We start from the raw sequence: 114,386 nt of genomic DNA on the forward strand, positions 1-114,386 counted from the left end.
TTGCGGAAGACCGTGAGCAGAATGATGCGTCTTCCTGGCGCGATCCAGTAGGTGATGCGGACCGCGTCTCGGGAGAGGTGGAATCGCAGTTCCCGAAGCTTGCCGCATAGCTGCCGGGTGTACGGCTCGTCGAGAAGCACGCCGCGCTCGGCCAGCAGATCGACATAGAAGACGGCAGTCTCCTGGTCGTCCTGGCTGAGCGAGTCGAACCACTCGTCGACCTCAGGTTCCAACTCCACCTTCCCCCAACTCATAACACGGACGTTATAGCCGAGGCAAGTGTCGTGTCTCCCGGATCGTGAATCGATTCCTGGGTGATCGGGACGACGACAACGGACATCGCGCTCACTGGGGCGTCGGGCGGTGCGGCGGATGAGGCGGACGAGGTCTCGGCTCTGCCTGAGAGCGATCAGGGCGTTCTGCGAATATTGTGACTCTGGTCCTGAAGGTCTACCGCGGAGTCACCCCCTATGAGCGAGGTAAGCGAGCCGGCAGCCGGACAGCCCGAGCGGAGCGACCCGGCGGCGCTGCGGCAGGCGCTGGCGGAGGCGGTGGAGCGGGCCTCCGGCGCGGCGGAGCTCGCCCGGCTGATCAGCGACTACCAGCGGCGGCTGGAGGAGGTGGCGCGCTCGGAGGCCGAGGCCCTGACCAGGATGCGTGAGGCCGAGGCGCGACTGAAGACGGTCGAGCGGCAGAACGCGCAGCTCGCCAAGCAACTCGCCGAGCAGAAGTACCAGACCGAGGTGGCCAACTGGAAGCTCGCCTCGCTCCAGGAGAGCCGGTGGAGCAAGCTCGGCGACGCGATCCACAGCAAGAATCCCGGCACGGTGGCCAGGACGCTCAAGGCGCCGGTCAAGAGGCGCCCCGCGCCCAAGCGCTCGGACTTCAAGCCCGAGATCCCCGCCGTCCCCGAGGTGAAGGCGGCCCCCGCCGCGCCCGAGCCCAAGGCCCCGCAGGTCTCCGCGCCGCTCGCCGAGTCGTTCGTGGTGCCCAAGGGCCCGACGGCCCGGCCGTACATGACGGTCGCCGCGATCGTGGACCGGCAGACCGAGGCGCTGCTGCGGTACGAGTGGCGGCTGGTGACCAACTTCGGCCCCGACAACTGGGAGGCCATGCTCGACCAGCAGCGGCCGCACGTGCTGTTCGTCGAGTCCGTTCGGCCCGGCCCCCGGCAGGGCAACGGCGGGCGGTGGCTGGAGGCGCTGGCCGGGGAGACGCGCGCGTTGCGCGACCTGGTCGCGGCCTGCCACAAGCGGGGGGTCAAGACGGTCTTCTGGCACTCCGGCGGCGCGGTGTCGCGGGCGGTGCCGGCGGCCGAGCACTTCGAGTACGTGCTGGCCACCACCGAGGCCCGGGCCCGCGAGTGGCGCGCGGCGCTGCGGCACGACCGGGTCGGCGTGCTCCCGCACGCGATCCAGCCCCGCGTGCACAACCCCATCCCCGCCGAGGGCGGCAGGACCGGGGAGATCGTCACCCTCGGCACGGTCACCCCTCCGGCCGGCGCTGAGGCCTGGCAGTCGCTGGCCGGGCAGGGCGACGACCCCACGGCGTACGACGACGTGCTGACGGCCTACCGGCAGCCGGCCCTGGTGATCGCGGGCGCCGACGCCGAGCCGAGGGTGATAGGGGAGGTCGCGGCCTGCGGCACCCCGGTGCTCCAGGTGCGGGCCGGGGCCAAGGGCGAGGAGATCCTCGCGGCGGCCGAGATCCTCATGGCCGACGCCGGACGGCTGGACAGGGAGGCCCACCTCGCCTGGCGGGCCCGCGCGAGCGTCACCCCGCTGCTCGACCCGATCCTCGACACCCTCGGCGTGCCGAGCGTGCGGGGCAGCGGTGTGATCACGGCGATCACCGCCGTCTCCGGCCCGGCGGAGCTCGACCGTCTGCTCGCCCAGGTCACCCGGCAGATCGAGCGGCCCGGCCAGATCGTGATCGTGGCGGACGGCCTGGACGCGGGAGTGGTGGACAAGACGGTCCGCCAGGCGTGCCCGGACCTCGACGTCGTGGTCCGCGCCACCGAGGAGCCGGTCACCCGGGGCGCGGCCCTCGACCGCGCGATCAGGCTCGCCGACGGCGACTACGTGGCCGTGCTCGACGCCAGGGACCTGTACGGCGAGCACTACCTGGCCGACCTCGTCCGGCACTTCGCCTCCACGGACGCGGAGGTGCTGGGAAAGGCGTCGTTCTACGCCCACCTGCCGGGGACCGGCGCGACGCTGCTGCGCCAGCCGGGGGCCGAGCACCGGTTCCTGCCCGAGGTGGCCGGCGGCACCGTCCTGGCCCGCCGCCAGACCCTCACCGCGCTCGGCTTCGCCGACGTCTCCGAGGAGTGGGGCGAGGTCCTGATGCGGCAGTGCCGTACGGACGGGGTGCGGGTCTACTCGGCCGACCGGTACTCCTACGTCTGCGTCCGCGACTCGGCGGAGGGCTCGCTGCTCGGCTCCGCCCGCATGGAGGGGTACGTCCCGGCCGAACCCCTCGCCCTGCTCTGATCCGTCCGCACGTCAGCCGAGGTCGAGCCCGGCCTCGCCGCGAAGGCGGCCCACTTCGGCATGCCACTCGGGGCATAGGCCCTCGAGAGGCATCGCCTGCCGGGCTAGACTCGCCGCGATGACCACGACAGCCGTACCGGTCGGACACGGACCTGGAGCTGCTCACCGAGTGGGGTTCGAGGCCGTGACCCTCAAGATGCTCGTGGGGGCCTGGCACGGCGCTCTGGAGTCCTGGACGTCGATGCCGGGCGAGCCCACGTCCGCGGATCCGGCCGCGTGCCTGCGTGAGGCGTTCGCCGCGATCCCCGGGTGTCTCACGCTGACCGCCGCGCCCAAGGACGGCCCGGCAGCGCCATGATCATGGAGGCGCTGCGCGACGTCCTCGGCGCGCCGCCCGTGCCGCAGGGGTCGTGGGAGCGGGAGGCGCGGTTCGTCTCCACCGCGGCGCTGCGGGGGACCGCGGAGACCGCGGCCGAGGCGGCCGAGCGGCTGGCCGTACGGCTGCGCGCGGTGCCCGGGGTGCGGCACGTCGACGTCCGGCCGAACGGTTTCCTCGTCATCGGCGTCGCCGCGCCGGGCGAGATCGTCCACGACATCCTGGCCGCCCCGCTCGCCGAGCCTCCGCCGGAAACGGGTGCTGTGGCGCCGTGGCCGGACTTTCCCCGCACATGGGACAACCCCGGTTTCGCCGTGCGGTACGCGTACGTGCGGGCGGGAGCCGTACGGCGCTGGGCGCGCGACCTCGGCGTGCCGGGCGGCGCGGCGGCGCGGCCCGAGCTCCTCGACGGCCCCCTCGACCGGGCCGTGCTGCGGGTCCTGGCCGAACTGCCGAGCAGGAGGGAGAGCCGCGATCCGGGATGGGCGGCGTACCTCGAACGGCTGGCCGAGGTCTACCACACGGCGGTGGAGCGCGCGTCCCCGATCCCCAGGGGCGACGAGGCGCCGTCGGACGTCCACGCCGCGCGGGTGCGGATGGGGGAGGCGGTGCGCCGGGTGCTCGGCGAGGGGATGGCGGAGCTCGGCGTCGCCCCACCCGGCAAAATCTGAACAAAACCAGCGGTTGGCTGAAAGTGCTGTCGCCGATGACCTGCGGATCTGAATATCTTCCGTTCGGGCCGTCTCGCAGGGTGAGCAGCGGGCGCGAGTGAATCGCAGGGTCGGCTAGCCTCGTTCGGGTGAGTCGATTCGCCCACCCCGCCGGCGACCTGCACGCCGCCTCAACGATCGTCGCCGTCACCGCCGGACACCCCGAGGAGCGTCCGCCGTACGTGCCCGCCGACCTCAACGCGCTCGAACCGGCCATCTGGCCGCGAACGTCGGGCCGGGCCGACGGTGCCGTCACGATCGGTGGGATCGACGTGCGCGACCTGGCGAAGGAGTTCGGCACACCTCTGTACGTCATCGACGAGGAGGACTTCCGCTCACGCTGCCGCGAGTACCGGTCCGCCTTCCACGACGGCGAGGTCCACTACGCCGCCAAGGCGTTCCTGTGCCGCGAGGTCGCCCGCTGGATCGACCAGGAGGGCCTCGGCCTCGACGTGTGCAGCGCCGGCGAGCTCGCCGTGGCGCTCAGCGTGGGCTTCCCGGCCGAGCGGATCACGATGCACGGCAACAACAAGTCGCTCGCCGAGCTGGAGAAGGCGGTCCAGGTCGGCGTGGGCCACATCGTGGTCGACTCGTTCGAGGAGATCGCTCGACTCGGCTTCCTGGCCGAGGAGCACGGCGTGCGGCCGAAGGTGATGATCCGGGTGACCGTGGGCGTCGAGGCGCACACCCACGAGTTCATCGCGACCGCCCACGACGACCAGAAGTTCGGCCTGTCGCTGAGCAGCGGCGCCGCCGCCGAGGCGGTGCGGCGCATCCTCGCGCTGCCGCAGCTCGAACTGGTCGGCCTGCACTCCCACATCGGGTCGCAGATCACCGACACCGGCGGTTTCGAGGTCGCGGCCCGCCGCCTGGCCCGGCTGCTGGTCGAGATCAAGGAGGAGCACGACGTGGTGCTCCCCGAGCTGGACCTCGGCGGCGGATACGGCATCCCGTACGTCGTGGGGGACGAGTCCCTGGACGTCAAGGTCATCGCGGACGGCCTGCGGGAGATCGTCACGAAGGTGTGCGAGTCGGCCGGACTGCCGGTGCCGCGCCTCACGGTCGAGCCGGGCCGTTCGATCGCCGGAGTGTCCGGCGTGACCCTGTACGAGGCCGGTACGGTCAAGGACGTGGAGGGCCTGCGCACCTACGTGAGCGTCGACGGCGGCATGAGCGACAACATCCGCACCGCCCTGTACGGCGCCGAGTACACGGCCGTGCTCGCCTCCCGCGTGAGCCAGGCGGCGCCGATGCTGTCGCGCCTGGTCGGCAAGCACTGCGAGAGCGGTGACATGGTCGTGCGCGACCTGTACCTGCCGGGCGACCTGGCCCCCGGCGACCTGATCGCCGTCGCCGGCACCGGCGCCTACTGCCGGTCGCTGGCCAACAACTACAACTATCTGCCCAAGCCCGCCGTCGTCGCGGTGTCCAACGGCCAGGCGCGGGTCATCATCCGCAGAGAGACCGAGGACGACCTGCTCAGGGGGCAGCTGTGAGCGGCCGTCCCGGACAGTCCGGCGGCGAAGCGAGGAGGGGTCGTGAGTAAAGCCAAACCGGCGCTCAGGGTCGCGCTGCTGGGCTGCGGCGTCGTCGGGTCGCAGGTCGTGCGTCTGCTCCGCGAACAGGCCGACGACCTGGCCGCCCGCGTCGGCGCGCCGCTCGAGCTGGCCGGCGTCGCCGTGCGCAGGCTGGGGCGCAAGCGGGACGCCGACGTGGATCCCGCCCTGCTCACGACCGACGCGGAGGCCCTGGTCACCCGCGACGACGTGGACATCGTCGTCGAGGTGATCGGCGGGATCGAGCCCGCCAGGTCGCTGATCCTCGCCGCCATGGCGCACGGCAAGTCCGTGGTGAGCGCCAACAAGGCGCTGCTGGCCGAGGACGGCGCGACGATCCACCGGGCCGCCCGCGAGAACGGCGCCGACCTGTACTTCGAGGCGAGCGTCGCCGGCGCGATCCCGCTGCTGCGCCCGTTGCGCGAGTCGCTGGCCGGCGACCGGGTGCGCCGCGTGCTGGGCATCGTCAACGGCACCACCAACTACATCCTCGACAAGATGGACTCCACCGGCGCCTCGTTCAACGACGCCCTGGAGGAGGCCCAGGCGCTCGGGTACGCCGAGGCCGACCCCACGGCCGACGTCGAGGGCTTCGACGCCGCCGCCAAGGCGGCGATCCTGGCCGGCATCGCCTTCCACAGCCGGGTGACGGCCGCCGACGTGCACCGCGAGGGCATCACCGAGATCACCGCGGCCGACGTGGCCTCGGCCAGGGGCATGGGGTACGTCATCAAGCTGCTGGCCATCTGCGCCCGCTCCGACGACGGCCGGTCGGTCGGCGTCCGAGTGCACCCCGCCATGATCCCGAGGTCGCACCCCCTGGCCGGCGTGCGCGAGGCGTACAACGCCGTCTTCGTGGAGGCCGAGTCGGCCGGGCGGCTGATGTTCTACGGCGCGGGCGCGGGCGGCGCGCCCACGGCCAGCGCGGTGCTGGGCGACATCGTCGCCGTGGCGCGCAACCGCCTCGCCGGCACCCGCGGGCCGGAGGAGTCGACGTACGCCGACCTCAAGGTCCACCCGATGGGCGACAGCGTCACCCGTTACCACGTGTCGCTGGACGTCGCGGACAAGCCCGGTGTGCTCGCCCGGGTGGCCGACATCTTCGCCAGGCACGACGTGTCGATCCAGACGGTGCGGCAGGAGGGACGCGGCGACGACGCCCAGCTCGTGCTGGTGACCCACCGGGCCAGCGACGCCGCCCTGTCGGGCACGATCAAGGACCTGCGCGACCTGAACATCGTCCGCGCGGTCGCGAGCGTCATGCGGGTCGAGGGCGACGACACTCCCTGACGCCCTTGGAGCCTCCCCGGCACTCCCTGACACCGCCCGGCACCCTGACACCCGCCTGAGGCCGCCGCCGGGAACGGCGGCGGCCCCGCGGAGGACCGGTTCAAGCGGTCAGAGCGTCACCATGTGGCCTTCCTCGTCGCCGTGCCGTCGTTTCGCCGCCGTGCGGCCGATCTCCCTCGTGAACGACGCACGGCAGGCTAGGGCACCGGGGCGGCCGCTTGCCGTCGCCACGCCGGGGCCAGCCGCAACCGTGGGCATCGGGCCGCGCGTCTCCGGCGGGCGTCATCTGATCACAAAAGGTCCCCAGACGCCGGCTCGAAGACCGCGACGTACGCCCGCGACCGGCCAGGATGTCACCGAGCGCGGCCCGGACGGGGCATCGCATCGACGGAGGAGATCGGCAGATGGGCAAGAGGGGTGCCGCCGCGCCGTCGGCCGGCGTCGGCTCGGGCGACAACTCCGCCACGTGGGATCCGACCATCGTGATCACCGTTCCCGCCCAGGCCGTGGCGGGCACCTACACCGGCACGGTGAACCACTCCGTTGCCTGACCGTTCGGCTCGGATCGTCGCCGCCGGCCTGCTCGCGATCGTGCTGCACGCGGCGGCCGTCGCGCCGGCGGCCGCCGGCGACGCGGACCGGCAACGCCCGGAGAGGTTCGGCATCCGGCTCCTGGAGATCCACGAGAACCGTCTGGACGACCCGCGCTCGCACGCCTTCATCGTCGACCACGTCAATCCCGGCACCACCTTCACCCGGCGTCTCGAGGTCTTCAGCACCTCGTCTCAGCGGCAGCGCGTGAGCCTGTATCCCGGCGCACCCGGCCCGGCGGGCAACATCGCGCTCGTCAACCGGGTGGGCGTCCGCACCTACCTTGACGTGGGCCCGGGCGGCGAACCGCCGACGAGCTTCCGGATCGGCGAGGTGACCGCCGGGCGGACCGACGCCGGGCAGCCGCGGCTGGTGGCCGAGGTCCGCAACACGGGGGAGCGCGCGGTCGACCTGGAGGGCGAGGTGCGGCTGTCGGAGGGGCCGAGCGAGCTGAGCGCCGGACCGTTCCGCGGCACCCGCGCCACCACCCTGCCTCCCGGCGGTCAGGGTCAGGTGACCGTGCTGCTGGGCCACGACCTGCCCGCGGGGCCCTGGAATTTCCGGCTCACCCTGCGCAGCGGCCGCGTCAGCCGTACGGCCACCGGGACGATCACCTTCCCCGAGGCCGGAGAGCGGGCGGCGGCGGACGACGACCCCTCCCCGCCGGTCCTCGCCGCCTGCGCCCTGGCGGCCGTCGCCGCCGCGGCCCTCCTGGTCGTGAACCTGCGCCGGTTCCGCCGCCGCCCCCTGGACGGCGAAGCCGCCTGACCGGCCCGGCCTCCCGGCGGCGCGGATGCCGTCGACACGGCGGGCGAGGTGCGGATCAGCGCTCGGCCAGCGCCCTGCGGACCGCGTCGAGGGCCTCCTCCTCGGAGGCCCCGAGGTGTCGCACGGCGCCGGCGAACTCCTCGGCGGCCTCGCGCAGGCGAAGGCGGCCGCCCTCGGCCGCGAGATCCGTGATCGTCGCCGTGCGGCCCCGGCGCAGCTCGACCAGGCCCTCGTCGCGCAGTTGCTGGTAGCCGCGCAGCACGGTGTGCAGGTTGATGCCGAGCGCGGCGGCGACGGCCCGGGCCGAGGGCAGCTTGTCGCCGGGGACCGCCGCGCCCCTGGCGACCGCCGCGCGCACCGAGGCCGCCACCTGGTCGGCCAGCGGCTGAGCCGAGGACGGATCGACGACGATCAGCACCCGGCGGCTCCCCTGGCCCGGGCGAGGGACGCGTTCACCAGCGCGGCGGCCGTCTCCGCGTCCCGGGTCGAGTAGAGGAACTCCCGGCCGTCGGTGAGCCGCAGCGCCAGCACAGGACCACGGCCGCTCACGTATCCCCACCCCTTACTGCCGCCGACCAGGCCGCCGGGACCGGTTCGGGACCCCCTCGGCCGCACCGAGGCGAACTGCACCGCATCGTACGGCAGGGCCCGCCGCAGGCCGCCGAGCCAGGGCAGGCTCACCTCGACGCCCCGGCCGTCGATGCGGAGCACGGTGCGGGCCTGGAGGACCAGGAAGACGCCCACCAGTCCGGCCATGGCGGTGCCCGGCCAGCTGCGGGAGAGGTTGAAGGCCGAGAACCAGGCGAGACCGAGGAAGGCCGCTCCCTGCAGCAACACGAGGCGCTGCCAGGTGGACGCGGTGTAGACGGCCCGCTGGCCGGGCGCGAGCGGCAGAACCGGGACACCCGGGGGTGGTGCACCGACCGCCGCGGGTGCGGGGGGCAGCGGACCGGCCAGCCGCCAGGCCCCGATCCCCGCGAGAAGGGCGATCGCGACCTCCGCCGGGCCGGCCCACGACGGCTGCGGCACCGGACCGTCGGAGTCGATCAGCGCCGCGACCGCGAACCCGCTCGTCGCCGCCATGGCGACGCTCATGCCGAAGGAGAACGCCGCGACCCACCGCTGCAACTCGGGCCAGCGCCGGTAGTGCATGAACATGGAGAAGTAGACCACCTCGAACAACCCCACGGGCCAGATGTGGGTGCTCAGCCACTGGCTCCAGCCGGATGCCTGATCCGGCGCCCAGTCAGGGACGTACGCCCGGTCGGGCAGCCGGTCCCGGAAGACGACGACGAGCAGCAGCGGGACGAGCGGGATCAGGAACGGGGGCGCCGCGGTCAGGATCAGCCGGCGGAGCCGGCCGGCGTCGTGCTGGGGCACGTCGTACACGAGCCACCTCCAAACTGTTTGCATGTCACTATAACAATCAAACAGTTCCGCGAGGAGTCCCCACTGAGATCTCGTACGGTGGAGCCCGGCATGTCCCGGACGGATGGCTTCACGAGGCCGGCGGCGCAACGACTCGATCGGATAACGGCCCGCCGATCCGCGCGTCCGTCCGTGTTCGATGTCCTTGGTTGGCCGAAATGATCAGTTCTGTAGGGGGAAGTGTGGTTACCGGCGAGGCGGTCCGGACGTCCGGCCAGAGGACGGGTGCGGGCGCGAGGGAATGGCCCCGCTGGACGCCGTTGCTCGCGGGCCTGCTGACCACCTGTGTCGCCGTCTCCGGCACCACGGCGTCGCTGTCGGCCGACGAGGTGGCGACCTACAGCGCCGCGGTGGCCCGGCCGCTGAGCGGGCTGTGGGGACTCGTCCAGCAGATCGACGGCCATTTCCTGCCCTACTACCTGCTCATCCATGTCTGGTCGTGGCTGGGGGAGGCCGAGTGGTGGCTGCGCCTGCCCTCGGCCCTCGCGGCCGGTGTGGCGGCGGGCTTCCTGGCCGACCTCGGCCGCCGGCTGGCCGGTCCCCGGGCGGGCGTGCTGGCCGCGGCGCTGTTCGCCGTATTGCCGTCGGTGTCCTACCACGGCGCGAACGCCCGGCCGTACGCGTTCGCGGCGGCGGCGGCCGTCGTCTCCGCCTGGGCGCTGCACCGGGTGGCCGAGGCGCCCACAGGCTCCAGAATCCGCTGGTACGCGGCGTCGGTGGCGCTGCTCGGCTGCACGCACCTGTTCTCGGTCCTGGTGCTCCCGGCCCAGTTCCTGGCCGCCCTGCTCGCCCTGCCCCGCCGTACGTTCCTGACCAGGATCGTCCCGGCGACGGCGGCGGGGTGCGTCCCTCTCGCGGTCCTCGCCCTGGTGGGCTGGGGCGAGCGCCACGCGATCAGCTGGATCCAGCCGCACGGGCCCGACGTGCTGCTGAAGTTCCCCAAGCACGCGGCGGGCTCCGACCTCGCCGGGCCGCCGCTGTTCGCCCTCGCCGTCGTGGGGGTGGTGATCCTGCTGCGCAGGTCGGTTCCCTGGGGGGTCCTCGCCGGCGGCTGGCTCGTCCTTCCGCCCGTGCTGCTGCTCGTGATCGACGCGTTGGTGACCCCGGCCTACGTGGACCGTTACGTGTTCGTCGCGGCGCCCGCCCTGGCCCTGGCGGGAGGCGTGGCCCTGGCCTCGGTCCGCCTGGCCCCCGTCCCCTTCGCGCTGGTCTGTACGCCCGTCGTCTTGGCCGTCGCGCTGCTGGGGTTGCCCGCGCAGGCCGACTATCGGCAGCGCAACGGCCACTACGACGACTTCCCCGGCGCGGTCGGCGTGATCCGGGCGGGGGAGCGCCCCGGCGACGCCATCGTGTACGGCCAGAGCCGGCTGCGCACCGGCTTCGTCTACTACGGCCGCGAGGGCCTCCCCGAGGACGTGCTCCTCAGGGGGCAGGGCCCGGCCTTCGAGTACGCGGAGCGTGACGACCTCGCCGAGGCCCTGGCCGGGCACCGCCGGGTCTGGGTGGTCTGGCGAGGGACGAAGCAAGCCGGGCTGACGGGCACGAAGATCCCCAAGGTGGCCGCCGTGCGCGCGGCCGGATACCGCCTCTCGACGGCCTGGCACTCCGCGGAGCTGCCGGGTCTGACCGTCGCACTGTTCGAACGAGGACGCGGCAAGGGCTGAAAGCGCCAGCTCTGGACCGTTTCATCACGGTTGGACATCACCCGGCAAAGAAATTGCCGATTGTGAGTAAAGTTTCTCTCCATGCGACTTACGGTGAAGAGACTCCTACCGGCCTGTCTCGTCGCCGCGGCGTCGATCGCGGGACTCCAGCACCCGGCCGGGGCGACGGCGGGCTCGGCCGTCCCCGCGCAGGCGGCCGTACCTGGTTCCGCACAGGCGGTCGTGAGCACTGCCGCGCGGGCGGCGGCCCCCGCGCACGTGGCCGAGCGCGGAGCGCGGGCGGCCCGGGTGCCGACCGTGGTACTCACCTTCGACGACGGCACGGCCGACCACCTCGCCGTCGCCGGGATGCTGAGCAGGCGCGGCCTGAAGGGCACCTTCTACGTCAGCAGCGCACGCCTCGGCAGACGCGGCTTCCTGAGCGTGGCCGGGCTGCGGGCCGTCGCGAAGGACGGCCATGAGATCGGCGGCCACACCCTTCACCATCCGCATCTGTCGGAGTTGTTCGACGCCGAGCAGCGGACGGAGATCTGCGACGACAGGCGGGCGCTGCTGAAGATGGGCTTCGCCGTGCGCTCGTTCGCCTATCCGTTCGGCGACTTCGACGAGACGAGCAAGCAGCTCGCGATGGGCTGCGGCTACACGACCGCGCGCGGCATCAACGGCCTGCACCGGCCCGACAGCTGCCGCTCCTGCCCGGTCACCGAGACGATTCCGCCCGCTGATCTCGCCGCCGTGCGCGCCACGAGCCAGACCGGCCTGCCGCGTACGGCCCGCACGCTGCGGGAGTTCGTCACCCGGGCCCAGCGGGAGGGCGGCCCCGGCCTGGTGATCTTCGTCTTCCACGAGATCAAGGACGACCCGCGGGACAGGTACGCGACCGCGCCCAAGGAGTTCGCCGCCTTCGTCGACTGGGTGGCCCGGCAGCGGAAGGCCAAGACGATCGACGTGAAGACGCTCGGCGACGTCGCCGGCGGGCGCGTGTGGCCCGTCCCCGACGACATGTGATTCCTGCCGTCCGCGCCCGGAGTCACAGCGAGTCGTCAGGTTGACCCCGGCGGTCACAGCAATTCACAAGGTTCGGCTGATAGAAGTTCACCATCCTGTAAGCGGACGCGCGGGAGGGACGCCGTGACGGTGACGACGGACACATGCTCGCCGTACGGCTTCACGCGCCGCCCCACCGAGGAGACCGCCACTGCGTCCTGGAGCGACGGCCGCTGGACGATCGGAGGCCGGCCGCTGGCCGTTCCCCCGCACGCCGCGGACGTCGCCCCCCTCAGGCCGCTGCGCGGGCTGCGACTGGAGTGGCCGGAGGAGCCCGCCGCCGAGGCGCTGGACCCGGTCGTCGGCCTGGCCGCCGCGGGGGTGCCGCTCGCCTGCGAAGACACGCCGCAGTGGGTGCGTGAGGCCGACCCCGTCCTCGCCGGCCTGGCCGCGGCCTGGACCCCAGAGGCCGACGACGGCACGCCCGAATCGGTCGCCGACCTGCGCAGGGAAGAGCACAGCGTGCGCCTGCGCAGGCACGCGCTGCGGGCCCTGGGCGTCGGCACCGGCCTCGCCCCGGTGACCGTCGTCATGGCCACGCGGCGGCCCCACTACGTCGGCGGCGCCCTGCGGCAGCTCGCCCGCCAGCGCGGCGTCGACTTCGAGGCGGTCGTCGCCCTGCACGGGTTCCCGGCCGCGCGGGTGCGCGAGGCGGTCGAGGAGTTTCCCCATCCGATAACCGTGATCGAGGCCGAGCCGGACGCGCCGCTCGGCACGGTGCTCAACACGGCGGCGGCACGGGCGTCCACCGGCATCGTCGCCAAATGGGACGACGACGACTGGTACGGCCCCGAGCACCTGGCCGACCTGCTGCTGGCCATGGCCTACTCCGGGGCGGAACTGGTCGGGACCGCGCCGGAGTTCTTCTACCTCCAGCCCCTCCACGCGACGATCCGCCGCGTCGACTACAGCAGCGAGGTGTGGGCCGACCACGTCGCGGGCGGCACCATCCTGCTCGGTCGCGAGCTCTTCGAGCAGGTCGGCGGCTTCGGGCCGCTGGACCGCGGGGAGGACGCGCACCTCCTGCGCGCGGTCGAGGCGGCGGGGGGCCGCGTCTACCGCACCCACGGCCTGGGCTACGTCCTGCGGCGATCCGTCGGCGCCGACCACACCTGGAACCTTCCTCTCGCCCACTTCCTGCGAGTAGCCGCGAACCAGTGGCGCGGCTTTCGCCCGAGTGTGATTTTGGAAGCACCATGACGCCACGCATCAGGGGAAACGACTACACCGTCCTCCGGCCGCCCGCCCTGGGGTCGTCGTGGACGCCCCGCCTGCGGGTCAGCGTGGTCATCCCCGCGTACGCCGACCAGGCCAAGCTCGACCTCACCCTCGCCGGGCTGGCCAGGCAGACGTACCCGGCCGACCTGCTCGAAGTGATCGTGGTCGACAACGGCAGCGAGCCGCCGCTGCGCCTCCCGGAGATCCGGCCCCGCGGCACGCGGCTGCTGGTCTGCGAGACGCCGGGCCGGGCCAGGGCGCGCAACACCGGGCTGGCCGCCGCGACGGGCGACGTCATCCACTGGATGGACTCCGACGTCGTCCCCGAGCCGGAGGAGGTGGAGGCGCACATGCGCTGGCACCACCTCGCGCCCTACCTGTCGGTCACCTCCTACCTGCGCTTCACCACCGTCCCGCTCCCCGGCCCCGCCGACGTGGCGGGCACCGACGACCTGGCGAAGCTCTTCGAGCCCGCGGAGCCGCACGCCTGGATCGAGAACCTGGTCGAGCGGTCGCAGGGGCTGACCCGCTCGCCGCGGCCGTTCAGCATCCACATCGGCGGCGCGTCGTCGGTCTCCGCCCGGCTGTTCGAGCGGGCCGGGCCGATGGACCCCGACATGATCCTCGGCCAGGACACCGAGATGGGCTACCGGCTCGCCCAGGCGGGGGCCGTCTTCATCCCCGACCCGCAGGCCAGGGCCTACCACCTCGGCCCGTCCATGCGCATGCGCGACAGCGCGCCGGTCAACCGGGTCAGCCACGCCCTGGTCACCGACCGTGTCCCCGGCTACCGCTGGCTGCGCACCCATCCCTCCCGGCAGTGGAAGGTCCCGCAGGTGGAGGTCCTCGTGGACGCCACCGCGGGATCGTACGACGACGTCAGGGCCACCGTGGACGGCGCGCTGGCCGGCACGGTGACCGACCTGGCCGTCGTGCTGACCGGCCCGTGGGACGAGCTCGCGCCCGAGCAGCGCGCGCCGCTCAAGGACCCGCGCCTCGATCTCGTGCTGCTGCGCGCCCACTACACCCACGAGGGCCGCGTGCGGCTCGCCACGGCGGCGTCCGACACCGACTCGCCGTACCGTCTGCGCATCCCGCCCGGCTGGGTGCCGGGGGAGGACAGCATCGGCGAGCTGGTCGCGATGGCGCGCGAGCGAGAGCTCGGGCTGGTGAGCGCGCTCCTCGCCGAGGACGCCGGAGGCGTCACCGCCGCCCGCCTGGAACGCACCGAGGCGTTCTCCCGCGCCGCCCTGGTCGCGGAGGAGGGCGAGGACCTCGACGACGCCGTGGACGAGATGTTCGGCACGTACTGGGTCGACGGCGAGACCTACGGCTTCCAGCCCGGCGCGCAGGCCCCGGCGTACATGAACCCCCGCACCGCCTACCGCCAGCGGGTGCAGGCGCAGGCCGAGGTCGAGCGGCTGACCAAGGAGGTGGAGCGGCTGCGCGGACAGGTGACCAGGTGGCGCGACGAGGCGGCGCGGTGGCGCAAGTCCGCCGTCGAGTTCCGCCGGGAGATCGGCACCCTGCGGCGACAGGTCTCGGGGCTGCGCGGGCAGGTCTCGGCGCTGCGCCGCGACCGGGGCCTGCGTGGCATCGCCCGGGGCCTCACCCGGCCCTTCACGTTCAAGAAGACCTGACCGCCCCGGCCCCGAGCCTGCGGGCATGATGGTTCTGCCCTGCCCGTCCACTCCCCGCACCTGTCAGGAGCGGCGGAACAGACCCCGGCGGCGCGGCGGCGCGGCCTCCGGCTGCGGGGCCTGGGCGGCGGCCGGCTTCGGGGTGGTCTGCGGGGCGGCGGGCGCGGCGGGTTTCGCCGGGGTCTTGGGGAGTTCCTCGAACTCGCTCGCCGCGGCGTGCCGCACGCCGTGGGTCTGGGCGATCACGTCCGCCGGTTTCTCACCGGGAGCGGCGAGCCGGCGGGCGCGCGCGACGGCCTCGGTCCGCTCCAAAGTGGCCGTGCCTCCGCCCGGCAGGTCCAGGACCAGCAGGCCGATCCGCTCCTCCAGCATCGCCTTGACCGCACGCTCCAGCAGCGCCGGAGCCGGCGGGGCGTCGACGGGCGCCGTGTAGCGGAAGGGGACGGGCGCGGCGGTCGGCGCCGCCCGTTCCGCGAACCGCACCCGCGCGTCGTGCCCGAACGCCGCCCTGACCAGGGCGAGGTCGAAGGCCCCGGTCCCCGGCGCCCACCTGCGGCCGCCTTCGAGCGGCGACCAGGGGCCGGCCAGCGTCACCACGACGTCGGCGAGCGTGCCGCGCAGCACCGCGTCGACCGCCGCGACGATGCGCCGCTCGTCCGCCCCCGTCACGTCGAAGACGACCTCGACGTACGGCACGAGCCAGCGACGGCCGGGCTCCTTGCGCAGGTCGCGGCGGAGCGGGACCCGGTGCGCCAGGTGGGCCTCGACGAGCCGGACGATCGACCTGCCGTGCTCACCCCGCTGGGCGGGCAGGCCGAGATGCACGGCGCGGGCCTCCATGTCGGGGACGAACACCGCCCCCGCCTGGGCGAGCCGGTAGGCGAACTCGGTGTCCTGGCCGCGCACCACCTCGGGATCGAAGCCCCCGACCTCGCCGAGCAGGGCCCGCCGCAGGGAGACCGTCGGACCGGTGCAGACCTGGTAGGGGTTCTTGCTGGCCCGCAGGCCGTCGAGACGGCGGATGGTCTCCTCGGTCGAGCTGGACACCAGCGCAGAGGGGTCGAACAGGTCCTCCGGCGCGCCGTGCCGTACGGCCTCGTGGACCTGCCCGGGCGTGAGGGCCGGCTCCTCGGCGAACTTCTTGCCGCCGATGGTGACGAGGTAGTCGGTGAGGTGATGCCAGCGGAACAGCGCCTCCAGGTGCTCGCGCGAGATCACCATGTCGGCGTCGAGGCGCTGCACGATCTCGCCCTCGGCCGCCGCGATGCCGGCGTTCATCGCGTGCCCGGCGCCCCAGCCGCCGGGCGGGACGACCACGACGCGGGTGTTCTCGGGCCGCAGATCGGGCAGGCGCAGCGGGGGATCGCTGCGGTCGTCCACCACGATCACCTCGGTGAGGCGCGCGGGATAGGTCTGCGCGGCCAGCGCGGCCAGCGTCAGGTCGAGGCGGTGCTGCCCGCCGTGCGCGGGGATGACGACACTCGCGCTGAGCGTGGGCGTCCAGCCGCCGATGGGCGGCGGCGTGAGCGGAGAGTAGTCGTTGTGGCGAATCCTCGGCCGGGGCTCCACGCCCGTCAGGTGGGCCAATCCTCGTCCTCTACAGCGATGGTCAAAGGGCGGCTCCACAGTAGCGAAACCCGCTGACAGTTCCCTAAGGTGGCGCCCAATATGTCCATTTGGTGGACAACGAAGTCCGCACGTCAAACGGTTGGCCGTAGACTCGGTGACCGATACCCCTGGTGACACGCGTGTGCGCGCGTGGGAGGAGCGACCAATGTTCAGGGCTTGGCGTGGCCTGATCGAGGAGTACCGCGACCGTCTGCCGGTCTCCACGACGACGCCCGTGGTGACCCTGCTCGAGGGCGGCACGCCGCTCGTCCCGGCCAGGCGGGTGTCCCAGATCACGGGCTGTGACGTCCATCTCAAGGTCGAGGGCCTCAACCCGACCGGCAGCTTCAAGGACCGCGGCATGACCGTCGCGATCAGCAAGGCGGTCGAGGAGGGCGCCCAGGCGGTCATCTGCGCGTCCACCGGCAACACCAGCGCCTCGGCCGCCGCCTACGCCGTACGGGCCGGGCTGACCTGCGCCGTCCTCGTGCCGCGTGGGAAGATCGCGATGGGCAAGCTCGCCCAGGCGCTGGTCCACGGCGCCAGGCTGCTCCAGGTCGAGGGCTCGTTCGACGACTGCCTGGAGATGACCAGGAAGCTCGCGGAGACGTACCCGATCGCGCTGGTCAACTCCGTCAACCCGCACCGCCTGCAGGGCCAGAAGACGGCGGCCTTCGAGGTCGTCGACGCGCTCGGCGACGCGCCCGACGTCCACTGCATCCCGGTCGGCAACGCCGGCAACATCTCGGCGTACTGGATGGGCTACAAGGAGTACGCAGACGACGGCGTGGCCACCAAGCGGCCGCGAATGCTGGGATTCCAGGCGAGCGGCGCGGCGCCGCTGGTCGGGGGCAGCCCCGTGACCCACCCGCAGACGATCGCCACGGCGATCAGGATCGGCAACCCCGCCTCCTGGCGGCTCGCCGAGGCCGCCCGCGACGAGTCCGGGGGCGACATCCAGGCCGTCACCGACCGCCAGATCGCCGCGGCGTACAAGCTGCTCGCGCAGGAGGAGGGCGTGTTCGTCGAGCTCGCCTCGGCCGCGAGCGTCGCCGGCCTGCTCCAGGCGCACGAGCAGGGCCTGCTCACGCCGGGACAGCGGGTCGTGTGCACCGTGACCGGCAACGGACTGAAGGACCCCGACTGGGCCATCTCCGGCGCCCCGGCGCCCGTGACGATCCCGATCGACGCCTACGCCGCCGCGGCCGCGCTCGGACTCGCCTGACCGGCCCTCTCATTTCGCCCATCAAAGGGTTCAGGTGACGAATTGACGGAAAGTCACGGCGTCGTCGTCCGCGTGCCGGCGACGAGCGCCAACCTCGGCCCCGGTTTCGACAGCCTCGGCCTCGCGCTCGACCTGTACGACGAGGTAGAGGCCGAGATCTCCGGCTCGCCCGGCGTGCGGATCGCCGTGGAGGGCCAGGGCGCCGGTGAGCTGGACGAGGGCGAGGGCCATCTCGTCGTCACAACCATGCGCGCGACGTTCGACCGCATGGGGTTCGCCCAGCCGGACGGCATCGCGCTGCGCTGCCGCAACCGGATTCCGCACGCCCGGGGGCTCGGCTCGTCGTCGGCGGCGATCTGCGCCGGCATCCTCGCGGCCCGCGCCCTCGTACGGGGGCGGGGCGCGGGGGATCTGCCGGACGCCGAGGTGTTCGCGCTGGCCACCGAGCTGGAGGGGCATCCCGACAACGTCGCGCCGTGCCTGGCGGGCGGTCTCACCATCGCGTGGACGGACCAGTCGGGAGCGGCGAGTATGGTGAAACTGAGTCCACACGAGGACGTCCGGCCGGTGGCGTTGATCCCGGACTTCCGGTTGTCCACGGAGGAGGCTCGGGGGCTGCTGCCGAAGGACGTACCGCATTCGGACGCGGCGGCCAACGCGGGGCGGGCGGCTCTGCTCGTCGCGGCGCTGACACAGAGACCGGAACCGGATCTCCTGCTCGCCGCCACCGAGGACCGCCTGCACCAGAGGTACCGCGCGCCCGCGATGCCCCGCACCGCCGAACTGGTGCGACGGCTCCGCGAGGCCGGGGTGCCCGCCGTCGTTTCGGGGGCAGGTCCGACTGTTCTCGCGTTGACGACACAGGACACCAAGGATTTGATCGCGCCAGAAGTGGGTAATGACTGGCACATCCAGCCAATGAACGTCGACCCGCTTGGTGCGTACGTTCGGTTTCCCGAGACACGCTGATGTTTCTTCGACCTTCAGGGAATAGCTGTGCGCGCTGGTGATGTTAGGCTGATAGCCGCACCAGGTGCCCCCGTGTTGGGTGCGTGCTTGTCATTCGCACATCGCTGCACTTCGCCTCGCGTCCTTCGACGCGGGCAGGGCGATTTCCCCGGAACCGTTTCCTCCAGTCGGCACACCTTCGGGTGGCATGGCCGGGGGCGGCGTTCTCGGAGACATGCGCGTTCGAACCACCAAGACATCTGGTCGGTGGCGGCAATCCGGGGGATCGCCCCCGGGCACCTACCGCTCGCGAATCCCGAGGGTCATCGACACATGAGATTCGCGAAGCCCGACCCGGTCTGTCCCGCCGGGTCGCATCACCGGGACGCCTGGACGCACGATTCTGGCGCCCGACCCCTGGGAAGGACCCTTAGTTGAGCGACACCACCGAACTCCTCTCCGACGGCCAGGCCGCCGGCGACACCCCCACTTCCGCCCCGGCCCGTCCGCGACGTCGCTCCGGCACCGGCCTGGCTGGCATGGTGCTCCCCGAGCTTCAGGCCCTGGCGACCAGCCTCGGCATCACGGGGACCGGACGGATGCGCAAGAGCCAGCTCATCGCGGCCATCCAGGAGAAGCAGGGCGGATCGGGAGAGGCCGCGGCCGAGCCGAAGGCCGCCGCCGAGGCGCCCGCGGTCGCCGAGCGCCCCGCCCGTGGGCGCCGGGAACGTTCCCGCGCCGCCGCGGCGCCCGCACCCGAGGCGCCCGCCGCCACGCCCGCTGCCGAGCCTGCCGTCGCGGCGCGTGAGGAGCGTCCCGTGGTCGAGGCCGCGCCGGCCGTGGTCTCCGACGCCGCGCAGAACGGCGTCGCCGCCGTCGCCGAGCCGCAGGCCGAGGCCGCCCAGTCCGAGACCCGCGCCGAGCGGCCCGAACGCGGCGAGCGCCGCGAGCGCCGCACGCGCGGTGAGCGGGGCGAGCGGAGCCGCGAGCGCGACGGCCGCGGCGACCAGCGCGGCGACCGCGCCGCCGACGCCGGGGACGGCGGCCAGGGCCGCCGCGACCAGCAGGGCCGCAGCGACAACCGCGGCGACAACCGCGGCGACAACCGCGGCGACAACCGCGGTGACAACCGCTCCGACGGCCGTGACGGCCGCTCCGACGGGCGCGGCGACAGCCGTACGGACAGCCGCGCGGACGGCAAGGGCGACCAGCAGGGCGAGGACGGCCGCGGGCGCCGTGGCCGCTTCCGCGAGCGCGGCCGCCGCGGGCGCGACCGCTTCGAGGGCAACGAGCCGGTCATCAGCGAGGACGACGTCCTGATCCCGATCGCCGGCATCCTGGACATTCTCGACAACTACGCCTTCGTGCGGACCAGCGGCTACCTGCCGGGTGCGAACGACGTCTACGTCTCTCTCGCCCAGATCCGCCGCAACGGCCTGCGCAAGGGCGACGTCATCACCGGCGCCGTCCGGCAGCCGAGGGACGGCGAGCGGCGTGAGAAGTTCAACGCCCTCGTCCGCCTCGACACCGTCAACGGCATGGACCCGGAGCAGGCCCGCCAGCGGCCCGACTTCAACAAGCTCACGCCGCTCTACCCGCAGGAGCGCCTGCGCCTGGAGACCGAGCCGAACGTCCTGACCACGCGGATCATCGACCTCGTCTCGCCGATCGGCAAGGGCCAGCGCGGCCTGATCGTGTCGCCGCCCAAGGCCGGCAAGACCATGGTGCTCCAGGCGATCGCCAACGCGATCACGCGCAACAACCCCGAGTGCCACCTGATGGTCGTCCTCGTGGACGAGCGTCCGGAAGAGGTCACCGACATGCAGCGGTCGGTCAAGGGCGAGGTCATCCACTCGACCTTCGACCGCCCGGCCGAGGACCACACCACGGTCGCCGAGCTCGCCATCGAGCGGGCCAAGCGTCTGGTGGAGCTGGGCCACGACGTCGTCGTCCTGCTCGACTCGATCACCCGTCTCGGTCGCGCGTACAACCTCGCGGCGCCCGCGAGCGGCCGCATCCTGTCCGGTGGTGTCGACTCGACAGCGCTCTACCCGCCGAAGCGGTTCTTCGGCGCCGCCCGCAACATCGAGAACGGCGGCTCGCTGACGATCCTCGCCACGGCTCTCGTCGAGACCGGCTCCAAGATGGACGAGGTCATCTTCGAGGAGTTCAAGGGCACCGGCAACATGGAGCTCAAGCTCAACCGGTCGCTGGCGGACAAGCGAATCTTCCCGGCGGTGGACGTGGACGCGTCCGGCACCCGCAAGGAGGAGATCCTGCTGGGCAAGGAGGAGCTGTCCATCGTCTGGAAGCTCCGCCGGGTCCTGCACGCCCTCGACATGCAGCAGGCGCTGGAGCTCCTTCTGGAGAAGATGAAGGAGACCAAGTCCAACGCCGAGTTCCTGCTCCAGGTGAAGACGACCACGGTCAGCAACGACCGCGACTGACGCCTTTTCGACCGACGCCCCGGACGGCCTCGCCGTCCGGGGCGTCGGCCTTTCCGGGCCCCGGCGAGCCCGCACAACGTGGGCGGATCGGCCGGCGGACGCCGCACCGTCGCCTGGGGAGTTCCCGCCCCCGGTCGCCACGACGACCCCGGTGCGGGTTGTCCCCCATGGGCCGGTGAGGGCTCGCCCCGTTCCCTCCGGACGTCCGGCTTGGCAGGCTTTGTGCGAGCGCGCACGCGCGGAGGCCATCGAGGCATCGCGGCGTGCGCCGTTCCACGGGGAAGGCGCGTGCCGTACGGGAGGGCGGGAGGCGACGATGAGCGCCGGGACGGCGGCCGGGGACAGCCGGTCATTACGGGAGCGGGTGCCGATCGGGCGTCCGGGGCCGCTGCGGGTCGCCCTCGATCCGATGACGTGGCGCGCCGCGCCGTATTTGCTGATCAGCGTGTTCTTCGGTGGGTTCTGGGTGGCTTTCATTGGAATCGCCCTCCCCGTGTCGGCCGTGTCCGTCCTCGTCTGGGTGGGGATTCCGCTGCTGGTGCTCACCGTGCTCACCTGGCGCGGGGCCGCGAAGCTGGAGCGCCGGCTGCTCCGGCTGGCGTTCGGCGTGCGGATCGCCGACCCCTACCGTCCCCGTCCGCGCGGCGCGGGAGTCATGCGCCAGGTGGACTGGCTGTTCGGCGATCCGGCCACCTGGAAGGACCTCGGCTACCTGCTCCTGCTGCTGCCGCTGGGCGCACTGGAGTGCTTCGTGTCGCTCACGCTGTGGGGGAGCGGGCTCACCCTGGCCACCGGGCCGTTCGCCGCGCTGCTGGGCCTGCAGACCAGGGCGGGGGAGCGCCTCCAGTACGGCCCGTGGCCCGGGTCGCTGCTGTGGACGCTGCTCGGCCTGGCGATCCTGGTCGTCGCCATGTACGCGGTGCGGGCGATGGCATGGCTGCACACGACGATCGCGACCGTCCTGCTCGGCGCCGACGACCCGTCCCGGCTCCGCGCCCAGGCGGAGCGGCTGCGTGCCAGCCGGGCCAGGGGAGTCCACACGGCCGAGGCCGAGCGGCGGCGCATCGAGCGCGACCTGCACGACGGCGCCCAGCAGCGGCTCCTGTCCGTCGCCCTCGACCTCGGGCGGGCGCTGGCCAAGTTCGACGAGGACCCGGCGGCGGCCCGCGAGCTCGTCGCCGGGGCCCACGCGGGGACGAAGGCCGCGATCGCGGAGCTACGCGACCTCGCCCGCGGGATCTACCCCGCCATCCTCACCGACCGCGGTCTCGACGCGGCCCTGTCCTCGCTCGCCGCACGCGCGACGGTGCCGGTGGACGTGCGGGTGGAGCTCGCGGACCGGCCGCCGCCCGCCGTCGAGACCATCGCGTACTTCGTCGTGGCCGAGACGCTCGCGAACATGGCCAAGCACTCCGGCGCCACGGGGGCGTCGGTCAGCGTGTGCCGTCGTGAGTCGAACGTGGTGGTCGAGGTCCGCGACGACGGTGCGGGCGGGGCGGTGGCCGTGCCGGGCGGCGGCCTGGCCGGTCTGGCCGACCGCGCCGCGACGATCGACGGTGTGCTGACCGTGCACAGCCCGGCGGGAGGGCCGACGGTCGTCCGTGCCGAACTGCCCTGCACCTGGTGATCGCCATGCATAGGGTGGGCCCATGCGTGTGGTGATCGCCGAGGATTCCGTGCTGCTGCGGGAGGGGATGGCGCGGCTCCTGGAGGACGCGGGGATCGAGACGGTCGCCGGGGTGGGCGACGGCGCCGGCCTCGTGGCGGCGGTGGCCGAGCATCGGCCGGACCTCGCGATCGCCGACGTGCGCATGCCGCCCACGCACACCGACGAGGGGCTGCGCGCGGCCATAGAGGTGCGTGGACGGCGGCCCGGCTTCCCCGTCCTGGTGCTCTCGCAGTACGTCGAGGAGCGGTACGCCACCGAGTTGATCGGCGCGGGCGCCACGGCCGTGGGTTACCTGCTCAAGGAGCGGGTCGCCGACGTCGCCGAGTTCGTCGAGGCGGTGCGGCGGGTCGCCGCGGGCGGCACCGTGATCGACCCGGAGGTGGTCGCCCAGCTGCTGAGCCGCCGCCGGGCCGGGCTCGACGCGCTCAGCGGCCGGGAGCGCCAGGTGCTGGGGCTCATGGCGGAGGGCAGGTCGAACACCGCCGTCGCGTCCCGGCTCGGCGTCAGCGAGGGCACCGTGGAAAAGCACATCTCGCAGATATTCCTCAAGCTCGGTCTCGACCCCGCGCCCGGCGACCACCGCCGCGTCCTCGCCGTGCTGGCGTACCTGAGGCGTACCTGACGCGGCCCGACCGGCGCCCGGTCCCGGGGAATAGCCTATGGCCTGGGATGGTTGGAGGATCTGGCACACTGGTAGCCGAACCGCAGCGGTACCGGTTCCCGCACCGCGCATCACAGGTGTGCCGATGCGCGCAGGCCGTGACAGACGGAGCGACCCGGCGACCGCGCCTAGCGTTAGGACTGAGACATGAAGCCCGACATCCACCCGGAGTACGTGGTCACCCAGGTGACCTGCACCTGCGGGAACACCTTCACCACGCGTAGCACCGCGGTGAACGGCGTGATCCACGCCGACGTCTGCTCCGCCTGCCACCCCTTCTACACGGGCAAGCAGAAGATCCTCGACACCGGTGGCCGGGTGGCGCGCTTCGAGGCGCGCTTCGGCAAGAAGGCCCAGGGCAAGTAGCTCCTCCAGGACGCCGGCTCGGGGGCGCCCCTCTCTTGGGGCGTCTCCGGGTCGGCGTTCTTGGTGATTACGGCCTTTACCGAGGAGCTTGAGCAAAGGAGCGTGCGGTGAACCTCGACGAGATCATGAGTGAGTACGCGGATCTGGAACTGCGACTCGCCGACCCCGCCGTACACGCCGACCAGGGCAAGGCGCGGACGTACGGCAAGCGTTACGCGGAGCTCACGCCGATCGTCGCGACGTACCGGGAGCTCGAAGGCGTGCGGCAGGACCTCGCGGCCGCGCGCGAGCTCGCGTCGGAGGACCCGGCGTTCGCGGAGGAGGCGGCCGAGCTGGAGGGCCGCATCCCGGTGCTGGAGGAGAAGCTCACCCGTCTCCTGGTCCCGCGCGACCCCAACGACGACAAGGACGTCATCATGGAGATCAAGGCGGGCGAGGGCGGCCAGGAGTCCGCCCTGTTCGCCGGAGACCTCCTGCGGATGTACCTCAGGTACGCCGAGCGGGTCGGTTACAAGACCGAGATCATCGACGCGCAGCATTCCGACCTCGGCGGCTACAAGGACGTCACCGTCGCCATCAAGGGCAGGGAGGGCGTCTGGTCGCGGCTCAAGTTCGAGGGCGGCGTGCACCGCGTCCAGCGGGTGCCGGTGACCGAGTCGCAGGGCCGCATCCACACCTCGGCCGCCGGAGTGCTCGTCTATCCCGAGGCCGAGGAGGTCGACGTCCAGATCGACCCCAACGACCTGCGCATCGACGTGTTCCGCTCCAGCGGCCCCGGCGGCCAGAGCGTCAACACGACCGACTCCGCCGTGCGGATCACCCACCTGCCCACCGGCGTCGTCGTCTCCTGCCAGAACGAGAAGAGCCAGCTCCAGAACAAGGAGTCGGCGCTGCGCATCCTGCGCGCCCGGCTGCTCGTGATGGCGCAGGAGGAGGCCGAGGCGGCCGCGATGGCCGAGCGCAAGTCGCAGGTGCGCACGGTCGACCGCTCCGAGCGGATCCGCACCTACAACTTCCCGGAAAACCGCATCTCGGATCACCGTGTGGGCTTCAAGGCCTACAACCTGGACCAAGTCCTGGACGGCGATCTCGACGCGGTGATACAGGCTTTGCTCGACGCCGAACTCGCGGAGAAGCTGGCCGCTCATTCATGAGCCGGCGGCGAGCCTGATGAGGGGACGATGGGAGAAGCGGTGATGGAGGTGGGTCCCCAGATGACCGTGGGCCGTTCCGGGGGCCCTTCTGCCCATGACCGGCGCTCCCCGGGCCACGCCGCGACGACCGTGCTGTAAGAGATCATGACCTTCCTGCTCGACGAAATCGCCCTCGCCACCGCCCGGCTCGCCGAGGCGGGAGTGCCGTCACCCCGAACGGACGCCGAGGAGATCGCGGCCTTCGTGCACGGCGTCCCGCGCGGCAAGCTGCACACGATCAAGGACGCCGACTTCGACGCGCGGTTCTGGGAGGGCGTCGCCCGGCGCGAGGCACGCGAGCCGCTGCAGCACATCACCGGCCGGGCCTACTTCCGCTACCTCTCCCTCGAGGTGGGCCCGGGCGTGTTCGTGCCCAGGCCGGAGACCGAGGTCGTGGCCGGCTGGGCGATCGACCGGTTGCGCGAGATGGACGTCGCCTCTCCCGTCGTGGTCGACCTCGGCACCGGTTCCGCGGCCATCGCGCTGTCGATCGCGCAGGAGGTCGCGCTGGCGCAGGTGCACGCCGTCGAGATCGACCCCGTGGCGTACGGCTGGGCCAAGCGCAACATCCTCGAACACGGCCAGGGCCGCACCACCCTGCATCCGGAGGATCTGGCCGACTGCCTGCCGGAACTGAACGGCCAGGTGGATCTGGTCATCTCCAATCCGCCGTACATTCCGCCTGGAGCGGTCCCGCGCGACCCCGAGGTGCGCGACTACGATCCCTCGCGGGCCCTGTACGGGTCGGGGGAGGACGGGCTGGACGAGGTGAGAGCCGTCGAGCGCACGGCGCGGCGGCTGCTGCGGCCGGGCGGGTTCGCCGTGGTCGAGCACGCCGACCAGCAGGGCAACGCCGTCTATTGGCTGTTCGCCGAGGAGAACGGCTGGCGCGACGTGCGGTTGCGCCAGGACCTGACCGGCCGGGACAGGTTCGTCACGGCCCGGCTGACCCAGGACTGACTCGAACGCGGCGGCGGAGCCGGGCGGGACACGTGGAAGGATGGCTTCGTGAGCCGACGGTATGACTGTGCTGACCAGACCGAGCGGACGGCCGGGCTGACCGACGCCGCCTCGGCCGTACGCCGGGGCGATCTCGTGGTGCTTCCCACCGACACCGTCTACGGGATCGGCGCCGACGCCTTCACCCCTTCCGCGGTCAACGCGCTGCTGGAGGCGAAGGGCCGGGGCAGGGAAACGCCCGTGCCCGTCCTCGTGGGCACCGTGCGGGCCGCCAACGCCCTCGTGGAGAGCCTCGGGACGTACGGGCAGGACCTGGTGGACGCCTTCTGGCCCGGGCCGCTCACACTCATCCTCAGGGCCAACCGGTCGCTGTCGTGGGACCTCGGCGACAGCAAGGGAACGGTCGCCGTCCGCATGCCGCTGCACCCGGTCGCGCTGGATCTCCTCAAGGAGACCGGCCCGATGGCGGTCTCCAGCGCCAACCGGTCCGGCAACCCGCCGGCCGTCACGGCGGACGAGGCCGAGGAGCAGCTCGGCGACTCGGTGGCCGTCTACCTCGACGGCGGCCCCTGCGACGACAACGTGCCGTCCACGATCCTCGACCTGACCACCGCCGTGCCCCGGGTGCTGCGCAAGGGCGCCATCCCCGTGGACAAGATCCGCAACCTCGTCGGGTACCTCGCGACCGAGGAGTGACCGCGCTCCGGAGGTGCGTCTCGTATCGTGAGACGCCGTTGGGGCTCTGATCAGGGCGATCGATGCCGTCTGGCTATCGGGCTTCTTTACTGATGCCACCCCGGCTACCGTGAAGTGCGCCGATATCTCTGTGGAGGCGCGCCCATGGCCAAGCTCGACGGGATGGATCCGAAGCTCGTCCGTGAGTTGCTGTCGCAGGTTCAGCACGCCGCGAGGCAGATGGACGGCATCGAGGCCCGGGTCACCCAGTTGACGCGTACGGCGGGCGTCTCCGTGCACGTGACCCACCGGCCGTCGCAGGTCGCCGACGCGTGCTCGACGATGGCCAAGGACGTCACCGACCGTGTGGTCCTGCTGGAGAAGAAGGAGAAACAGCAGAGCGCCGGCAAGGCCCCCACGGCCCACGGCGCCTCCTTCACGCAGGAGAGGGACACCACCGCGCCGGCCGACGATCCGGCGCCGAAGTCCGGCGCGCAGGGCGACAAGGGAGACGCCAAGCCCGATCACCCCGATCACAAGGCTGATGGCAAGGCCGAGCACAAGGCTGACGGCAAGGCCGAGCACAAGGCCGACGGCAAGCCGGACGCGAAGCCCGACGGCAAGGGCGAGGGCAAGGCCGACGGTAAGGCGGCCCACGACAAGCATGAAGGCTCCCGGTCGTCGTCCGCCCATGGTTCGGGCGATTCCGGCACTGCCGCGAAGGGTGAGACCTCCCACCGGGCGCACAGTGCCGCCGACGGCGCGACCCGCGCGAACGGCGACGGCGGGGGTGGCGGCGTGGCGGAAGGGAAGCTGGCGGACAAGCCCTCCTACGGCACCGTCGAGGGTTCCCTCGCCCAGATGCCCTCCTCGACGCACGGTCCGGCCCACCCCGCCGACGCCACCGGTACGACCACAGACGCCAGTACGGGCGCGGGTACGGGCACGCCTCCGGCCACAGGTCCGGGCGGCGGCACCGGCGCGGGGACCGGCTCCGGTGCGGCCCAGGCGGGAAGCGCCAACGGCGCGGTGGGCACCGGCGACGCGGGCGCGACCGGCGGCGGCTCCGGACAGGCTCACCAGTCCGCCGGTCCGGGTCAGCCGGTCGGTGGCGATCAGGTTGTGGGCCAGGACCAGGGCACGAGCCACGCCCAGCCCGTCGCCGACCGCCAGGGGGCGAGTCAGAGCCAGCCTGCCGGTCCGGGTCAGCCGGTCGGTGGCGATCAGGTTGTGGGCCAGGACCAGGGCACGAGCCACGCCCAGCCTGTCGCCGACCGCCAGGGGGCGAGTCAGAGCCAGCCCGACGGCAGGCAGCAGCCCGTCGCGACGGGGCAGGACCAGACCCCGGGGCAGGGGACGCCGGTCGATTCGAAAGCGGCGGGGGAGCGGCCCTCCACTGCCGGAAACGACTCGGCGATCTACGACACCCCCGGCAAGGATCATCCGGACGACATCGACCCCGCCGGCCGACAGGTGACCGTCGTCGACGGCGTCAAGGTCGTCAGCACGCCGATGAACCAGCCCGGCGACGTCCAGACGCCCGGCGGGAACGTGCAGGCGGCAAGCGGCACCGGCGCACACCCGGACGGGCCGCCCGGGTTGGTGCCGCCCGCCGAGCCCACCAACCCGGCCGCGAACCGGCCTCCTCAACCCGGCCTGGCGCCCGGCGATCCCATGGGCGCCTATGTCGGCACTCCCGCCGACAACCTCTCTGGTGATCCGCTGGCCGCGGGCAACTCGAACGCCGTGCAGGGGACCCCCGCCGGCCACGGCGCGGTGACGGCGAGCGCCGGCGGTCACGCGTACACGGGCGACACGGGCGACACGGGCGACACGGCCGCGAGCGGCACGGCGACCGGGGCCGCGCACCCGGCGGACGCCGCCGGTAACGGGCAGGCGGCAGCCACCGCTGGAACGGCCACCGGCACGGCGCAACCTGCCGGCACCGCCGCCACGGCGGCAGGGACAGTTCACCCGGCGGGCACGGCCGACGTGGCGCCCGCCGCACCTGCGGGGACGAACGCGGCGAACGGCACGGCTCACCCGGCTGGGACGGCCGGTGCCACGGGTACGGCCGATGCGGCGCCCGCGCCATCAGGCGCGACGGGCACGGTGACCGGCAGCTTGCAGGCGATGGATACTCCTGGCACCGGGCATGCGGCGGGTACGACCGGTACGGTCACCGGCAACCTGCATGCGGTGGGGACGACGGCGGCCGGAGAGGCCCACACGGTGGGGACGACGGGAGCCGGAGACACCCACACGGCCGGGGCGGCGGGGGCAGCGGGCGCGACGGGTGCCGGTGGCGATGGCGCGACGGGTCACGCCGGGGCGCCCGGTGTGAGCGACAGGGCCGACGGCACGGCGGGTACGAGCGGGCGGGCGTGTGACAACGATGCCGCTACTGGCGCGACCGGGCCGGCCAGGGACGGCACGGGGACGTACGGCCCGGCCACGCACGGCGTGGGAACGCATGGCCACGGCACGCACGGCGCGGGGACGTACGGCCACGGCACGCACGGCGCGGGGACGCACGGCCACGGCACGCACGGCGTGGGAACGCACGGTCAGGGCGCGGATGGCGTGGGCGCATACGGTGCGGAGACCGACGGCACGGCGGGGACGCGGGACACCGGCCAGGCTCCGGCTCCCGACCCCCGATCGCTCGCCGCCGGGCAGCCCGGAGACGCGCTCACCTACCCCGCCCGCCACTCGGACGACGAGGCCGTGCCGCGCATGCTGGTGGACCACCATCGGGACATCGAGCCCGTGGACATGCCGGATATCGGCGTCCCTGAAGGGGAGTGGGGCAAGGACGACTGGGTAGCCAGGAAGATCCAGCCCGACGGGCCCGCGGGCAGCGTCGAAGCCGTCGAAGTCATCATCCGGAATCCGGAGAAGTGACGCGTGCGAGCGACGTTCCCGCACGGACGGTATCGGTCCGGGACCGGCACCCGGCGGAATGCGATGACCAACGCCGGCATGCTGGCCGGCTCCCCACAGGAGGCGCGATCGTGAGTTTCGTGGACCCGCCGGCGCCGACTCCGCTGCAGCCGGGGGAGACCCCGCCGGCACCGTCGAGCACCGACCTGCTCTCGCCCGGCGGGCAGCCGACGGGATGGGTGTTCAACCCGGAATACCAGAAGCTCGTGGACCTGTGGCTGCAGGTGGTCCCGCTGATGGACCAGCTCACCAAGTCGCTGGACAAACCGTACGAGATGGCGCGGAGCAGGGACGTGTGGGACGCCCCGGTCGCCGAGCGCTATGTCAAGGATCTGGCCGAATGGCGCAACCGGCTCGGGATGTACCGCCAGGCGGTGCTGACGGCGATCAGCGACCAGGCGGCGGACACGCCGCGCTGGATTCCGGGCAAGGCCGGCGCGCCGCACGCCTTCACCTCCTGAGAAGGTCCTGAGAACGTGCTGAGGACATGCTGAGAACCTCCTGGCGATCTCCCGGCCGGCGGCGACGCCCGCGCCGCGGTCTCGGGGCGGTCTACTCTTGGAGCGAAGACCGCCACCGGATTGTGAGGCGGTTCCATGGACAGTTCGGAGCCGTTTTACGGGCCTGACTTCGCCCGGCTCGCCGCGCAGGACCCGGACGTCGCCCAGCTGCTGCTCGACGAGGTCGCCAGGCTGCGCGGGGGGCTCCAGCTCATCGCCAGCGAGAATCTCTCCTCGCCCGCCGTCCTCGCCGCGCTCGGCTCGGTGCTCAACGACAAGTACGCCGAGGGCTATCCGGGCCACAGGTACTACCGCGGTTGCGAGGTGGCGGACCGCGCCGAGCAGATCGCCGTAGAGCGGGCCAAGCGGTTGTTCGGGGCAGATCATGTCAACGTGCAGCCCTACAGCGGCACCACGGCCATCCTGGCCGCGTACGCGGCCCTCCTGCAGCCGGGGGACACCGTCCTGGCGCTCGCGCTGGAGCACGGCGGCCACATCACCCACGGATCCAAGGTCAACTTCTCCGGCAGGTGGTTCCACGTCGTCTCCTACGGAGTCCGGCGGGACACCGAGACGATCGACTACGACGAGGTGCGGGACCTGGCGCTGCGCCACCGGCCTCGGGTGATCGTCTGCGGGGCCACGGCATACCCCCGGCTGATCGACTTCGCCGCCTTCCGGGCCATCGCCGAGGAGGCCGGAGCCTGGCTGCTGGCGGACGTCGCCCACGAGATCGGCCTCATGGCCGGCCGGGCCATCCCGTCGGCCGTGCCGTACGCGGACGTCGTGACCTTCACGACCCACAAGTCGCTGCGCGGCCCGCGCGGGGGAGGCGTGCTGTGCACCGGCGAGTTGGCGTCGGGGATCGACCGGGCGGTGTTCCCCTTCAGCCAGGGCGGGCCGCTGATGCACGTCGTCGCGGCCAAGGCGGTGGCGTTCGGCGAGGCGCTGCGGCCAGAGTTCCGGGCGTACGCCGCGTCGGTGGTGGACAACGCCAGGGCCCTGGCGGAGGGACTGGTGGACGAGGGACTGCGCGCGGTGTCGGGCGGCACCGACACCCACCTCGCGCTGGTCGACCTGCGGGGAACCGGAGTGAGCGGGGCGGAGGCGGAGCGGCGGTGCGCCGAGGCCGGCATCCTGCTCAACCACAACGCGATCCCGTACGATCCGGCGCCCGCGACCGTGACCTCCGGGATCAGGGTCGGCACGCCCTGCGTGACCACCCAGGGCATGGGCGTGGCGGAAATGAGAGAGATCGCGTCTCTCGTCGTCCGGGCCATCCGGCAGCCGGGTGCGATAACGTCGGTCCTCGAACGGGTAAAGGGGCTGACCGCGACGCATCCGGCATATCCCCGTTAGGGATAGGGCGATCTATGTCTTTTGCCCGTCACAACCGATCCGCCTATCCAGGAAACTAGGTCCGTGCGCGAATATCTCCTCTTGGCGCTCGTGGCGGCTGCGGTGACGTACCTGCTGGTGCCGCCGGTCAGGGTGTTCGCGCTGCGCATCGGCGCGGCACCCGAGGTGCGGGAGCGGGACGTGCACACGGTGCCCACTCCACGGCTGGGCGGGCTCGCGATGTTCGGCGGCATGGCGGCGGCGCTGCTGGTGGCCAGCAACCTGCCGTACGTCGGCAGCGCGTTCGACAGCGGCCAGACGGGTCAGACGATCACCGCCCTCCTCGCGGCCGGCGGCCTGATCGTCGTCACCGGTTTCCTGGACGACTGGCTCGGCATGGACGCGCTGGTCAAGCTCGGCGGCCAGATCGCGGCGGGCGGGCTGCTCGTCTACTTCGGCATGTACCTGCAGTTCCTCCCGATGCCACAGTCGATGGGCGGCTCCCAGGCCCTCGACAGGACCCTGTACACGATCCTCACCATCATGATCGTGGTCGTCGTGATCAACGCGGTGAACTTCGTCGACGGGCTGGACGGCCTGGCCGCGGGGATCGTCGGGATCGCGGCGATGGCGACCTTCGCCTACTCGATCGTGTTGCAGCAGACCGCGAGCGGGTCGCGGATCAACGGGACGGCCGCCATCGCGGCGATCCTCATCGGGATGTGCGCGGGCTTCCTGCCGCACAACTTCAACCCCGCCAAGATCTTCATGGGCGACACCGGCGCCATGCTGCTCGGCCTGCTGCTCGCCGCCTCGCTGATCACGAGCCTGTCGTCCGTCGAGCCGGACGCGGTCGTCGGCAAGATCAACCGGTTCCCGGTGATCCTGCCGCTGGTGCTGCCGATCGCGGTCGTGGTGCTGCCGCTGGCCGACCTGATCATGGCGGTCGTCCGGCGGACGTCGGCCGGGATGTCCCCGTTTGCCCCCGACCGCGGCCACCTGCACCACCGGATGCTCGACATCGGCCACTCCCACCGGCGCAGCGTCCTGATCATGTACGCGTGGACGTTCCTGTTCGCCTTCGCGATCGTGGGCCTGTCGATCGGGCGCGTGCCGCTCATCGTGTTCCCCCTGACGATCGTGCTCGCGGTGGCGGTGCTTGTGATCATGGGTCTGCCGCGGTGGCGATCGCGGCGCACCGCCCCGCAGGACCACAAGGACGACCAGAAGATCGGAGCACGTCCGGCCGGGAGCCGCTCGTCCGGCCCCGGCCCCGCCAGGCGCGGGACGACGGAGCACGACACGCTCGTCTTCCCCGTCGTCCCCCCGCCCGCCCCTCCCGTCCCCCCCGGCCAGGCCGCTCCCGCCGCCCCCGGCCAGGCGGTCCCTGGCGGGCTCCCGGCGCAGGGCCGGCATCCCTACCCCGGTCAGGGCGCCCCGGGGGCCCCGGGCGTCCCCCCCTCCACTTCCCGGGCCGACACCGGGACCTTCCGCTGAGCCGTCCCCACAGGTCGACGACGACCCGAAACGCCAGGTAAAGGTGGCACTCCGGGGCTTGTGATAGCTTTCACTAGCAAGGGGCGAGACCAACGACGCCCCAGCAGGTAGCAATCGCTCGTTTGACAACCGATTCTGGAGTCCCATTGCAGGCCAACGACGTGCGCGTTCTCAAGGGCGCCGCCGTGCCGACCTTGATCGTCGGTCTCCTCGCCGCGCTCGTCGCGGTGTTCACGACCGGGGCCAAGGGTGCGTTGGGCGCCGGCATCGGTCTCGTCCTCGTCGCCGCCTTCTTCACCGTCGGCCTGGTCGTCGTCTCCTGGGCGGGCCGGGTCTCACCCATGGCGATGATGGCGGCCGCCGTGCTGGGTTACGTCGTCAAGATCCTCGCGATCATGGCGATGATGAACGCCTTCTCCGGCACCACCGCGTTCGACTCCCGGGTGTTCGCGCTCAGCGTCATCGCGTGCACGCTCACGTGGACCATCGGTGAGATGCGCGGATTCATGAAATTGAAGATGCTTTATGTGGAGCCTGAGGCGAAGGTTCCCGGGCAGGGCCGCGGATGACCGTGCGTACGGGGCAGCCCGATATGACTAGTCCGCATGGCTCCTGCTATCGTCGTGCCCGCGATGAGCGAACAGGAGCGCAGGCCCGAGACCGACGGCCGCGACTTCGCCGACGCCGCCTGGTCGGTCCCGAGCTATCTGCTGTCCGGGATCCTGGTATGGGGCGGCCTCGGCTGGTTGCTGAGCTGGTGGACCGGCGTGCACGCGTTCATCCCCATAGGCGTCATTCTCGGGGTCGGGCTGGCTGCCTACCTCGTCTATCTGAAGTACGGCCGCTGACAGCCGGCCCGCTTCCCACGCTCTTCTGTTGATCCAATCGTTGAAGGGAACGCCCGTGCGCGAGCGTAGCGAACGGACGAACAAGCACATGCTTCGGGCATTCGGCCCCGAGCAGGTAGGCGAGGTGGCCAAGTGACCCCCCTCATGCTCGTCGCCGAGGACAACTTCACGGCGCCGGGACCGTCCATCTTCGACTTCCCTCCGTTGTATGAGGGTGCCCCGTCCTGGCTGACCAAGCCGGTGCTCATGGCGATCTTCGGCGCCATCGTGGTGTCCGCCCTCGCGTGGAGCGCCTTCGCCAACCCGAAGCTCGTGCCCCGGGGCATGCAGAACATCGGCGAGATGGGCTACCAGTTCGTCCGTGACCAGGTCGCCCGGCCGTTCCTGGGCAAGGACGCCGAGCGGTGGATGCCGCTGCTGCTCAGCCTGTTCTTCCTGATCCTGCTGTGGAACCTTTTCGGTGTCGTCCCGCTGATCCAGATCCCGGTCGCGTCGCACATCGCGTTCCCCATCGTCTTCGCGGTCACCATCTACGTGATCAAGATCTATCTGGGCGTCAAGCACCAGGGCCTCGGCGGTTACTTCAAGAACATGATGTTCCCGCCCGGACTGCCCAAGGCGATCTACGTCCTGCTGGCGCCGATCGAGTTCCTGTCGAACCTGATCATCGCGCCCTTCACCCACGCCGTCCGACTCTTCGCGAACATGTTCGCCGGCCACCTGATCCTGGCCTTCTTCAGCATGGTCGGCTTCTGGTTCCTGTTCGAGAAGCTCACCCCTCTCGGCGCGGGCCTCGGTGTCGTGGGCGCGGTCATGACGATCGCGATGACCGGCTTCGAGATGTTCATCCAGTTCCTGCAGGCCTTCCTGTTCACCCTGCTGGCCGCCATGTACATCGGCGGCTCGCTGCACCCCGACCACTGACGGATCTCTGAGACCCGCCCCTGACGTAGACCAGACCGGTGAGTGAGGCACTCACCGGCCGACCAGTAAAGGAAGAACACCAATGAGCGTTCTCGCTGCGGCCACCGGCGTCATCGGCAACCTTGGTGCCATCGGCTATGGCCTCGCCGCCATCGGCCCCGGCATCGGCGTGGGCATCATCTTCGGCCAGGGCGTGCAGGCCATCGCCCGCCAGCCCGAGGCGTACGGCCTGATCCGGCAGAACATGCTGCTCGGCTTCGTCCTCACCGAGGCGCTGGCCCTCATCGGCCTCGTCGCCCCGTTCATCTACCCCACGAGCTGACGTACCCACTCTGACGGAAGGCTGCACCTATGACTCTGGCAGCTAACACCCTCGCGGCGGAGACGAACAACCCGCTCCTGCCGCACGTTTACGAGCTGGTCGTCGGCAGCTTCGCCTTCCTCGTCGTCTTCCTCGTCGTCGGAAAGATCCTCACCCCGCGTATCCAGAAGACGCTGGCCGAGCGGACCGAGGCTATCGAGGGCGGCATCAAGAAGGCCGAGGACGCCCAGGCCGAAGCCCAGCGCACTCTGGAGCAGTACCGGGCGCAGCTCGCGGAGGCCCGCCAGGAGGCGGCCCGCCTGCGCGAGGAGGCCCGCGAGCAGGGCGCCGCGATCAAGGCCGAGCTCCGCGAGGAGGCCCAGGCCGAGGCGCGGCGCATCGTCGAGGCGGCTCACGCCCAGATCGAGGCCGACCGCCAGCAGGCGCTCACCCAGCTGCGCGGTGAGATCGGGCGCCTGTCCACGGAGCTGGCGAGCCGCATCGTCGGCGAGTCGCTCGAGGACGAGGCCCGCCAGCGCCGCATCGTGGACCGGTTCCTCGAAGAGCTCGAGGGCCGGCCGGAGGCGGTCCGCTGATGCGCGGCCTCAGCAGGACCGCCCTCACGGAGGTCGAGGAGCGGTTCAACACCGCCGCCGCGGCCGCCGACCTCGGCGCCCTCGCCGAGGAGCTGTTCGCCGTCGCCGACCTTTTCGACCGTGAGCACGGGCTGCGCCGGGGTCTTTCCGACCCCTCGCGCCCGGCCGAGCAGAAGGAGAGCGTCCTGCGCTCCCTGCTGCAGGGCAAGGTCGGCGACGCCACGCTGGAGATCGCGGTCGCCGCCGTCAGGGCCAAGTGGTCCAAGGCCGGCGACCTGCCGGACGCCCTGGAGCGCGTCGGCGTGATGTCCGCGGCCGCCGAAGCCGAGTCGGAGCGCCGCCTCGACGACGTCGAGGACGAGCTGTTCCGCTTCGGCCGCATCCTCGCCGCCAACCCGGAGCTGCGCCGCGCGCTCAGCGACCCGGCGGTCCAGGCCGAGCACAAGCGCGACCTGCTCGCCACGCTGCTCAGCGGCAAGGCCGCATCCTCCACCGTACGGCTCGTCACGCAGGCTGTTGTGCACCCGCGGGGACGTAGCCTGGAGTCGGCACTGGAGGAGTTCGGCTGGATCGTCGCGCGGGCGCGCGAGCGACTGGTGGGCGTGGTCCGCAGCGCGGTGCCGCTCTCACAACAGCAGAAGCAGCGGCTCGCGGCCTGGCTGCGAGCCACCTACGGGCGAGACGTCCACCTGAACGTCGAGGTGGACCCGGAGGTGCTCGGTGGGTTCTCCGTGAGGGTCGGAGACGACTACATCGACACCACGATCGCCGGACGTATCGAAGAAGTCCGCCGCCGGTTGGCCGGCTGAGGCGAATAGGGAGACAAGAAAGAGATGGCGGAGCTTACGATCCGGCCGGACGAGATCCGGGACGCCCTTGAGCGCTTCGTCCAGGCGTACGAGCCGGAAGGTGCCGCGCGCGAGGAGATCGGGACCGTCGTCGACGCCGGGGACGGCATCGCCCATGTCTCCGGCCTTCCCTCGGCGATGGCGAACGAGCTGCTCGAGTTCGAGAACGGCACCCGCGGCCTGGCGCTGAACCTCGACGTCCGCGAGATCGGTGCGGTCGTCCTGGGTGACTTCAGCGGCATCGAGGAGGGCCAGCAGGTCCGCCGTACCGGCGAGGTCCTGTCGGTGCCGGTCGGCGACGACTTCCTCGGCCGCGTGGTCGACCCCCTGGGCAACCCGCTCGACGGCAAGGGCCCGATCGCCGCCGAGGGCCGCCGCGCCCTCGAGCTGCAGGCCCCCTCGGTGGTCCAGCGCCAGCCGGTGAAGGAGCCGCTGCAGACCGGCCTCAAGGCGATCGACGCCATGACGCCGATCGGCCGCGGCCAGCGTCAGCTGATCATCGGCGACCGCGGCACCGGCAAGACCGCGATCGCGGTCGACACCATCCTCAACCAGAAGGAGAACTGGCTCTCCGGCGACCCGAGCCGCCAGGTTCGCTGCATCTACGTCGCCGTCGGCCAGAAGGGCTCCACGATCGCCCAGGTGCGGGGCCGCCTCGAGGAGGCGGGCGCGCTGGAGTACACCACCATCGTCGCCGCTCCGGCCTCCGACCCCGCGGGCTACAAGTACATCGCCCCGTACACCGGTTCTGCCATCGGCCAGCACTGGATGTACCAGGGCAAGCACGTGCTGATCGTCTTCGACGACCTGACCAAGCAGGCCGACGCCTACCGCGCCGTGTCGCTGCTGCTGCGTCGTCCGCCGGGCCGTGAGGCCTTCCCCGGCGACGTCTTCTACCTCCACTCGCGTCTGCTGGAGCGCTGCGCCAAGCTCTCCAACGACATGGGCGGCGGCTCGATGACCGGTCTTCCGATCATCGAGACCAAGGGCAACGACGTGTCGGCCTTCATCCCGACCAACGTCATCTCCATCACCGACGGCCAGTGCTTCCTGGAGACCGACCTGTTCAACGCCGGCGTCCGCCCGGCGATCAACGTCGGTGTCTCGGTCTCCCGAGTCGGTGGTTCCGCCCAGGTCAAGGCCATGCGCAAGGTGGCCGGCACGCTCCGTCTGTCGCTGTCGCAGTACCGCGACCTGGAGGCCTTCGCGGCCTTCGCCTCCGACCTGGACGCGGCCTCCCGCGCCCAGCTGGAACGCGGCGCCCGCCTGGTCGAGCTGCTCAAGCAGCCGCAGTACAGCCCGTTCCCGGTCGAGAAGCAGGTCGTCTCGGTGTGGGCCGGCACCACCGGCGAGCTGGACGAGGTGCCGGTCGAGGACATCCGCCGCTTCGAGGCCGAGTTCCTCGACTACCTCGGCACCGCCCAGAAGGGTGTCTTCGACAGCATCCGCGAGACCAAGGAGCTGACGGACGACACGGTGACCACCCTCAAGGACGCCATCACGGAGTTCAAGAAGGGCTTCACCACCTCCAGCGGTGAGCTGCTCGTCAACGACGAGCCGGTGGAGGCGCTGGACGCCAGCGAGGTCGGCCAGGAGAAGGTCGTCAAGCACGTTCGCAAGGCCGAGGCGAAGTAACCCATGGGTGCCCAGCTTCGACAGCTGCGGCGGCGGATCAAGTCGGTCAAGTCCACCGCGAAGATCACCCGTGCGCAGGAGCTGATCGCCTCGTCGCGCATCGTCAAGGCGCAGCAGCGGATGCAGGCGGCCGTGCCGTACGAGCGGGAGATCACCCACGCGGTGTCGGCGGTCCTGTCGAACACGACCAACGTCGACCACCCGCTCACGGTGGCCAAGGAGCAGCCGGCCACGGCCGGCGTCCTGATCGTCACCAGCGACCGCGGCTTCGCCGGCGGCTACAACGCCAACATCCTCCGTGAGGCCGAGGCGCTGAAGGGCCACCTGACCGGGCGCGGCCTGACCGTGAAGCCGTACGTCGTGGGCCGCAAGGGCCTCACCTGGCACCGCTTCCGCAGCCGGGAGATGTTCGGCGAGTGGGACGGCTTCTCCGACAACCCGACGTACGCCAACGCCAAGGAGATCGGCGACGCGCTCATCACGGCGTTCAAGGCGGAGGACGGGATCGACGAGATCCACGTCGTCTACACCGGGTTCGTCTCGATGCTGACGCAGAACGTGATCGTCAAGCGGATCCTGCCGCTCGAGGTCGAGGAGACGGAGACGCCCCCGGAGGGCATCCCGCCCTACTACGAGTTCGAGCCGACGGCCGGTGACGTGCTCGACTCGCTGCTGCCGCGCTACATCGAGTCGCGCATCTACAACGCGCTGCTCCAGTCGGCCGCCTCCGAGCACGCCGCCCGGCGCCGCGCGATGAAGTCGGCCACCGACAACGCCAACGAGCTCATCCGCGTGTTCACGCAGCAGATGAACCAGGCGCGTCAGGCCGAGATCACCCAGGAAATCAGCGAGATCGTCGGTGGCGCGAACGCGCTGGCTGACGCCGCAGCGGGGAAAGAGTGAAATGACCGCACAGACTGTTGAGACCACCGTGGGCCGTGTCGCCCGCGTCACCGGTCCGGTCGTCGACGTGGAGTTCCCCGTCGAGGCCATGCCGGACATCTACAACGCGCTCACCGTCGACGTCACGCTCGGCGGCGAGACCAAGACCCTGACGCTGGAGGTCGCCCAGCACCTCGGCGACAACATCGTCCGGGCCATCTCGATGCAGCCCACCGACGGCCTGGTCCGCGGTGCGGCCGTGACCGACACCGGCGCGGCGATCTCGGTGCCGGTCGGCGACTCGGTCAAGGGCCACGTGTGGAACGCCCTGGGCGAGCCGCTCGACGCCGACAAGGCCTCCATCCAGGTCAGCGAGCGCTGGCCGATCCACCGTCCGGCTCCGGCGTTCGACCAGCTCGAGGCCCGTACGGAGATGCTGCCCACCGGCATCAAGGTCATCGACCTGCTCACGCCGTACGTGAAGGGTGGAAAGATCGGTCTGTTCGGCGGCGCGGGCGTCGGCAAGACCGTTCTGATCCAGGAGATGATCCGCCGCGTCGCGCTGAAGTTCTCGGGCACCTCGGTGTTCGCGGGCGTCGGCGAGCGCACCCGTGAGGGCAACGACCTGTGGCTGGAGATGGAGGAGGCGGACGTCCTCAAGGACACCGCGCTCGTCTTCGGCCAGATGGACGAGCCCCCGGGCACCCGTCTGCGGGTGGCGCTGTCCGCTCTGACCATGGCGGAGTACTTCCGCGACGTGCAGAAGCAGGACGTGCTGCTGTTCATCGACAACATCTTCCGCTTCACCCAGGCGGGTTCCGAGGTGTCCACGCTGCTCGGCCGCATGCCGTCCGCCGTGGGTTACCAGCCGACCCTCGCCGACGAGATGGGCGTGCTCCAGGAGCGCATCACCTCCACCCGCGGCCACTCGATCACCTCCATGCAGGCGATCTACGTGCCCGCGGACGACATCACCGACCCGGCGCCGCACAACGCGTTCGCGCACCTCGACGCGCAGACCGTTCTGTCCCGGCCGATCTCGGAGAAGGGCATCTACCCCGCGGTGGACCCGCTCGACTCCTCCTCGCGGATCCTCGACCCGCAGATCATCGGTGAGGAGCACTACGCGGTCGCCCAGGAGACCAAGCGGATCCTGCAGAAGTACAAGGAACTGCAGGACATCATCGCCATCCTGGGCATCGACGAGCTCTCCGAAGAGGACAAGGTCACCGTTCAGCGGGCGCGCCGCATCGAGCGGTTCCTGTCCCACCCGATGTACGCCGCCGAGGCGTTCACCGGCCAGCCCGGTGAGTTCGTGCCGCTGGACGAGACCATCGCCTCGTTCAAGGGCCTGTGCGCCGGCGAGTACGACCACCTGCCCGAGCAGGCCTTCTTCATGGTCGGCGGCATCGAGCAGGCCATCGCCAAGGCGAAGGAACTCGAGCGCTAGGACGCCTTCGACGCCTGTGCGGCACGGCTTCGGCCGGGCCGCACGGGCGTCCGTCGAAAGGGAGCTGAGAAGTGGCAAAGCTTCGCGTGGGCGTCGTGTCGCCGGAACGTGAGATCTGGACGGGCGAGGCCGACATGGTCATTGCCAAGACCGTGGACGGCGAGATCGGTATTATGCCGAACCACGCTCCCGTTCTCGGTGTCCTCGTCGAGGGCGGGGTGCTGCGCGTCAAGCGCGGCGACGAAGGCGACCTCGTGGCCGCGGTGCACGGCGGATTCATCTCCGTCGCCGACAACGACGTGTCGATCCTGGCGGAGGCGGCCGAGCTCGGCTCCGAGGTCGACGTCGCGCGGGCCAAGGACGCGCTGCAGCGTGCTCAGGCCTCGATCGAGGCCGACCAGGAGGACGTGGACGCACGGCTGCAGGCCAAGCGTGCGGCTGCCCGGCTGCGGGCGGCCGGCGAAGAGGTCTGACACGACAGGGGGAGGGCGGCAGTGGCGGCGCTTGGGATACTCGCGGGCGTCTTCGCCGTGGCCGCGCTCCTCTTCATCCGGGGCTTCGTGCTGGCACGGGCCCGGGGCACGATCGTCTGCCGGGTACGGGACGGCCAGGGAGGCTGGAAGAGCGGGGTCGCCCGCTACGTAGGGGGAGAGCTCCACTGGATTCCGTTCCTGGGACTCGGTTTGAGGCCGCGCCACGCACTCGCGAGGCGCGGCCTCACCGTTTCCAGCCGGAGGATGCTCGACACGGGTGAGGGGCCCGCCGGCTACTGGACCGTCGTCTGCTCGGCCGAGCGCGGCCCGCTGTCCCTGGCGATGAGCGAGGACGCTCTCACCGGCTTCCTCGCCTGGCTGGAGTCCGCCCCGCCCAGCGCCCATCTCGACGCTGCGTAGAATTGCCTCGCCTCTGGCGAGGCGGCTCGGGCGCCTTGAGGCCGTTGGCCGTGCCGGAGACGCGCCGTGAGCCCAGACCTCGTCGCGCTTGGTCGCTTCGCTCCCGCGCGCTCCTCAGTCCAGAGCACGGCCGCGCCCTCGCGTCCCTGTGGTGGGTCAGCGGGTGGCGCCGGGCTTCCAGAGGATCTCGTCGCCGGCGGAGGCCACGCGGCAGAGGATGAACATCAGGTCGGACAGGCGGTTCAGATACTTGGCCGTCAGGGGGTTCACGTCGTCGTGCGCCTCCAGCGCCGCCCAGGCCGACCGCTCGGCCCGCCGTACGATCGTGCGGGCGAGGTGGAGGAAGGCCGTGGCGGGTGCGCCGCCGGGCAGGATGAAGCTGCGCAGCGGCTTCAGCTCCGCGTTGAACCGGTCGCACTGCTCCTCCAGCCAGGCGACGTACGGCTCCTCGACGCGCAGCGGCGGGATGTACTCCCTCTGCGCGGCTCCGTCACGACCGGGGCTTCCGACGACAGGGGTGCACAGGTCGGCGCCGACGTCGAACAACTCGTTCTGCACCCGGCCCAGGACGGCCGTGACGTCCTCGGACAGGCCGCCGGTGGCGAGGGCGACCCCGATGGCGGCGTTGGCCTCCTCCACGTCCGCGTAGGCGGCCAGGCGGGGGTCGGTCTTGCGGGTGCGGCTCATGTCGCCCAGGGCGGTCGTGCCGTCGTCGCCCGTCTTCGTGTAGATCTTGGACAGGACGACCGGCTTGTCGTTGTCGGCTCGGGTCATGCCGTTCAGCGTAGTCGCCGTGCCCCAATTCACTGGGCGGGGGCCGTCAGGGGGCCGTCGGAGGCGAAGGTGCGGCGGAAGATGTACACGGCGGTCTCGATCAGTTGCTCCGCGGACGGGGACGGCTCGGTCATCACCCATTCGATGAGTAACTCGGTGATCGCGCCGATGAGCCCGAGCGCCAGCAGGTGGAGGTCGAGGGGAGGCGTACGGGCCGCGCCCCGCGCCGAGGACTCGATGACCTTGGTGAACGACGCCACCGCCTGCTGACGGGCGCCGCTGAGCACGTTGCCGGCCCGCCGTACCTCCAGGTGCATGAGGCGGGCGCGCCGCACGTCCTTGGTGACGAAGCGGATGTACTCGGCGATGCCGGCGACGATCCGGTCGTCGAGCCTGGGCGGGGCCTTGTCGATGGCCTCGGTGACCGACGACAGGGTCTCCTCGATGCACCGCTCGTAAACCGCGCGCATCAGGTCCTCACGGCTGGAGAAGCATTCGTAGAAGGCGCGATTGGAGATGCGCGCGGTCGCGCACAGCCTCTCGATGGTGGTGGCGTGGAAGCCGGGTTGGGCGAACAAGGTGTATGCGGCCGATATGAGCCTTTCCCTCCTGTCTGCAAGCCTTTCGGCAGCCGACATCCCCCGATAGTCCCGTCCCGCCACTTTTCACCTCACCCTGTCATGGTCCCCCCAGAACTCCCCATTATGAACCCAAGATCCTTTTTGCGGAAGTGCTGAGAAATAAGCACTTCCGGGCTATGCCAAAGACGGTCATTAGCTTGACAACGCGGTCAAGAGGTCAGCACGCTTACCAATTGAGATACACACACCGCGCTGCAATTGCATCGGCAATTACAGCAGCCCGCGCGCCAGGGCGGTCGTCACCGCGGCGGTGCGGTCGGAGACGCCGAGTTTCGTGAAGATCCGCAGCATATGCGTCTTCACTGTGGTCTCGCTGATGAACAACGCCCTGCCGATCTCGGCGTTGGTCAGTCCCCGCGCGACCAGGGCCAGCACCTCCGTCTCACGCCGGGACAGCGCGCTCGCGGCGGGGGCGCGCAGGCGGGTGACGAGCTTGGTCGCCACCGAGGGCGACAGCACGGTCTCCCCGCGCGTCGCGGCGGCGATCGCGGCGAGCAGGTCGGCCCGGGAGGTGTCCTTCAGCAGGTAGCCGGTGGCGCCGGCCTCGACGGCCCGGACGATGTCCTGGTCGGTCTCGTAGGTCGTGAGCACGATCACCCGGGTCTCGGGCCGGGCCGCGAGGATACGCGTCGTCGCGCTCACGCCGTCCCCGTCGGGCATCCGCAGGTCCATCAGGACGACGTCGGGCGCGAGCGCCGCGGCACGGGCCACGGCCTCCTCTCCGGATCCCGCCTCGCCTGCCACGGTGATCGCCGGATCGGACTCCAGCATCCCGCGCAGTCCCTCGCGTACGACGGGGTGGTCGTCGACGATCAGCACGCGGACCACCGGGCCGGTGGGCACGGACGAGATGGGCGTGGCGGGCGTGGCGGGCATGGGAGGCCTCCGTACGGCTCATGGGAGTGACGTGTCGGACTCGGCGGGATCACTTGGATCGTCGGCGGCGGAGAGGCCCAGGGCGGGGGCGGAGTGCACCTTGGGGGCGGAGTGAACGTCGGGGGCGGAATGGATGGCGGGAGGGGGGTGCGCAGCGGGGGCGGGGTGCGCAGCGGGGGCGGGGTGCGCCCCGGAGTGCATCGCGGGAGAGGGGTGCACGGCGGGGGTGGAGTGCAGGGTCACGGTGAGGGTGGTGCCCTGGCCGGGGAGGCTCCCGACCGCGAACGTGCCGCCCTCCTGCTCGACCCGCGACCGCATCGCCCGCAGACCGTATCCGTGCTCGGCGCCCGTGCGGAAGCCGGCGCCGTCGTCGCGAACCCGGAGCGTGACGTGGCAGGGGCCGTACTCCAGGGTCACCGTGACCGACGAGGCCGCAGCGTGCCTGCGCGCGTTCGCCAGGCCCTCCTGGGCGGCCCGCAGAAGCACCACCTCCGCGCCGGCCGGCAGCGGCCGGGAGTCGCCTTCCACCGTGAACACCGCGTCGATGCCCGCCTCCTCCCCGACCCTGCCGGTGACCCGCCGCAGCGCCTCCTCCAGCGTGGAGCCGTCGAGCGGCGTCGGCATGCGCGCCTCGATCAGGTCTCGGGCCTCGGCCAGGTTCTCCCGCGCGGTCCGCACGGCGAGGGCAAGGTGATGGGAGGGGTCGGGCTGGGCCTGGGCCGCCTGGACGAGCATGATGATGCTCGTCAGCCCCTGGGCCAGCGTGTCGTGGATCTCCCCGGCCAGCCGCTCCCGTTCGGCGAGCGCGCCCCGCTCCGCCGACAGGCGCGCGATCTCGGCCCGGCTCGACTCCAGCTCGGTGATGAGCTGGGCGCGCTCCCTGCTCTGCTCGATGATCCGCGTGATCCACGGCCCCAGGACCAGCATGGACGCCAGGATCAGCGTCGTCCAGACGGCGAACGTCACCACCTGACCCGGATCCCACTGGGCGTGGATCAGGAACCGGCAGGCCGGGGTGAGGTTGAGCACGAGCACGACGGCGACGGCGCGCCGCACCCGCAGCATCATGAACGCTTGGGGGCACAGGGCGAACAGCACGAGCGACACCGACGACACCAGGAGCGCCGACGGGACGAAGATCGCGATGACCAGGGCCCAGTAGAGCAGATCCCGGCGGTCCTCCCCGCCGTCCAGCAGGATCGACCGGCGCCCCACCAGCACGTACGCCACGGCGAGCGCCGCCAGCCCGCCGACGGCGGCCGCCCTGGCCGCCACCGGCGCGTCGGTCACGGCGACGAACCCGGCGGTGACGGCGAGGGTCAGGCCGAAGAGGATCTCCCACCCCGAGAAGGTCTGCCAGGCGTGCCCCTCCCCGGTGGTCCCGCCGGGCCTCGCGCGGGCGGGGCCGGGACTTCGGCCCCGGCTCCGGTATCGTCGGCCGAAGGACCGGCCGGCGCCGCGTTCCGCGATCGGGCTCATCCGTCGCGCCGCCCCTTCCAGCGGAACGTCGTCACGCACAGCACGAGACCGCCGACCAGCCAGGCCGCCAGGACGAGGGCGACCTTGCCCAGCTCGTACGACCCGGTCAGCTCCAGGGCGGCCCCCGCGTCGCCCAGGAAGACGGACCGGAACCCCTGGCACATCCACTTCAGCGGGAAGATGGAGGCGGCGTTGACCAGCCAGTCGGGCAGCTGCGTGATCGGGATGAAGACCCCGGAGACGAACTGCAGCACCACGAACGGGAGACTGATCACCGCGGTCGCGCTCTTGCCGGAGCGGGGCAGGCCGCTCACGGCGATGCCGAGCACGGACGCGGCCGACACGCCGAGCACGAACACCCAGGCGAACGTGGCCCAGGTCGACACCTCGGCAGGCAGCTCCAGACCGTAGAACAGCACGGCGATGGCGAGCAGGATGGCCACCTGGAGCACCGTCATGACCAGCACGCTGGCGATCTTGCCGATGAAGTACGCCGCACGCGGCATCGGCAGCCCGACGAGCCGCTTCAGGGTGCCGTCCTCCCGGTCGCCCGCGATGCCGATGCCGAGGTTCTGGAACCCCGTGCCCATCACGCCCGAGCCGATCAGGCCGGCGGTGTAGAGCTGGGCGACGGTCACGCCGGTCCCCTCGGCGCTGTCGGAGAAGATCGAGGCGAACAGCACCAGGAACACGATCGGCAGCGCGAAGGTGAAGACGACGGCGTCCCTCTCGCGGAACAGCACCTTCGTCTCGACGGCCGCGCGGGCCAGCGCGATCCTGAGCGGGGACGGCAGGGGCACGGCCGCACGCGGGACGGCGGCGGGGGTGGTGGTCATGACGCACTCTCCACGGGTACGGCGGCGGCGGTCACCGGGACGCCGCCGCTGAGCGGATCCCGGGCGTCGATGAGGCGGAGGTAGACGTCCTCCAGTGTGGGCCGCGTGACGGTGAGGCCGGGGATCTCCCCGTCGTACCTGCGCGACAGCTGCAGGACGGCCGCGGTGGGGTTGTCGGTCTCGACCTCGCCGTCCGACCAGGTCACCCTGGCCTTCGCGGTGGCCCGGCCGCCCAGCGTCGCGGGGTCGCCCTCGGCCACCACGCGTCCCCGCGCCACGACCGCCACCCGGTCGGCCAGGGTCTCGGCCTCCTCCAGGTAGTGGGTGGTGAGCACGATCGTCGTGCCGTCGTGCGCCAGGCCCTCGATGAGCTCCCAGAACCGCCGCCGCGCCTCGGGGTCGAAGCCCGTCGTCGGCTCGTCGAGGAACAGCAGCTCGGGGCGGCCGATGACGCCGAGGGCGACGTCCACCCGCCGCCGCTGGCCGCCGGAGAGCTGGCGGATGCGTTTGCCCGCACTGTCGGTGAGCCCGACCTGCTCCATGAGCTCGTCGGGATCGCGGGGGTTCGCGTAGTAGGTGGCGAAGTGCCGCAGGGTCTCCCGCACGGTCAGCTCCGCCCGGTCGTCGGCGGTCTGCAGCACGATGCCGATGCGGGATCGCCACTCGCGGGTCGGCCGGGCCGGGTCCCGGCCCAGCACGGTGACCTCTCCCGCGTCGCGTTGGCGGTAGCCCTCCAGGATCTCGACCGTGGTCGACTTGCCCGCGCCGTTCGGGCCGAGGACGGCGAACACCTCGCCCTCCTCGACGTCCAGGTCCAGGCCCCCGACGGCCTGGACCTCGCCGTATCGTTTCGTCAGTCCTCGTACGCGTATCGCGTGTCCCATGGCCCAAGAATCCACCAGGAGCGGATCATGGGACACCCTCGATCGGACGATGGTCCATGTCCTCCGTACGGTGGACACGGCGGGGGTCAGAAGAGCGTCGGGTTCTCCGGCTCGATGCCGCGCAGGGCGTCGTAGTCGAGCGTCACGCACTCGATGCCGCGGTCGGTGGCGAGCACGCGGGCCTGCGGCTTGATCTCCTGGGCCGCGAAGACGCCCTTGACCGGGGCCAGGCGCGGGTCGCGGTTGAGCAGTTCGAGGTAGCGGGTGAGCTGCTCCACGCCGTCGATGTCGCCGCGCCGCTTGATCTCCACGGCGACCGTGCCGCCGAGGTGGTCGCGGCACAGGATGTCCACGGGACCGATGGCGGTCATGTACTCCCTGCGCACCAAGGTCCAGCCGTCCCCGAGCGTGGTGATGTGCTCGGCGAGCAGTTCCTGCAGGTGCGCCTCGACGCCGTCCTTGCGCAGGCCCGGATCGACGCCCAGCTCGTGGCTGGAGTCGTGCAGGATCTCCTCGATCGTCAGCACGAGCTTCTCGCCGGTCTTTCCGTGCACGACCGACCAGGTGAGCACGCCGTCGATCGTCTCCTCGCGGACCTTGCAAGGAGGGTTCATCCAGTTCAGGGGTTTGTACGCCCGGTCGTCGGCGTGTATCGACACGCTGCCGTCCGCCTTAAAGATCACCAAACGGACGGCCGAGGGAAGGTGGGCCGTCAGACGGCCGATGTAGTCAACCACGCACCGGGCGATCACTAGACGCATGGAGCAAGGCTAGCCGCGATTGTCGAGCCAGGAGTCACGTCCCAGCAGGTAGGTGAAGGACTGGTCAGGGTTCTCGCCATCCGGCTGCACTATGAACCTCTTGGCCCACCGAAGGATCCGGTAGCCCAACCTGTGAGGCGGATGGGAACCCCCTCGGGCAGATTGCCCGTTTGCATAAGAGATCACCCCCCGAGCCCCAGGGGCACTACTATCTGCGAGTTGTGATGCCGCGACCAGGAACCCTGTCCTCTCGAACCGCTGAACGGCTCGAAGTGATCTTGTGGACCTCTCCAGGCGTCACTCTCCCGACGCCGACCATCAGCTCGGTTGTGGAGGGTTTGGCCGCAGTGCGTACATTCGTCAGCACCGTGTACGTGGCTAGGGTGTTTAACGGCTTGCTGCATGACTATCGGGGCAGCGAGGAGCCCACATTCGCCGAGGACTTGAGTGCGGTCGTGGGACCGCTGAGCACCACGGCCGAGCAGTCCGTGCGGGTCGAGCGCATCTCCATGAACTCTCCGCTTACGCTGGAGTTGCTTACAACTGGCGTAGGCGGAGCAGGCGCCGTCTCGGCCGTGGTGTACCTCTTTAAGAATCCCGACAAGATCGGCGAGTGGTTCCCCAAGCTGCAAACGTCCTGGTACAACGGCCGAGCCGAAGCAGAAAAGGCTCGGAAGGCGTACGAGAAGCTGCGTAAGGCCCGCACCGAGATGCGCGAGCTTCAGAGCTGAGCAGACACCTCCTAGCAGGAGGTTGCCCGGCACTCGTGGCAGGTGTTGCCCGCTTGCGCAGGAAACCTCCCCCCCCTGCCCATCGGGGGGCACTACGATCTGCGATTTGTGACGGAGTTAGCTCGGGGTGGGGGCACCCCACTCGACCGCAGGCATGGACCAGTCGATGAACAGCCCGATCTGGCTGCCTTGAAAGATGAGTTTGTTCGTAAGGCCGTGGACTTGCTGTGGACGGGGCTCTGGTACGGCGTCACACACCCCGAGGAGGTCGGCGCGTGGTTACAGAGGTTCCGCGCGGGCTACCACAGCACGCGGGCAGAGGCTGAGACGTCGGCGCTGAAGGCCGAGAAGCTACGCAAGGCTAGGAGCGAGCTGCGCGGGCCTCGGCCTTGATCAGGCACCTCCGAGCTGCCGGTACAGCTCCATGTCGGCCACGTTCTCAGGGAGCGAGTCGGGCCTGTCAGGGCCCTTTTTCTTGTCAGCCTTGTTCATGCGCAGGCGCATGCGGTCGGTGACCGTCGCGCCGCACTGGAATTCTCTGCTCGCGCCTCTCACGGAGGCGTGACTTTCGTCGTCCCGGGTCATGATGCACTGGCCGATCAGATGCTGGCCTAGCGGGCGACAGAACGAGCAATCATCAGACGGCTTCGCCTTCCTCAGTGTGACCCGAGCCGTCCGCCTTCATGAGAACGAGCCTGGGCGCCATGGGGAGATGGGCGGTGAGCCGTCCCACGTAATCCACGCTGCACCGCGCGATGACCAGCCGCATGTGCGCCAACCCTACCGGGCTCACGGAGGTCCGGAGGCGTTCTGGGACACTGTCCGCCATGGTGCGGACGTTCGGCCCGGCCGGCGTTCGGGGCATCCGCGCGTACGCCGGCTGAGCCGGTGCTGGAAGAATGGGCCGTCATCTCCCGTTCTGCCTGACGTGAACCCCCCGGAAGGATGCCCCCCGTGAGTCCCCGCCGTGCCCGCCGCCGCGGCCCGTTCGAACGCCAGGACGGCCGTGCCGTACGACCGGTGGGCCCTCAGGTGGCCGGAGTGGACCGCGTGGAGAGCGCGCACGACGGCGAATGGGTCGTCCGCAACGTCTCCGGCGCCGCCCAGGGGAAGGCGTACCGGTGCCCGGGGTGCGAGCAGGAGATCAGGCCCGGGCTGCCGCACGTGGTGAGTTGGCCGGCGTGGTCCGGGGGAGAGGACGAGCGGCGGCACTGGCACACCGCGTGCTGGCGCAACCGGGCCAACCGGGGCCCGGGCCGCAGCCGTTACTGACACGAGCTTTCGAGGTGGGAATGGACATCAGGGCGTCCACGGTGCTGCCTGCCCGGCGCGAGGACATCGAGTTGCAGACGGCCGACGGGCTGACCCTCGTCGGCGAGCTGGCGCTGCCGGAGAGCCGGCCGCCGGTGGCGACGCTGGTCTGCCTGCATCCTCTGCCCACCCACGGCGGGATGATGGACAGCCACGTGCTGCGCAAGGCGTCCTACCGGCTGCCCGCGCTCGCCGACCTCGCGGTGCTGCGCTTCAACACCCGGGGCACGACCTCCGACCGGGGCACCTCCCAGGGGTCCTTCGACGGCGGCGAGGGAGAGCGGTGGGACGTCGCCGCCGCCCTGGAGTACGCCGACTTCCACGACCTGCCGAACCCCTGGCTGGTCGGCTGGTCGTTCGGCACGGAACTCGCGTTGCGGTGGGGCCGCGACCCGATCGTGCGGGGCGCGATCCTGCTGTCGCCGCCGCTGAAGCGGGCCGGCGAGAAGGACCTCGTCGCCTGGGGCGAGTTCGGCCGCCCGCTCGTGGCCCTGGTGCCGGAGCACGACGACTACCTGCGGCCCGAGGAGGCCGCACGCCGGTTCGCGGCGGCGCCGCAGGCGGAGGTCGTCGGAGTGGAGGGGGCCAAGCACCTGTGGGTCGGCGAGCCGTACGTGCGGATCGTGCTCGACGAGATCGTCAAGCGCGTGAATCCGGCCGCCGCGCCGCTGCCGACCGCGGTCTGAGCGTGACGGGAGGGCCCGGCGGGGTCGCGAATCGGTGACGAACGGCGGCGACGGGCGCGCGGCGCGTTACCGTGACCTGATGCAGCTCTACTCGCGATCCGCCGGGAGCGGCCTGCCAGTCGTCCTGCTCCACGCGTTCCCCCTGTCCTCGGCGATGTGGCTCGCCCAGCGCGAGGGTCTCGCGCCCGTCTGCCGGGTGATCACCCCGGACCTGCGCGGCTTCGGAGGCACGGTGCTCGGTGACGACGAGCCCTCGATCGACCTCATGGCCGACGACGTGGCGCACCTGCTCGACCAGGAGGGCGTCGACCGCGCCGTGGTCGGTGGCCTGTCCATGGGCGGCTACGTGGCGATGGCGCTGTGCCGCCGCCACCCGGACCGCGTACGCGGCCTGATCCTCGCCGACACCAAGGCACAGGCCGATCCCGAGCCGGCCCGGGCGAACAGGGAGCGGATCGCCGCCGCGGTCCTGGAAGGCGGCACGGGCATCCTCGTGACCGAGTCGCTGCCCGCGATGGTCGGCGCGACCACCAGGGAGCGCAGAGGGATGGTCCTCGGGCGGGTCCGCGGGCTCGTCCAGGCGGCGCCGCCCGCGGCCGTCGCGTGGGCCCAGCGGGCGATGGCCGCGCGGCCCGACGCGTTCGGCACGCTGCGGTCCCTGACGGTGCCCGCGCTCGTCGTCGTGGGCGATGAGGACGAGCTGTCGCCGCTCCCGGACGCCGAGGCGATGGTGGAGGCCATCCCGCAGGCGCGGCTCGCCGTCATCGAGAAGGCGGGCCACCTGTCCGCCATCGAGCAGCCCGAGGAGTTCAACCGCGTCGTCGCGGAGTTCGTCAAGTCGCTCAGCTGAGTCCCCGGCCGATCGGACCGCCGGGGGTTCAGGTAGCTGACGGGAAGGCCTGGACGATACGTGCGGGAGTCGCGGGCCGCCCCGGCCGCCGCGAAGCCGGTCACCACGACGCCGGTCACCACGACGCCGGTCACCACGAAGCCGGGGCGGAGGAAGCGGGAGCACGGACACGAAGACGGGGCCGGCGCTGAGCGCCGGGCCCCGTTCGTTCAGCCGTCGCAGACTCCCCGAATGTGCCAGTGGCTACTCCTGCCACCACTCCGCGTCGTCGTCGCTCTTGGTGGAGCTGATCGGCTCGACGGCCGGCGTGGCGGGCACGGCCGGCTTCTCCACGACCGGCGGAGCCGACAGGGCCGGCTTCGCCGGGGCCGCGGTGACGGGCGCCGGCTCCGAGTCCATGCCCGGCAGCGGGGCGCCGCCGAGCAGCTGACGGAGCTGGGCGAGGTGGCTGGTGATGCTGTCGCGCTGGCGGGTGAGCTCGTCCACCTGGCGCTGCATCGCCGTACGGGTGCGCTCGGCCTCGTTCTTGGCCTCGGTCACGATCGTGTCGGCGCTGGCCTTGGCGTCGGACACCAGCTGGTCGGCGTTCTTGCGCGCGTTGGCCAGCAGCTGCTTGGCGTGGGTGTCGGCCTCGCGGCGGGTCTGCTCGGCCTGCTGCGTCGCCTTGGCGGCCCGCTGCTCGGCGGTCGCGGCGCGCTGCTCGGCCTCGGCGACCAGCTTCTGCGTGTTGGCCTGGGCGGTGGCGTGCCGCTCGGCCTCCTGGCGCTCGGCCTCCTCGCGGCGGGCGGCGAGCTGGATCTCGAACTCCGCCTCGTCCTGGGCGCGCTTGGCCTCCGACTCCTCCAGGATCCGCTGCGCCTGGGCCCGCATCTCGTCCGCCTGACGCTTGGCCGTGGTGAGCACCTCGTCGCGCTCGCGCTTGGTCGAGGCCCGCAGCTGGGCCACCTCGCGCTCGGTCGTGGTGCGCAGCTTGGCGATCTCGCGCTCGGCGTCCGCCCGCTTCTCCGCGACCTCGTGGTCGGCGGTGGCGCGGATCTTGGCGACCTCGCGCTCGGTGGTGGCGGTCAGCTCGTCGGCCTCACGCCTGGCCGTCGACCGGATCTCCTCCGCGTCGCGCTCGGCGGTGCTGCGCATCTCCTCGGCCTCGCGCGCCGCCAGCGCCCGCTTCTCGGCCGCCTCGTTCTCCGCGGCCGCCCGCAGGTCGGCGGCGTCCACCTTGGCGGCGGCGCGGATCTCGTTCGCCTCCGACCTGGCCGCCTGGACGAGCTCGGTGGCCTGCTCCTCCGCCAGCCTGAGCAGCTGCTCGATGCGGGCGCCGAGACCCGAGTACGTCGGCCGCTCCTGCTCCTGGAGCTGGCGCTGCGAGTCGGACAGCTCCCGCTGGAGGGCGCCGATCTGTTCCTTGGCCTGACGCAGTTCGGTGTCGAGAGTCTTCAGGTGGTCGTGGACCTGGTGCCGGTCATAACCCCGGAGCACCACGTCGAATTCGCGAGATGGGGCGTCCTCGAAGAAGTTGTTGAGCTGGGCGTCGATGTCGGACTGCATGAGGCTCGATCCTGGTTGTCGAGACGGCTACAGGGGCCGGACGGGGGGTCGGTTCCGAGGCGGGGAAGCCGGTATGGCGTCCACGTCCGGTGGTACGCCAGCGTACTCCGGTACTGCCGCGTTGGAGGCCCCCTCCGACTTTCTGCGCGACTTGTTACGTATGAACGTTTCTTGCGTTTGCCTAGCGCCTGGACGTCTCGACGAGCTCGGTGAGAACCCCTCCCACGTCCTTGGGATGCAGGAACGCGATCGAGGCTCCCATCGACCCGTGCCTGGGCCGCTCGTCGATCAGGCGCACGCCCTTCGCCCCGATCTCCTCCAGGGCCTTGGTGACGTCCGCCACGCCGTACCCGATATGATGCACGCCCTCGCCCCGCTTGGCGAGGAACTTGCCCACGGCGGTGTCGGGGTGCAGCGGTTCGAGGAGCTGGACGTACGACGCGCCCTGGTCGCCGTCGGCGACGTGCAGCATGGCCTCGCGGACGCCCTGCTCCTCGTTCACCTCCCGGCTGACGACGGTCAGACCGAAGACGGACTCGTAGAACTCGATCTTCTCTTCCAGCTTGTGACAGGCCACGCCCACGTGGTCGATTCGCAGCAGCATCGCCGTCTCCCTCCGCCGTTTCCGTCGCCGCCCGCTTCCGGGCGACCGTACTACTCCTGGGTATGGTGACACCGTCGCCCCGATCTCGTAGTGGAGGGTCCCAATGTCAGGTTCCGTCATCGTCGCCGGAGCACGTACGCCTATTGGACGGCTCCTCGGCTCGCTCTCCGACCTGTCCGCCGTCGAGCTGGGCGGAATCGCGATCAAGGCCGCGCTGGAGCGGGCGGGCGTCTCCCCGGACCAGGTCCAGTACGTGATCATGGGGCAGGTGCTCCAGGCCGGGGCCGGTCAGATCCCCTCGCGCCAGGCGGCGGTGAAGGCCGGCATCCCCATGACCGTGCCCTCCCTCACCATCAACAAGGTCTGCCTGTCGGGCCTCGACGCGATCGCGCTGGCCGACCAGCTCATCCGCGCGGGCGAGTTCGACATCGTCGTCGCGGGCGGCATGGAGTCGATGACCAACGCGCCGCACCTGCTGCCCGGGTTGCGCAAGGGCGTGAAGTACGGCGGCGCCGGGATCCTCGACGCGATGGCCCACGACGGGCTCACCGACGCGTTCGACCAGATCGCGATGGGGGAGTCCACCGAGCGCCACAACGCCAGGCTCGGCCTGACCCGGGAGGAGCAGGACGAGTTCTCGGCGCGGTCGCACCAGCGCGCCGCCGAGGCCACCGAGAAGGGCCTGTTCGACGACGAGATCGTCCCGGTGCCGCTGCCGCAGCGCAAAGGCGACCCCGTGCTGTTCTCCGCCGACGAGGGCATCCGCAAGGACACCACGGTCGAGGCCCTGGCGAAGCTGCGCCCGGCGTTCACCAAGGACGGCACCATCACGGCCGGGTCGGCCTCGCAGATCTCCGACGGCGCCGTCGCCGTGGTCGTCATGTCCAAGGCCAAGGCCGAGGAGCTGGGCCTCGAATGGCTGGCCGAGATCGGCGCGCACGGCAACGTTGCCGGGCCGGACAACTCCCTCCAGTCCCAGCCCGCCAACGCCATCAAGCAGGCGCTGGCCAAGCAGGGCCTGACCGCCGGCGACCTCGACCTGCTGGAGATCAACGAGGCGTTCGCCCAGGTCGTGCTGCAGTCTGCGAAGGAGCTCGGCGTCCCGCTCGACAAGGTCAACGTCAACGGCGGCGGCATCGCGCTCGGCCACCCGATCGGCGCGTCCGGCGCCAGGATCGTGCTGGCCCTGGCCCACGAGCTGCGCAGGCGTGGCGGCGGCCTCGGCGCGGCCGGCCTGTGCGGCGGCGGCGGCCAGGGCGACGCGCTGATCATCCGGGTGCCCGGGCCGGGCGCCTGATCGGAGCCGCAGGTGGACGTCCGTGAGCTTGTCGGCCAGGCGCGACTGGGACGGCCGCGCGCGGTGGCTCGGCTGATCTCGCTCGTGGAGAACGCCGTCGAGACCGTCGAGGCCGCCGGGAACGCCGGGAACGCCGGGAACGCCGGGAACGCCGCGCGGGCCACCGGCTCCGCCGGGGGAGACCGGGCGGCGCCCGCGAGGGCGAGCCGTGCCCTGCGCGAGGCGATGGCCGAGCTCGCCACCGGCACCGCCCGGCCGTACACCGCCCGGGTCATCGGCCTGACCGGCTCTCCGGGCGTCGGCAAGTCGACCTCGACCGGCATGCTCATCCGGGCGTTCCGCAGGCGCGGCAGCAGGGTCGGGGTGCTGGCGGTCGACCCGTCCAGCCCGTTCACCGGCGGCGCACTGCTCGGCGACCGCGTACGCATGCAGGACCACGCGACCGACCCCGAGGTCTTCATCCGCAGCATGTCGAGCCGGGGGCACCTGGGCGGGCTCGCGTGGGCCACGCCGCAGGCGCTGCGCGTGCTGGAGGCCGCCGGGTGCGACGTGATCCTCGTCGAGACGGTCGGCGTCGGGCAGGCCGAGGTGGAGATCGCCCGCCTGGCCGACACGACCGTCGTCATCCTCGCGCCGGGCATGGGCGACGGCGTGCAGGCCGCCAAGGCGGGCATCCTGGAGGTCGCCGACGTCCTGGTGGTGAACAAGGCCGACCGCGACGGCGTCCAGGCGACCGTGCGGGAGCTGCGGAACATGACGGGGCTCGTCGAGACGCCGTGGCGGCCCCCGATCGTCACGACCGTCGCCTCCAGGGGCGAGGGCGCCGACGACCTGCTGGCCGCGCTGGACAAGCACCAGGCGTACCTGGAGGAGTCCGGCGAGGCCCGCAGGCGGCGGCTGGCCCGGGCCCGCGACGAGATCGAGGCCATCGCGCTGGCCCAGCTCCGGTCGCGCTTCGCCGTGCTCCACGGGGACCGCCTCGACGCGCTCGCCGAGCGGCTGCTCGGCGCGGAGACCGACCCCTACGCCGCCGCCGACGACCTCATCGCCGCGTTGCGCTGAGGTATCGGGACGCGCTGGTATCGGGTGCCCCCTCGGGCCCGTACGGCTCTCGCGTCAGGGCGGCCGACGGGTCAGGGCTCGCCGGCGTACTTGACCGTGATCGTCGTGAAGCCGAGGGACTTCAGCATGCCCTCCAGCATGGCCTTGGCGTTCTGGTCGGCCCGCGAGCGCAGGTCACTGGCGGTGGCCGCGTCGGCGATCTTGCGTTCGGCCAGCACGTAGAGCTCCTGCTGGTTCTGCGGAGACGACGACAGGAAGTCGGAGATGCGGTCGAAGATGCCCCGCTCCTGCGCGAAGACGTACGACCGCTTGTTGTCGAGGTTGGGCTTTTCCAGCTCGGCGTGCGGCAGCCGCACCGTCACGGCCGTACGGTCGGGGGAGACCGTGAAGGCGTCCTTGGGCAGCGCGGAGAAGTCCACGTAGGCGTCCACGTTCCCGGCGCCCACGAAGAGCGTGCGGGTGCCCTTGATGGCGTCGGGGAGGAACTTCGCGTCCTTCTCCAGGTCGACGATGACCTGGAAGTCGCCGGTGGCGGCCTCGAACCGGCTCAGGTTCTGCACCGACCGGAGCAGCGCGGGGCCGCTGCGGTCGATGGTCTGCTCGCCCAGCGGGTTGAGCCAGGACCAGGTCAGCCGGGCGCCGACCACGAGCAGCAGGACCACGAACAACAGGCCGGCGAGCACCCGCCAGCCGCGCCGGGAGCGGCGTGCGGGGGCCCCGGCGCTCGCCGTGGCGTCGGTGGCGGCGGCGCCGGAGTCGGCCGGCGCGAACGAGGGACGGGTCTGACGGTCCACGAGGGGAATCTTCCCGGTATTCCCGCGATCTCACGTTCGGCAAGATCATTGCTGCCTCCGAACCGTGCTTCGGCCCTCCCAAACCCGTCTTTTCGCCCGTCCGCATGCCGGACGCGGCTCCGCCGCAATGCTTACGTCCCGGCCCCAGCACGGACGCGGTTCCGGTGCGGCGCTTTCGTCCCGTCCGCCCGCCGGACGCCGGCGCTTTCGTCCCGTCCGCCCGCGGAGCGGCGCGGCCCGGTGACCTGGAGCGTGCCGCGCCCGGTTCACCCGTCGCGGTGCGGGCCCCTATGCGGCGGGGGCCAGGAGCGCGCCGGGCACGCCGGCCACGCCGGGGTTGTCCTGAGGGCTCGCGTCGCGGGCGCCGGTGGTGTCGCCGGTGGCGGGCCGGGCGCGGTCGGAGCGGCCCGTCTCGTCCGGCGTGCGCTCGCCGTCGCGGCCGGGGCGCCCCTCGTGCCCGTCGCGACCGGGGACATGGCGGGCCGCACCGCCGGGGCCGGGGACACGTGGACGGGCGCGACGCCCGCCCCGGCCGTCGTCCCCGCGCGGCACGTCCTGCCCGCCGGTTCCCGCCGGCCGACCTTCGGCGCCACCCTGCCCGGAAGACCGCCCACGGCCCGACGCGTCGTCGTGACCCTGCGCCCCGCCCTGTGTCCCGCCCTGTGCCCCGCCCTGTGCCGCCGGGCCGCCGGCCTGGAGCCGGCCGGAGGGTGAGGCGCCGGGCTGCGGGCGGGCGGGCCGGTCCTGGACGGGTGACGGGCTCGCGACGCCGCCGGGCCGTGCCTGCGCGCCGGGCTCACCCGCCCGGCCCGGGGAGGCGTTGTCACCCGGCCTGCCGCTCCTACCGGGCCGCCAGGGGTGCGGCGACCGTCCCGGGCCGGGGGCCCAGGGACCGCCTCTCCGGGCGCCTTCGCCGCTGGGTATGTCCCACGAACCCGGATAACCCGGGCGGCCCATCGGACCGTGGCCCATCGAGCCCTGACCCATCGGGTCCTGACCCGCCGGATCCTGGCCCGCCGGGCTCGCGGCGGGGGACGGCCACACCGGGGCGGACGGGCTCGGGCCGGTCCATCCCGGACCGGTTCCGCCGCCGCGCGGGTCCGTCTCCCGCTCCCAGCCGGGATCCGGGCCGGTCGGCATGCCGGTGGCGACGGCCGTACCCGGATAGGTCGGCTCGACCGGATAGCCCGGCGCGTACGCGGGGGTGGGGTTCGCCGGATAGCCCGTCGCGACGGGATCGGCGTGCCCCGTGCCGCCGCCGAAGTGCTTGGCCTGCAGGCCGCAGGAGACGAAGTCGGAGTAGAACATGCGCAGCCAGTCGTGCCGCTGGGCCTCGGTCAGTTCCGAGAACCAGATGGACGCCTCGTGGTGCTCGCGCAACGGTCCGTTGGGCAGTGAGACGCCGCGCAGCCAGGCGACGACGATGGCCCGGTAGCCCGCGGCCACGGTTTCCGGGCAGGGGCGGGCGAGGCGGTCGAGGAACTCGGTGGCCGCCCGCTGGGCGTACCCCGACCCGAGGTCGTCGATGTGGACGACGACCACTCCCGGTCCCGCCGAGTCCTCCTCGCCGTACGCCCGTTGCTCGACCCTTTTGAAGGCGGCCGGCGTGCCGTTCAGGCGCATTGCGAGCGTGGTGAACACGGTGGCGAGCTCGGCCAGACCCCCACGCAGCGCCGGATGTACGCAGACGCTGATCGGCCATTCCTGGCAGACGAGGCGTTCGCTCACCGTTATCGTCCGCGGCACGGTGACGAGCCGGGCCGCGCCGGTCCCGGCGGCCAGCACGGCGATCACCGCGGCGGCCAGCGCCAGCGTCCGCCGGGTCACCAGGGCCACCCATCCGAGGAGCAGCGCGGTGCTGAGGCCCAGCAGCCAGAGCGTCTGGTCCGCGTAGGCGGTCTCGCTGACGCCCGAGAGCAGGTCGTACGGCTCCCCGGTGGCGGGAGCGAGCCGGTCGGCCCAGTTGGGCCCGGTGGCGAGCCAGGTGAACAGCCCGTACGTGCCGGCTCCCGCGATCAGCGGGACGACGACGACCGGCACGAGCCAGCCCAGGATCCAGCCGACCACGACATACAGCCCCAGCCCGGCGACGGACATCGCGAGACCGCCGGGCAGCAGCGGTCCGCCCTGCCCGGTCAGCGCGGCGCGCAGCCCGAGCAGCAGCACGGTGGCTCCGAAGGAACCGGTGACGACCGCGATGATCGACAGCGGCGCCCTGGCGGCCCGCCACGGCGTCAGGACACGGCCCTTTTCCGCGCGGCGCCTGCGGAGCGCGACCCAGGCCGCGAACGCGGCTCCGAGCGGCCCCGTCAGGCGCAGCGAGCCGATGACGGCCGCCACTATGTCGTCCCAGTCCATGAAACCGGGAATGAGGACGCTCCACGCGGCGACGAGCGCCAGCACGAGCAGCACGGTCGCCGCGACCAGCGCGCCGTGTCTCAGCTCACCGCGTGAACCGCCCCTATGCTCACCCACAGCAGGGCGCGGCCCCCGGCCACGCCACCGAAGTCCGGCGCGCATGCGGCGCCGGGACAGCGATGCTGTCCATTGAGAATCTCCCCCGTGTCTGTGTGAGCGGTGCGCGAACCCACGCCGTTCCCCGTGGCGCTGGTTCGCCGGCCGGCCCCGCCTCGCCCGCCGTCGGGCGCGTCCCCCGCGGACCCCCGTCCGCGAGACGCCCTCTAGCAGACGGGGTTCCCCGTGCCGCCGGGTTTGCCGCCGCCTCACCTTTCGACGTGGCAACCATAACGGAGCGTGACCCGGACGGGGGGAGTTCTGGGGTCAAGGAATGAATTCGGTTACGCTCGGTGCGCCGGTCGATCATGGCCGGTGTCGCGCTACCGTATATCGCTGTGTCCGTTCCGCCCAGCTCAGAGCCGCCGCCCACGGGTGGCCCCCGGCCGCTCAAGCTCCCGTTCGACCCGATCGAGCGGGCGGCCGAGACCTGGCGCTCGACGTTCGGCCCGTCGTCCGCCATGGCCGCCGTCACTTCGATCATGAGAGCCCATCAGATCCTGCTGGCGCAACTGGACACGCTGCTCAAGCCGTACGACCTGACCTTCGCCAGGTATGAGGCGCTCGTGCTGCTCACGTTCAGCCGGGCAGGCTCGCTGCCGCTGTCGAAGATCGGCGAGCGGCTGATGGTGCACCCGACGAGCGTGACCAACACCGTGGACCGCCTCGAACGGGCCGGTCTGGTCCGCCGCATGCGCAACCCGCGGGACGGCCGCGGCGTGCTCGCCGAGATCACCGACGAGGGCCGGGACATCGTGCGGCGGGCCACGGCCGACCTGATGGACGCGGGTTTCTGCATGGGCATGTACGACGACGCCGAGCTGGGCGAGATGTTCGGCCTGCTGCGGACCCTGCGCGTCGCGGCGGGCGACTTCAGCTCCTGACGCGGCCTTCGGAGAGCATCGCGAACGAGCCCCGGACGAGGGCCAGCAGCTCGGCCCCGGCCGAGGTCTCGTCCATTGCGGTGCGGGGATCGCCGGTGAGCGCGGTCACCACGTACGTCCTACCCGAGGCGTCACGGGCGAGGTAGCCCATGGAGAGCACACCGGGCTCGGAGCCGCCCTTGTGCCAGACGGTGGGCCATGCCTTCGGGTCGAGCCCGAGCCCGGCGTCGTTGGCGGACATGGCCTCGTCGAGGGGCGGCGTGTTCAGCGCCGACAGGCCCGCGAAGGCGCGGCAGACGTCCCCGGGAGAGGCGAACCACTCCAGCCTGTCGATGTCCCTGGGCTTGTTCCACGGCTTGACCTCGGTCAGGGGCGTACGCGCGACGGTGGCGGTCAGGTAGCGGTACCGGCGGGTCCGGTCGAGGGACAGGTACTTCTTCGCGAGGCGGGGGTAGTCCGCCCCCTTGAGGAGGAAGAGCTCCCTGGTCGTGAGGAACGGCCGGTTCAGCGCCGCGTGACTGGACCACTTGCGCGCCTGGGCCTCCACCTGGGCGCGGCCGGCCTTGTCGATGAGCAGGTCGGCACCCGTGTTGTCGCTGATCGAGATCATCAGCTTGGCCGCCTCCCGTACGGTGACCGTGCTGTTGTCCGGGCGGTCCTGGAGCGTGCCGCTGGGCAGGCTCTTCAGCTCGGGCCGGATGGTCAGGGGCGTGTCCCAGGAGAGCCGGCCCTTCTTGATCTGCTCGGCCGTCGCGCCCAGCACGTACAGCTTGAACATGGAACCGAGCGGCCGTGGGGTGGTGGGCGCGACGGTGTGCACGGGACGGCATTTGCCGTCTCCGCGGACCTCGGCCGCCAGGAACCCCACCCGGGGGGCGAGCGCACGCAGGCGCTTGTCCAGCTCGGCCCAGCTCCGCGGCGCCGGGCGCTGCTCCAGGCCGAACAGGAGGCCGTCGATCCTCCCGTCGCCGTCGACGGACATGGTGAGCTGGAGCCGTCCCTGGGCGGTCGTGACCACCCCGGAGAGGGCGGTGGGCGTGACCTGGGTCAGCGACTCGAGCCGTACGCCGCCCATCGCATCGAGGGCCGCGTTGAGCTGGGCCGGGGGAAGCTGTTCGAGGAAGGAGGCGCTGAAGTGGGCCCTGATCTGGTCCTCGGGGATCGGCAGGGCGGCGACCGCCGCGAGGAGCCAGCGAAGCTGCTCGCCCACCGGTGAGTTCGGAATGTCCGGTGTGCCGGTGGGAGTGGGCGCCGCCGCGGCGATCGCCGCACCGGCGCCGACGGCACTTCCGGCGGGGGCCGCGGCGGCGGGGGCGGCGGTGGCCGCCACAGCGAGCGCCAGTGCCGCGCTCATGAGGGGAATCGTCCTGGTGCGCATCGATCTCGACGAGTCAGGCATGCAAGCTCCTTCTACGGTTGGGAATCGCTCCGGAGGGGGCGCGCGGGTTCTGCCGTGAGCCCCCGGATGCCGCCCGGACCGGGGCGCGGGGCCCACCGCCGCGGTGCGGCGGGTGGGCGCCCGTTCTGCCCGGGTGCCCTCACATCCGGGCCGGGGCGCGCGGGCCGGTCACCGGCTCGCCGCAGCGGGGGGCGTCCACGTGATCTCACGCTAACGATCACAGGGCGGTCCCGACACCCGGCGGGCCCCCGGCCCGCGGGCTGCGGGGAGCCGCACCGAATGTGAGGACAACCTCATAGACGGCGGACGCGCCGGCCCGCCACGATGCCTGGCATGAAGTCCACGGCAGCGGCCCGGCCGCTCGCGGCGGGCATGGCCGCCGTCGCCGCCGCCGGGATCGTCGCCGGCGCCTTGCTGGAGACGGGGCTGCCGGCTCCCGCGTCGCAGTGGGCGTTCATAGTGATCGCCCTGGTGCTGCCCGCCCTCGGCTGGCTGATCGCGGCCCGGCGGCCGGACAACGCCTACGGCTGGCTGCTGCTGGCCGCCGCGGACTGTCTCGGGCTGGGCGGACTCGGTATCGGCCTGCTGATCCGGCTCGGCCCGGACCCGTACTGGCCGATCGTCGTCGCCGCCGTGCTGAGCTCGGCGTTCCCGATCTTCTACGGCCTGTCGTGGGTGTTCGTGCCGCTCCTGTTTCCCGACGGGAGGCTGCCGTCACGGCGCTGGCGGGTCGTCGCGGTCGCGGCGGCCGGAGCGATCGCCGCGCACTGGCTGGGCGTGCTGTTCCTGCCCGGCGGTTATCCGGACGAGGTCGAGCACGCCAACCCCCTCGGGCTGCGGGGACCGCTCGGCTTCGTCGCCGTACTGCTGGCGTCGGCCGGCCAGCTGGTCGCCTTCCTGGTGGCGCTGGTCGTGCTGGGCGGCCTCCTCACCCGTCTGTTCCGGGGCGACCCGGCGGAGCGGGGCCGGCTCGGCTGGATGGTGGCGGGCCTGCTGGCCAACCTCGGCGCGTTCGTCGTGATCATGGTCGCGGGAGCCTCGGAAACGTACGACGCCGCCGACGTCGTCGGGGTGCTCGGCGTGGTGGGGGCGCTGCCGGCCGCCATCGGGGCCGCCGTGGTGCGGCACGACCTGCTCGACATCCGGGTCGGCGTCAGGGGCTCGCGTCTGTACCTCGTGTTCGACGTCCGCCCGACGGTCGACGAACTGCTGTCCACTCTGGGCCCGGACCTGGAGGAGGCCGAGCCGGTCGAGCAGCTCGGCAGGCTGGCGCAGGCGGTGCGGGCGGGCCTGGACGCCCGCTGGGCCGCCGTCGAGCTCGCGGACGGCACCCGCGTCGTGGCGGGGGAGGAGCGAGGCGACGCCGTGCTCACGGTGCCGGCCGGGCTGGGGCGTGTCACCTGCGGGCCCAGGGCGGCGGGGCGGCTGACACGCGACGACCGGCGGCTGCTCGCGGCGCTGGCGGTGCCGGTCGGGCTCGCGATCCGCAGCGCGGCGCTGGCCGCCCGGCTGGTGAACGCCCAGGAGGCCGAGCGGCGGCGGATCGAGCGCAACATCCACGACGGCGTGCAGCAGCAGCTCGTCGCGCTGATCGCGGGGCTGGAGCTGGCCCGTGCGACGGGTGGCGGGGCCGAGGCCCTGGCCCTGCTGCGGGAACAGGCGCGCCAGGCGCTGGCGGACCTGCGGGAGCTCGCGGCCGGCATCCATCCCTCCGTGCTGAGCCAGGGCGGGCTGGTGGAGGCCGTCGAGGGACGATGCTCCGGCCTGCCGGTCGCGACCACCGTGACGGCCGACCGGGCCCTGCGCGCCCGCAGGTTCCCTGACGAGATCGAGGGAGCGATGTATTTCGTGGTCAGCGAGGCGATCGCCAACGCGCTCAAGCACGCGAGGGCGTCGCGGATCGAGGTGCGGCTCTGGCACGACGGCGGCAGGCTCCAGGCGTCCGTGACCGACGACGGGACGGGGTTCGACCCCCGGGCCGTGCCACACCGCGGACTGGCCACGCTGGCCGACCGCATGGCGGCGCTCGGCGGCGGGCTGGAGACGACGGCCGGACCCGGAGAGGGAACGCGGGTGCGCGCCTGGGTGACCGCCAATGCCTGAAAGCGTCGCCGGGCCCGGCGCGGGGAGGAAACCGCGCAGGCTGCGCGCCCTGGTCGCCGACGACCACTACCTCGTACGGGAGGGCACCCGGCAGTTGCTGGAGAGCTCGGGGGAGGTCGCGGTCGTCGGGGCGCTGGGGAGCGCGGCGGAACTGGTCGACGCGGCCAGGCGGCTCGGTCCCGACGTGGTCGTCACCGACATCCGCATGCCGGGCGAGGGCTGGCGGCCGGGGTTCGAGGGGATCGACGCCGCCCACCGGATCCGCGCGGCCGATCCCCGCGTCGGCGTCGTCGTGCTGTCGCAGTTCGCCGACTCGATCTACGCCTTCGAACTGTTCAGGGGCGGCACCGAGGGCCTCGCGTACCTGCTGAAGGACCGGGTGGGGGACCTCGACGAGCTGCTCGGCGCGATCCGCTCGGTCGCCGCGGGCGGCTCGGTCATCGACCCCAAGGTGGTGGAGGGGCTGCTGGCGCGCCGCGCCGTACGAGGAGAGCGGGAGGCGTTCACGCCCCGGGAGCGTGACGTGCTGCGCGAGATGGCGCGCGGCAGATCCAACGGCGGCATCGCGCGGGCGCTGTCCCTGTCGATCTCCGCCGTGGAGAAGAACGTGAACTCGATCTTCCTGAAGCTGGGGCTGGAGGCCAGCCCGGACATCCACCGCCGGGTCGCCGCCGTCCTCGCGTACCTGGGCGGTTCGTGATCCGCGCCGCCCGGGCGGACCGGTGGCGCACCCCCGCACGGGTGCGCCACCGGCCCCAGGGGATCGGCTCAGCTCAGCGGCCGACGGCGCGCAGGGCGTCGACGACGCCCCTGCCGAAGAAGCCGTTGTTGTCGGCGGCGCCCTCACAGGTGTGCGTCGCGGTCACGGTGGAGCCGCTCGGCAGGTTGCGGGTGTAGGTGAACGCGGGCGGGTTCGGGCAGGCCGTCCTGGTGGCCGTGCCCTTGAGGATCGCCTCCACCTTGTCCGGGTCCAGCGTCAGGCCGCCGTGGACGCGGTCGTGCTTGCCGTACCGGCTGACGATCAGCGCCGCGACGCCGGCCGCGCGGGGCGAGGCCATCGAGGTGCCCTGCAGGTACTGGTAGTAGCCGCAGACGGAGCCCTTGCAGTCCTTCACGACGTAGTCGACGGTCGGGTCGCCGTTCTCGTCGATCTCGCCGTTGGCGACGGCGAGCGCCTTGGGGTAGGCCGAGAGCGTGGCCTTGGTGACGTCCCTCGTGTTGCCGGGGGTGTCGTAGACGTCGCCACCGGGCGAGGCCACGTCGACGTAGCCGTTGCCGTAGCTGGAGTAGTACGCCTTCCGCTTGCTGATGCCGGTCGAGGAGACCGAGATCACGTGCTCGGCCTCACTCGGCAGCGAGACGCAGGACGGGGGGATGGTCCGGGACCTGGCGGCCTGGCCGGGGAAACCGGCGAAGTCGGGGCTGCGGGTGTCGACGTTCGTCTTGGTGTAGTCGATCGCCTCGTTGCCGGCCGCGCTGACGACCGTCACGCCGTGGGCGTGCGCGTAGTTGATCGCCCGCTGGGTGGCGGCGATGTACAGCCGCTGCTGGGCCTGCTCCTCGGGGCTGTCGGCCGGGTTGTCGGCGCAGTTGAACAGCCACGGGTCGATGTAGTAGCTCATGTTGACCACGTCGACGCCGATGTCGCCCGCGTAGGTGAGGGCGTCGACGGTGGGCTGGAGGAAGAAGTAGCCCGAGTCCTGGCCGGCCCGCAGGTTCACGATCGTCACCTTCGGCGCGACGCCCGAGATGCCCAGCTTGTTGATGGGCGCGGCGATCGACGAGGCGACGTGGGTGCCGTGGCCGTCCTCGTCCACGTCGTTCGGGTCGGTGCAGGAGCCGTCGGGGTCCTCCTCGCACGGCCCGTCGATCACCGTGCCGTTGGCGTCGGCCGGCAGGTCGACGGTGAAGTTCCGGCTCAGCCTCCGGTCGAAGTTCGGCGCGATGTCGGGGTGCGAGCCGTCGACGCCGGTGTCGAGGATGCCGACGAGGACGCCCTTGTCGCCCTGCTCGTATCTGTGGGCCTGGTCCGCGCGGATCTGCTTCATGTCCCACTGCAGTTCGGCGAGCGGCTCGTCCTTGACGTCGCGGCCCCACCTGACGGGCGGGCCGCCCCGGCCCTCCTTCTCGACGGCCTTGTTCTTGGCCGTCTGCGCCACGGCCTTCCTCGCGGCGGCGGACGCCTTCGCGTCGTCCGGCGCGCTGCCGATCACCTGGTTGCGGGCGACCCCTTCGATGGCCGCCGCGCCCCGCAGGGCGTCGACGAAGCCGGCGTTGGTGGTGCTGACCGTGGCCAGGCCGACCTCGGTGTTCACCTTGATCACGCTGCCGCCCGCCGCTTCGATCGCCTTCTGGGCGTCCGCCGCGGCCGCGCCTTCCTTGTACAGAACCACGTATTCGGTCTGGGCCGCCGACCCGGCGGCCGTCGGTACGGCCTGCGCGGGTGTGGCGAGGGTTGCCGCCACCATCGCCGCGGTCGCGGCGACGACTGTCAAGCGCTTCACATCCACCTCCGTGTGGACTTCAAGGGCGCTGACCATGTTTGAAGATTTCCTGGCTCTGTCAAAGGTCCGTGACAATTCGCGACCAACGTGTGACATGACTGTCGTGGAGGCGGGTGGTCAGTCCCGTGACGTCCGGGCGTCGGCGGTGGCCGAATTTAGTAGGACGTCCTAGTATTTTCTCGGGGAGTGAGATGCGGGGAGGGGTAGATGAAGCCGGATGCGACGAGCGCCGCGGTGAGCGCCGAGGCGATCGAGGCGGGCAGGGCCCGCTGGCAGGCGCGGTACGACGCCGCCTTCAAGCGGGACCGCGAGTTCCGGACCCTGTCGGGGCTGGAGGTGGACCCCGTCTACGGGCCGCCCGGCGACGCCCCCGGGTTCGAGCGCATCGGCTGGCCGGGGGAGTTTCCCTTCACCCGCGGCCTGTACGCCACCGGCTACCGCGGCCGCCCCTGGACCATCCGGCAGTTCGCCGGGTTCGGCAACGCCAGGCAGACCAACGAGCGCTACAAGATGATCCTCGGCGCCGGGGGCGGCGGACTGTCGGTGGCGTTCGACATGCCGACGCTGATGGGCCGCGACTCCGACGACCCCCGCTCGCTCGGCGAGGTGGGCCACTGCGGCGTGGCGATCGACTCGGCCCTCGACATGGACCTGCTGTTCGACGGCATCCCGCTCGGCGAGGTCACCACGTCGATGACCATCAGCGGGCCCGCCGTACCGATCTTCTGCATGTACGTGGTCGCGGCCGAGCGGCAGGGCGTGCCGGTGGGGAAGCTGAACGGCACGCTCCAGACGGACATCTTCAAGGAGTACATCGCGCAGAAGGAGTGGCTGTTCGCCCCCGAGCCGCACCTTCGGCTGATCGGCGACCTGATGGAGTTCTGCGCCGCCGAGATCCCCGCGTACAAGCCGCTGTCGGTGTCGGGGTACCACATCCGCGAGGCGGGGGCCACGGCCGCGCAGGAGCTGGCCTTCACGCTCGCCGACGGCTTCGGCTACGTCGAGCTCGGCCTGTCGCGCGGACTCGACGTGGACGTGTTCGCGCCGGGCCTGTCGTTCTTCTTCGACGCGCACATCGACTTCTTCGAGGAGATCGCGAAGTTCCGCGCCGCGCGGCGCATCTGGGCCCGCTGGATGCGCGACGTGTACGGCGCGCGCACCGACAAGGCGCAGTGGCTGCGCTTCCACACCCAGACGGCGGGGGTGTCGCTGACCGCGCAGCAGCCGGACAACAACATCGTCCGCACCGCGATCGAGGCGCTGGCGGCCGTGCTCGGCGGCACCAACTCGCTGCACACCAACGCGCTGGACGAGGTGCTCGCGCTGCCCTCGGAGAAGGCCGCCGAGATCGCGCTGCGCACCCAGCAGGTGATCATGGAGGAGACGGAGGTCGTCAACGTCGTCGACCCGCTGGGCGGCTCGTGGTACGTCGAGGCGCTGACCGACCGGCTGGAGGCCGAGGCGGAGAAGGTCTTCGCGAAGATCCGGGAGATGGGCGGCGACGGCACGATGACCGCCGGAATCCTGCGGGGCATCGAGGACGGCTGGTTCATGTCGGAGATCGCCGAGTCGGCCTTCGACTACCAGCGCAAGCTGGAGAAGGGCGACAAGCGGATCGTCGGCGTGAACTGCCACACCGCGACCGTGGAACAGCCGCTGGAGATCCTGCGGATCAGCCACGAGGTCGAGGTCGAGCAGCGCAAGGTGCTGGCCGAGCGGCGCGCGGCGCGGGACAGGAAGGCCGTGGACGGCGCGCTGGCGGCCCTGCGCGCCGTCTCCAGGACCGGTGACAACATGATCCCGCCCATACTGGACGCGGTCAGGGCCGAGGCCACGCTGGGCGAGATCTGCGACGTCCTGCGCGAGGAGTGGGGCACCTACTCCGAGCCCGCGGCCTTCTGACGCGGACGTCCCCGGGACGGCCTGCGCCCTGACGTCCCGGGAACGCGTTCCGGCCGGACCGGCATCCCCGGCACGCTGCCGGGGCTCGGCCGGCGGCCGGGAAGCGATCACGACATGAAGTGGTTGAGGGCCCGGCCGTCGAGCTTCCAGCCGGGCTCGTTGTTGACGATGCTGATCATGTGCGACTCCACGGCCAGGCGCCACTTGCCGTTGTCGCTCAGACGCCAGACCTTGGTCGTGCCGGCGGCGCAGCCGTCCTCGGCCGCGTAACCGAGGATGCCCTCGTTCACGAACTTGCCTGATCCGACCAGCCGGTCACGCTCCTGGGGGGAGGCAGTGACCAGGTAGGACGACTTGACCGTGTAGCGGAGCCGCCACATCGGCATGCCGCCGGGGAAGGCCGTACGGGAGATGGAGTACAGCGGCGTCTGGGTCACCCGCATGCCGTGCTTGGTGACGGCCTGTTCCATCTCCGCCTGGTTGGCCGTGTAGAAGAAGCCCTGGTCGCCCTTGGTCGTCAGTTCGTAGAGCCGGACCTTCTGGATGGACGTGCGCGATGCGGCCGCCGTCGCCGACGACGGGGCGGCCAAGGCAGGGACGGCGACGGCGGCCGACGCCGAGGTGGCGAGGGCCAGTGCGAGACCGAACGCGGTGGTGCGCCCGCCGAACCGAATAGACATGTGCTGTCCTTTCCCGAGGTTGCAACGCTCGGTCAGCTTGGGCCGTGTGCGGCCGCGTTCCCGGCCATTTCAACGAACGTGCAAGCGATGGCCCCGGTCGTTTCGCGAATCTTTGAAGCTTCAGCGCGGTTTTGCTCGGCTTAGCTAGGGTGTGCCGTTACCTAGTGAAACAAGTGCCTCGGGGGAAAGGTGCGACGCGCGGAGACGTGGAGCGAACTGCGGCTCTGCCCCAGCCCGGAAGTTTCGGTCGCGGTATCGCCGCAGGTGTCGGTGCTGTCGCTGCTGGTGGACGCCGTGGCCGCGCGGCGGCGGGGACTGCCGGAGCGGTGGCGGCGCAGGATCCGGGAGTCCGTCGGCGCCGAGGGCCGGCAGGCGTGCCGCCCGCTCGGCGCGCCCGGCCACTCCGTGGCGCCGGACACGATCGTCCCGCTGCCGCCGGTCGCGGACGCCTCCGTGGAGTCCCAGCTCGCCTGGCTGCTCGACATGCGGCCGGACGCGCTGCTCGACGACATGGAGCAGGCGTACGGGCCGGAGCGCGTGCCCGAGCACTGGCGGTGGGCCGCCGAACGGCCGCGCCGGTGGCTGAACGGGTACGCGAGCGCCGTCTCCGATGTCTGGTCCGCGATCGGGCCTCTGTGGGAGCGAGCGCAGCCGCTGCTCGACCGGGAGGTCGAGCGGGTCGGTACGGCGGTGGTGCGCGGCGCGCTCGACACGCTCCTCGGCACGCTCAGCGAGCGCATCAGGTTCACCGACGGCAGCCTGCGTATGAGCGACCTGGAGCCCGCGCGGTACGACCTCGGCCGTCGCAAACTGGTGCTCGTGCCCATGCTCTCCGGGCCCGACGCCACGATCCTCAACCTCGACCTGCCCGGCTACGTCTGGATCGCCTACCCGCTCCCGCGGGCGGACGCCCTGTGGCTCGGGGCCGATCCCGCGTGCCGAGCGGCCGACGAGCTGGCCGCCATGCTCGGTCCCGCCCGTGCCGGCCTGCTGTCGTCGCTGGCCCGGCCCGCGACCATGGGCCAGCTCGCCACGCTGGCCGGCACGGTCCCGAGCGCCATCACCTACCACTGCGACCGTCTGGAGGCGGCCGGGCTGATCCACAGGGAGCGCAGGGGGCGCGAGGTGTGGATCCTGCGCACCCGCCGCGGCCACGAGATCATCGACCTTTTCTCCCGCTGACGACTCTGTGGCGGCCTCAAGGCCCTCAGACGCCGACGGTCCCGTCGACGCCCTCGCGCAGGAAGTCGGCGTGGCCGTTGTGCCGGGCGTACTCGTGGATCATGTGCAGCATCACCAGCCGCAGCGACACCTCCTCGCCCCACCGGGGCGCGTAGGCGGTGACGTCGAGCGACTCCGCCGCCCGCTCGATCCCGCGGGAGTGCTCGACCTCCGCCTGCCAGGCGGCGAACGCCTCCGCGCCGGTGGACCCGCTCGGGTCGTACGCCGCCTGGTAGTCGCCCTCCTCCGACCAGACGAGTGGCACGTCCTCCTTGCCGATCACGCGGCGGAACCACGCGCGCTCGACCTCGGCCATGTGCCTGACCAGGCCGAGTAGCGTGAGCGTCGAAGGCGGCATCGACCTGCGGCGCAGTTCCTCGTCCGACAGGCCGTCGCACTTCAGCGCGAGCGTGGCCCGGTGGTAGTCGAGGAAGGCGCGCAGCATCTCGCGCTCGCCGGCGACGGTCGGCGGGCCGATGCGTTCGACTGCCATGTCCTGCTCCCTCCATGTGGCGATCGTGCGCCGTTCACCCTACGGCGTGCGTGGAATCGCCCCGATCGCCGGAGGAACACAGCGGGGATGGCTCAGATCACGCGGGCGGGTACGGCAGGATTGGGGGTATGGCAGCGGAGTTCTCTCGACCTGGATCGCTCTACGGCGCCGTGGACCTCGGCGCGCGCAAGCAGGCACTCGAGGCGCAGGCGCGGCGTGAGGCCGCCGGGCCGCCCGGAGCCGCCTCGGCGGACGTCATCGAGGTGACCTCGGCCACCTTCAACGCCGACGTGGTGGAGCGCTCCCTGAGCGTTCCCGTGATCGTCGAGGCGACGGTGAGCAGGGCCGAGCAGGTCCGGCAGTTCAGTGGCGTGATGGAGAAGCTGGCCGCGGAGGCGGCGGGCGCGTGGGTGCTGGCCAGGGTGGACGTGGAGGCCGACCCGCAGCTCGCCCAGGCGCTGCGGATGCGCGCGGTGCCCACCGTCTACCTGGCCTTCCAGGGGCAGCTCATGCCCCTGTTCGAGGGCCCGCTGCCGGAGGCGCAACTCCGGCAGGCGTTGGCGCAGGTGTTCGAGCAGCTCGGCATGGAGCCGGCCGCGCCGGGCGAGGGCCAGCCCGCCGAGCCGCCGGTCGACCCCGAGCTCCTGGCGGCCGAGCAGGCCGTGGAGAAGGGCGACCTGGACGCCGCGGCCGCCGCGTACGAGCGCCTGCTGGCGAGGTCTCCGTCGGATGAGGGCGCGAAGATCGGCCTCGCGGGGGTCGGGCTGCTGCGGCGTACGCAGGACCTCGACCCGGCCGACGTGCTGCGCCGGGCCGCCGAGAGCCTGGACGACGTGGACGCGCAGACCCAGGCCGCCGACCTGGAGATGGTGAACGGCCAGGTGGACGAGGCGTTCGACCGGCTCGTCGCGCTCGTGAAGCGCACCCGGGGCGCCGACAGGGACAAGGCGCGCGTCCACCTGCTGGGGCTGTTCGACGCGCTACCCGCCGACGACCCGTCGGTCACTCGTGCGCGCAGGGCGCTGGCCAGCGCGCTTTTCTGACCGGTTCCCGCCCGCGCCCGCCCGGCCCCGGTGGCACGGCGGCGCGCGGGCCGGGCACGGCGCGTGACGAAAGAGCACCGGCCCGGGCTGAAACACCCCGCCGGGGATGGCACGATGGATAGCACCCATGAGCCGTCCAGCCGGATGCGCGAGCGTGGCCGCCACGCGGAGGCCGCGCCCCACTGGAGCAGCCGGGCGAGCACGGCCAGGCAACACCCCGCAAAGGAGCGGATAGACGTGGCCACCGTGCCCAGCGTGTCCTACTCGATCACCGTGCGCCTCGAGGTGCCCGCAGGGGGCAAGGCGGTCAGCCTGCTCACCCACGCGGTGGAGAACGCGGGCGGCGTGGTGACCGCCCTCGACGTGACCAACGCCGGTCACGAGAAGCTCCGCATCGACGTGACGTGCGCGGCCAAGGACGCCGACCATGTGCAGGCGATCGTGGACAGCCTCGGCGCGGTCGAGGACGTCGTGATCCACAAGGTCTCCGACCGGACCTTCCTCATGCACCTCGGCGGCAAGATCGAGATGCAGTCGAAGGTCCCCCTGCGCAACCGCGACGAGCTGTCGATGGCGTACACCCCGGGCGTGGCGCGGGTCAGCCTGGCGATCGCGCGCAACCCCGAGGACGCCCGCCGCCTCACGATCAAGCGAAACTCGGTCGCCGTCGTCACCGACGGCTCGGCCGTCCTCGGCCTCGGCAACATCGGCCCCGCCGCCGCGCTGCCGGTGATGGAGGGCAAGGCCGCCCTGTTCAAGAGGTTCGCCGGCATCGACGCCTGGCCCATCTGCCTCGACACGCAGGACGTGGACGAGATCGTCGCGACCGTGCGGGCCATCGCGCCCGGCTTCGGCGGCATCAACCTTGAGGACATCTCGGCGCCGCGCTGCTTCGAGGTGGAGCGGCGGCTGCGTGAGCTGCTCGACATCCCGGTCTTCCACGACGACCAGCACGGCACCGCCATCTGCGTGCTCGCCGCGCTGACCAACGCGCTGAAGGTCGTCGGCAAGGAGCTCTCCGAGGTGCGGATCGCGATGGCCGGCGCCGGCGCGGCCGGCACCGCCGTCCTGCGCCTGCTGCTGGCGGCCGGGGCGAGGAACGTCGTCGTCTGCGACTTCCGCGGGGCGGTGCACCTCGGCCGCGACGACCTCGACGACTCGCTGCGGTGGATCGCCGAGCACACCAACAGCGAGGGGTACGGCGGCGACCTGCGCGGCGCGGTCAAGGGCGCCGACGTCTTCATCGGCGTCTCCGCCCCGGGGATCCTCACCGGGGACGACGTCGCCGCCATGGCGAAGGACGCGGTGGTGTTCGCGCTGGCCAACCCCGAGCCGGAGGTCTCCCCGGACGACGCCCGCGAGCACGCGGCGGTCGTGGCCACGGGCCGGTCGGACTACCCCAACCAGATCAACAACGTGCTGGCGTTCCCGGGCGTGTTCCGCGGCCTGCTCGACGCCCAGGCGGACGGCGTCACGCCGGAGATGCTCCTCGCGGCGGCCCGCGCGCTGGCCGCGGTCGTGACGAGCGAGGAACTCGGTCCCAACTACATCATCCCCAGCGTCTTCCACCCCGATGTGGCCAACGCGGTGGCGGCGGCCGTACGGGAGTCGGCCGGCGGCAGGGCGCGCGGCTTCACCGAAGCCTGATCGACTCCCGCACGGTTACGTCGCCGTCACAGTAAGTAATATGACGCGGCAAACCGGGGTCGGCGTACACGAATCCGCAATCCTCCCTCATGATGGGATGTATGGCGGAGGCGATCTACGTCGGCGGGTTGCTTGTAGCGACGCCACTGCTCGACGACCCCAACTTCCGGCGTAGCGTGGTGCTCGTCCTGGAGCACGACGAGGACGGCGGCACTTTGGGTGTGGTGCTCAACCGGCCCAGTGAGATCGCCGTGACCCAGGTCTTACCTTCCTGGGACGCCCTGGTCACGGGTCCTCCGGTGCTGTTCGAGGGCGGCCCGGTGCAGACGGACAGCGCGCTCGCGCTCGCCGTCGTGCTCAGCGGCGAGGAACCGCTGGGCTGGCGCCGGCTGCAGGGCAGGGCCGCGGTCTCGCGCCTCGGCACGGTGGACCTCGACGCGCCTCCGGAGATCCTGGCGGGGGAGATCTCCCAGATGCGGATCTTCGCGGGCTACGCGGGCTGGACGGCGGGACAGCTCGAGAACGAGCTCCAGGAAGGCGCCTGGTACGTCGTGGACTCCGAGCCGGGGGACACCTTCCACCCGAACCCGGCCACGCTGTGGCGCACGGTGCTGCGCAGGCAGAAGGGAGACCTCGCGCTGGTCGCCACCTTCCCCGACGACCCCCTGCTCAACTGATTCCCCAGGCACGCCCCGCACGGGGCCGCGCGGAGACACGCGGAGACACGCGGAGGCCGGGCGCGGGAAGCGCGCCCGGCCGTGGGTGAGGCGTCGCGTGTCAGCTCGCGGTGCAGCTCACCGCCGGCACCGCGTTGGTGCCGTTCCAGGAGCCGAGGAACCCGAACGAGGTGGACGCTCCGGCGCCGAGGCCGCCGTTGTAGCTCACGTTCTTCGCGGTGATCGACGATCCGCTCGACGTCACTGTGGCGTTCCACACCTGGGTGATCGTCTGGCCGTTGGCGTACGTCCAGGTCACGGTCCAGCCGGAGATGGCGCTGGAGCCGGCCTTGACGGTCACCTCGCCCTGGAAGCCGCCGCCCCACTGGTTGGCGACCTGGTATGTCGCCGAGCAGCCCTTGGCGCCGCCGCTGGGGGACGGGCTCGGGCTCGGGGACGCGCTCGGCGAGGCGCTGGGCGACGCGGACGGGCTGGGCGAGGCGGACGGGCTGGGGGACGGGCTCACCGGCGGCTGACCGCTGTAGATCGTCGCCTCCTTGGCGGTCGGCTTGATGCCGTTGGCGCCGTTGAAGAGCCGCTGGCCCCACGAGGTGAGCTGGTTGACGTTGAAGTTCGTCACCTGGTCCAGGTATTCGACGCCACCGCCGTTGCCGCTCCACGACCAGCCGAGGTAGCCGACGCCCCGCGACTGGGCCTGCGACATGATCGTGTCCTCGTCGGGGTCGCCGTCCGAGTGCATGTTGCCGAACTCGCCGATCACCAGCGGCAGGCCGGCGGTCTGGAACGCCTGGAGATAGCCGGTGACCTCGGCCGCCGTGTCGAAGACGCCGTACATGTGGATCGAGAAGACGGTGTTCTTCTGGGGGTCGCCGTCGAAGACCGAGGCGGCGTTGTCACGCATGACGAACTGCCAGTCCTGGCCCCAGTTCGGCGCGTCGACCATCAGCAGGTGCTGGAATCCGGCCGCCCGCATCCTGCTGATCGCGCTCTTGGTCGCGCTGGTCCAGGCCGACGGGTTGTTGTTGCCGTACGGCTCGTTGCCGATGTTGATGACGATGTAGTTCTCCTGGCCGGTCAGCACGCTCTTGAGGCCGACCCAGTAGTCCACCGCCTGGTCGAGCGTGTACGCGCCGCTCTGCTCGCCGTAGCCGGTGGTGTCGTGGTTCTCGAGCACGCAGATTAACCGGTTCTGCTTGCACAGGGAGATGACGTTGGAGACGTCGCTCGCCGAGTTGGCCGTCCAGCGGCCGCCGCTCAGCACGACGCGGACGGTGTTCGCGCCCAGCGACTTGATGTTCGCGAACGAGCTCGTCTGGCTCGGATACCAGGTGTGGGCGTGGCTGGTGCCCCGCATGATGAACTGGTTCCCGTTGGCTTCGAGGATCTTCGTGCCGCTGACGTGCAGTCCGGTTGCGGCCTGCGCGTTCTGGGTCATCGCGAGCACTGACATCAGGAGGGCGAGGAGTGCCGCGCCCGCGGCGATGAAACGTGTTCTCATTCTGTACCTCGGGTGGGGGATCGGCACCGATGGAAGCGCCGAACGCACGATAGGCAGGGGGAGCAGGGGCCGTACAGGAGACGGCTCTCGCGTCGCCATCGACGGGCCCGCCCCTCACTGAACCGGTTCGGCAGGGTGTGCCACCGGACCAGCGCGATCTCCCGCCGAGGGCCATCACCCGGGCGGCGTCATCTCGATGAAACATTCAGTCGCCATGCCGATCCTCCCGCCGCGGCGACGCGGGTGGCGGGCGGTCACGGTGAAGCGGCGTGTGCCGCGGGTGCCCGCCTCGCTGGGACGGCTCGACCGGCTCGGCTACCCCAACCTCGCGGAGAACCGGCTGGCCGCGCTCCCCGCGTCGATCGGCGGCATGACCGGCCTGCACGAGCTGCGCGCCCACGACAACCGGCTGACCGTGCTGCCGGAGACGATCGGCCGCCTGACCGGGCTGCGCGAGCTGCACCTGAAACGTCAGCCCGGGGTCGAGGCGGACTCGGCCGCCCCGGAGCGTACGGGCAGGTCCCAGCCGGGACACAGGGAGCGCTCGGCCAGCGCGAGCAGGTCCTCCAGCCGCCGCGTCAGTACGGCGGGGTCCTGCGTGCGCTCGTCGAAGCAGGCGAGGGCCACGCTGACGAAGACGGCCACGATGAACTGCGGCTGCAGGTCGCACGGGTCCGCTCCGAGCCTGCGGGCCACCTCGCCGACCAGCTTGCGCTCGTTCTCCTTCACAAGCCGCATGGTCCCGGCGAGCAGGGCGGGCGTGGAGTGCACGACCTTCTGGCAACGCAGGTACCTGCCTGCCTCCGTCTCATCCGCCTCTCGTAGGATCTGCAGTAACGAACGCATCGCCTGGCACAGTGCCGTGAACGGCGACTCCGACTCGGGGCGTGTGGCCAGCTCCGCGAGGAGCATCCGCTGCTCGTCGGCGGTCAGCGAGAGCGCGACGTCCTCCTTGGAAGCGAAGTACCGGAAGAAGGTCCTGGGCGAGACCTCCACCTCGGCGGCGATCTGGTCGATCGTCGTCGCCTCGTAGCCCCTGGTGAGGAAGAGGTCGAGGGCCGCGTCGATCAGAGCGTCCCGCGTCCGCTGCTTCTTGCGTTCGCGTAGACCCACGGCGGTCACCTCCTCGAAACTGCCGGTTCACAAACTCTCAGTTGTCACCGTATGTCGGATAAAAGGATTTGTCATCTGTCATCGACTGACATAAATTGCTGCAGGTCGACACAGTGGTGCTAAGGGGGAATCTCCATGACTCAAGCCGTATCGGTGGACGCCGACGCGCCTCCAGGACGGGGCCAGGGGCATCCATGGCTCACGCTGCTCGCCGTCTCGCTCGGCGTGATCATGGTCATGCTCGACGGCACGGTCGTGGCCATCGCCAACCCCGCCATCCAGGCCGATCTGCAGGCGTCGCTGGCGGACCTGCAGTGGGTGACCAGCGGTTACCTGCTCGCGCTGGCGGTCTTCCTGATCACCGCGGGTAAGCTCGGCGACCTCTTCGGGCACAAGCGGGTCTTCCTGATCGGCGTCGCCGGCTTCGCGCTGACCTCGCTCGCCATCGGCCTGTCGTCCTCGGTGGCCATGCTGATCGCGCTGCGCGTGCTGCAGGGCCTTTTCGGCGCGCTGCTCCAGCCCGCCGCGCTCGCGTTGCTCCGGTCGGCGTTCCCCGGTGAGAAGCTGAACATGGCCATGGGCGCGTGGGGTGCGATCATCGGCCTGTCGAGCGCGGCCGGACCGATCGTCGGCGGCCTCCTGGTGGAGAACGTGAGCTGGCAGTCGGTGTTCTTCATCAACGTGCCGGTCGGTGTGGCGGCCCTGGCGTTCGGCCTGTGGGCGCTGCGGGAGAGCAAGGCGCAGATGCTGTCCAGGGTCGACTGGCTCGGCGTGGTGCTGCTGTCCGGCGCGATGTTCTCGCTGGTGTGGGCCATCATCAAGGCCCCCGACTGGGGCTGGGGCGACGGCAAGACGCTCGGCTTCCTCGCCGCCGCCGTGGTGATCGGGGCGGTGTTCCTGTTCTGGCAGTCGAAGGTGCGCGAGCCGCTGCTGCCGTTGAGCCTGTTCAGCAACGCCTCGGTCTCGATCGGGACCGTCCTCATGATCCTCATGTCGTTCGCGATGTTCGGCGCGATGTTCTTCCTCACGTTCTTCTTCCAGGGCGTGCACGGGCTCACGCCGCTCGACTCCGGCCTGCGGATGCTGCCGATGAGCGCCGGCATGATCGTCGCCTCGCCCATCGCGGGCATCCTCATCGGCAAGCTCGGCCCGAAGATCACCATCGCGGGCGGCATGGTGATCAGCGCCTTCGCGATGTTCCTGATGTCGCGGCTCAGCGTCGAGGCCGCCTTCGCCGACACCGCGATCCCGTTCGTGCTGCTCGCGTTCGGCCTGTCGCCGGTGTTCGTCGGCGCCACGGAGATCATCGTGGGCAACGCGCCGGAGGAGCTGAGCGGCGTCGCGGGCGGCGTGCAGAACTCCGCGATGCAGATCGGCGGCGCGCTCGGCACCGCCATCCTCGGCGCGGTCGTGTCCGGCAAGGTGGCCGACGTGCTGCCGGGCTACCTCGGCCCCATGGCGCAGGCCGTCAAGCCCGCGGAGATGGAGGGGCTGAAGGCCATGGCCTCGGTGGGCCAAGCCCCGCCCGGGCTGCCGGCCCAGGTGGCCAAGACGGTCACCGACGCGGCGCACCTGTCCTTCCTGGACGGCCTGCACCTCGGCTTCGTCGTGAGCACGGCGGTCGCCCTCGTCGCGGCTGCCCTGGCCCTGTTCGTCAAGGCCGGCCGCAAGACCGAGGGCGCCCCGGTCCACATGGGCTGACGTCCGTCCTCTCCGTACGGCCCCCGCCACCCGGCGGGGGCCGTACGCACGTCCGGGGCGGGGGCGCCTGCTCGCTCAGTAGACTTGGTATCCGTGAGCGGCACGAAGATTCTTCCCGAGAGCGACGTAACACCCCGGCTCTCGCACGGCGACGGTGACCACGAGCGCTTCTCGCACTTCGCCGACAAGAACAAGATCACTGAGAGCTACGTGACCGGCGCGCCGGTGCGGGCCCTGTGCGGCAAGGTCTGGGTGCCCAGCCGCGACCCGAAGAAGTACCCGGTCTGCCCGGAGTGCAAGGAGATCTACGACGGGTTGCCCAAGGGCGAGCCGTCCGGCGAGTGAGTGTCGATACGGGATCATCGCCTCCCCGGCGGTTAGGGTCTGCCTTCTGACCAGCCGTATCGGGGGAACGAATGGTTCGGCGACCCATCGCCGTCTTCCTTGCATGCCTTTACGCGCTGGGCGGCGCCTGCGCCGCCCCGGCGTCCGCCGCCTCCAGGGAGACCGGTGGTCTCACCGGCACCGGACTGCGCGGATCGCCGGCCTCCCGGCCGGACGCCTGCCTCGCCCGCCACGCCGTCCCGCAGCGCCGGCACGGCGTGGGTGCGCTGACGCACGCGCTGGAGCCGCGTGAGCCGGGGCCGGACGAGGTCGCGCGCATGTCTGCCGACCTGGCCCGCAGGCTCGGCACGACACCGCCGGGGGACACGTCGAGGCCGGGGGAGACCGCGCAGCCGGGGGACACGCCGCGGCCGGGGAGCGTCGCGAACGGCCGGCGGAGCGCCCCCGGCGCCGTCGAGCGGATCACCGTTCCGGTGTGGGTGCACATCATCAGGGACCACGCGCTCGGCCTGCCCGACGCGGCCGTCTCCCGGCAGATCGCCGTACTGAACACCGCCTACTCCGGCGGGTACGGCGGGGCCGACACCGGCGTGCGCTTCGAGCTCAAGGGCATCACGCACACCGACAACCGGGACTGGTTCCGCGACCCCCTCGGCTACGAGGAGCCGATGAAGAAGAAGCTGCGGGTCGGGGGTCCCGAGACGCTCAACCTGTACATCGCGCAGCTGAGCCGGCTCGTGCTCGGTTACTCCACCTATCCGTACTGGTACGACGACGAGCCCGTGCTGGACGGCGTGGTGATCGACTGGCGGAGCGTCCCCGGGGGCCCGCTGCGCGACTTCGCCAGAGGTTTCACGGCCGTCCACGAGATCGGCCACTGGCTCGGCCTGCTGCACACCTTCGAGAACGGCTGCAAGGCTCCGGGCGACTCGGTGGACGACACCCCCGCCGAGGCGTATCCGACGAACGGCTGCCCCCCGAAGAAGGACACCTGCCCCGCCGCGGGCGGCGATCCGATCCACAACTTCATGGATTACGCCCAGGACCGCTGCATGCGCGAGTTCACCGCGGGCCAGGGCGTACGCGTCCACCAGATGTGGGACGCCTACCGCCGCCCGGCGCCGCAGGGGGCCGACGCGGGACTGCAGAAGGCCGCCGCGGGGCTCCAGGGGGCCGCCGTGAACGGCGCGGACGGCACGGACGGCGCTGACGGCGCTGACGGCGCTGACGGTCCCGTGCCGAGCCTCGCCGCGCAGGGCCACGAGGAGCCGGTCGGCGGCATACAGGGCGAGGCGGAATCGCCAGGAGGAACAGGGCGATGACGAATCGGCCCGGAGCCGTTGACGTGGCGGCGTGGGTGTGAGTAACTCCACAGCAGCGTTCATGGTCACGAAGCCTCGCGCCCGGCCCTGAGCGCCGAGTCGCTCGCCGGTTCCGTCCCACGCGCCCGGCCAGGCCGCCCGGGGAGGCTTTGTGGATGACAAGTGGACCCGCCGGGTCTGGCCCCCCGCAGAGGAGGACCCGCCGTCCACGGAGGGCCGCACCCGCCCGTACGGCGCTCCGGGCGGGCCGCCGCGGTCGTCCACCACGCCGACGGCGTCCCCGCAGTGGCCCACGCGGCCGTACGGCGGCCCGGATGCGGACCGGGACTTCGCCGAGGAGAGCTTCACCGGCCTGTACGGCACGGCCGGGGGCGCGGCGGAGGGGCCCACGCGTCCCTCGGGAAGGCCCGAGGCGGCGCGGGACCTCACCGGCCGGCCTGGCGGCGCGGTCGGGGATGCGCTCGCGCGGGACGTCACCGGGCTCTACGGCGACACGGGGGAGGGGCCTGCGCGCTCCTCGGGGCGGCCGGAGTCCGTGGGAGGCGAGTTCACTCGCCCGTACGGCGCGCCGGTCTTCGAGCGGCGCCAGGTCGACCGTCCGGCCTGGCCTTCGCTGGGCCTGGAGTCCTCTGAGCCGGAGGACGAGCTGCCCCCCTCGGCCCGCCGCTACCGTCCACCCGAGACGCCCCCCCGCCCGATGCCGCGGTGGCTGCGGCGCCTTCTCGTCGGCGGGCTCGCGCTGGTCTGCTCGGCCGCCGTCATCGGCGCGGTGGTGGTCACGGTCCTGCAACGGGCCGAGAGCGCGCCTCCCACGGTGATCCACGACCAGATCGCCGGAGTCGCCTACACGCTCCCGCCGCAGTGGCGGGAGGGCGTGGTCGCGCCCGTGACCGGTTTCACGTCCGTCGCCGCGCACGGGGACAGCGCCACGGTCATGGCCCGGCCGGGCGACCGGGTGGACCCGCCCAACCTGCGTTCGGCCGTCATCGACCTGAGCGATCTCTACACACAGCTGCTGCTGCACGGCGACAAGGTGGAGGTGCTGGACGACCGCGCCGTGACCGTCGGCGGGCGGCCGGGGCACACCCGGGCCGTCCGGGCCGAGTACACCGACGTGGTGAACGAGCCCGCCTTCATGCGGGTGACCCTGCTGACCCGGCCGGACGGCGGCAGCACGGTCCTGCTCGGGCTGGCCCATCCCGACCGTCCCCAGTCGCGCGCCGAGATCGAGGGCCTGATGTGGGGAGCCCGCTGAGCCCTCCCTCACGTGTGTGCTGTTTCGGTGACGGCGTCCGCCACCTCTTGTGACGGTGTTCAAGGTATATAGCCGTCGAAGCAGGAGAGGTGCGGGCATTTCGACGCGGCGCTTCGCCGTGCCCGTACCGCCGAATGCCCATACAGGCGGGTAGGCCTTATCCCGACCCTTCGATACCGATATAACCGGAGATTCCGCTATCGCCGGAACGGCTTTGAGATAGGCGTGACATCTGTTTGCCGCCATCCGATAAGTGGCTCGCTGCCCGCGTTTCCCCGGACAGGTATCTTCGAGGTCGCATCGCACGAAAACGCGGTGACCCGAAAGACCAATTCTCACCTTGGGGGGAAATCAAATTGATTTCTCATAGGAGCGGCTCGGCCTCTGGTTCGCGTGGCACCGGTCGCCTGCTGATGTGGTCCGCCGCGGTGGCGGTGACCTGTGCGACCGTGGGGCTGTCTGGCTCCGTCGCGGCGAGCGCCACCTCGGCGAAGTCCGCCCCGGCCGCGCATGCGGCGACGAGCCCGCAGGGCGGAGGGGAGAAGGACAAGACGCCCATTCCCTACCCGCGTCTCGACAGCGCGAACGTCGTCACCGCGTTCACGATCGGCGGGAGCTCCGTGGCTCCGACCGACTCGACCACCTTCACCGGGTCGGCGCGCAGGGGCCGCGTGTTCGTCAACGACGGCACGGGCTGGGCCGATCTCACCTCGGTGTTCTCTCCGGGGTACCTGTACGACGTCACGCTGGCGCCCGCGCCGAGCACCAAGTTCGCGCTCACCAACAACGTTCTGACCCGCCTCGACACCAGCGGGATTCCCGTGGGGCTGCTCAGGGTCACGGTGCGTAAGGCGGACGGCAGCCTCTTCTACTCCGACTGCAGGGTGTCGGACACGAGCGGCGCCTCCACCCTTCCGCTGACCGCCAGCCGCTGCACGGCCCCGACGCGTCTGTGACGTGAGCGCGGCGCCCGCCACCGATTCCCGAGGCGGGACCGTCGCGCGGCCCGGCCGGCCACCGGCCGGCCGGGCCCGTCAGGAAAAGGTCCGGAAAAAGACGCTCGGAAGCGGCCGCGGCGATCGTCCGGCGCTGCCTGACGGTGCCCGCCTGATATCCGCCGCGAGCTCTTTCTGTATGCGAGAGGCGGCTCCGGGCGCGTTCGCCCGGAGACGCGGTGGCCTGGAAAGACGAATTCTCACCATGGGGGAAAGTCAGTTGATTACTCGTAGGAGCGGCTCGGCCTCTGGTTCGCGTGGCACCGGTCGCCTGCTGATGTGGTCCGCCGCGGTGGCGGTGACCTGTGCGACCGTGGGGCTGTCGGGCTCCGTCGCGGCGAGCGCCACCTCGGCGAAGTCCGCCCCGGCCGCGCATGCGGCGACGAGCCCGCAGGGCGGAGGGGAGAAGGACAAGACGCCCATTCCCTACCCGCGCCTCGACAGCACCAACATCGTCACCACGTTCACGGTCGGTGGTGGCGGGCCCCCCGGCACCTCGGCCGTCGTGCCGACGAGCTCGACGACGTTCACCGGGTCGGCGCGCAGGGGTCACGTGTTCGTCAACGACGGCACGGGCTGGGCCGATCTCACCTCGGTGTTCTCTCCGGGGTACCTGTACGACGTCACGCTGGCGCCCGCGCCGACCAACGGCATCTCGTTCACCAACAACGTTCTGACCCGCCTCGACACCAGCGGGATTCCCGTGGGGCTGCTCAGGGTCACGGTGCGCAAGGCGGACGGCAGCCTCTTCTACTCCGACTGCAGCGTGTCGACCACGAGCGGCGCCTCCACCCTTCCGCTGACCGCCGGCCACTGCACGGTCCCGACGCGTCTGTGACGTGAGCGCGGCTAACTGACCGACTCCGGGGCGGGGGCCCGCGGACGCCCGACGGCTCCGCGGGTCACCCGCCCCGATCGTTTCCAGGCGAGGCTCGCGCCGCCGCCCGGCCTGGGGCAGGGTCGGTCTCGGCTCCGACGGTCCGCGGCGGCGGCCGGCACGGCCGGGGGCATGCCGCGGCGCCGGATTCCTGGAGCTGTGGGGATTACCACACGGTGCGATTTCGGACCAGCATGCGTGTGGTCGGCATGTCTTGTCGGTCGGGCGGGCTACTCTGAATCCACTGTGAGGGAGCGAACCGATAGAGACACCAGTGTTCCGACGAGTTCGGGGAGGCGTCGTTGAGCGTTTCGGCCGCGTCCCACCTCTCCCCGTCCTACCCCGACAGAGCCGCCTGGGGCACCGCCCCGAAGCTGCGCGCGTGGCAGCAGGAGGCCTTCGACCTCTACTTCCGGCGTGAGCCGAGAGACTTCCTGACCGTCGCCACCCCCGGCGCCGGCAAGACGACGTACGCGCTGCGGATCGCCAGCGAACTGCTCAGCCGCGGGGTCGTGCGCGCGGTGACGATCGTCACCCCCACCGAGCACCTCAAGCGGCAGTGGGCCGACGCGGCGGCCCGGGTCGGGATCAGCATCGACCCCGAGTTCAAGAACAGCCAGGGCGCCACCTCGCGCGACTACATCGGGGTCGCGGTCACGTACGCGCAGATCGCGATGCATCCGGCGCTGCACCGGGCCCGCACCGAGGCGCGCAAGACCCTGGTGATCTTCGACGAGATCCATCACGCGGGCGACGCGAAGTCGTGGGGCGACGGCGTCCGCGAGGCGTTCGAGCCCGCGACCAGACGACTCGCGCTGACCGGCACGCCGTTCCGGTCCGACGACAGCCCGATCCCGTTCGTCACCTATGTCGAGGACGGCGAGGGGGCGATGCGGAGCGTCTCCGACTACTCCTACGGGTACGGCCCGGCCCTGGCCGACAACGTCGTCCGGCCGGTCATCTTCCTGGCGTACTCGGGGGAGATGAAATGGCGGACGCGGGCGGGCGACGAGATCGCCGCCACCCTCGGCACACCGCTGACCAAGGACCAGCTCTCGCAGGCGTGGCGGGCGGCCCTCGACCCGAAGGGCGACTGGATCCGCCAGGTCATCCACGCGGCCGACCGGCGCCTCACCGAGGTGCGGCGGGGCGTTCCCGACGCGGGCGGGCTGGTCATCGCCTCCGACCACGAGTCGGCCCGCGCCTACGCCCGGCACATCCGCACGGTGACCGGGGAAGGGGCCGAGGTCGTGCTCTCCGACGACCCGGGCGCGTCGAAGAAGATCAAGGACTTCGCCGCCTCCGACCGGCGCTGGCTGGTCGCGGTCCGGATGGTGTCGGAGGGCGTGGACATTCCCCGGCTGTGCGTCGGGGTCTACGCCACGAGCACCTCGACCCCGCTGTTCTTCGCCCAGGCCGTCGGGCGTTTCGTCCGCGCCCGCAAGCGGGGGGAGACCGCGTCGGTGTTCCTGCCCTCGGTGCCCGTCCTCATGGGCCTGGCGGGCGAGATGGAGGCCGAGCGCGACCACGTGCTGGGCCGCCGCGGTGACGAGGACGGCCTCGACGACGTGCTGCTCGAACAGGCCCAGCAGGAGAAGAAGCAGCCCGACGCGCTCGGCGACGAGCTGCCCTTCCAGACGCTGGAGGCGTCCGCGACCTTCGACCGGGTGCTGTTCGACGGCGGCGAGTTCGGCACCGCCGCCGCACCCGGCTCACCGGAGGAGGAGGACTTCATCGGCCTCCCCGGCCTGCTGGAGCCCGACCAGGTGGCCTCGCTGCTGCGTAAGCGCCAGGCCGACCAGCAGGCGGCCAAGCGCAAGACCAGGAAGGGGAGCGAGGAGAGCGCCCCCGCCCTCGCGCCGCACGAGCAGCTCGCCGAGCTCCGCAGGGAGCTGAACGGCCTCGTCGGCGCGTGGAACCATCGCACCGGCCAGCCGCACGGCGTCATCCACGCCGAGCTACGCCGGGCCTGCGGCGGCCCCGCCATCGCCCAGGCCACCGCCGAGCAGGTCCGCGAGCGCATCGCGATGATCCGCAAGTGGGCCACCCAGCGCAGGTGATCCCGCCGTCGTCCGACCTACGCCGTACGGCTTTCCGCGTGGTCCGGCGAAGTATGCCGAGGAGCTGTCCGGATGTTTTCTGACGGCATGCCGCCCAATCGGTGACGGGTCGCGGCTCGCCGGTCCCCAGCGGGGCGGCGAGCCGCGCGTGTCTTCGCCCCGGCTACCGAAGCGGGTCAGGAGGTCCTACGGCAACACGGCCCGCGTCCCGGGGCGCTACCTGGGCTCATCCCTGGCTGGTGGGGTGTCCGTGAACCTTGGCCCACTGCGCCGGAGGGAACCTCCGGTCCTCGCGAAGCCCGCTTCGCCGGCCCTTCGCTGCGGTCCTCGCTCCCTTCCGCTCCGCTCCCTCCACTCTGGTGAACGTTGAGGGACAGCGCACTGGCCGGGGCTCCGGAGCTCCGGGCCGGGCCGTGCCGATCAGGCGGATGCCTCCGCCTGGCCGCCCTCGACATGCTCCACGCGCCGAGGGTCCGGCCGGTTGACGAGGTTGCTCATCCGGACCTGGGCGTACACGTCCTCCAACCGGGCCAGGACCGAGTTGAACATCGTCTTGTTCAGCTCGGTCATCCTCCCGATGTGGCCGGCCATGCCGTCGACCCGTTCCGTCATCATGGTCAACTGGTCGCTCATCGCGTCGACCCGGTTGGTGAGTGTGTCCACGCGTATGGTGAGACCGTCCACCCGTCCGGTCAGGGTTCCGACCTGGTCGGTGAGGCCGTCGACACGGCCCGTGAGCACGTTGACCTGTCCGGTGAGGGTGTCGACCCGGTTGGTGAGTGTGTCCACGCGTGTGGTGAGACCGTCGACCCGCCCGGTCAGCGCCTCGACCTGTCCACCGAGTGTCTCGACCTGTCCGGTGAGTGTCTCGACCTGTCCGTTGAGGGTGTCCACCCGGCCGGTCAGAGTGTCGACCCGATTGCTGAGTTCGCCGATGCGGCCGTCCACGCGCGCGATCTCGTGGTCCAACCGGTCGAACCGGCGGTTGGCGGCGGCCATCTGGTTCTTGAGGACGCCGATGTCGGTTCTCGTCTGCTCGCCGATCTGCTCGACCCGGGTGAGTCGCTCGCTTATCGCGTCGACCTTGACCCAGATCATCTGCTGGGCGTCGTAGGCGCGTATCGTCGCCTCCAGACGACTGCTCTTGCCGAGATCCGTCACTTCTTGCTCCAGGAGTTCGACGCGTTCCTCGAGCGTCAACATGCATGTCCTCCGACGCTGCCGGCAGCGAGCCGAGGCTCGCTGAGCGGAAAATAAGAGTGCTGCGGGTGCGCGGAGGTAATTGCTATCAGCTCGGAGGTTGGCGGGAAGAGAGTAATCGGCGGCGAATTCTTTGCCGCCTGGGCCGCACGGTGCGGAATCTTCGCTGTCGGGGGGATGAATATTCACCGAGCGTGCGTGTTCTGCGCCTCATGTCCGGACTTCTCCTATTTGTGGGCCGACTTTTCTTGACCTCGTCGGACGCGCTACGAGATGCGGGAGCGCAACGGGATCTTGTCGCCGGTGTGGCCGTTGATCGCCACGTAACGCCGGTGGTGCCGGGTGGCCGGGCTGAGCCGGAGGCTGAGGGAGGCCACGCCCTCCTCCACGCGTACGGGAACGTTGTGTGCTCCCTCGTGCTGCCCCGCCTCGGCGCCCTCGCGCAGCCAGATGCGCAGCCGGTGCCCGGCCTGGTGCACGGCCACTGTCGCCGTGTCGCACTGCGCGGGCGACGCCGGCCAGTACACCGTGAGGCCGTGCAGCGCTCTGCCGTGGAACGACAGCCGTACGGCCTCGGGGTTGGGGATGCGGGAATCGCAGTCGGGAGGGCCGCCCTGTGTCGGTGTCGGTGCGGGAGACGGTGCGGGAGACGGTGTCGCAGCGGCCGCCACTCGGGGGATCTGCGTGGCCTGCGCGCCTGCCGCCGCGCCGGCGCCGGCGTCGGCGTCGGCGCGTGGATCGCGTTCGGCGACCGTCTGCGCGGGGACCCGGGCGGACCTCTGGGTGAACCCCACGGTCATCGTGACCGCCTGCAGGGCCGCCAGCGTCAGCGCGCCGGTGACGCGGAGCACGCCCCGATGGCCGCGGGCGAAGAGCAGCCAGACGCAGACCGGGGTCAGGACGAGCCAGGTGAGGCCGAGCAGGAACGCGAACATCGGGGCCGCCAATCCACGAGGAGTCGTCGCTCTAGGTAATACACCCGTGACGCTTCGTGGTGAAGTCATTGACGTCCCCATCCCGCGCGTGTCCCGGCTCGGCCGCCCGGCTCGCCGGATTCGCGGATCAGGAGCGGAGGACCGGCTCCCCGGTGAGCTCCACCCTGGCCTCGGTGAGGCGGGCGAGTGCCGACTCCGTCGTCTCGCGGGCCACGCCGGCCGTCAGGTCGAGCAGGACCCGTACGGCGAAGCCGTTCGCCGCCGCGTCGAGGGCGGTGGCCCGGACGCAGTGGTCGGTGGCGATGCCGACGACGTCCACTGCCTCCACGCCGCGCTCGCGCAGCCACGCGGCCAGGCCGACGCCGTCCGCGGTGGCGCCCTCGAACCCGCTGTAGGCCGCCTGCCGCGCGCCCTTGCTGAAGACCTCCTCGACCTTCGCCGTGTCGAAGGCCGGGTGGAAGTCAGCGCCGGAAGTCCCGACCACGCAGTGCGCCGGCCAGGAGTCGACGTAGTCGGGCTCGGCCGCGAAGTGGGCCCCGGGATCGACGTGGTAGTCACGGGTGGCCACCACGTGGTCGTACGCGTGCTCGTGGACGTGGCGGCTGATCGCGGCGGCCACCTCGGAGCCGCCGCCGACCGGCAGGCTGCCGCCCTCGCAGAAGTCGTTCTGCACGTCCACGACGACGAGCGCGGTCTTCATCGGTCACCTCACAGTGGCGATCGCGAGGGTCCGGCGTCGTCCTCATGCGCCGGTCCCCCGCGATCACTTGAAGATAGTAGGGACTGCGGGGTCTCCGGGGGAGAGGCTGCAGGCCTCCAGTGGCAACTCGGCCAAAGTCGCCCGGTGGCGGTCGCGGGCGGCCTCCAGGCTCTCGCGGCCGACGACCTTGCCGTCCCGGACGAGTTCGGCCAGCAGCGGGCGGTCGTCCGTCTCCACCGGCTCGCGGGTGACCACCTCGGCGGTCGCGGTGCCGTCGCTGGTCCTGCGGTAGGCCCACTTGCGCCCGCCGACGCTCGGCTTGCCGACGGACGCCTTGGCCACCGGCTGGACCTGCCCCGTGTGGTCCTCACGGGCGACGAGCTTGTAGACGAGGCTGGCCGTCGGATGCCCCGAGCCGGTGGACAGGGCGGTGCCGACCCCGTAGGCGTCCACCGGCGCCGCGGCCAGCGCCGCGATCGCGAACTCGTCCAGGTCGCTGGTGACGACGATCCGCGTGCGGCTCGCGCCCAGCTCGTCGAGCAGGCGCCGCACCTCGACCGCCACCACCGCGAGGTCGCCGGAGTCGATGCGCACCGCGCCGAGGCCGGGCCCCGCCAGCTCCACCGCGGCGCGTACGGCCTTCTCCACGTCGTAGGTGTCCACGAGCAGGGTGGTGCCGAGCCCCAGGGACTCGATCTGGGCCCGGAAGGCGTCCTCCTCGGAGTCGTGCAGCAGGGTGAACGCGTGGGCGGCGGTGCCGGCCGTCGGCACGCCGTACAGGTGGCCGGCCATGAGATTGGAGGTGGAGGCGAAGCCGCACAGGTAGGCGGCCCTGGCGGCGGCGACCGCGGCGTACTCGTGGGTGCGGCGCGAGCCCATCTCGATGAGCGGCCGATCTCCGGCCGCCTGGGCCATCCGGGAGGCGGCCGCCGCGATCGCGCAGTCGTGGTTGAGTATCGACAGGGCCACGGTCTCCAGCAGCACGGCCTCGGCGAACGTCCCCTCCACCACCATGATCGGTGAGCCGGGGAAGAACGCCTCGCCCTCCCGGTAGCCGTACACGTTGCCCGAGAAGCGGTAGCCGGCGAGGAACTCGCCGGTGCGCTCGTCCACGATCCCGGAGGAGCACAGGAACTCGATGTCCTGCTCCTCGAAGCGGAAGTCCTCCAGCGCGTCGAGGAACCGCCCGGCGCCGGCCACCACCCCGTAGCGCCGTCCCCCCGGCAGCCGCCGGGCGAACACCTCGAAGACCGCCCGCCGATGGGCCGCACCGCTGGCGAGCGCGGCCTGGAGCATCGTCAGTTCGTACTGGTCGGTCAGCAGGGCCGTGCCCGTGGTCATGCGCACGTGTCGAAGACTACGACGGTCGTGGTGCAGGATGGGTACGTGGGTAGCACAGCTCCAGCCGAGGTCGAGCGTCCGTCGTCGGACGTGCGCCCCGATCTGCCGTGGCTCACGATCGTGTGGAACGACCCGGTCAACCTGATGTCGTACGTCACGTACGTCTTCCAGACCGTGTTCGGCTACCCCCGGGAGAAGGCCGAGAAGCTGATGATGGACGTCCACCACAAGGGCAAGGCCGTCGTCGCCAGCGGCACTCGGGAGGAGATGGAGCGGGACGTGCAGATCCTCCACTCCTACGGCCTGTGGGCGACCGTCCAGCAGGACAAGTGATGAGCACGGGATTTCGGGCGACGGGTGACGGGGTGACCGTCCATCTCGACGCGGGCGAGGTGTCGATCCTGCGTTCGCTGGTGTCGCAGGTGCTCGGCCTGGTCGAGCCGGGGACCACCGGCGACGACCCGCTGGAGCGGGCCCTGGGCATCGGCTCGGCGGCCCCGCCGGCCGACCCCGTGCTCGCGCGCCTGTTCCCCTCGGCGTACGCGGACGACGAGGACGCGGCGCAGGAGTTCCGCCGCTACACGGAGGCGACGCTGCGCGACGGCAAGCGGGCCGACGCGACCACGCTGCTGGAGACGGCGGCGCCGGGCCGGCTGACGCTGACGGCCGAGCAGGGGCAGGCGTGGCTGCGGGCGATCAACGACGTCCGCCTCGCGCTCGGCGTGCGGCTGGAGGTCACCGAGGAGGTCCACGAGGAGATCGCCTCGATGTCCGAGGACGACCCCCGCTATCCCGCTTTCGTGACCTACGACTGGCTGACCTACCTGCAGGACACCCTCGTCAGGGCGCTTTGGTAGGTTGCCCGCATGCTGACGATCTCACGCGAGCTGGTCGACAAGATCGTGGCCCATGCCCGGGCCGACCACCCCGACGAGGCGTGCGGCGTCGTGGCCGGGCCCGCCGGGGCCGACCGTCCCGAGCGGTTCGTCCCGATGGAGAACGCCGAGCGCTCCCCGACGTTCTACCGCTTCGACTCGATGGAGCAGTTCCGCGTGTGGCGGGAGATGGACGACCGCGACGAGGTGCCTGTCGTGATCTACCACTCCCACACCGCCACCGAGGCGTACCCCTCCCGTACGGACATCAGCTACGCCTCCGAGCCCGACGCCCACTACGTGCTGGTGTCGACCGCCTCCGAGGAGGAGACGCCCTTCCGCTCCTACCGGATCGTGGACGGGGTCGTGACGGAGGAGGAAGTCAAGATCGTAGAGTCGTACGGTTAAACTTGAACCATGGCTAACGATGACGCTCGTCCTGTGTCGTCACCGGCTGTCCTGTCGCGCCGGGTGCGCCCGGAATCTCCTGTTCAGGCGTTCCTCTTCGCGCACACGCCGTCTGTCGTCGTCTACGACTGTCGCTGAACCCTGCCGCCCGCTGGCGCGCCGGGGAAGAAGACCGCTGGAATCGCCGCCCGCCTGCCCCTGTTCAGAGCAGGTGGACGCCCATCATAACGACGACCACTGATCAAGGAGATTGAGCCGAGATGGCCATCGAGGTCCGCATTCCTACCATCCTCCGCAGCTACACCGATGGCGCCAAGGCGGTCAACGCCAAGGGATCGACCCTCGAAGAGCTGATCGGCGACCTGGAGTCGCGCCACCCCGGACTGAAGGCCCGGCTGGTGGACGAGACCGGGCTGCGCCGCTTCGTCAACGTCTACCTGAACGACGAGGACGTACGCTTCCTCGGCGGGCTCGGCACCCCCGTCGCCGACGGCGACACCGTGACCGTGCTCCCGGCCGTCGCGGGCGGAGCGCGCTGAATGCGCTTCGACTCGTTGATCGACTCGGTCGGGCACACCCCGCTGGTGGGTCTGCCCCGGCTCTCGCCGTCCCCCGACGTACGGATCTGGGCGAAGCTGGAGGATCGCAACCCGACCGGGTCGGTCAAGGACCGGCCGGCGCTGTGGATGATCGAGCAGGCCGAGAAGGATGGGCTGCTCACGCCGGGCTGCACGATCCTGGAGCCGACCTCCGGCAACACCGGCATCTCGCTGGCGATGTCGGCCCGGCTCAAGGGCTACAAGCTGATCTGCGTCATGCCGGAGAACACCTCGGAGGAGCGCCGCCAGCTGCTGCGCATGTGGGGCGCTGAGATCATCTCCTCGCCGGCCGCGGGCGGCTCCAACGAGGCGGTGCGCGTGGCCAAGGGCCTCGCGGCCGAGCATCCCGACTGGGTGATGCTCTACCAGTACGGCAACCCCGCCAACTGGCGCTCCCACTACGAGTCGACCGGGCCGGAGATCCTCGCGGACCTGCCGACCGTGACCCACTTCGTCGCCGGGCTCGGCACGACCGGCACGCTCATGGGCGTCGGCCGCTACCTGCGCGAGCACGTGCCCGACGTGAAGATCGTGGCCGCCGAGCCGCGGTACGGCGAGCTGGTCTACGGCCTGCGCAACGTGGACGAGGGGTTCGTGCCGGAGCTGTACGACGCGTCCGTGCTGACCACCCGCTACTCGGTGACCTCGGCCGACGCGCTGCGCCGGACCCGCGAGCTGCTGGCCGCGGAGGGCATCTTCGCGGGCATCTCGACGGGCTGCGCCCTGCACGCGGCCCTCGGCATGGCCCGCAAGGCCGTCCAGGCCGGCGAGCGGGCCGACATCGTGTTCATCGTGGCCGACGGCGGCTGGAAGTACCTGTCGACCGGCGCCTACGAGGGCACCCTCGACGAGGCGGAGGACCGCCTCGAAGGCCAGCTCTGGGCCTGATCGCCGATAAAAGGCCGGCTCACCCCGCCCGCTCCGGCGTGGGTGGGCCGGAGTCCCGGTTCGAGCGGGGTGAGCCGGAGCACGGGGACGCTAGTTGAACACGACCCTGAGCGTGAAGGTCGAGCCGTCCTCGCCCTGGGTGCCGCTCAGGCCGATCGCCCGCAACTTCTCGGCGTCGGCGCGCTCCTGGCCGTTCAGGCCGTCCAGGTAAAGCTTCTCCAGCCGGTCGAGGTCGGCGTACAGGGCGTAGGTGGCGTTCGCGGCGTCCGGGACGGCGATCTTGAACGTCTCGCTCTCACCGAGCGTGCCGGCGCCGTTCAGCGCGTCGGCGTACTCCTGGGTGCTCGCGATCACGAACCGCCCGTCGCCCTCGGCGGTGGCGAAGTCGGCGGACCTCTCCATGCCGTTCAGGTGGCCCTTGACCCGGTCCACCACGTCCCGCGCCTTGGCGGTGTCCGTCGTGAGCACCGCGCCCACCCGGGGCTGCGGGCCGTCGAGGTCCTGCTCGTCCAGGGCGAGCGTGAGGCTGCGGCCCAGCAACGTGGCGAGGTCGTCGGGCAGGGACAGGCCGTACCGCGCCCGCGCCTCGTCGAGGACCTGCTTTACCATGTCGCCGCCCGAGCCGGTCGCCGTCTGTTCGATGGACGGCCACTGCTCGCGCAGCAGGTCGCCCAGGCCGGAGATCGAGGCCGCCGCGACCGTGGAGGCGGGCAGCTGGCCGATCTTCACCGGCTCGGGCCGGCCCGGCATGGCCGTCCCGCCGCGGGTGATCCCGGCCAGCTCGGCGTAGTCTCCCGAGAACCGCAGGGCGCCGGCGAACCGCATGCCCCTGATCTGCTGCAGCACGGGCGTGGCGGTGACGTCGCTCCAGCCGGCCTCGGCGATCTTCTCCACGTCCATCCAGAACGACAGCACGCCCTGCTCGCCCAGCGCGTCGAGGTCGGCGGCGAAGCGCGGCTCACCGGACAGCGGCGCCGCCTTGGCGTACTCGTCGGCCAGTTTCTGGCTCGTGGCGATGATGGCGTATCCGTCCCGGAACGCCAGGCCGCCCTTCCCATCGCCGAGGCCCATCTTGGCGATGCCGGTCCGGGCCGCCGCCTCGTCCTTCACCTGTACGGCGAGCGCCCCGACGGGGTCGCCGCCGCCGTCCGAGGGCAGCGCGGCGAGGCCGACGCGGTCGCCGAGCCAGGGTTCGACGTCCCTGGCGTAGTCGACCTTCGAGAGGTCCGGGTCGTCCTTCTGCACCGCGGTGACGAGGGCCTTGCGCGGGTCGTCCCCGCCGAAGGAGTCGCGGGTGGCCGAGAACTTGCGGGCGATGCCGAACAACGCGAGCTTCTGCCCGGCCGACGGGTCGAGGTCGAGCCGGACGTAGGCCAGCGCGTTCGCGGGCAGCACGTCCTGCGGTTGCGTGCCGCCGCCGCTGAGTTTCGAGGCGGCCCACACGCCGCCGCCGCCGACCACGCCCACGAGCACGGCGGCCACCAGCGCGAGGATCCAGCCGCGCCCCCGCCGGCCCCGGCTCGGGGGCGGCGGGGCGGCAACGGTGGCGGAGCCGATCTCCTCCGGCTCCGTCCAGGACGGCAGCCGCACGGTGTGCGCCTCGTTCGCCGCGGCGCGGGGAACGCGATAGGCGACGGTGCGGTCGAGGTCGGGTTCGTCGCCCGGCCGCCAGGGGCTCGGGTTGTGCGGGGAGGTGTCGGGGGACATGGGCTCACTCACATGCGTCGTCGTCGGGGGTACGCCGCGACGCTAGGCCCGGCCGGTAGCGGCGCGCTTGCAGCCCGCTTGACCGCGAGCGCGGCGCCGGCCCGCAGCCGGCCCGCAGCCGGCCCACAGCGAGCCGACGAGCCCAGGATGAGCCCACGGCGCGGTCCGCCGGAGTGCCACGCTAGAGTAATGGACAGAACAATATTCGGTAGAGCGGCGAGGGGCGCATGACCAAGTTCGACGAGGCGACGCAGGCCATCCGGGTCGACGACACCACCTACGACGTGTGTCTCGACGACGGATACTCCATCGGAGGGCCGCTGAACGGCGGCTATCTCATGGCCACCATGCTGCGCGCCGTGGTGGACGCCTCGCCGCACGCGCACCCGGTCTCCACGAGCGCCCAGTTCCTGCGGGTGGCGCGGCCGGGCCCGGCCAGGGTGCTGCTCGAGCCGCTCAAGACGGGCCGTACGGCGGCGATGACCCGGGCCAGGCTCGTCCAGGACGGCGAGTCGTTCATCGAGATGCTCGTCACGACCGCGACGCTGGACGGGTCGGCGGCCCCTGACTGGGCGGACGGCCCGTCCGCCGTCATGCCGGACCTGGCGGACTGCGTGCGCCTGCCCGAACCCAAGCCCGAGTCGAACATGAACTTCAGCGCCCAGATGGAGCTCGCGTTCGACCCGCCCACGATCGGCTGGCTCACCGGCCGGCCGACCGGACGGCCCGAGTCGCGGGCGTACTTCCGGCTGGCAGAGCCGCAGGACCCCGACCCGTACGTGCTGGCGCTGGCGGTGGACGCGCTGCCGCCGGTCGTGTTCTCGGCGGGGGCGCGGGGATGGGCCCCGACGGTGGAGCTGACCTGGCACCTGCGGGCACTGCCCGCGCCGGGGTGGCTGACCCTGATCGGCGGCGGACGGCTGATCAGCGACGGCTGGTTCGACGAGGAGGTCGAGGTGTGGGACTCGGCGGGCCGGCTGGTCGCCCAGTCCCGCCAGATCGCGCGTCTGGGCCGGGGCTAGACCGCGTCCTCCCCGCCGCCCGGCGCGCGATGTGAGCATTCTTACCGTCGGCGGCGGGGATCAGTCCCCTAACCTTGGGAAGCGTGCCGGAGGACAACACCAGGGCGATCGGGATCTTTGACAGCGGCGTGGGCGGCCTTACGGTCGCCCGGGCGATCATCGACCAGCTGCCCCACGAATCGATCTTCTACGTGGCCGACACGGCCCACCAGCCGTACGGGCCCAAGAGCATCGCCGAGCTCCGCGCGTACGCGCTGGAGGTCATGGACCACCTGGTCGAGCACGACGTGAAGATGCTGGTCATCGCGTGCAACAGCGCGAGCTCGGCCGTGCTCAGGGACGCCAGGGAGCGCTACGACGTCCCGGTCGTCGAGGTGATCCAGCCCGCCACCCGGCGGGCCGTGCGGGCCACGAGGAACGGCAGGGTCGGCGTGATCGCCACGCGGGCCACCATCGAGTCGATGGCCTACCACGACGCCTTCGCCGCCGCCCCCGACGTCGAGCTGGTCGCGGTGGCCGCCCCCCTGCTCGTGGAGTTCGTCGAGCGGGGCGAGACGATGAGCGAGGAGCTCATCGAGGTGGTCAGGGGTTACCTCAAGCCGATCCAGGACGCGGGCTGCGACACGCTCATCCTCGGCTGCACGCACTATCCGCTGCTCACCGGCGCCCTCTCGTACGTCGCCGGCGACGGGGTCACGCTGGTGTCCAGCGCCGAGGAGACGGCCAAGGACGTCTATCGCATCCTGCACGACCGCGGGCTGTCCAACGGCGCGGGCGAGCCGGGGCACCGCTTCCGGGCGACCGGCGACACCGAACTGTTCGAACGGCTCGGGCAGCGCTTCCTCGGTCCCGAGCTCCAGTCGGTGGAGCGGACCGCCTCCGGCATCGACGACGTCAGCGGCGTAGGGAGTTCGCGATGAAGTTGACGATCATCGGGTGCTCGGGCAGCTTCCCCGGCCCCGACAGCCCGTCCTCCTGCTACCTGCTGGAGGCCGAGGGCTTCCGGCTGCTGCTCGACTTCGGCAACGGGTCGCTGGGCGCGCTCCAGCGGCACGCCGGGCTCTACGACGTCGACGCCATCCTCCTGTCCCACCTGCACGCCGACCACTGCCTCGACCTGTGCGCCTACCACGTCGTGCGCACCTACACCCCGGACGGGCCGCTGCCGAAGGTGCCCGTCCACGCCCCCGGCGGCGCCTCCAAGCGGCTCAACGCGGCGTACGCGATGCCGGACGAGCCCGTGCTGGAGAACTCCTTCGACTTCGTACGGCTGTCGCCCGGCACCCGGCACGTCGGCCCGTTCGAGGTGACGGCCGCCCCGATGAACCACCCCGTGGAGACCTACGGCTTCCGCGTCTCCCACCAGGGCCGGTCCGTCGCGTACTCGGCCGACACCGGCGAGTCGGCCGAACTGGTCAAGCTGGCCCACGAGGCCGACGTGCTCCTGTGCGAGGCGTCCTTCCTCGACGAGCCGGACCTGACCCCCGGCCTGCACCTGAGCGGCAGGCAGGCGGCCGAGCACGCCGCCCGCGCCGAGGCCGGCGCGCTCGTCCTCACCCATCTCGTCCCGTGGTACGACAAGTCCCGCATCCTGGAGGACGCCTCGCGCGGCGGCTTCGCCGGCCCGATGGAGTTGGCGCGGAGCGGGGCCGTGTATGACCTAGGGTGACCCGTATGGCTCGTTCACACGGTCGTCGTTCCGACCAGCTTCGTCCCGTGACCATCACCCGGAACTGGCTCGCCCACGCGGAGGGTTCCGTACTGGTGGAGTTCGGGGGCACCAAGGTGTTGTGCGCCGCGACGGTGGAAAGCGGCGTGCCCCGCTGGCGCAAGGGCAGCGGTCTTGGCTGGGTGACGGCCGAGTACGCCATGCTGCCCCGGTCGACCAACACCCGCACCGACCGCGAGTCGGTCCGCGGCAAGATCGGCGGGCGCACCCACGAGATCTCCCGGCTGATCGGCCGGTCCCTGCGGGCCTGCGTCGACTACAAGGCCCTGGGGGAGAACTCCATCCTGCTCGACTGCGACGTGCTGCAGGCCGACGGCGGCACCCGCACCGCCGCCATCACCGGCGCGTACGTCGCCCTCGCCGACGCGATCGCCTGGATGCGGCAGCGCCGGATGTGCCCCGGCGACCCCCTGGTGAACTCGGTCGCCGCCGTCTCGGTCGGCGTCGTCGGCACCGAGTCGATGCTCGACCTCGACTACAGCGAGGACGTCAAGGCCGAGACCGACATGAACGTGGTGATGACCGGCAGGGGCGACTACGTCGAGGTGCAGGGCACCGCCGAGGGCACGCCGTTCGACCGGACGACGCTGAACGGACTGCTCGACCTCGCCGCGGCCGGCTGCGCGGAGCTCACCCGCCTGCAGGCCGAGGCCCTCGCCTGATCCACGGGAGAACAACAGCATGAACAAGGTGGTTCTGGCCACCCGGAACGCCGGGAAGATCGTCGAACTCCGCCGGATCCTCGCCGACGCCGGTGTGCCGGTCGAACTCGTCGGCCTGGAAGCGTTCCCGCACATCGGCGACGTGGCCGAGACCGGCCTCACGTTCGCGGAGAACGCGCTGCTCAAGGCGCACGCGGTCGCCTCGCAGAGCGGCCTGCCCGCCATCGCCGACGACTCCGGCCTGTGCGTGGAGGCGCTGAACGGCATGCCGGGAATCTTCTCCGCCCGCTGGTCGGGCCGCCACGGCGACGACGACGCCAACCTCGACCTGCTGCTCGCGCAGATCGCCGACGTGCCGGACGGCCGCCGCCAGGCCCACTTCGCCTGCACGGCCGCGCTCGCGCTGCCCACGGGGGAGGAGCACGTGGTGGAGGGGGCCGTGCACGGCCACCTCATCCGCGAACGGCGCGGCACGGGCGGCTTCGGCTACGACCCGATCTTCGTGCCGGACGGCGACACCCGTACGACGTCCGAGATGTCGGCCGAGGAGAAGAACGCGATCAGCCACCGGGGCAAGGCGTTCCGGGCGCTCGCCCCGGTGATCGCCGAGGTGGTCTCGTAACAGCGCCGTAAGACTCCCGGCGGGCGGGTGGGCGTAGCGTTCGAAACGTGAACGCAGCAGGCACCCGCATGCCCGCCTGGGCGGCCGCGCTGACCGGCCTCGTCGCCGGCGCGGTGGCGCTCGGGGCGGCCCAGATCGTCGCCGGTCTGATCGATCCCGGCGCGGCGCCGGTCGTCGCCGTGGGCGGCGCCCTGGTCGACGCCACGCCCGCCGGCCTCAAGGAATGGGCGATCCGCACCTTCGGATCCAACGACAAGCCGGTCCTGCTCGGCGGCATCGTCGTCGTGCTCGCGCTCGTCGCCGCCGGTCTCGGCCTGCTCGCCCGCCGCCGGACGGCGTACGGCACGCTGGGACTGGCCATGTTCGGCCTCGTCGGCGCCGCCGCCGCGCTGTCCCGGCCGGACGCGGGGACGGCGCACGTCCTGCCCTCACTCGCGGGCGCCGCGGCCGGCGCCTGGACCCTGTCGCGCCTGGCGCGCCGCGCCATGGACAGCGGCGAGGAGGACTACGTGGCCGCGAGCCGGGCCGCCGACCAGGGCATGGGCGACCCGCCCGCGCCGCCCGGGAACACACGGGAGAACGCGCGGGAGAACGCACGGGAGAGCACAGGGAAGAGCACGGGCGGGAGCGGGCGTGGAGACCGGCAGCCGAGCCTGCGGGGAGACGGCCATGCGGCGGAGCCCCGGTCGCCCGTGCGGCCCGGGTCCGCGGGGGCGCTTGCGACGCCGCCCGGGCCCGCCGTGCCGGCCGTCATGCGGGCGGGAGCGGGGCCCTATGCCTTCGACCGGCGCAGGCTCCTGACCGGGGCGGCCACGGGCGTCGCGGTGGCGGGCGTCGCCGGCCTCGGCGGGTGGCTGCTGTCGGGCAGCAAGGACGCCGAACTGGCCCGGCGCGGCGTGGCCAGGATGCTGCCGCGCGCGGCGCGCCCGGCCGCGCCGATCCCCGCCGGGGCGGACCTGCGGATTCCCGGCCTCGCGCCGTTCGTCACGCCCAACGCGGAGTTCTACCGCGTGGACACCGCGCTCGTCGTGCCGTCGGTGGACCCGGCGCGCTGGACCCTGAAGATCCATGGGCTGGTGGACAGGCCGGTCGAGCTGACCTTCGCCGACCTGCTCAAACGCCCCCTGACGGAGGCGGACGTCACGCTGACCTGCGTGTCCAACGAGGTCGGCGGTCCGTACGCCGGCAACGCCCGCTGGCTCGGCGCCCGGCTCGCCGACGTGCTGCGCGAGGCGGGGATCCGCCGCGAGGCCGACATGCTGCTCAGCGTCTCCGAGGACGGCTGGACCTGCGGCACACCGGTCGACGTGGTCATGGACGGCCGCGACGCGCTGCTCGCCGTCGCCATGAACGGCGAGGTTCTCCCGGAGGCCCACGGCTTCCCGGTCCGCCAGGTCGTGCCCGGACTGTACGGATACGTGTCGGCGACGAAATGGGTCACCGAGATCAGGGTCACCCGGTTCGACCGGGACGAGGCCTACTGGACGCCGCGCGGCTGGGCCCCCCGGGGGCCGATCAAGACCCAGTCCAGGATCGACCTGCCACGTGACGGGGACGAGGTCAGGGCGGGCCGCACGACCGTGGCGGGCGTCGCGTGGGCCCAGCACCGCGGTGTCGACGCGGTCGAGGTGCGGGTGGACGGCGGCGCGTGGCGGCAGGCGAGGCTCGCCGACGTCCCCGGCCCGGACACCTGGCGGCAGTGGTCGCTCGACCTCGACCTGACGCCGGGCCGGCACACGATCTCCGTGCGGGCCACCGACGCGACCGGCTACACCCAGACCGCGGACGAGGCCCAGCCCGCCCCCGACGGCGCCACCGGCCTCCACACCGTCACCGTCACGGCCCGCTGACCGGCCCCGCACGGTCTCCCGGCGGAGAGCCGGGTCTGGAGTTGGGAAAACCCGCCGTGCCTCGGACGGCCCGCCTCTACCATCGGCACCCTGATGTGCGCGAGGAGGGGGGCCAAGCGCGTGAACCAGGAGAGGGCGCGCCGGCATGCGAGGTGGCGGTTGCCGTCCGGTGTGTACAACCCGGTCGTGACGGCCGACGGCCGGCGATGGCGGGACTACGAGCAGGCCGCCGAGGCGCCTGCTCCCTCGCTGGAGGATCGCCGCCTGGAGGTGCGGCTCGCGGCGCTGCCGCTGGGCGTGGACACCGTGACCATGCCGGTGGTGCCGGCCGCCAGGAGCGGCGAGAGCGGGGGACGCGGGGGCCACGGCCTGGCGGCGCCGATCGGACGCCGCGCAGGGTCGCCAGACGACTGGGAAGCAGGGTCGCCAGACGTCCGGGAAGCCATCCCCGCCGTGACGCCCGCCGACGCCGGGAACACCGGGAACACCGGGAACGCTGGGAACACCGGCGACGCTGAGGATACGGGGGACCCGGAAAACGCCGAGGGCTCCGAGCAGTGTCGAGACTTCGGAGACTTCCAAGACGCCGGGGACGCCGGAGACGCGGGGGACGCGGGGGACGCCCGGGAGACGGCGGAAGAGGCGCCGGCCGGGGAGATCGCTGAGGAAGCTCCCGCAGGGACCGTCACGGACGCCGCCCCCGACTGCTCGCCGTCGGCCCTGGAAGAGTCCGGCGCGGAAGAGTCCGGCGCGGAAAAGTTTGGCGCGGAAGAGCCTGGCGCGGAAGAGTCCGGCTTGGGGGAGCGCGGCTCGCATGACTCGGGCTCGGCGGAGCCCGGCTCGCACGACCTGGGCTCGGCGGAGCCCGGCTCGCACGATTCCGGGGACCTCGCGCCTGTGGAGGAGCGCGGGGCCGCCGGGGTGGAGTCGGACGACGCGGGAGCCGAATCCGAAGCCGAATCCGAATCCGAAGCCGAATCCGGCGCCGGGGCCGACGACGCGGAGCACGAGGACGACGTCGAGGACCTGGCCGAGCCCCCGGATCATGTGGAAAGCGCTGATCACTTGGAGATCACTGATCACCTGGAGATCGGCCCCGCCGGGACGCGGGACGGCGCCGTGGAGGACGAGACCATGACGGCCGTGGCGGCCGTCGAACGCGATCTGCCGGGCGAGCCGCTACCCGAGCGGCTGCCCGAGCCGCTACCCGAGGCGGAACGTGACGACGTGGCTCAGGCCGGACCGGACGAGTGGCTCGCCGAGACCGCGCCCGCGCCGACAATTCCCGCGCAGCCGGGCATGGCCGTGGACGACGGTCCTGAGGCGGGCGAACTCGCGGACGCCGACGACTTCTGGTCGGCCGTGCTGCGCGACGAGACCGAGCGCGACTGGCTGGACAGCCCGGGCCGCCCGCGACGGCTGGAGGAGACCCGCCCGTACGGCAGGCCCGGCGGCCTGGCCGAGGCCGACCCGGACGGCCAGGAGAGCCTCGCGCAGGCGGTGAGCGGGCGCTTCCCGGACCCGCGCGGCACCTGGATCCGCCTGATCAACGCCGAAGGCCCGACGGAGGACGCGTTCAGGTCCAACAACGCCGTCGACTGCGCGCTGTCGGTGATGTCCACCTGGCACGGTGAGCCCGTCGTGGCGGCACGCAGGCAGCCGGAGTACGACGGGTCGGGACGCGCGCTGCTCACCGGGGAGACCGGGGGCGTCGCCCGCGCCGAGGAGTGGCTGGGGCACCGCTTCGAATACGTGGGCCACGGCCGCAGGGCGTACGTGGCCATCGCGCAACGGCTGATCTTCGGCGGTCACGGTGCCGCCGCCGTCCTCATCACCCGCTGGGCCGGGGGAGGCAGCCACGCGTGGAACGCCGTCAACTGCCGGGGCGAGGTCCTGTGGATCGACGCCCAGCGAGGTCACATGGCCGTGGAACCGCCGTACGAGGACGTCACCGGCGTCTTCGCCGTGGTGATCGACCGCCAGGGCCGCCGCCTGTGACGGCCCGCGCGGCGAGCACGGGCCCACTGGCGACGACGGTCAGTGACGGCCGTGGAGGGCGCCGTCCGCGTCGACCCGGTCGATGAAGTCGAGGACCCGGGCGGCGACCCGCTCGGGGAACTCGCCGTTGAGGGCGTGGGAGGCATCCGGCCACAGCTCGACGACCCCGTGGGCGAGCAGCCGACGGGCGCGTTCCGCGGCCCTGTCCGGATGGTGGATGATGCTGCGCCCGGCGATCACCGCGAGGGTCGGCACGTCGACCGCGGCGACCTCTTCGTCCGAGGGGTACGTCGGCGGGGGGAGGAAGGCGGTGAAGTCCCGCATCCCGGCGGAGATCAGGGCGGCGACCGGCTCGTCGCCGGAGACGTCGGCTCCGCCGGAGATCCAGCGCAGCAGTCGCACGCGCCACGGCTCGGGGAGCGGCCCCACCGTTCCCAGGGAGACGGCGACCGCCTTCCAGGTGATCCGGCCGAACAGGCAGGCCGGATCGAGCAGGCTCAGGGAGGCGACCTTCTCCGGAGCGTGCATGGCGAGCCGGAAGGCGGTCCACCCGCCGATCGACACTCCCAGGAGGTGCGTCCGGTCGAGGCCGAGGCCGGTCAGGAGTTCCGCGAGCCACACGCCGTGGTCGGCCGCGCTCGCGAACGGCCTGCTCTGCACCGAGAGGCCCGGCTCGCCGAGCAGGTCGATCGCGTGGACGACGCGGCCAGGGGCGCGGAGACCGGCGAGGTTCGGCGCCCACATCGGGGTGGACGCGGTGCGTCCCGGCAGCAGGAGGAGCGGCGTTCCGGCATCGGCGCCGTCCGCGCCGAAGCGGTAGGCGCGGACGGTTCCGAAGCCGGTCGGCACGTCCTGGAATCCGTCGTACGCCGGGAGGTCGGCCATGGCCCGGTCGTAGATCCGCCGGTAGCGCGCGTAGGCCGGCGCGTCCTGGAAGTGCCCGAGGCGCCGCCGGCGGAACTGCGCTCCGATGTTGGGCCGCACGAGGTCGTTCACGTACGGGTCCTCCGTTCGCCATTGGCAGTACGATCGTATTGCATCGATATCACTATACGTTCGTATCGCGAAAGAGGGGTCGGGCGGTGCCCAAACAGGTCGACCACGCGGCTCGGCGGGAGGAGATCGCCCAGGCGGCGCTGCGGCTGTGCGCGCGAGACGGCCTGGCCGGAGTGACCATAGGGCAGGTGGCACAGGAGGCCGGCGTCTCCAAGGGGCTCGTGCAGCACTACTTCGCCGGGAAGGCCGATCTGCTGCGCGCCAGCGCCCATGTCCTGAGGGGAGAGATCGAGCGCCATGTTCGCGAGGCCGTCCGGGACGCTCACGGCCCGGCGGACACGCTGCGGCGCGTGCTGCTCGCGATCGTCGAACTGGGCGTGACCGCTGTGGTCCCGCTGCTCGCCGGGCACGCGTTCCTGAGCATGGCCGTCGCCGACCCGGAGATCCACGCCCTCTATCGCGCCGGCGGCGACGCCGTCCATCGCGAGACAGCCGCGTTGCTGGCGGCCTCCGGCCCGGCCCCGGACGTCGATCCCGGCGCGGAGGCCCACGCACTGCTCGGTCTCGCGCGTGGCCTCGCCGACGGGGTGCTGCTCGGGGAACTCGGCGTCGACGACGCGGCCGCGATCGTCGACCACCACCTCCGCCGGATCCTGCCGGGGGCCCCGACCCGCTCCGACACCCCCTCCTCGCCGCAGGTCTCCGGGTGACGATCGTCGATCGTCGATCGTCGATCGTCGATCGTCGATCGTCGAGCGTCGAGCGTCGAGCGTCGGGCGTCGGGCTCGGGCGTCGGGCGGCCGGGGGCGGCCTCATTCCTGTGTGCTCCGACCGCCGCCCGGGTCACCCGCTCGCGCGGGCGGCCCGGGCGACCGCCGTACCGGCCCGGCCGGAGCCGGGTGAGCGGCGGTCAGGAGGCGGCCAGCGCCCCGACGACCGAGGCCCGGGCGGCACGGCGGGCGGGCAGCAGCGCGGCGAGCACTCCGGCCAGGCCCGAAGCGGCGATGAAGATCAGGATCTGCCCGACCGGAAGCTGGAAGGAGACGTTCCCCGCGAGAGTCGTCGTCGCCGCCCAGCCGTACGCGACGCCGAGCACGACGCCGACGATCGCGCCCACCAGGCCGAGGACCAGCGCCTCGACCGAGAGCATGCCCCGCAGCTGCGGCCGGGTCAGGCCCAGGGCGCGCAGCAGCGCGGACTCGCGGGTGCGCTCGTGGACCGACAGCGACAGCGTGTTGGCGATGCCGAGCAGCGAGATCACGATCGCGAGGGCCAGCAGCCCGGTGACGACCATGAGCATCGAGTCGATCGCGTCGTCGAACTGGCCGCGGATCTCGGTGGTGCTGCCGACCTTGACCGCGGGGTAGGCCGCCGTGGCGGCGTCCACGACCTTGCGCGCCCGCTCGGGGGCGACGCCGTCGGCGGCGTCCACCAGGACCTGCGCGTCGTCCACCCTGCCGAAGTGCCGCTCGAACGCCTGCTCCGCCATGGTGAACGGCGGCAGCAGGGACACTTCGGCCTTCAGCACCGCCACGACCTTGAGGGGGGTCCTCCGCCCGCCTGACGCGACGGTCACGGTGTCGCCCACCTTGACGCCGAGGTCCTGGGCCACGTAGTCCGCCACTGCGACCTGGCCCGCGCCGAAGCCGTCCATGCTGCCGGACGACGCCTCCGGCTTGATGGCGGTGCCGATGGCCGACTGGGTGACCGTGCCCACCTCGAACTCGCGGCCGTTCACCTTGGCCTTCTTCCCGCGGAACTCGGTCACCGCGGCCAGGTCGCGGCTCGCGCGCAGCGTGTCGGCGACCGAGCGGGGGATCGTGCCCGTCTGCGCGGACAGGATGTAGTCGGCGGGGAACTGCTGGTCGAGCTGGTCGTTCACGGTGGTCCGCACCGTGGAGGTCAGGACCGCCATGAACGTCATCAGCGTCACGCCGACGGTCAGGGCCACCGTCGTGGTCGCCGCCCGCTTGGGGTTGCGTCGCGAGTTGTCCACGGCGAGCCGTCCCGGCACGCCGAACAGCCGCGCCGGCACCCAGCCGGCCAGCCCGCTCAGCGGTCGTACGATCACCGGGCCGAGGATGAGCACCGCGAAGAACACGAGCACGCCACCCGCCATGACCGTCAGCAGCGCCGCCTGACCCGGCTTCTGCAGCACGCCCGCCGCCGTGAGGCCGACCCCGGCGAGCAGGAACAGGGCGGCGACGACCACCCGTACGACCCCGGTGCGGAACGCGCGCTCCTCGACCTGCGTGCGCAGCGCCGCGACGGGCGGCACGCGGGTGGCCTGACGCGCCGGGAGCAGGGCGGCGGCCATCGTCACGACGACGCCGGTGCACATGCCGACGGCGATCGTCTGCGGGGACAGGCTCACGGTGCCCGTGGGGATGTCCGTCCCGAAGGCCCTCAGCGCGGCGATCGCGGCGGCCCCGAGGCCGAGGCCCGTCAGCAGGCCGAGCACCGACGACAGCAGGCCGACCACGGCGGACTCCAGCACGATCGAGCCGAAGACCTGCCGCTTGGTGGCGCCGATGCAGCGCAGCAGCGCCATCTCGCGCATCCGCTGGGCGACCAGGATGTTGAAGGTGTTGTAGATCACGAGCGCGGCGACGAGCAGCGCGACCGCGCCGAACAGCAGCAGGCCCAGCCGGATGAAGGACGTGTCCATGTTGTTGCGCTTGGCAACCTCGTCGGCGCGTTCCCGCCCGGTCACGACCTTCGCGTCGCCCACGGCCGCCGCGACGGCCGTACGCAGGCTCTCCGGCGAGGGGCCCGAGGAGACGACGTCGATCTCGGTGAAGCCCTTGGCGCCGGTGACGCGCCGCGCCGTGGCGGGGGTGAAGGCGACCGCTCCCCGGTAGGCGAGGTTCTGGTCGAGGCCCACGTCGAAGATCCCGACGAGCCGGAACTTCTGTTGCTTTCCGGCCTGGTCGAGCACCGTGACGGTGGCTCCGGGCGCGAACCCCTCGGCCTTGGCGGTGTTCTTGTCGAGCACCGCCTCGCCGGCGGCTGAGGGGGCCCTTCCGGAGGTGATCTTGATGCGGCTCGCCGGGATGGACACCCCGGCGGTGGGGAAGTCCCCCACGACCTTGCCGTCCTTGCCGATCACCGGCGCGTCCCCGGACACCATCGGCTGGGCGTCCTTGACACCCCGAACCGCCTTGACCGCGGCGAGCGCGCTCTCCGGCAGGTTCCCGTCGCGCTCGGCGTCGTCCTTGGGCGTCACCACCACGTCCACCTTGTCGGCGTCCGCGGCGAACGACTGGGAGAACCCGGCGTCGATGGTGTCGGTGAGCACGAACGTGCCCGCGATGAAGCCGACCCCGAGCACGATCGCCAGGGAGGTGAGCACCAGGCGCAGGCGGTGCGCCAGGAGCCCGGTGAGGGTGGTCCTGAACACGGCTCAGGCCTCCAGCGCCATCAGCGTGTCGAGCACGGCCTGCGGCGTCGGCCGTTGGACCTCGCTCACCAGCAGCCCGTCCCTGAGGAAGACCACCCGGTCGGCGTACGACGCCGCCACGGGGTCGTGGGTCACCATCACGATCGTCTGCCCGAGCTCGCGTACGGACCTGCGCAGGAACGCCAGCACCTCGGCGCCGCTGCGCGAGTCGAGGTTGCCGGTCGGCTCGTCGGCGAAGATCACCTCGGGCTTGCTGATGAGCGCCCGCGCGACGGCGACGCGCTGCTGCTGCCCGCCCGACAGCTCGCTCGGCTTGTGCCTGAGCCGGTCACGCAGGCCGACCGTCTCGATCACGCGGTCGAACAACGCCTGGTCGGCCTGGCGGCCCGCGATCTCCAACGGGAGCCGGATGTTCTGCTCGGCCGTCAGCGTCGGCAGCAGGTTGAACGCCTGGAAGATGAACCCGACGCGCTCGCGCCGCAGGAGCGTGAGCTGCTTGTCGTTCAAACCGGTGATCTCGACGCCGCCGATGCTCACCTGACCGTCCGTCACGGTGTCCAATCCGGCCAGGCAGTGCATCAGCGTGGACTTGCCGGAGCCGGACGGCCCCATGATGGCGGTGAACTCCTCCGCGGCGAAGCCCACGTCGACGCCGCGCAGCGCGTGCACCGCCGCGTCGCCCTCTCCGTACACCTTCGTCAGTCCCCGCGCGACGACCGCGGTGCGAACCTCAGTTGTTGTGGTCATGACGCCACGCTATGGCTCTGATCAGGGCGTTTCCTCGGCCTCGCGGACGTTCTCCGCATGCGGCCCCGGGACGGTCTCGCCGGGACGTGTGCGACTTGTGAGGTAGTCCGGTCTCAGCCGCGCGGATGATCGGGGGAGACCACGCCGGTCTCGTACGCGTAGACGACCACCTGGGCGCGGTCGCGCAGTTCCAGCTTGGCCAGGATCCGGCCGAGGTGGGTCTTCACGGTCGCCTCCGCGAGATGCAGCCGCGCCGCGATCTCGGAGTTCGACAGGCCGCGGGCCACGTGGACCATCACCTCCCGCTCCCGCGCCGTCAGCACGCCCGCGTCCTGCCGCCGCGCGTCCCCCTCCGGCAGGAGCACGGCGAAGCGGTCGAGCAGGCGGCGGGTCGTGCTCGGCGCGACCACCGCGTCCCCGGAGTGCACCGACCGGATCGCGCTGATCAGCTCGGCCGGCGGCACGTCCTTCAGCAGGAACCCCGCCGCGCCCGCCTTGATCGCGGCGAACGCGTACTCGTCGAGGTCGAACGTCGTCAGGATCAGCACCTTGGGGCCGTCCGGCGCCGCGCAGATGACGCGGGCGGCCTCCACGCCGTCCATCCGCGGCATGCGGACGTCCATGAGGACCACGTCCGCCTCGAGCGTGCGCAGCGCCTCGACGGCCGCCAGCCCGTCCGCCGCCTCGCCCACGACCTCGATGTCCGGCTGCGCCCCGAGGACCATCCGGAACCCGGTCCGCACCAGCTCCTGGTCGTCGACCAGCATGACGCGTATCACTGCCGCTCCGCTCCGCTCGTCATCGCCGCGATCCCGTAACCGTACGCGGTCCGGCGACGGCCGGGTCACCGCGGTCCGGGGACGGCCGCCTCATGCGGCCATCCCGACGGGGATCCGGGCGACCACCCGGAACCCGCCGCCCGGCCGGGGGGCCGCGTCGACGCTTCCGCCGTACATCGCCGCCCTCTCCCGCATGCCGATCAGTCCGTGCCCGCCGACCAGGCGCGGCGCCGCGGCGCCCCTGCCGTCGTCGCTGATCCTCAGCTCGATCTCGCCCCTGCCGTACGTCATCTCCACCCAGGCCCGCGTGCCGGGACCGCCGTGCTTGAGCGCGTTCGTCAGCGCCTCCTGCACGATCCGGTAGACGGCGAGCTGCTCGCCCTCGGGCAGCGTCTGGGCGGTGCCGGACACGGTGAACTCGGTCGGCAGCCCCGAGTCCCTGACCTGCCTGATCAGGTCGCCGAGCTGGGCGACGCCGGGCTGCGGCGCGTACTCCTCCGCCGGGCTGCCGGCGTCGTGCCGCAACACGCCCACCAGCCTGCGCATCTCGGCCAGCGCCTGCCGCCCGGTCGCCGAGATCGCCTGCATCGCGCGGCGCGCCTGCTCGGGGTCGCCGTCGATGGCGTATCCCGCGCCGTCGGCCTGGACGACCATCACGCTGACGTTGTGCGCCACGACATCGTGCAGCTCGCGGGCGATGCGGGCGCGCTCGGCGGCGGCCGCGATGCGCGCCTGCTGGTCGCGTTCCCGCTCGGCCCGCTCGGCGCGTTCGACGAGGCTCTCCACGTAACGGCGGCGGGTGTTGGCGTAAATCCCGGCGATCCAGACGGCGACGATGAAGGCCGACGACGACGGCCATGCCTGCCCGGAGTCGGGAGACCAGCGCAGCGTCGCCAGCAGCAGCCCGAACTCGGCGACCGCCCCGGCGGCCAGCGCCCACCGCAGCGTGCACCGCGAGGCGACGCCGTACAGCGCGACGAGCACCGCGATGTTGCCTGGCATGACGATGACGTCGAGCAGCCACTGGACGGAGCTGACGGCGGCGACCACCGCGAACACCTCACGGGGGTGGTCGCGGCGCCACACCAGCGGAACGATGAGCGCGGCCGACAGCAGCAGCAGCCCGGGCACGCCGACATATCGCCCCCCGGCCGAGCCGGCCCGGCTGAACGCCTCGACGGTGACCAGGCTCAACAGCGCCAGTGGGGAGATCGTGAGCGCGTCCACGAGCTTGCTGTGGCGCCGGGTCCAGGCGCGCAGTCTGCCGAACACGTACCCAACCATATGTATCGGCTGCTCAGAAAGGTCTCACTCTTGCGGCGGATACGGCGGTACGACTCAGGTCGCAGCCGCCCGCCGCGCTTACGCCGTTCTTACGGATCACGGCGCATTCTTGTTCGCGGGAACGCTTCTGCGAAGCGGGTAAAGGGAGCTCTGAATGGCGGATCAGGACGCGGGGTCGCGCGGCGTCGGGGACGAGCCGCGCGGCCCGCGCCCGGAGCCGGAAACCGGGCCGGCCGGGTCAGGTGAGCCGACCGCGACCACCGGGCCCACTGGGCCGACTGGGCCGGCCGTGGCAACCGGGCCGTCTGGGTCTGCGCTGGTTGGGTCTCAGCCGGTTAGGTCTGGGACGGTTGGGTCTGGGCCGGCTGGGATTGGGCCGGTCGCGTCAACCGCCTCAACCGGGTCGGTTGGGCCGAACAGGCCGACCGCGCCACCGCCACCTCGACCGGACTTCGCATCACCCTGGACCAGCCCGGCGAACACGCCCGGGGCTGCGGGGCCGGGCTCATCCTGGATCGGCCCGGCGAACTCACCCGGGGCTGCAGGGCCGCAGTCGCCCTGGGCAGGCCCCGCCGGCCCTGGCCGGCCCGGACCGGGAGCCACGAGTGCGCCCCCGACCGGCAGCGGGTACGCCTTCGGCCCCGGCGGCGCGGGGTGGAACGCACCGGGCTGGCAGGACCCGAGGCCACCGTTCGCGCCGGCTTCGCAGCCCGGCTTCCCGGCACGCCTGACGGCTCGGCTCCCTCGCGGACACACCGGGCAGCTCGTCGCCGTCGGCATCGCGTCCGCGCTCGTCGGAGCGCTCCTCGGCGGTGGCATCGTGGCCGTCACCGGCATGGTGTGGGGCCGGGCGGACGTGGCGACGAGCTGGGACGCCGGAGGCGACCGGCAGCGTTTCTTCCCCCGCGGCTTCGGCCAGGACGCGCCGCAGTCCCAGGACGACTTCCTGCCGCCCTGGTGCAGGCGCACCGACGCCGGAGTGCGCTGCCAGGCGCCCGGCGGCTGAGGCTTCGCTTTCCGGTAGGCGCGCGCCGGCGGAGGGGCCGGCGCGCGCCTACGGGTTTCCCGCGCGTTTTCACGCCGCCTACGGGATCGCCGCGTTCACGAGATCCGTGCGGTCACCGGGTGAACAACGCGCCAGGGTTTGTCGCCTGGCCGATCACTGGAGCGCGCGCCGGTCGGCGTGCAGGTGCCGCGAGAGCCGTATGGTGATGAACTCGTCGTTGTCGGCCTTGCCCGCCGTGCGGCCGGACGAGAACGGGAAGTTGTTGTCGTTCAGCACCGCGAGAGTGCGGTCGTCGAGCAGGGCCACGTCCTCGATCGTCTGGAACGGGAAGCGGAACGTCCGGCCGGAGCCGCCGATGCCCTTCGGGTCGGCCAGATTGAGCAGGTCGGCGACCAGGGTCTTGTCCATGCGGCCGTCGCGATCCCGGTCGGCGGCGTCGGCCAGGTAGATGCGCTTGAAGGCGGCGGCGTCGCCCTGCTCGTTGTCCCGCTCGATGACCAGGAACCGGTGGTCGTCGACCGCGATCGCGTCCCCGATGGCGTTCGAGGGCGACTCAAGGCGGTAGGTCCACCACCGCGCGCCGTACCTGCCGGTGCGCAGGTCGAAGTCGTACATGCGCAGGTCGCCGGGCGTGTCACCGTCCACCGTCCCCTCCAGCAGCGGGTGGAGGCGGCGGCCGTCGACCGAGCGGGCCATGCCCTCGAAGCCCTTGCTGCTGCGGATGTTGGGCTGCCCGCCGTTCAGGTTCGGGTTCTCCGGCGCCATCACGCCGGGGAGCGGGATCGGGGCCTGGAGGAGCCGTCCGGAGGACGAGAAGTGCAGCAGGAACGGGCCGAACTCGTCGCCGATCCAGTAGGTGCCGTCGGACGACCGCAGGATCGACTCCACGTCGAAGTCGGCGCCGGTGAGCACCCGGTCGGTCCGGGTCAGGGCGAACGGCACGCGCCTGTCCGGGTCGCTCAGGTTGAACCCGCCGAGCACCTCCAGCTTCCCGGTCCTGAGATCGGGCTTGACGCGGTGGACGCGCAGGAGGAAATCGGCGCTGTTGGCCTTGTTTCCATAGCCGTTGTCGGACAGCACGTCGTAGGTGCCGTCACCCCTTTTGACGACTCCGCTGAAGCCCTGGACCGGCTGCCCGGGGAAGGGCGCGGCGATTCCGTTGAACGGCCCGGCCCCGATGGCCGAGCCCGAGGGCTCGCTGCCGGGGACGAAGGTCTCGGCGGGCAGGACGGCGAAACCCGTGAGCGTCGCCTGGCCGAAGTCGGCAGGCCGAGGGGCGGCCAGCGCGGGGGACGACAGCGCGGACGAGGTCAGCCCCACGGCCAGGGCCGCGGCGCCCAAGGTGATCGAAAGCTTTCTCATGGCGGGCACGGTAGGGACACCGAGTGACAAACACCCCAACACCAGGCAGCCACGGACGAACAACTGACCTGTTCCGGGCGGGCGATATCTCCCCAAGACCGTCACTCCCGCTCGCTCTGAGCGCGGAGCAGAGCGATGGCCGTACGAATGGCCGCGGTCCGCGAGCGCGCTCCTCCGGCGGACACGAACCGCTCCAGGAAGGACAGATCGTCGGCCCCGAGCATCAGGTTCAGCTTCGCGAGCGTCGGCCGCTCGGAATTCGGCGGCTTTCGGGCTCTCGAATGATTTCGTGGCTCGCCATCATTCTCTGAATCGCAGTGGGGTCGACGAGATTCGAACTCGCGCTGTACGGTACCTAAAACCGTTGCCTCTGCCGATTGGGCTACGACCCCTTTTCCTCTTCCTCTGCCTGCGAAATTCTCCGTCTGGGAATGACAGTTCGGGCAGAGGAATCGCAGATTCTCTTTTCTGTTGTCCAGCCAATTGCCATTGATGTGGTCGATGTGCAATGTCAGCGGCCGACCCTGCCAGGCGCCGCCTATCCTACAGTCTGCGCAGACGTATGGGACTCCTACTTCCTGTAGCGCCCGCCTGAGCTTGCGAGGCTTCTCGCGACCGGATCCCGGGGGCAGCAGCACCAGGATCTCCACAGGCAGGTATCGCCGGGACGCCGGGGCGCTCTTGTCCGGAGAGGGCCTGCCGAAGTGGGAGGTGTCGATGCCGAAGTGCTTGAGGCGGCGGCTGATGTGAGCGTGGGCGCCACCCGACCACGGGATGCCGAGATGGCGCAACACGTCGGCGATGCTGCGCGCGGCGGCCGCCGCGTCGGCAAGCAACTCGGGGGTGTACTTGTACTTCGCCATGCCCCGGAATTTATCGGCCGCCGCCGACAATTCCGGGAGCGTGGCGAAAGGGATATGTCAGGAAATCCCCAGCTCTTTTATGAGGCGGGCGACGTGACCGGTGGCCTTCACGTTGTAGAGAGCCTTTTCGATCTTCCCGTCGGGGTCGATGACGAACGTGGACCGGATGACGCCCATCACGGTCTTGCCGTAGTTCGTCTTCTCGCCGTACGCGCCGTACGCCTTGTGCACGTCCAGGCCGGTGTCGGACAGCAGCGGGAAGGTGAGCGCGTCGCGCTCGCGGAACTGCCGCAGCTTGGCGGGCTTGTCCTTGGACACGCCCAGCACCACGAAGCCCTGCTCGGTCAGCGCCCCGAGGTTGTCGCGGAAGTCGCAGGCCTGCTTGGTGCATCCGGGGGTCATCGCCGCCGGGTAGAAGTACAGGATGACCCTCCTGCCGCGGAACGACTCCAGTGAGACCTCGTTGTCGTCGGCGTCGGTCAGTGTGAAGTCCGGCGCGGCGTCGCCGGGCTGGAGCTTGCTCATCACGTCCTCCGGAAAAGGTGACCCGCGGCGATCGGCGGGCAAGCGTCAACCAAACTACCGGCTCAGCCGCTGTACGGGGCGATCGCCGGACCTGGCAGACTGATCAGACACGAATACCACAGGAGGGGGATCGCATGGCGGACACCGATCCCGATGCGCTGGAACGGAAGATCGAGCGCACGCGGGCGGAGCTCGCTCGCACGGTCGACGCCATCGCGGACCGGGTGAGCCCGAAGCGGGTCGCGGAGCGCGGCGTCGCGAAGGCGAAGGCCAACGCGCGTGACTTCGTCGCGTCCATGGAAGACATGGTCCTGGGGCCGCGCACGTACGCTCCGGCCGACGGCGAAGGCGAGCAGCCCGCGGAATATCCGGCGCCCAACATCGCTCCGGTGCTGATCGGGATCGGCGTGGTCGTCGTCGTGGGCGCGGCCATCGTGCTGCTCCGCCGCCGCTCCCGCTGACCCGCCGGGCGACGCCGCCGCCGTGACGTGGTTCACGGCGGCGTCCGCGCCTCCGCCGACGGCGCCTCAGAGCCGGGGCGGCAGCCCACAGCGCCTGAGGTGCCTCCCCTAGAGCCGGGGCGCCGGCCCACAGCGCCTGAGGTGCTTCCCCCAGAGCCGGGGCGGCAGCCAACAGCGCCTGCGCGGTGTCACAGGGCCGGGGCGGCGGTCCACAGAGCCGGTGTGGCGGTCACAGGAAGGTCCTGCCCTCGCCGCGGTAGGTCGGGACCTCCTCGGTCACCCGGTCGCCCTCGACGAGATGCAGACCGGCGAAGCGCTCGCACAGTTCCCCGGCCTTCGCGTGGCGGAACCACACGCGGTCGCCGAGGCGGAGGTCGGCCGCGGCCTCGCCCAGAAGGGGCGTCTGCACCTCACCCGCCCCCTCGTCCGGGTGATACCTGAGCCCCGCCGGCAGGTACGGCTGGGGCAGCCGGGTGGGCCCGGGGGCCCCGGAGGCGGGGTAGCCCCCTCCGAGCACGGTCACGACGTCCGGAGCCGGCTTGCGGACGACCGGCAGCGCGAACAGCGCCGCCGGACGGCCGGTGAAGCTCCGGTAGAAGTCGAACAGCCGAGGGTGGAAGAACCCGGAACCCGCCGCGACCTCGGTGATCGCCCGCTCGGCGACGGTCTTCTCTATGCTTCCCGTGCCGCCGCCGTTGACGAACTCCAGGTCGGCGACCTGACGTACGGCCTGCACGATCCGGCCGCGCCGCACGATCAGTTCCCGGCGCGACCGCTCCTGCATCCAGCGCACCGCGCGGCCGTACGGTCCGGGGACGTCGTCGCCCACCCCGGCGATCTGGGCCTCGTACGCCATGAGTCCGGTCAGCCGCAGCCCGGGGCGCTTGGCGATGTGCGCGGCGATCTCGGCGGCCTGCTCGGGCTCGCGGATCGGCGACCGCAGCGCGCCCGCCCGGAACGCGCCGCCGAAGGCCACGAACCCCGCGTCGACGTCCAGGCACACCCGGATCCGGTGGGGGAGCCGCAGGCTCTCGATCAGGTCGAGGTGTTCGGGCGAGTCCACCATGACGGTGATCTCCCGTGCCGCGACGTCGTCCGATCCCAGGGCGCGCAGCGCGGTCCTGTCGGTCGTCGGGTAGGCCACGAGCACGTCCCGCAGGCCGGTGGAGACCAGCCACAGCGCCTCGGGCAGCGTGAAGGCCATGACGCCCGAGACGCCGTCCATGGCCAGGATCCGTTCGAGCACGGCCCGGCACCGGATCGACTTGCTGGCGATCCGGATCGGCTTGCCCCGGGCCCGGCGCACCATGGCGGCCGCGTTCGACCGGAGCGCGTCCATGTCGAGGACGGCGAAGGGCGGCTCCAGGTGGGCCGTCGCCTGGTCGAGGCGCTGTCGGTCGTCCATGCGCGCAGCCTAGTACGGCATAGCCGGGAAATACATGAGCGCCGTTCACGTTAACCGTGCCCGGGCAAAATCTCCGCCGTGGAGCCGCCATGATCGCGCAAGGCGGCGGGTGACCCGCCCGTCCCGTCACCGCTCCGTGTACCCATGGTGAGGTGACTACCGAGCGGACCCGGCGCGGTGAGCGGGAAGGGTGAACGGCTGATGAGCGTCGTGCAGGGAATCCTGGCGGGTTCGTCGGCGAGGAGCGCCAGGGGCGCGGGCAGCGGCTCGGGTGCCGAGGGCGCCGAGGGCGCCGCGAGCGCCGGAAGCGGCACAGGCGCCGAGGGCGCGGGCGACGGCAGGGATGCCAAGGGCGGCAGAAGCGGTACGGGTGGCCGGCGGAGCGCCGTGCGTGTCCTGCGGCCGGGCCGCACCCCGGCCGCCGTCGTGGTCGCCGCCGTGATCGCCCTGCTCGGCTGGGTGCTCACCGCC

The 114,386-nt window shown here is 71.7% G+C and carries 108 protein-coding genes, 1 tRNA gene and 2 pseudogenes (2 of these 111 cut by a window edge); 72 read left to right on the forward strand and 39 right to left on the reverse strand.

The annotated features are described in order from the left end of the window. Positions 1-254, reverse strand: partial view of a type II toxin-antitoxin system RelE/ParE family toxin gene (locus ABZ857_RS18120; protein WP_357044258.1) — the 5' portion only. Its footprint begins 91 nt before the window's first position; the window shows 254 of its 345 coding nt (coding positions 1-254); the start codon lies at positions 252-254; its stop codon lies off the left edge, out of view. A gap of 216 nt (positions 255-470) precedes the next feature. On the opposite strand from ABZ857_RS18120, the gene ABZ857_RS18125 reads away from it, so the two are divergent. The 7 genes from ABZ857_RS18125 (at position 471) to ABZ857_RS18155 (ending at position 7,783) form a co-directional block, all read left to right on the forward strand. Continuing rightward, positions 471-2,492, forward strand: coding sequence for a glycosyltransferase (locus tag ABZ857_RS18125; protein WP_357044260.1), 2,022 nt, complete (start codon positions 471-473; stop codon positions 2,490-2,492). A 169-nt stretch (positions 2,493-2,661) separates the two neighbouring features. Continuing rightward, positions 2,662-2,850 (forward strand): hypothetical protein, encoded by a 189-nt coding sequence (locus ABZ857_RS18130; protein ID WP_357044262.1) that lies wholly within the window; start codon positions 2,662-2,664, stop codon positions 2,848-2,850. Further along, positions 2,847-3,539, forward strand: coding sequence for an anticodon-binding protein (locus tag ABZ857_RS18135; RefSeq protein ID WP_357044264.1), 693 nt, complete (start codon positions 2,847-2,849; stop codon positions 3,537-3,539). The genes ABZ857_RS18130 and ABZ857_RS18135 overlap by 4 nt, the downstream gene beginning before the upstream one ends. A gap of 176 nt (positions 3,540-3,715) precedes the next feature. After that, positions 3,716-5,074 carry a diaminopimelate decarboxylase gene (gene lysA / locus ABZ857_RS18140; RefSeq protein ID WP_357044483.1) on the forward strand — a complete coding sequence of 453 codons (1,359 nt, stop codon included), beginning with the start codon at positions 3,716-3,718 and terminating at the stop codon, positions 5,072-5,074. Between the two features lie 42 nt (positions 5,075-5,116). Then, complete coding sequence (locus ABZ857_RS18145) at positions 5,117-6,424, forward strand: homoserine dehydrogenase (protein ID WP_357044266.1); 1,308 nt, start codon at positions 5,117-5,119, stop codon at positions 6,422-6,424. Positions 6,425-6,828: 404 nt separating this feature from the next. Beyond that, positions 6,829-6,975 (forward strand): hypothetical protein, encoded by a 147-nt coding sequence (locus tag ABZ857_RS18150; protein ID WP_357044268.1) that lies wholly within the window; start codon positions 6,829-6,831, stop codon positions 6,973-6,975. Next, the gene (locus tag ABZ857_RS18155) at positions 6,968-7,783 is read left to right on the forward strand and encodes a hypothetical protein (protein ID WP_357044270.1); all 816 of its coding nucleotides are present in this window, start codon (positions 6,968-6,970) and stop codon (positions 7,781-7,783) included. The genes ABZ857_RS18150 and ABZ857_RS18155 overlap by 8 nt, the downstream gene beginning before the upstream one ends. Before the next feature lie 55 nt (positions 7,784-7,838). Here ABZ857_RS18155 and ABZ857_RS18160 read toward each other — a convergent pair whose 3' ends face one another. Further along, positions 7,839-8,201 carry a GntR family transcriptional regulator gene (locus ABZ857_RS18160; protein WP_357044272.1) on the reverse strand — a complete coding sequence of 121 codons (363 nt, stop codon included), beginning with the start codon at positions 8,199-8,201 and terminating at the stop codon, positions 7,839-7,841. Then, positions 8,195-9,172 carry a hypothetical protein gene (locus tag ABZ857_RS18165; protein ID WP_357044274.1) on the reverse strand — a complete coding sequence of 326 codons (978 nt, stop codon included), beginning with the start codon at positions 9,170-9,172 and terminating at the stop codon, positions 8,195-8,197. The genes ABZ857_RS18160 and ABZ857_RS18165 overlap by 7 nt, the downstream gene beginning before the upstream one ends. 221 nt (positions 9,173-9,393) lie before the next feature. On the opposite strand from ABZ857_RS18165, the gene ABZ857_RS18170 reads away from it, so the two are divergent. The 4 genes from ABZ857_RS18170 (at position 9,394) to ABZ857_RS18185 (ending at position 14,780) form a co-directional block, all read left to right on the forward strand. Then, complete coding sequence (locus tag ABZ857_RS18170) at positions 9,394-10,875, forward strand: glycosyltransferase family 39 protein (RefSeq protein ID WP_357044276.1); 1,482 nt, start codon at positions 9,394-9,396, stop codon at positions 10,873-10,875. An 81-nt stretch (positions 10,876-10,956) separates the two neighbouring features. Further along, positions 10,957-11,883, forward strand: a complete 927-nt coding sequence (locus ABZ857_RS18175) for a polysaccharide deacetylase family protein (RefSeq protein WP_357044278.1) — start codon at positions 10,957-10,959, stop codon at positions 11,881-11,883. A 123-nt stretch (positions 11,884-12,006) separates the two neighbouring features. Further along, on the forward strand, positions 12,007-13,122 hold the full coding sequence (locus ABZ857_RS18180; RefSeq protein WP_357044280.1) for a glycosyltransferase: 1,116 nt from the start codon (positions 12,007-12,009) through the stop codon (positions 13,120-13,122). Beyond that, a complete protein-coding gene (locus ABZ857_RS18185) occupies positions 13,119-14,780 on the forward strand; it encodes a glycosyltransferase (RefSeq protein WP_357044282.1) in 1,662 nt (553 codons plus the stop codon). Before ABZ857_RS18180 ends, ABZ857_RS18185 begins: the two co-directional genes overlap by 4 nt. 63 nt (positions 14,781-14,843) lie before the next feature. On the opposite strand, the gene ABZ857_RS18190 is transcribed toward ABZ857_RS18185, so the two are convergent. Then, a complete protein-coding gene (locus ABZ857_RS18190) occupies positions 14,844-16,367 on the reverse strand; it encodes a glycosyltransferase (protein WP_357044284.1) in 1,524 nt (507 codons plus the stop codon). Between the two features lie 187 nt (positions 16,368-16,554). On the opposite strand from ABZ857_RS18190, the gene thrC reads away from it, so the two are divergent. The 24 genes from thrC to ABZ857_RS18310 all read left to right on the forward strand — a co-directional run bounded on the left by thrC (position 16,555) and on the right by ABZ857_RS18310 (position 41,187). Beyond that, positions 16,555-17,613, forward strand: coding sequence for a threonine synthase (thrC, locus tag ABZ857_RS18195; RefSeq protein ID WP_357044286.1), 1,059 nt, complete (start codon positions 16,555-16,557; stop codon positions 17,611-17,613). 42 nt (positions 17,614-17,655) lie between these two features. Beyond that, positions 17,656-18,582 carry a homoserine kinase gene (thrB, locus tag ABZ857_RS18200; protein ID WP_357044288.1) on the forward strand — a complete coding sequence of 309 codons (927 nt, stop codon included), beginning with the start codon at positions 17,656-17,658 and terminating at the stop codon, positions 18,580-18,582. A 413-nt stretch (positions 18,583-18,995) separates the two neighbouring features. Beyond that, the gene (rho, locus tag ABZ857_RS18205; RefSeq protein ID WP_357044290.1) at positions 18,996-21,008 is read left to right on the forward strand and encodes a transcription termination factor Rho; all 2,013 of its coding nucleotides are present in this window, start codon (positions 18,996-18,998) and stop codon (positions 21,006-21,008) included. Between the two features lie 316 nt (positions 21,009-21,324). Then, positions 21,325-22,635, forward strand: coding sequence for a sensor domain-containing protein (locus tag ABZ857_RS18210; RefSeq protein ID WP_357044292.1), 1,311 nt, complete (start codon positions 21,325-21,327; stop codon positions 22,633-22,635). Between the two features lie 22 nt (positions 22,636-22,657). Continuing rightward, a complete protein-coding gene (locus tag ABZ857_RS18215) occupies positions 22,658-23,299 on the forward strand; it encodes a response regulator transcription factor (protein ID WP_357044294.1) in 642 nt (213 codons plus the stop codon). Positions 23,300-23,485: 186 nt separating this feature from the next. Then, complete coding sequence (rpmE, locus tag ABZ857_RS18220; RefSeq protein WP_357044296.1) at positions 23,486-23,704, forward strand: 50S ribosomal protein L31; 219 nt, start codon at positions 23,486-23,488, stop codon at positions 23,702-23,704. Between the two features lie 107 nt (positions 23,705-23,811). Continuing rightward, the gene (gene prfA / locus ABZ857_RS18225) at positions 23,812-24,858 is read left to right on the forward strand and encodes a peptide chain release factor 1 (RefSeq protein ID WP_357044298.1); all 1,047 of its coding nucleotides are present in this window, start codon (positions 23,812-23,814) and stop codon (positions 24,856-24,858) included. 144 nt (positions 24,859-25,002) lie between these two features. After that, entirely contained in the window at positions 25,003-25,857 is an 855-nt protein-coding gene (gene prmC / locus ABZ857_RS18230) for a peptide chain release factor N(5)-glutamine methyltransferase (protein WP_357044300.1), read from the forward strand. A 48-nt stretch (positions 25,858-25,905) separates the two neighbouring features. Beyond that, positions 25,906-26,553 carry an L-threonylcarbamoyladenylate synthase gene (locus ABZ857_RS18235; protein WP_357044302.1) on the forward strand — a complete coding sequence of 216 codons (648 nt, stop codon included), beginning with the start codon at positions 25,906-25,908 and terminating at the stop codon, positions 26,551-26,553. Positions 26,554-26,697: 144 nt separating this feature from the next. Continuing rightward, positions 26,698-29,436, forward strand: coding sequence for a hypothetical protein (locus tag ABZ857_RS18240; protein WP_357044304.1), 2,739 nt, complete (start codon positions 26,698-26,700; stop codon positions 29,434-29,436). Between the two features lie 110 nt (positions 29,437-29,546). After that, complete coding sequence (locus tag ABZ857_RS18245) at positions 29,547-29,936, forward strand: hypothetical protein (RefSeq protein ID WP_357044306.1); 390 nt, start codon at positions 29,547-29,549, stop codon at positions 29,934-29,936. A 135-nt stretch (positions 29,937-30,071) separates the two neighbouring features. Continuing rightward, complete coding sequence (gene glyA, locus ABZ857_RS18250; protein WP_357044308.1) at positions 30,072-31,334, forward strand: serine hydroxymethyltransferase; 1,263 nt, start codon at positions 30,072-30,074, stop codon at positions 31,332-31,334. Between the two features lie 63 nt (positions 31,335-31,397). Further along, positions 31,398-32,810, forward strand: a complete 1,413-nt coding sequence (locus tag ABZ857_RS18255) for an MraY family glycosyltransferase (RefSeq protein ID WP_357044310.1) — start codon at positions 31,398-31,400, stop codon at positions 32,808-32,810. A gap of 146 nt (positions 32,811-32,956) precedes the next feature. Further along, positions 32,957-33,379 carry a hypothetical protein gene (locus tag ABZ857_RS18260; protein WP_142560346.1) on the forward strand — a complete coding sequence of 141 codons (423 nt, stop codon included), beginning with the start codon at positions 32,957-32,959 and terminating at the stop codon, positions 33,377-33,379. Between the two features lie 63 nt (positions 33,380-33,442). Then, positions 33,443-33,658: a hypothetical protein gene (locus ABZ857_RS18265; RefSeq protein ID WP_079320510.1), complete on the forward strand. Its 216-nt coding sequence runs from the start codon at positions 33,443-33,445 to the stop codon at positions 33,656-33,658. A 132-nt stretch (positions 33,659-33,790) separates the two neighbouring features. Further along, positions 33,791-34,582, forward strand: a complete 792-nt coding sequence (gene atpB, locus ABZ857_RS18270) for a F0F1 ATP synthase subunit A (protein ID WP_357044312.1) — start codon at positions 33,791-33,793, stop codon at positions 34,580-34,582. An 82-nt stretch (positions 34,583-34,664) separates the two neighbouring features. Continuing rightward, on the forward strand, positions 34,665-34,904 hold the full coding sequence (gene atpE, locus ABZ857_RS18275) for an ATP synthase F0 subunit C (RefSeq protein WP_142560345.1): 240 nt from the start codon (positions 34,665-34,667) through the stop codon (positions 34,902-34,904). Between the two features lie 29 nt (positions 34,905-34,933). Next, positions 34,934-35,479 (forward strand): F0F1 ATP synthase subunit B, encoded by a 546-nt coding sequence (locus ABZ857_RS18280; RefSeq protein ID WP_357044314.1) that lies wholly within the window; start codon positions 34,934-34,936, stop codon positions 35,477-35,479. Beyond that, positions 35,479-36,288, forward strand: a complete 810-nt coding sequence (locus ABZ857_RS18285; RefSeq protein WP_357044316.1) for a F0F1 ATP synthase subunit delta — start codon at positions 35,479-35,481, stop codon at positions 36,286-36,288. The genes ABZ857_RS18280 and ABZ857_RS18285 overlap by 1 nt, the downstream gene beginning before the upstream one ends. Before the next feature lie 24 nt (positions 36,289-36,312). Continuing rightward, on the forward strand, positions 36,313-37,962 hold the full coding sequence (atpA, locus tag ABZ857_RS18290; RefSeq protein ID WP_357044318.1) for a F0F1 ATP synthase subunit alpha: 1,650 nt from the start codon (positions 36,313-36,315) through the stop codon (positions 37,960-37,962). 3 nt (positions 37,963-37,965) lie between these two features. Then, positions 37,966-38,865, forward strand: coding sequence for a F0F1 ATP synthase subunit gamma (locus ABZ857_RS18295; RefSeq protein ID WP_357044320.1), 900 nt, complete (start codon positions 37,966-37,968; stop codon positions 38,863-38,865). Position 38,866: 1 nt separating this feature from the next. Beyond that, positions 38,867-40,294 carry a F0F1 ATP synthase subunit beta gene (atpD, locus tag ABZ857_RS18300; protein ID WP_357044322.1) on the forward strand — a complete coding sequence of 476 codons (1,428 nt, stop codon included), beginning with the start codon at positions 38,867-38,869 and terminating at the stop codon, positions 40,292-40,294. 71 nt (positions 40,295-40,365) lie between these two features. Then, entirely contained in the window at positions 40,366-40,767 is a 402-nt protein-coding gene (locus ABZ857_RS18305; protein WP_357044324.1) for a F0F1 ATP synthase subunit epsilon, read from the forward strand. Positions 40,768-40,788: 21 nt separating this feature from the next. Beyond that, positions 40,789-41,187 carry a DUF2550 domain-containing protein gene (locus ABZ857_RS18310; protein ID WP_357044326.1) on the forward strand — a complete coding sequence of 133 codons (399 nt, stop codon included), beginning with the start codon at positions 40,789-40,791 and terminating at the stop codon, positions 41,185-41,187. 156 nt (positions 41,188-41,343) lie between these two features. Here the strand turns inward: ABZ857_RS18310 and ABZ857_RS18315 are convergent, their stop codons facing one another. From ABZ857_RS18315 to nucS, 7 genes are all read right to left on the reverse strand, one after another. Next, complete coding sequence (locus tag ABZ857_RS18315) at positions 41,344-41,961, reverse strand: cob(I)yrinic acid a,c-diamide adenosyltransferase (protein ID WP_357044328.1); 618 nt, start codon at positions 41,959-41,961, stop codon at positions 41,344-41,346. Between the two features lie 29 nt (positions 41,962-41,990). After that, the gene (locus tag ABZ857_RS18320) at positions 41,991-42,599 is read right to left on the reverse strand and encodes a TetR/AcrR family transcriptional regulator (protein WP_357044330.1); all 609 of its coding nucleotides are present in this window, start codon (positions 42,597-42,599) and stop codon (positions 41,991-41,993) included. A gap of 213 nt (positions 42,600-42,812) precedes the next feature. Beyond that, the gene (locus ABZ857_RS18325; protein WP_357044485.1) at positions 42,813-43,430 is read right to left on the reverse strand and encodes a response regulator transcription factor; all 618 of its coding nucleotides are present in this window, start codon (positions 43,428-43,430) and stop codon (positions 42,813-42,815) included. 66 nt (positions 43,431-43,496) lie between these two features. Further along, complete coding sequence (locus ABZ857_RS18330) at positions 43,497-44,957, reverse strand: sensor histidine kinase (RefSeq protein WP_357044332.1); 1,461 nt, start codon at positions 44,955-44,957, stop codon at positions 43,497-43,499. After that, positions 44,954-45,793: an ABC transporter permease gene (locus ABZ857_RS18335; RefSeq protein ID WP_357044334.1), complete on the reverse strand. Its 840-nt coding sequence runs from the start codon at positions 45,791-45,793 to the stop codon at positions 44,954-44,956. Before ABZ857_RS18335 ends, ABZ857_RS18330 begins: the two co-directional genes overlap by 4 nt. Next, a complete protein-coding gene (locus ABZ857_RS18340) occupies positions 45,790-46,677 on the reverse strand; it encodes an ABC transporter ATP-binding protein (RefSeq protein WP_357044336.1) in 888 nt (295 codons plus the stop codon). The genes ABZ857_RS18335 and ABZ857_RS18340 overlap by 4 nt, the downstream gene beginning before the upstream one ends. Before the next feature lie 86 nt (positions 46,678-46,763). Further along, positions 46,764-47,438: an endonuclease NucS gene (gene nucS, locus ABZ857_RS18345; RefSeq protein WP_357044338.1), complete on the reverse strand. Its 675-nt coding sequence runs from the start codon at positions 47,436-47,438 to the stop codon at positions 46,764-46,766. A gap of 347 nt (positions 47,439-47,785) precedes the next feature. On the opposite strand from nucS, the gene ABZ857_RS18350 reads away from it, so the two are divergent. Continuing rightward, positions 47,786-48,169, forward strand: coding sequence for a hypothetical protein (locus ABZ857_RS18350; protein ID WP_357044340.1), 384 nt, complete (start codon positions 47,786-47,788; stop codon positions 48,167-48,169). A 393-nt stretch (positions 48,170-48,562) separates the two neighbouring features. On the opposite strand, the gene ABZ857_RS18355 is transcribed toward ABZ857_RS18350, so the two are convergent. Then, positions 48,563-48,754, reverse strand: a complete 192-nt coding sequence (locus tag ABZ857_RS18355) for a hypothetical protein (RefSeq protein WP_357044342.1) — start codon at positions 48,752-48,754, stop codon at positions 48,563-48,565. A gap of 82 nt (positions 48,755-48,836) precedes the next feature. Beyond that, a pseudogene (locus tag ABZ857_RS18360) lies at positions 48,837-48,938 on the reverse strand (endonuclease); the annotation flags it as partial. Positions 48,939-49,114: 176 nt separating this feature from the next. On the opposite strand from ABZ857_RS18360, the gene ABZ857_RS18365 reads away from it, so the two are divergent. The 3 genes from ABZ857_RS18365 to ABZ857_RS18375 all read left to right on the forward strand — a co-directional run bounded on the left by ABZ857_RS18365 (position 49,115) and on the right by ABZ857_RS18375 (position 51,016). Beyond that, a complete protein-coding gene (locus ABZ857_RS18365; protein WP_357044344.1) occupies positions 49,115-49,441 on the forward strand; it encodes an ATP/GTP-binding protein in 327 nt (108 codons plus the stop codon). 20 nt (positions 49,442-49,461) lie between these two features. Beyond that, a complete protein-coding gene (locus tag ABZ857_RS18370; RefSeq protein WP_357044346.1) occupies positions 49,462-50,166 on the forward strand; it encodes an alpha/beta hydrolase in 705 nt (234 codons plus the stop codon). Between the two features lie 79 nt (positions 50,167-50,245). Continuing rightward, entirely contained in the window at positions 50,246-51,016 is a 771-nt protein-coding gene (locus ABZ857_RS18375; protein ID WP_357044348.1) for an alpha/beta fold hydrolase, read from the forward strand. Between the two features lie 243 nt (positions 51,017-51,259). Here the strand turns inward: ABZ857_RS18375 and ABZ857_RS18380 are convergent, their stop codons facing one another. Together ABZ857_RS18380 and mce are read right to left on the reverse strand one after the other, a co-directional pair. Next, entirely contained in the window at positions 51,260-52,561 is a 1,302-nt protein-coding gene (locus tag ABZ857_RS18380; protein ID WP_357044350.1) for a DivIVA domain-containing protein, read from the reverse strand. A 181-nt stretch (positions 52,562-52,742) separates the two neighbouring features. After that, positions 52,743-53,165, reverse strand: a complete 423-nt coding sequence (mce, locus tag ABZ857_RS18385; protein WP_357044352.1) for a methylmalonyl-CoA epimerase — start codon at positions 53,163-53,165, stop codon at positions 52,743-52,745. 103 nt (positions 53,166-53,268) lie between these two features. Here mce and ABZ857_RS18390 point away from each other — a divergent pair, with 103 nt between their 5' ends. Together ABZ857_RS18390 and meaB are read left to right on the forward strand one after the other, a co-directional pair. After that, entirely contained in the window at positions 53,269-54,462 is a 1,194-nt protein-coding gene (locus ABZ857_RS18390; protein ID WP_357044354.1) for an acetyl-CoA C-acetyltransferase, read from the forward strand. A gap of 12 nt (positions 54,463-54,474) precedes the next feature. Then, the gene (meaB, locus tag ABZ857_RS18395; protein ID WP_357044356.1) at positions 54,475-55,524 is read left to right on the forward strand and encodes a methylmalonyl Co-A mutase-associated GTPase MeaB; all 1,050 of its coding nucleotides are present in this window, start codon (positions 54,475-54,477) and stop codon (positions 55,522-55,524) included. 71 nt (positions 55,525-55,595) lie between these two features. Here meaB and ABZ857_RS18400 read toward each other — a convergent pair whose 3' ends face one another. Both ABZ857_RS18400 and ABZ857_RS18405 read right to left on the reverse strand, forming a co-directional pair. Beyond that, positions 55,596-56,318: a DUF4230 domain-containing protein gene (locus ABZ857_RS18400; protein WP_357044358.1), complete on the reverse strand. Its 723-nt coding sequence runs from the start codon at positions 56,316-56,318 to the stop codon at positions 55,596-55,598. Positions 56,319-56,606: 288 nt separating this feature from the next. Beyond that, positions 56,607-58,793 (reverse strand): hypothetical protein, encoded by a 2,187-nt coding sequence (locus ABZ857_RS18405; protein WP_357044360.1) that lies wholly within the window; start codon positions 58,791-58,793, stop codon positions 56,607-56,609. Positions 58,794-59,170: 377 nt separating this feature from the next. On the opposite strand from ABZ857_RS18405, the gene ABZ857_RS18410 reads away from it, so the two are divergent. Beyond that, the gene (locus ABZ857_RS18410; protein WP_357044362.1) at positions 59,171-59,716 is read left to right on the forward strand and encodes a MarR family transcriptional regulator; all 546 of its coding nucleotides are present in this window, start codon (positions 59,171-59,173) and stop codon (positions 59,714-59,716) included. Here ABZ857_RS18410 and ABZ857_RS18415 read toward each other — a convergent pair. Continuing rightward, positions 59,706-61,115, reverse strand: coding sequence for a serine hydrolase (locus ABZ857_RS18415; RefSeq protein ID WP_357044364.1), 1,410 nt, complete (start codon positions 61,113-61,115; stop codon positions 59,706-59,708). The two genes, ABZ857_RS18410 and ABZ857_RS18415, sit on opposite strands and share 11 nt — an antisense overlap. Before the next feature lie 333 nt (positions 61,116-61,448). On the opposite strand from ABZ857_RS18415, the gene ABZ857_RS18420 reads away from it, so the two are divergent. Together ABZ857_RS18420 and ABZ857_RS18425 are read left to right on the forward strand one after the other, a co-directional pair. Beyond that, positions 61,449-63,218, forward strand: coding sequence for a histidine kinase (locus tag ABZ857_RS18420; RefSeq protein ID WP_357044366.1), 1,770 nt, complete (start codon positions 61,449-61,451; stop codon positions 63,216-63,218). Further along, on the forward strand, positions 63,211-63,918 hold the full coding sequence (locus ABZ857_RS18425; protein WP_357044368.1) for a response regulator transcription factor: 708 nt from the start codon (positions 63,211-63,213) through the stop codon (positions 63,916-63,918). The genes ABZ857_RS18420 and ABZ857_RS18425 overlap by 8 nt, the downstream gene beginning before the upstream one ends. A gap of 73 nt (positions 63,919-63,991) precedes the next feature. Here ABZ857_RS18425 and ABZ857_RS18430 read toward each other — a convergent pair whose 3' ends face one another. Then, on the reverse strand, positions 63,992-65,722 hold the full coding sequence (locus tag ABZ857_RS18430; protein ID WP_357044370.1) for a S8 family serine peptidase: 1,731 nt from the start codon (positions 65,720-65,722) through the stop codon (positions 63,992-63,994). 207 nt (positions 65,723-65,929) lie between these two features. Here ABZ857_RS18430 and ABZ857_RS18435 point away from each other — a divergent pair, with 207 nt between their 5' ends. Next, positions 65,930-67,624: a methylmalonyl-CoA mutase family protein gene (locus ABZ857_RS18435; protein WP_357044372.1), complete on the forward strand. Its 1,695-nt coding sequence runs from the start codon at positions 65,930-65,932 to the stop codon at positions 67,622-67,624. Between the two features lie 107 nt (positions 67,625-67,731). Here the strand turns inward: ABZ857_RS18435 and ABZ857_RS18440 are convergent, their stop codons facing one another. After that, positions 67,732-68,304, reverse strand: a complete 573-nt coding sequence (locus ABZ857_RS18440; RefSeq protein ID WP_357044374.1) for a hypothetical protein — start codon at positions 68,302-68,304, stop codon at positions 67,732-67,734. Between the two features lie 189 nt (positions 68,305-68,493). On the opposite strand from ABZ857_RS18440, the gene ABZ857_RS18445 reads away from it, so the two are divergent. After that, positions 68,494-69,486, forward strand: coding sequence for a hypothetical protein (locus ABZ857_RS18445; protein ID WP_357044376.1), 993 nt, complete (start codon positions 68,494-68,496; stop codon positions 69,484-69,486). Between the two features lie 25 nt (positions 69,487-69,511). Here ABZ857_RS18445 and ABZ857_RS18450 read toward each other — a convergent pair whose 3' ends face one another. Further along, positions 69,512-70,018: a DinB family protein gene (locus ABZ857_RS18450; protein WP_357044378.1), complete on the reverse strand. Its 507-nt coding sequence runs from the start codon at positions 70,016-70,018 to the stop codon at positions 69,512-69,514. A gap of 128 nt (positions 70,019-70,146) precedes the next feature. On the opposite strand from ABZ857_RS18450, the gene ABZ857_RS18455 reads away from it, so the two are divergent. The 3 genes from ABZ857_RS18455 to ABZ857_RS18465 all read left to right on the forward strand — a co-directional run bounded on the left by ABZ857_RS18455 (position 70,147) and on the right by ABZ857_RS18465 (position 73,385). Continuing rightward, on the forward strand, positions 70,147-71,061 hold the full coding sequence (locus tag ABZ857_RS18455) for a tetratricopeptide repeat protein (protein ID WP_357044380.1): 915 nt from the start codon (positions 70,147-70,149) through the stop codon (positions 71,059-71,061). A 237-nt stretch (positions 71,062-71,298) separates the two neighbouring features. After that, positions 71,299-72,708: an NAD-dependent malic enzyme gene (locus ABZ857_RS18460; protein WP_357044487.1), complete on the forward strand. Its 1,410-nt coding sequence runs from the start codon at positions 71,299-71,301 to the stop codon at positions 72,706-72,708. 101 nt (positions 72,709-72,809) lie between these two features. Continuing rightward, entirely contained in the window at positions 72,810-73,385 is a 576-nt protein-coding gene (locus tag ABZ857_RS18465; protein ID WP_079315330.1) for a YqgE/AlgH family protein, read from the forward strand. Between the two features lie 100 nt (positions 73,386-73,485). Here the strand turns inward: ABZ857_RS18465 and ABZ857_RS18470 are convergent, their stop codons facing one another. After that, positions 73,486-74,883: a cellulase family glycosylhydrolase gene (locus ABZ857_RS18470; RefSeq protein ID WP_357044382.1), complete on the reverse strand. Its 1,398-nt coding sequence runs from the start codon at positions 74,881-74,883 to the stop codon at positions 73,486-73,488. Positions 74,884-75,354: 471 nt separating this feature from the next. Further along, positions 75,355-75,996: a TetR family transcriptional regulator gene (locus tag ABZ857_RS18475; RefSeq protein WP_357044384.1), complete on the reverse strand. Its 642-nt coding sequence runs from the start codon at positions 75,994-75,996 to the stop codon at positions 75,355-75,357. Positions 75,997-76,131: 135 nt separating this feature from the next. Between ABZ857_RS18475 and ABZ857_RS18480 the strand changes: the two genes are divergently transcribed. The 7 genes from ABZ857_RS18480 (at position 76,132) to ABZ857_RS18510 (ending at position 84,551) form a co-directional block, all read left to right on the forward strand. Beyond that, positions 76,132-77,697, forward strand: coding sequence for a DHA2 family efflux MFS transporter permease subunit (locus ABZ857_RS18480; protein ID WP_357044386.1), 1,566 nt, complete (start codon positions 76,132-76,134; stop codon positions 77,695-77,697). Between the two features lie 84 nt (positions 77,698-77,781). Continuing rightward, positions 77,782-78,042 (forward strand): DUF3039 domain-containing protein, encoded by a 261-nt coding sequence (locus ABZ857_RS18485; protein WP_142647117.1) that lies wholly within the window; start codon positions 77,782-77,784, stop codon positions 78,040-78,042. Positions 78,043-78,113: 71 nt separating this feature from the next. Continuing rightward, positions 78,114-79,364 (forward strand): zinc metalloprotease, encoded by a 1,251-nt coding sequence (locus ABZ857_RS18490; RefSeq protein ID WP_357044388.1) that lies wholly within the window; start codon positions 78,114-78,116, stop codon positions 79,362-79,364. Positions 79,365-79,515: 151 nt separating this feature from the next. After that, on the forward strand, positions 79,516-80,619 hold the full coding sequence (locus tag ABZ857_RS18495; protein WP_357044390.1) for a hypothetical protein: 1,104 nt from the start codon (positions 79,516-79,518) through the stop codon (positions 80,617-80,619). Positions 80,620-81,068: 449 nt separating this feature from the next. Continuing rightward, positions 81,069-81,575, forward strand: coding sequence for a hypothetical protein (locus ABZ857_RS18500; RefSeq protein ID WP_357044392.1), 507 nt, complete (start codon positions 81,069-81,071; stop codon positions 81,573-81,575). Between the two features lie 259 nt (positions 81,576-81,834). Then, a complete protein-coding gene (locus tag ABZ857_RS18505; RefSeq protein ID WP_357044394.1) occupies positions 81,835-82,452 on the forward strand; it encodes a hypothetical protein in 618 nt (205 codons plus the stop codon). Between the two features lie 341 nt (positions 82,453-82,793). Further along, positions 82,794-84,551, forward strand: a complete 1,758-nt coding sequence (locus ABZ857_RS18510; RefSeq protein ID WP_357044396.1) for a DEAD/DEAH box helicase — start codon at positions 82,794-82,796, stop codon at positions 84,549-84,551. Between the two features lie 420 nt (positions 84,552-84,971). Here the strand turns inward: ABZ857_RS18510 and ABZ857_RS18515 are convergent, their stop codons facing one another. The 4 genes from ABZ857_RS18515 to ABZ857_RS18530 all read right to left on the reverse strand — a co-directional run bounded on the left by ABZ857_RS18515 (position 84,972) and on the right by ABZ857_RS18530 (position 88,733). Continuing rightward, positions 84,972-85,754, reverse strand: a complete 783-nt coding sequence (locus ABZ857_RS18515; protein WP_357044398.1) for a hypothetical protein — start codon at positions 85,752-85,754, stop codon at positions 84,972-84,974. Between the two features lie 263 nt (positions 85,755-86,017). After that, positions 86,018-86,686: a hypothetical protein gene (locus ABZ857_RS18520; RefSeq protein ID WP_357044400.1), complete on the reverse strand. Its 669-nt coding sequence runs from the start codon at positions 86,684-86,686 to the stop codon at positions 86,018-86,020. Positions 86,687-86,813: 127 nt separating this feature from the next. Further along, entirely contained in the window at positions 86,814-87,386 is a 573-nt protein-coding gene (locus ABZ857_RS18525; protein WP_357044401.1) for a nicotinamidase, read from the reverse strand. 63 nt (positions 87,387-87,449) lie between these two features. Then, positions 87,450-88,733, reverse strand: coding sequence for a nicotinate phosphoribosyltransferase (locus ABZ857_RS18530; RefSeq protein WP_357044403.1), 1,284 nt, complete (start codon positions 88,731-88,733; stop codon positions 87,450-87,452). Positions 88,734-88,772: 39 nt separating this feature from the next. Between ABZ857_RS18530 and clpS the strand changes: the two genes are divergently transcribed. The 5 genes from clpS (at position 88,773) to ABZ857_RS18555 (ending at position 91,497) form a co-directional block, all read left to right on the forward strand. After that, positions 88,773-89,060: an ATP-dependent Clp protease adapter ClpS gene (clpS, locus tag ABZ857_RS18535; RefSeq protein WP_357044404.1), complete on the forward strand. Its 288-nt coding sequence runs from the start codon at positions 88,773-88,775 to the stop codon at positions 89,058-89,060. Beyond that, a complete protein-coding gene (locus tag ABZ857_RS18540) occupies positions 89,060-89,584 on the forward strand; it encodes a DUF2017 domain-containing protein (protein ID WP_357044406.1) in 525 nt (174 codons plus the stop codon). The genes clpS and ABZ857_RS18540 overlap by 1 nt, the downstream gene beginning before the upstream one ends. A gap of 9 nt (positions 89,585-89,593) precedes the next feature. Beyond that, positions 89,594-90,010 (forward strand): M67 family metallopeptidase, encoded by a 417-nt coding sequence (locus ABZ857_RS18545; protein ID WP_357044408.1) that lies wholly within the window; start codon positions 89,594-89,596, stop codon positions 90,008-90,010. Positions 90,011-90,270: 260 nt separating this feature from the next. Then, positions 90,271-90,549, forward strand: a complete 279-nt coding sequence (locus ABZ857_RS18550; protein ID WP_357044410.1) for a MoaD/ThiS family protein — start codon at positions 90,271-90,273, stop codon at positions 90,547-90,549. Then, on the forward strand, positions 90,550-91,497 hold the full coding sequence (locus tag ABZ857_RS18555; protein WP_357044412.1) for a cysteine synthase: 948 nt from the start codon (positions 90,550-90,552) through the stop codon (positions 91,495-91,497). It abuts the gene before it with no gap. Between the two features lie 90 nt (positions 91,498-91,587). On the opposite strand, the gene ABZ857_RS18560 is transcribed toward ABZ857_RS18555, so the two are convergent. Then, the gene (locus ABZ857_RS18560) at positions 91,588-93,216 is read right to left on the reverse strand and encodes a DUF3352 domain-containing protein (protein ID WP_357044414.1); all 1,629 of its coding nucleotides are present in this window, start codon (positions 93,214-93,216) and stop codon (positions 91,588-91,590) included. A gap of 215 nt (positions 93,217-93,431) precedes the next feature. Here ABZ857_RS18560 and ABZ857_RS18565 point away from each other — a divergent pair, with 215 nt between their 5' ends. The 7 genes from ABZ857_RS18565 (at position 93,432) to ABZ857_RS18595 (ending at position 101,087) form a co-directional block, all read left to right on the forward strand. Further along, on the forward strand, positions 93,432-94,226 hold the full coding sequence (locus ABZ857_RS18565; RefSeq protein ID WP_357044416.1) for a thioesterase family protein: 795 nt from the start codon (positions 93,432-93,434) through the stop codon (positions 94,224-94,226). A gap of 74 nt (positions 94,227-94,300) precedes the next feature. Beyond that, positions 94,301-95,146, forward strand: a complete 846-nt coding sequence (murI, locus tag ABZ857_RS18570) for a glutamate racemase (protein WP_357044418.1) — start codon at positions 94,301-94,303, stop codon at positions 95,144-95,146. Continuing rightward, complete coding sequence (locus ABZ857_RS18575; protein WP_357044420.1) at positions 95,143-95,895, forward strand: MBL fold metallo-hydrolase; 753 nt, start codon at positions 95,143-95,145, stop codon at positions 95,893-95,895. The genes murI and ABZ857_RS18575 overlap by 4 nt, the downstream gene beginning before the upstream one ends. A 5-nt stretch (positions 95,896-95,900) precedes the next feature. Continuing rightward, positions 95,901-96,617 (forward strand): ribonuclease PH, encoded by a 717-nt coding sequence (rph, locus tag ABZ857_RS18580; RefSeq protein WP_357044422.1) that lies wholly within the window; start codon positions 95,901-95,903, stop codon positions 96,615-96,617. A 19-nt stretch (positions 96,618-96,636) separates the two neighbouring features. After that, positions 96,637-97,239 carry an XTP/dITP diphosphatase gene (locus tag ABZ857_RS18585; RefSeq protein WP_193206793.1) on the forward strand — a complete coding sequence of 201 codons (603 nt, stop codon included), beginning with the start codon at positions 96,637-96,639 and terminating at the stop codon, positions 97,237-97,239. A 68-nt stretch (positions 97,240-97,307) separates the two neighbouring features. Further along, positions 97,308-99,089 (forward strand): molybdopterin-dependent oxidoreductase, encoded by a 1,782-nt coding sequence (locus tag ABZ857_RS18590; protein WP_357044489.1) that lies wholly within the window; start codon positions 97,308-97,310, stop codon positions 99,087-99,089. A gap of 186 nt (positions 99,090-99,275) precedes the next feature. Continuing rightward, entirely contained in the window at positions 99,276-101,087 is a 1,812-nt protein-coding gene (locus tag ABZ857_RS18595) for a toxin glutamine deamidase domain-containing protein (protein ID WP_357044424.1), read from the forward strand. Between the two features lie 39 nt (positions 101,088-101,126). On the opposite strand, the gene ABZ857_RS18600 is transcribed toward ABZ857_RS18595, so the two are convergent. Further along, on the reverse strand, positions 101,127-102,083 hold the full coding sequence (locus ABZ857_RS18600) for an alpha/beta hydrolase (RefSeq protein ID WP_357044426.1): 957 nt from the start codon (positions 102,081-102,083) through the stop codon (positions 101,127-101,129). Positions 102,084-102,169: 86 nt separating this feature from the next. Here ABZ857_RS18600 and ABZ857_RS18605 point away from each other — a divergent pair, with 86 nt between their 5' ends. Next, positions 102,170-102,793 (forward strand): TetR family transcriptional regulator, encoded by a 624-nt coding sequence (locus ABZ857_RS18605; RefSeq protein ID WP_357044428.1) that lies wholly within the window; start codon positions 102,170-102,172, stop codon positions 102,791-102,793. Between the two features lie 200 nt (positions 102,794-102,993). Here ABZ857_RS18605 and ABZ857_RS18610 read toward each other — a convergent pair whose 3' ends face one another. From ABZ857_RS18610 to ABZ857_RS18625, 4 genes are all read right to left on the reverse strand, one after another. Next, positions 102,994-105,483, reverse strand: coding sequence for an FtsX-like permease family protein (locus tag ABZ857_RS18610; RefSeq protein ID WP_357044430.1), 2,490 nt, complete (start codon positions 105,481-105,483; stop codon positions 102,994-102,996). A gap of 3 nt (positions 105,484-105,486) precedes the next feature. Beyond that, positions 105,487-106,230: an ABC transporter ATP-binding protein gene (locus ABZ857_RS18615; RefSeq protein WP_357044432.1), complete on the reverse strand. Its 744-nt coding sequence runs from the start codon at positions 106,228-106,230 to the stop codon at positions 105,487-105,489. Between the two features lie 113 nt (positions 106,231-106,343). After that, the gene (locus tag ABZ857_RS18620) at positions 106,344-107,009 is read right to left on the reverse strand and encodes a response regulator transcription factor (RefSeq protein WP_357044434.1); all 666 of its coding nucleotides are present in this window, start codon (positions 107,007-107,009) and stop codon (positions 106,344-106,346) included. Positions 107,010-107,099: 90 nt separating this feature from the next. Next, entirely contained in the window at positions 107,100-108,281 is a 1,182-nt protein-coding gene (locus ABZ857_RS18625) for a sensor histidine kinase (protein ID WP_357044436.1), read from the reverse strand. 832 nt (positions 108,282-109,113) lie between these two features. Here ABZ857_RS18625 and ABZ857_RS18630 point away from each other — a divergent pair. After that, the gene (locus tag ABZ857_RS18630) at positions 109,114-109,299 is read left to right on the forward strand and encodes a hypothetical protein (RefSeq protein WP_357044438.1); all 186 of its coding nucleotides are present in this window, start codon (positions 109,114-109,116) and stop codon (positions 109,297-109,299) included. 153 nt (positions 109,300-109,452) lie between these two features. On the opposite strand, the gene ABZ857_RS18635 is transcribed toward ABZ857_RS18630, so the two are convergent. From ABZ857_RS18635 to bcp, 5 genes and pseudogenes are all read right to left on the reverse strand, one after another. Further along, on the reverse strand, positions 109,453-110,661 hold the full coding sequence (locus ABZ857_RS18635) for an esterase-like activity of phytase family protein (RefSeq protein WP_357044440.1): 1,209 nt from the start codon (positions 110,659-110,661) through the stop codon (positions 109,453-109,455). Positions 110,662-110,762: 101 nt separating this feature from the next. Further along, entirely contained in the window at positions 110,763-110,885 is a 123-nt protein-coding gene (locus tag ABZ857_RS18640; RefSeq protein ID WP_357044442.1) for a hypothetical protein, read from the reverse strand. Positions 110,886-110,979: 94 nt separating this feature from the next. After that, a tRNA-Leu gene (locus tag ABZ857_RS18645) sits at positions 110,980-111,053 on the reverse strand. Positions 111,054-111,089: 36 nt separating this feature from the next. Further along, a pseudogene (locus ABZ857_RS18650) lies at positions 111,090-111,524 on the reverse strand (HNH endonuclease); the annotation flags it as partial. 57 nt (positions 111,525-111,581) lie between these two features. Continuing rightward, positions 111,582-112,049 carry a thioredoxin-dependent thiol peroxidase gene (gene bcp / locus ABZ857_RS18655; RefSeq protein ID WP_357044443.1) on the reverse strand — a complete coding sequence of 156 codons (468 nt, stop codon included), beginning with the start codon at positions 112,047-112,049 and terminating at the stop codon, positions 111,582-111,584. Between the two features lie 134 nt (positions 112,050-112,183). Between bcp and ABZ857_RS18660 the strand changes: the two genes are divergently transcribed. Further along, positions 112,184-112,510: a DUF3618 domain-containing protein gene (locus ABZ857_RS18660; RefSeq protein WP_357044445.1), complete on the forward strand. Its 327-nt coding sequence runs from the start codon at positions 112,184-112,186 to the stop codon at positions 112,508-112,510. A gap of 229 nt (positions 112,511-112,739) precedes the next feature. On the opposite strand, the gene ABZ857_RS18665 is transcribed toward ABZ857_RS18660, so the two are convergent. Then, complete coding sequence (locus ABZ857_RS18665) at positions 112,740-113,915, reverse strand: amino acid deaminase/aldolase (protein WP_357044447.1); 1,176 nt, start codon at positions 113,913-113,915, stop codon at positions 112,740-112,742. 201 nt (positions 113,916-114,116) lie between these two features. Here ABZ857_RS18665 and ABZ857_RS18670 point away from each other — a divergent pair, with 201 nt between their 5' ends. Then, positions 114,117-114,386: the 5' portion of a DUF6286 domain-containing protein gene (locus ABZ857_RS18670; protein ID WP_357044448.1), read on the forward strand. Its footprint extends 441 nt past the window's final position; 270 of the gene's 711 nt are visible here — the first part of the coding sequence; its start codon is at positions 114,117-114,119; its stop codon lies beyond the right edge, outside the window.

The sequence above is a fragment of the Microbispora sp. NPDC046933 genome (genome assembly GCF_040644635.1).
Classification (GTDB): Bacteria; Actinomycetota; Actinomycetes; order Streptosporangiales; family Streptosporangiaceae; genus Microbispora.

Coding starts and splice junctions, on each gene's coding strand:
- ABZ857_RS18125 (WP_357044260.1), top strand. CDS start 471: ATGAGCGAGGTAAGCGAGCCGGCAGCCGGACAGCCCGAGCGGAGCGAC.
- ABZ857_RS18135 (WP_357044264.1), top strand. CDS start 2,847: ATGATCATGGAGGCGCTGCGCGACGTCCTCGGCGCGCCGCCCGTGCCG.
- ABZ857_RS18150 (WP_357044268.1), top strand. CDS start 6,829: ATGGGCAAGAGGGGTGCCGCCGCGCCGTCGGCCGGCGTCGGCTCGGGC.
- ABZ857_RS18175 (WP_357044278.1), top strand. CDS start 10,957: ATGCGACTTACGGTGAAGAGACTCCTACCGGCCTGTCTCGTCGCCGCG.
- ABZ857_RS18185 (WP_357044282.1), top strand. CDS start 13,119: ATGACGCCACGCATCAGGGGAAACGACTACACCGTCCTCCGGCCGCCC.
- thrC (WP_357044286.1), top strand. CDS start 16,555: ATGTTCAGGGCTTGGCGTGGCCTGATCGAGGAGTACCGCGACCGTCTG.
- ABZ857_RS18210 (WP_357044292.1), top strand. CDS start 21,325: ATGAGCGCCGGGACGGCGGCCGGGGACAGCCGGTCATTACGGGAGCGG.
- ABZ857_RS18215 (WP_357044294.1), top strand. CDS start 22,658: ATGCGTGTGGTGATCGCCGAGGATTCCGTGCTGCTGCGGGAGGGGATG.
- rpmE (WP_357044296.1), top strand. CDS start 23,486: ATGAAGCCCGACATCCACCCGGAGTACGTGGTCACCCAGGTGACCTGC.
- prmC (WP_357044300.1), top strand. CDS start 25,003: ATGACCTTCCTGCTCGACGAAATCGCCCTCGCCACCGCCCGGCTCGCC.
- ABZ857_RS18240 (WP_357044304.1), top strand. CDS start 26,698: ATGGCCAAGCTCGACGGGATGGATCCGAAGCTCGTCCGTGAGTTGCTG.
- glyA (WP_357044308.1), top strand. CDS start 30,072: ATGGACAGTTCGGAGCCGTTTTACGGGCCTGACTTCGCCCGGCTCGCC.
- ABZ857_RS18265 (WP_079320510.1), top strand. CDS start 33,443: ATGAGCGAACAGGAGCGCAGGCCCGAGACCGACGGCCGCGACTTCGCC.
- atpE (WP_142560345.1), top strand. CDS start 34,665: ATGAGCGTTCTCGCTGCGGCCACCGGCGTCATCGGCAACCTTGGTGCC.
- ABZ857_RS18280 (WP_357044314.1), top strand. CDS start 34,934: ATGACTCTGGCAGCTAACACCCTCGCGGCGGAGACGAACAACCCGCTC.
- ABZ857_RS18285 (WP_357044316.1), top strand. CDS start 35,479: ATGCGCGGCCTCAGCAGGACCGCCCTCACGGAGGTCGAGGAGCGGTTC.
- atpA (WP_357044318.1), top strand. CDS start 36,313: ATGGCGGAGCTTACGATCCGGCCGGACGAGATCCGGGACGCCCTTGAG.
- ABZ857_RS18295 (WP_357044320.1), top strand. CDS start 37,966: ATGGGTGCCCAGCTTCGACAGCTGCGGCGGCGGATCAAGTCGGTCAAG.
- atpD (WP_357044322.1), top strand. CDS start 38,867: ATGACCGCACAGACTGTTGAGACCACCGTGGGCCGTGTCGCCCGCGTC.
- ABZ857_RS18315 (WP_357044328.1), bottom strand. CDS start 41,961: ATGACCCGAGCCGACAACGACAAGCCGGTCGTCCTGTCCAAGATCTAC.
- ABZ857_RS18320 (WP_357044330.1), bottom strand. CDS start 42,599: ATGTCGGCTGCCGAAAGGCTTGCAGACAGGAGGGAAAGGCTCATATCG.
- ABZ857_RS18330 (WP_357044332.1), bottom strand. CDS start 44,957: ATGAGCCCGATCGCGGAACGCGGCGCCGGCCGGTCCTTCGGCCGACGA.
- ABZ857_RS18335 (WP_357044334.1), bottom strand. CDS start 45,793: ATGACCACCACCCCCGCCGCCGTCCCGCGTGCGGCCGTGCCCCTGCCG.
- ABZ857_RS18340 (WP_357044336.1), bottom strand. CDS start 46,677: ATGGGACACGCGATACGCGTACGAGGACTGACGAAACGATACGGCGAG.
- nucS (WP_357044338.1), bottom strand. CDS start 47,438: ATGCGTCTAGTGATCGCCCGGTGCGTGGTTGACTACATCGGCCGTCTG.
- ABZ857_RS18355 (WP_357044342.1), bottom strand. CDS start 48,754: ATGACCCGGGACGACGAAAGTCACGCCTCCGTGAGAGGCGCGAGCAGA.
- ABZ857_RS18365 (WP_357044344.1), top strand. CDS start 49,115: ATGCCCCCCGTGAGTCCCCGCCGTGCCCGCCGCCGCGGCCCGTTCGAA.
- ABZ857_RS18370 (WP_357044346.1), top strand. CDS start 49,462: ATGGACATCAGGGCGTCCACGGTGCTGCCTGCCCGGCGCGAGGACATC.
- ABZ857_RS18375 (WP_357044348.1), top strand. CDS start 50,246: ATGCAGCTCTACTCGCGATCCGCCGGGAGCGGCCTGCCAGTCGTCCTG.
- ABZ857_RS18380 (WP_357044350.1), bottom strand. CDS start 52,561: ATGCAGTCCGACATCGACGCCCAGCTCAACAACTTCTTCGAGGACGCC.
- mce (WP_357044352.1), bottom strand. CDS start 53,165: ATGCTGCTGCGAATCGACCACGTGGGCGTGGCCTGTCACAAGCTGGAA.
- ABZ857_RS18390 (WP_357044354.1), top strand. CDS start 53,269: ATGTCAGGTTCCGTCATCGTCGCCGGAGCACGTACGCCTATTGGACGG.
- ABZ857_RS18415 (WP_357044364.1), bottom strand. CDS start 61,115: ATGCCTGACTCGTCGAGATCGATGCGCACCAGGACGATTCCCCTCATG.
- ABZ857_RS18420 (WP_357044366.1), top strand. CDS start 61,449: ATGAAGTCCACGGCAGCGGCCCGGCCGCTCGCGGCGGGCATGGCCGCC.
- ABZ857_RS18425 (WP_357044368.1), top strand. CDS start 63,211: ATGCCTGAAAGCGTCGCCGGGCCCGGCGCGGGGAGGAAACCGCGCAGG.
- ABZ857_RS18435 (WP_357044372.1), top strand. CDS start 65,930: ATGAAGCCGGATGCGACGAGCGCCGCGGTGAGCGCCGAGGCGATCGAG.
- ABZ857_RS18440 (WP_357044374.1), bottom strand. CDS start 68,304: ATGTCTATTCGGTTCGGCGGGCGCACCACCGCGTTCGGTCTCGCACTG.
- ABZ857_RS18450 (WP_357044378.1), bottom strand. CDS start 70,018: ATGGCAGTCGAACGCATCGGCCCGCCGACCGTCGCCGGCGAGCGCGAG.
- ABZ857_RS18455 (WP_357044380.1), top strand. CDS start 70,147: ATGGCAGCGGAGTTCTCTCGACCTGGATCGCTCTACGGCGCCGTGGAC.
- ABZ857_RS18465 (WP_079315330.1), top strand. CDS start 72,810: ATGGCGGAGGCGATCTACGTCGGCGGGTTGCTTGTAGCGACGCCACTG.
- ABZ857_RS18470 (WP_357044382.1), bottom strand. CDS start 74,883: ATGAGAACACGTTTCATCGCCGCGGGCGCGGCACTCCTCGCCCTCCTG.
- ABZ857_RS18480 (WP_357044386.1), top strand. CDS start 76,132: ATGACTCAAGCCGTATCGGTGGACGCCGACGCGCCTCCAGGACGGGGC.
- ABZ857_RS18490 (WP_357044388.1), top strand. CDS start 78,114: ATGGTTCGGCGACCCATCGCCGTCTTCCTTGCATGCCTTTACGCGCTG.
- ABZ857_RS18515 (WP_357044398.1), bottom strand. CDS start 85,754: ATGTTGACGCTCGAGGAACGCGTCGAACTCCTGGAGCAAGAAGTGACG.
- ABZ857_RS18520 (WP_357044400.1), bottom strand. CDS start 86,686: ATGTTCGCGTTCCTGCTCGGCCTCACCTGGCTCGTCCTGACCCCGGTC.
- ABZ857_RS18525 (WP_357044401.1), bottom strand. CDS start 87,386: ATGAAGACCGCGCTCGTCGTCGTGGACGTGCAGAACGACTTCTGCGAG.
- ABZ857_RS18540 (WP_357044406.1), top strand. CDS start 89,060: ATGAGCACGGGATTTCGGGCGACGGGTGACGGGGTGACCGTCCATCTC.
- ABZ857_RS18545 (WP_357044408.1), top strand. CDS start 89,594: ATGCTGACGATCTCACGCGAGCTGGTCGACAAGATCGTGGCCCATGCC.
- ABZ857_RS18550 (WP_357044410.1), top strand. CDS start 90,271: ATGGCCATCGAGGTCCGCATTCCTACCATCCTCCGCAGCTACACCGAT.
- ABZ857_RS18555 (WP_357044412.1), top strand. CDS start 90,550: ATGCGCTTCGACTCGTTGATCGACTCGGTCGGGCACACCCCGCTGGTG.
- ABZ857_RS18565 (WP_357044416.1), top strand. CDS start 93,432: ATGACCAAGTTCGACGAGGCGACGCAGGCCATCCGGGTCGACGACACC.
- ABZ857_RS18575 (WP_357044420.1), top strand. CDS start 95,143: ATGAAGTTGACGATCATCGGGTGCTCGGGCAGCTTCCCCGGCCCCGAC.
- rph (WP_357044422.1), top strand. CDS start 95,901: ATGGCTCGTTCACACGGTCGTCGTTCCGACCAGCTTCGTCCCGTGACC.
- ABZ857_RS18585 (WP_193206793.1), top strand. CDS start 96,637: ATGAACAAGGTGGTTCTGGCCACCCGGAACGCCGGGAAGATCGTCGAA.
- ABZ857_RS18590 (WP_357044489.1), top strand. CDS start 97,308: ATGCCCGCCTGGGCGGCCGCGCTGACCGGCCTCGTCGCCGGCGCGGTG.
- ABZ857_RS18615 (WP_357044432.1), bottom strand. CDS start 106,230: ATGACCACAACAACTGAGGTTCGCACCGCGGTCGTCGCGCGGGGACTG.
- ABZ857_RS18635 (WP_357044440.1), bottom strand. CDS start 110,661: ATGAGAAAGCTTTCGATCACCTTGGGCGCCGCGGCCCTGGCCGTGGGG.
- ABZ857_RS18640 (WP_357044442.1), bottom strand. CDS start 110,885: ATGCTCGGGGCCGACGATCTGTCCTTCCTGGAGCGGTTCGTGTCCGCC.
- bcp (WP_357044443.1), bottom strand. CDS start 112,049: ATGAGCAAGCTCCAGCCCGGCGACGCCGCGCCGGACTTCACACTGACC.
- ABZ857_RS18660 (WP_357044445.1), top strand. CDS start 112,184: ATGGCGGACACCGATCCCGATGCGCTGGAACGGAAGATCGAGCGCACG.
- ABZ857_RS18665 (WP_357044447.1), bottom strand. CDS start 113,915: ATGGACGACCGACAGCGCCTCGACCAGGCGACGGCCCACCTGGAGCCG.